The sequence below is a fragment of the Colwellia sp. MT41 genome, assembly GCF_001444365.1.
Lineage (GTDB): Bacteria > Pseudomonadota > Gammaproteobacteria > Enterobacterales > Alteromonadaceae > Colwellia > Colwellia marinimaniae.
On the sequence record NZ_CP013145.1, the window covers coordinates 2,652,885 to 2,768,227 of the forward strand.

General features: G+C 39.0%; 103 protein-coding genes, 1 tRNA gene and 4 pseudogenes (2 of these 108 cut by a window edge). 39 read left to right on the plus strand and 69 right to left on the minus strand.

The window, feature by feature from the left end; all coding sequences use genetic code 11:
* Positions 1-1,527: the 3' portion of a PKD domain-containing protein gene (locus CMT41_RS11335; RefSeq protein ID WP_157466367.1), read on the plus strand. The gene continues 222 nt to the left of window position 1, outside the view; 1,527 of the gene's 1,749 nt are visible here — the last part of the coding sequence; its start codon lies off the left edge, out of view; the stop codon is at positions 1,525-1,527.
* 374 nt (positions 1,528-1,901) lie between these two features.
* Here the strand turns inward: CMT41_RS11335 and CMT41_RS11340 are convergent, their stop codons facing one another.
* On the minus strand, positions 1,902-2,876 hold the full coding sequence (locus CMT41_RS11340; protein WP_057181416.1) for a transposase: 975 nt from the start codon (positions 2,874-2,876) through the stop codon (positions 1,902-1,904).
* A gap of 72 nt (positions 2,877-2,948) precedes the next feature.
* Here CMT41_RS11340 and CMT41_RS11345 point away from each other — a divergent pair, with 72 nt between their 5' ends.
* Positions 2,949-3,512: a tyrosine-type recombinase/integrase gene (locus CMT41_RS11345; RefSeq protein WP_058027318.1), complete on the plus strand. Its 564-nt coding sequence runs from the start codon at positions 2,949-2,951 to the stop codon at positions 3,510-3,512.
* On the plus strand, positions 3,505-4,569 hold the full coding sequence (locus CMT41_RS11350) for an IS91 family transposase (RefSeq protein WP_057183656.1): 1,065 nt from the start codon (positions 3,505-3,507) through the stop codon (positions 4,567-4,569). The genes CMT41_RS11345 and CMT41_RS11350 overlap by 8 nt, the downstream gene beginning before the upstream one ends.
* Before the next feature lie 294 nt (positions 4,570-4,863).
* On the opposite strand, the gene CMT41_RS11355 is transcribed toward CMT41_RS11350, so the two are convergent.
* Positions 4,864-5,490, minus strand: a complete 627-nt coding sequence (locus CMT41_RS11355) for a hypothetical protein (RefSeq protein WP_058027319.1) — start codon at positions 5,488-5,490, stop codon at positions 4,864-4,866.
* Between the two features lie 763 nt (positions 5,491-6,253).
* Between CMT41_RS11355 and CMT41_RS11360 the strand changes: the two genes are divergently transcribed.
* Entirely contained in the window at positions 6,254-6,538 is a 285-nt protein-coding gene (locus tag CMT41_RS11360) for a hypothetical protein (protein WP_058027320.1), read from the plus strand.
* A 643-nt stretch (positions 6,539-7,181) separates the two neighbouring features.
* Here CMT41_RS11360 and CMT41_RS11365 read toward each other — a convergent pair.
* From CMT41_RS11365 to CMT41_RS11380, 4 genes are all read right to left on the minus strand, one after another.
* A complete protein-coding gene (locus CMT41_RS11365) occupies positions 7,182-7,478 on the minus strand; it encodes an ArsR/SmtB family transcription factor (protein ID WP_057181420.1) in 297 nt (98 codons plus the stop codon).
* 12 nt (positions 7,479-7,490) lie between these two features.
* Entirely contained in the window at positions 7,491-7,916 is a 426-nt protein-coding gene (locus CMT41_RS11370; RefSeq protein WP_057181421.1) for a YeeE/YedE family protein, read from the minus strand.
* A 3-nt stretch (positions 7,917-7,919) separates the two neighbouring features.
* The gene (locus tag CMT41_RS11375) at positions 7,920-8,342 is read right to left on the minus strand and encodes a YeeE/YedE family protein (RefSeq protein WP_057181422.1); all 423 of its coding nucleotides are present in this window, start codon (positions 8,340-8,342) and stop codon (positions 7,920-7,922) included.
* Positions 8,343-8,420: 78 nt separating this feature from the next.
* Positions 8,421-9,293 carry an MBL fold metallo-hydrolase gene (locus CMT41_RS11380; protein WP_058027321.1) on the minus strand — a complete coding sequence of 291 codons (873 nt, stop codon included), beginning with the start codon at positions 9,291-9,293 and terminating at the stop codon, positions 8,421-8,423.
* Between the two features lie 90 nt (positions 9,294-9,383).
* Between CMT41_RS11380 and CMT41_RS11385 the strand changes: the two genes are divergently transcribed.
* From CMT41_RS11385 to hspQ, 3 genes are all read left to right on the plus strand, one after another.
* A complete protein-coding gene (locus CMT41_RS11385; protein ID WP_082606531.1) occupies positions 9,384-10,133 on the plus strand; it encodes a sulfite exporter TauE/SafE family protein in 750 nt (249 codons plus the stop codon).
* A 26-nt stretch (positions 10,134-10,159) separates the two neighbouring features.
* Positions 10,160-10,546: a rhodanese-like domain-containing protein gene (locus CMT41_RS11390; RefSeq protein ID WP_058027322.1), complete on the plus strand. Its 387-nt coding sequence runs from the start codon at positions 10,160-10,162 to the stop codon at positions 10,544-10,546.
* A 158-nt stretch (positions 10,547-10,704) separates the two neighbouring features.
* Positions 10,705-11,034, plus strand: a complete 330-nt coding sequence (gene hspQ / locus CMT41_RS11395) for a heat shock protein HspQ (protein ID WP_057181426.1) — start codon at positions 10,705-10,707, stop codon at positions 11,032-11,034.
* 44 nt (positions 11,035-11,078) lie between these two features.
* Here hspQ and CMT41_RS11400 read toward each other — a convergent pair whose 3' ends face one another.
* The 6 genes from CMT41_RS11400 to CMT41_RS11425 form a co-directional block, all read right to left on the minus strand.
* Entirely contained in the window at positions 11,079-11,738 is a 660-nt protein-coding gene (locus tag CMT41_RS11400; protein WP_058027323.1) for a LiaF domain-containing protein, read from the minus strand.
* A 454-nt stretch (positions 11,739-12,192) separates the two neighbouring features.
* A complete protein-coding gene (locus tag CMT41_RS11405) occupies positions 12,193-12,609 on the minus strand; it encodes a hypothetical protein (RefSeq protein WP_058027324.1) in 417 nt (138 codons plus the stop codon).
* A 19-nt stretch (positions 12,610-12,628) separates the two neighbouring features.
* Positions 12,629-12,991, minus strand: coding sequence for a hypothetical protein (locus CMT41_RS11410; protein ID WP_057181428.1), 363 nt, complete (start codon positions 12,989-12,991; stop codon positions 12,629-12,631).
* 130 nt (positions 12,992-13,121) lie between these two features.
* A complete protein-coding gene (locus CMT41_RS11415; protein WP_058027325.1) occupies positions 13,122-13,571 on the minus strand; it encodes a GyrI-like domain-containing protein in 450 nt (149 codons plus the stop codon).
* 71 nt (positions 13,572-13,642) lie between these two features.
* On the minus strand, positions 13,643-13,903 hold the full coding sequence (locus CMT41_RS19805; RefSeq protein WP_335338148.1) for a DUF6868 family protein: 261 nt from the start codon (positions 13,901-13,903) through the stop codon (positions 13,643-13,645).
* A gap of 136 nt (positions 13,904-14,039) precedes the next feature.
* Positions 14,040-14,285, minus strand: a complete 246-nt coding sequence (locus CMT41_RS11425; RefSeq protein WP_058027326.1) for a hypothetical protein — start codon at positions 14,283-14,285, stop codon at positions 14,040-14,042.
* A 599-nt stretch (positions 14,286-14,884) separates the two neighbouring features.
* On the opposite strand from CMT41_RS11425, the gene CMT41_RS11430 reads away from it, so the two are divergent.
* Positions 14,885-15,541 carry a Qnr family pentapeptide repeat protein gene (locus tag CMT41_RS11430; RefSeq protein WP_057181431.1) on the plus strand — a complete coding sequence of 219 codons (657 nt, stop codon included), beginning with the start codon at positions 14,885-14,887 and terminating at the stop codon, positions 15,539-15,541.
* Between the two features lie 298 nt (positions 15,542-15,839).
* Here the strand turns inward: CMT41_RS11430 and CMT41_RS11435 are convergent, their stop codons facing one another.
* On the minus strand, positions 15,840-16,412 hold the full coding sequence (locus tag CMT41_RS11435; protein ID WP_057181432.1) for a tRNA-(ms[2]io[6]A)-hydroxylase: 573 nt from the start codon (positions 16,410-16,412) through the stop codon (positions 15,840-15,842).
* Between the two features lie 191 nt (positions 16,413-16,603).
* The gene (locus CMT41_RS11440) at positions 16,604-17,173 is read right to left on the minus strand and encodes a sulfotransferase (protein ID WP_442855083.1); all 570 of its coding nucleotides are present in this window, start codon (positions 17,171-17,173) and stop codon (positions 16,604-16,606) included.
* Positions 17,174-17,477: 304 nt separating this feature from the next.
* Here CMT41_RS11440 and CMT41_RS11445 point away from each other — a divergent pair, with 304 nt between their 5' ends.
* Positions 17,478-19,334 (plus strand): GNAT family N-acetyltransferase, encoded by a 1,857-nt coding sequence (locus tag CMT41_RS11445; RefSeq protein WP_058027328.1) that lies wholly within the window; start codon positions 17,478-17,480, stop codon positions 19,332-19,334.
* A 183-nt stretch (positions 19,335-19,517) separates the two neighbouring features.
* Positions 19,518-20,477, plus strand: a complete 960-nt coding sequence (locus CMT41_RS11450) for a histone deacetylase family protein (protein WP_057181435.1) — start codon at positions 19,518-19,520, stop codon at positions 20,475-20,477.
* A gap of 143 nt (positions 20,478-20,620) precedes the next feature.
* Here the strand turns inward: CMT41_RS11450 and CMT41_RS11455 are convergent, their stop codons facing one another.
* Positions 20,621-21,013 carry a hypothetical protein gene (locus CMT41_RS11455; protein ID WP_058027329.1) on the minus strand — a complete coding sequence of 131 codons (393 nt, stop codon included), beginning with the start codon at positions 21,011-21,013 and terminating at the stop codon, positions 20,621-20,623.
* 239 nt (positions 21,014-21,252) lie between these two features.
* Here CMT41_RS11455 and CMT41_RS11460 point away from each other — a divergent pair, with 239 nt between their 5' ends.
* Positions 21,253-21,435, plus strand: coding sequence for a hypothetical protein (locus tag CMT41_RS11460; RefSeq protein WP_057181437.1), 183 nt, complete (start codon positions 21,253-21,255; stop codon positions 21,433-21,435).
* Positions 21,436-21,589: 154 nt separating this feature from the next.
* Positions 21,590-22,564 carry a hypothetical protein gene (locus CMT41_RS11465; RefSeq protein ID WP_058027330.1) on the plus strand — a complete coding sequence of 325 codons (975 nt, stop codon included), beginning with the start codon at positions 21,590-21,592 and terminating at the stop codon, positions 22,562-22,564.
* Positions 22,565-23,202: 638 nt separating this feature from the next.
* On the opposite strand, the gene CMT41_RS11470 is transcribed toward CMT41_RS11465, so the two are convergent.
* The 8 genes from CMT41_RS11470 to CMT41_RS11505 form a co-directional block, all read right to left on the minus strand.
* Positions 23,203-24,147: an FAD:protein FMN transferase gene (locus CMT41_RS11470; protein ID WP_058027331.1), complete on the minus strand. Its 945-nt coding sequence runs from the start codon at positions 24,145-24,147 to the stop codon at positions 23,203-23,205.
* A 117-nt stretch (positions 24,148-24,264) separates the two neighbouring features.
* A complete protein-coding gene (locus CMT41_RS11475) occupies positions 24,265-26,121 on the minus strand; it encodes a protein-disulfide reductase DsbD (RefSeq protein ID WP_058027332.1) in 1,857 nt (618 codons plus the stop codon).
* A gap of 103 nt (positions 26,122-26,224) precedes the next feature.
* A complete protein-coding gene (locus tag CMT41_RS11480) occupies positions 26,225-28,189 on the minus strand; it encodes a WD40 repeat domain-containing protein (protein ID WP_058027333.1) in 1,965 nt (654 codons plus the stop codon).
* An 11-nt stretch (positions 28,190-28,200) separates the two neighbouring features.
* Positions 28,201-29,475 (minus strand): DUF3570 domain-containing protein, encoded by a 1,275-nt coding sequence (locus tag CMT41_RS11485; protein ID WP_058027334.1) that lies wholly within the window; start codon positions 29,473-29,475, stop codon positions 28,201-28,203.
* 41 nt (positions 29,476-29,516) lie between these two features.
* Positions 29,517-29,756 (minus strand): DUF4266 domain-containing protein, encoded by a 240-nt coding sequence (locus CMT41_RS11490; protein ID WP_058027335.1) that lies wholly within the window; start codon positions 29,754-29,756, stop codon positions 29,517-29,519.
* Entirely contained in the window at positions 29,756-30,223 is a 468-nt protein-coding gene (locus CMT41_RS11495; RefSeq protein ID WP_058027336.1) for a TlpA family protein disulfide reductase, read from the minus strand. The genes CMT41_RS11490 and CMT41_RS11495 overlap by 1 nt, the downstream gene beginning before the upstream one ends.
* 100 nt (positions 30,224-30,323) lie before the next feature.
* Positions 30,324-33,413 (minus strand): immunoglobulin-like domain-containing protein, encoded by a 3,090-nt coding sequence (locus CMT41_RS11500; protein ID WP_058027337.1) that lies wholly within the window; start codon positions 33,411-33,413, stop codon positions 30,324-30,326.
* Positions 33,414-33,929: 516 nt separating this feature from the next.
* The gene (locus CMT41_RS11505) at positions 33,930-34,610 is read right to left on the minus strand and encodes a substrate-binding periplasmic protein (RefSeq protein WP_058027338.1); all 681 of its coding nucleotides are present in this window, start codon (positions 34,608-34,610) and stop codon (positions 33,930-33,932) included.
* A 332-nt stretch (positions 34,611-34,942) separates the two neighbouring features.
* On the opposite strand from CMT41_RS11505, the gene CMT41_RS11510 reads away from it, so the two are divergent.
* Both CMT41_RS11510 and CMT41_RS11515 read left to right on the plus strand, forming a co-directional pair.
* A complete protein-coding gene (locus CMT41_RS11510; protein ID WP_058027339.1) occupies positions 34,943-35,554 on the plus strand; it encodes a class I SAM-dependent methyltransferase in 612 nt (203 codons plus the stop codon).
* Between the two features lie 585 nt (positions 35,555-36,139).
* Complete coding sequence (locus CMT41_RS11515; RefSeq protein WP_058028216.1) at positions 36,140-37,444, plus strand: inosine/guanosine kinase; 1,305 nt, start codon at positions 36,140-36,142, stop codon at positions 37,442-37,444.
* Between the two features lie 361 nt (positions 37,445-37,805).
* Here the strand turns inward: CMT41_RS11515 and CMT41_RS11520 are convergent, their stop codons facing one another.
* From CMT41_RS11520 to CMT41_RS11525, 3 genes are all read right to left on the minus strand, one after another.
* A complete protein-coding gene (locus CMT41_RS11520; RefSeq protein WP_057181450.1) occupies positions 37,806-38,180 on the minus strand; it encodes an RNA-binding S4 domain-containing protein in 375 nt (124 codons plus the stop codon).
* 102 nt (positions 38,181-38,282) lie between these two features.
* Positions 38,283-38,549, minus strand: a complete 267-nt coding sequence (locus CMT41_RS19175; protein WP_157466370.1) for a hypothetical protein — start codon at positions 38,547-38,549, stop codon at positions 38,283-38,285.
* 75 nt (positions 38,550-38,624) lie between these two features.
* Positions 38,625-39,524, minus strand: coding sequence for a JmjC domain-containing protein (locus CMT41_RS11525; RefSeq protein ID WP_058027340.1), 900 nt, complete (start codon positions 39,522-39,524; stop codon positions 38,625-38,627).
* A gap of 303 nt (positions 39,525-39,827) precedes the next feature.
* Between CMT41_RS11525 and CMT41_RS11530 the strand changes: the two genes are divergently transcribed.
* The gene (locus CMT41_RS11530) at positions 39,828-40,700 is read left to right on the plus strand and encodes an NAD-dependent epimerase/dehydratase family protein (RefSeq protein ID WP_058027341.1); all 873 of its coding nucleotides are present in this window, start codon (positions 39,828-39,830) and stop codon (positions 40,698-40,700) included.
* Positions 40,701-40,982: 282 nt separating this feature from the next.
* On the opposite strand, the pseudogene CMT41_RS18720 reads toward CMT41_RS11530, so the two are convergent.
* Positions 40,983-41,165 (minus strand): annotated as a pseudogene (locus CMT41_RS18720) (choice-of-anchor I family protein); the annotation flags it as partial.
* A gap of 79 nt (positions 41,166-41,244) precedes the next feature.
* Between CMT41_RS18720 and CMT41_RS11535 the strand changes: the two are divergent.
* The 5 genes from CMT41_RS11535 to CMT41_RS11555 all read left to right on the plus strand — a co-directional run bounded on the left by CMT41_RS11535 (position 41,245) and on the right by CMT41_RS11555 (position 46,372).
* Positions 41,245-41,787, plus strand: coding sequence for a PH domain-containing protein (locus CMT41_RS11535; protein ID WP_058028217.1), 543 nt, complete (start codon positions 41,245-41,247; stop codon positions 41,785-41,787).
* Entirely contained in the window at positions 41,780-43,339 is a 1,560-nt protein-coding gene (locus CMT41_RS11540) for a PH domain-containing protein (protein ID WP_058027342.1), read from the plus strand. Before CMT41_RS11535 ends, CMT41_RS11540 begins: the two co-directional genes overlap by 8 nt.
* A gap of 180 nt (positions 43,340-43,519) precedes the next feature.
* A complete protein-coding gene (locus tag CMT41_RS11545; protein ID WP_058027343.1) occupies positions 43,520-43,789 on the plus strand; it encodes a helix-turn-helix domain-containing protein in 270 nt (89 codons plus the stop codon).
* Between the two features lie 3 nt (positions 43,790-43,792).
* A complete protein-coding gene (locus CMT41_RS11550) occupies positions 43,793-45,169 on the plus strand; it encodes a HipA domain-containing protein (RefSeq protein ID WP_057181456.1) in 1,377 nt (458 codons plus the stop codon).
* A gap of 813 nt (positions 45,170-45,982) precedes the next feature.
* Entirely contained in the window at positions 45,983-46,372 is a 390-nt protein-coding gene (locus CMT41_RS11555) for a helix-turn-helix domain-containing protein (protein ID WP_083494275.1), read from the plus strand.
* Positions 46,373-46,498: 126 nt separating this feature from the next.
* Here the strand turns inward: CMT41_RS11555 and CMT41_RS11560 are convergent, their stop codons facing one another.
* Positions 46,499-47,686 carry an MFS transporter gene (locus CMT41_RS11560; protein ID WP_058027344.1) on the minus strand — a complete coding sequence of 396 codons (1,188 nt, stop codon included), beginning with the start codon at positions 47,684-47,686 and terminating at the stop codon, positions 46,499-46,501.
* Between the two features lie 367 nt (positions 47,687-48,053).
* Between CMT41_RS11560 and CMT41_RS19735 the strand changes: the two are divergent.
* A pseudogene (locus CMT41_RS19735) lies at positions 48,054-48,242 on the plus strand (hypothetical protein); the annotation flags it as partial.
* A gap of 187 nt (positions 48,243-48,429) precedes the next feature.
* A pseudogene (locus CMT41_RS11570) lies at positions 48,430-49,869 on the plus strand (DEAD/DEAH box helicase family protein); the annotation flags it as partial.
* A 368-nt stretch (positions 49,870-50,237) separates the two neighbouring features.
* On the opposite strand, the gene CMT41_RS11575 reads toward CMT41_RS11570, so the two are convergent.
* The 8 genes from CMT41_RS11575 to CMT41_RS11610 form a co-directional block, all read right to left on the minus strand.
* Positions 50,238-51,197, minus strand: coding sequence for a hypothetical protein (locus tag CMT41_RS11575; RefSeq protein WP_157466371.1), 960 nt, complete (start codon positions 51,195-51,197; stop codon positions 50,238-50,240).
* 7 nt (positions 51,198-51,204) lie between these two features.
* Positions 51,205-52,995, minus strand: coding sequence for an ORC-CDC6 family AAA ATPase (locus tag CMT41_RS11580; protein WP_058027347.1), 1,791 nt, complete (start codon positions 52,993-52,995; stop codon positions 51,205-51,207).
* A complete protein-coding gene (locus CMT41_RS11585) occupies positions 52,995-54,086 on the minus strand; it encodes an HD domain-containing protein (RefSeq protein ID WP_058027348.1) in 1,092 nt (363 codons plus the stop codon). Before CMT41_RS11585 ends, CMT41_RS11580 begins: the two co-directional genes overlap by 1 nt.
* 12 nt (positions 54,087-54,098) lie before the next feature.
* Entirely contained in the window at positions 54,099-55,151 is a 1,053-nt protein-coding gene (locus CMT41_RS11590; RefSeq protein ID WP_058027349.1) for a DNA cytosine methyltransferase, read from the minus strand.
* Positions 55,152-55,360: 209 nt separating this feature from the next.
* A complete protein-coding gene (locus tag CMT41_RS11595; RefSeq protein ID WP_058027350.1) occupies positions 55,361-55,543 on the minus strand; it encodes a hypothetical protein in 183 nt (60 codons plus the stop codon).
* A 27-nt stretch (positions 55,544-55,570) separates the two neighbouring features.
* Entirely contained in the window at positions 55,571-55,831 is a 261-nt protein-coding gene (locus CMT41_RS11600; protein ID WP_058027351.1) for a hypothetical protein, read from the minus strand.
* A 446-nt stretch (positions 55,832-56,277) separates the two neighbouring features.
* The gene (locus CMT41_RS11605) at positions 56,278-56,487 is read right to left on the minus strand and encodes a hypothetical protein (RefSeq protein ID WP_058027352.1); all 210 of its coding nucleotides are present in this window, start codon (positions 56,485-56,487) and stop codon (positions 56,278-56,280) included.
* Positions 56,487-56,924 carry a hypothetical protein gene (locus CMT41_RS11610; protein ID WP_058027353.1) on the minus strand — a complete coding sequence of 146 codons (438 nt, stop codon included), beginning with the start codon at positions 56,922-56,924 and terminating at the stop codon, positions 56,487-56,489. The genes CMT41_RS11605 and CMT41_RS11610 overlap by 1 nt, the downstream gene beginning before the upstream one ends.
* A 100-nt stretch (positions 56,925-57,024) precedes the next feature.
* Between CMT41_RS11610 and CMT41_RS11615 the strand changes: the two genes are divergently transcribed.
* Positions 57,025-57,720 (plus strand): Crp/Fnr family transcriptional regulator, encoded by a 696-nt coding sequence (locus CMT41_RS11615; protein ID WP_058027354.1) that lies wholly within the window; start codon positions 57,025-57,027, stop codon positions 57,718-57,720.
* 780 nt (positions 57,721-58,500) lie between these two features.
* Here the strand turns inward: CMT41_RS11615 and CMT41_RS11620 are convergent.
* From CMT41_RS11620 to CMT41_RS11640, 5 genes are all read right to left on the minus strand, one after another.
* Entirely contained in the window at positions 58,501-59,991 is a 1,491-nt protein-coding gene (locus tag CMT41_RS11620) for a PhnE/PtxC family ABC transporter permease (protein ID WP_058027355.1), read from the minus strand.
* Positions 59,984-60,670 (minus strand): ATP-binding cassette domain-containing protein, encoded by a 687-nt coding sequence (locus tag CMT41_RS11625; protein WP_058027356.1) that lies wholly within the window; start codon positions 60,668-60,670, stop codon positions 59,984-59,986. Before CMT41_RS11625 ends, CMT41_RS11620 begins: the two co-directional genes overlap by 8 nt.
* On the minus strand, positions 60,667-61,509 hold the full coding sequence (locus CMT41_RS11630) for a putative selenate ABC transporter substrate-binding protein (RefSeq protein WP_058027357.1): 843 nt from the start codon (positions 61,507-61,509) through the stop codon (positions 60,667-60,669). The genes CMT41_RS11625 and CMT41_RS11630 overlap by 4 nt, the downstream gene beginning before the upstream one ends.
* A gap of 594 nt (positions 61,510-62,103) precedes the next feature.
* Positions 62,104-62,886, minus strand: a complete 783-nt coding sequence (locus CMT41_RS11635; RefSeq protein WP_058027358.1) for an alpha/beta hydrolase — start codon at positions 62,884-62,886, stop codon at positions 62,104-62,106.
* 92 nt (positions 62,887-62,978) lie between these two features.
* Positions 62,979-64,613 carry a peptide MFS transporter gene (locus tag CMT41_RS11640; protein ID WP_058027359.1) on the minus strand — a complete coding sequence of 545 codons (1,635 nt, stop codon included), beginning with the start codon at positions 64,611-64,613 and terminating at the stop codon, positions 62,979-62,981.
* Positions 64,614-65,089: 476 nt separating this feature from the next.
* Here CMT41_RS11640 and CMT41_RS11645 point away from each other — a divergent pair, with 476 nt between their 5' ends.
* Both CMT41_RS11645 and CMT41_RS11650 read left to right on the plus strand, forming a co-directional pair.
* The gene (locus tag CMT41_RS11645; protein ID WP_058027360.1) at positions 65,090-66,823 is read left to right on the plus strand and encodes a S41 family peptidase; all 1,734 of its coding nucleotides are present in this window, start codon (positions 65,090-65,092) and stop codon (positions 66,821-66,823) included.
* Entirely contained in the window at positions 66,820-67,194 is a 375-nt protein-coding gene (locus CMT41_RS11650; RefSeq protein ID WP_057181475.1) for a hypothetical protein, read from the plus strand. The genes CMT41_RS11645 and CMT41_RS11650 overlap by 4 nt, the downstream gene beginning before the upstream one ends.
* A 159-nt stretch (positions 67,195-67,353) precedes the next feature.
* Here CMT41_RS11650 and CMT41_RS11655 read toward each other — a convergent pair whose 3' ends face one another.
* Together CMT41_RS11655 and CMT41_RS11660 are read right to left on the minus strand one after the other, a co-directional pair.
* Positions 67,354-68,235 carry a DMT family transporter gene (locus CMT41_RS11655; RefSeq protein WP_057181476.1) on the minus strand — a complete coding sequence of 294 codons (882 nt, stop codon included), beginning with the start codon at positions 68,233-68,235 and terminating at the stop codon, positions 67,354-67,356.
* Positions 68,236-68,431: 196 nt separating this feature from the next.
* Complete coding sequence (locus CMT41_RS11660; RefSeq protein ID WP_057181477.1) at positions 68,432-69,142, minus strand: hypothetical protein; 711 nt, start codon at positions 69,140-69,142, stop codon at positions 68,432-68,434.
* Between the two features lie 357 nt (positions 69,143-69,499).
* Here CMT41_RS11660 and CMT41_RS11665 point away from each other — a divergent pair, with 357 nt between their 5' ends.
* The 4 genes from CMT41_RS11665 (at position 69,500) to CMT41_RS11680 (ending at position 75,518) form a co-directional block, all read left to right on the plus strand.
* Entirely contained in the window at positions 69,500-72,925 is a 3,426-nt protein-coding gene (locus CMT41_RS11665; protein WP_058027361.1) for a DEAD/DEAH box helicase, read from the plus strand.
* Between the two features lie 510 nt (positions 72,926-73,435).
* Positions 73,436-74,533, plus strand: a complete 1,098-nt coding sequence (locus CMT41_RS11670; protein ID WP_058028218.1) for a porin — start codon at positions 73,436-73,438, stop codon at positions 74,531-74,533.
* Between the two features lie 10 nt (positions 74,534-74,543).
* Positions 74,544-74,960, plus strand: a complete 417-nt coding sequence (locus CMT41_RS11675) for a hypothetical protein (protein ID WP_058027362.1) — start codon at positions 74,544-74,546, stop codon at positions 74,958-74,960.
* 249 nt (positions 74,961-75,209) lie between these two features.
* Positions 75,210-75,518 (plus strand): methyl-accepting chemotaxis protein, encoded by a 309-nt coding sequence (locus tag CMT41_RS11680; protein WP_058027363.1) that lies wholly within the window; start codon positions 75,210-75,212, stop codon positions 75,516-75,518.
* Positions 75,519-75,854: 336 nt separating this feature from the next.
* Here CMT41_RS11680 and CMT41_RS11685 read toward each other — a convergent pair whose 3' ends face one another.
* On the minus strand, positions 75,855-77,177 hold the full coding sequence (locus tag CMT41_RS11685; RefSeq protein WP_058027364.1) for a DEAD/DEAH box helicase: 1,323 nt from the start codon (positions 77,175-77,177) through the stop codon (positions 75,855-75,857).
* 75 nt (positions 77,178-77,252) lie between these two features.
* Positions 77,253-78,080, minus strand: a complete 828-nt coding sequence (locus tag CMT41_RS11690; RefSeq protein ID WP_058027365.1) for a phytanoyl-CoA dioxygenase family protein — start codon at positions 78,078-78,080, stop codon at positions 77,253-77,255.
* 715 nt (positions 78,081-78,795) lie between these two features.
* Between CMT41_RS11690 and CMT41_RS11695 the strand changes: the two genes are divergently transcribed.
* The 3 genes and pseudogenes from CMT41_RS11695 (at position 78,796) to CMT41_RS11705 (ending at position 81,147) form a co-directional block, all read left to right on the plus strand.
* On the plus strand, positions 78,796-78,978 hold the full coding sequence (locus CMT41_RS11695) for a hypothetical protein (RefSeq protein ID WP_057181483.1): 183 nt from the start codon (positions 78,796-78,798) through the stop codon (positions 78,976-78,978).
* 107 nt (positions 78,979-79,085) lie between these two features.
* A complete protein-coding gene (locus CMT41_RS11700; protein ID WP_058027366.1) occupies positions 79,086-80,102 on the plus strand; it encodes a Fic family protein in 1,017 nt (338 codons plus the stop codon).
* Between the two features lie 162 nt (positions 80,103-80,264).
* Positions 80,265-81,147: pseudogene (locus CMT41_RS11705) on the plus strand (IS1595 family transposase).
* Between the two features lie 450 nt (positions 81,148-81,597).
* Here the strand turns inward: CMT41_RS11705 and CMT41_RS11710 are convergent.
* The 7 genes from CMT41_RS11710 to rlmE all read right to left on the minus strand — a co-directional run bounded on the left by CMT41_RS11710 (position 81,598) and on the right by rlmE (position 88,524).
* Positions 81,598-81,682, minus strand: a tRNA-Leu gene (locus tag CMT41_RS11710).
* Positions 81,683-81,738: 56 nt separating this feature from the next.
* Positions 81,739-82,143: a preprotein translocase subunit SecG gene (gene secG, locus CMT41_RS11715; RefSeq protein WP_057181485.1), complete on the minus strand. Its 405-nt coding sequence runs from the start codon at positions 82,141-82,143 to the stop codon at positions 81,739-81,741.
* Between the two features lie 2 nt (positions 82,144-82,145).
* Complete coding sequence (gene tpiA / locus CMT41_RS11720) at positions 82,146-82,916, minus strand: triose-phosphate isomerase (protein ID WP_057181486.1); 771 nt, start codon at positions 82,914-82,916, stop codon at positions 82,146-82,148.
* Between the two features lie 319 nt (positions 82,917-83,235).
* Positions 83,236-84,573, minus strand: coding sequence for a phosphoglucosamine mutase (glmM, locus tag CMT41_RS11725; protein WP_057181487.1), 1,338 nt, complete (start codon positions 84,571-84,573; stop codon positions 83,236-83,238).
* A 97-nt stretch (positions 84,574-84,670) separates the two neighbouring features.
* Positions 84,671-85,516 (minus strand): dihydropteroate synthase, encoded by an 846-nt coding sequence (gene folP / locus CMT41_RS11730; protein ID WP_058028219.1) that lies wholly within the window; start codon positions 85,514-85,516, stop codon positions 84,671-84,673.
* A 106-nt stretch (positions 85,517-85,622) separates the two neighbouring features.
* Positions 85,623-87,614, minus strand: a complete 1,992-nt coding sequence (gene ftsH / locus CMT41_RS11735) for an ATP-dependent zinc metalloprotease FtsH (RefSeq protein WP_058027367.1) — start codon at positions 87,612-87,614, stop codon at positions 85,623-85,625.
* Between the two features lie 280 nt (positions 87,615-87,894).
* Positions 87,895-88,524, minus strand: coding sequence for a 23S rRNA (uridine(2552)-2'-O)-methyltransferase RlmE (gene rlmE, locus CMT41_RS11740; protein ID WP_058027368.1), 630 nt, complete (start codon positions 88,522-88,524; stop codon positions 87,895-87,897).
* Positions 88,525-88,834: 310 nt separating this feature from the next.
* On the opposite strand from rlmE, the gene yhbY reads away from it, so the two are divergent.
* Positions 88,835-89,131 carry a ribosome assembly RNA-binding protein YhbY gene (yhbY, locus tag CMT41_RS11745; protein ID WP_057181491.1) on the plus strand — a complete coding sequence of 99 codons (297 nt, stop codon included), beginning with the start codon at positions 88,835-88,837 and terminating at the stop codon, positions 89,129-89,131.
* A gap of 92 nt (positions 89,132-89,223) precedes the next feature.
* Here the strand turns inward: yhbY and CMT41_RS11750 are convergent, their stop codons facing one another.
* From CMT41_RS11750 to putP, 10 genes are all read right to left on the minus strand, one after another.
* Positions 89,224-89,436, minus strand: a complete 213-nt coding sequence (locus CMT41_RS11750; RefSeq protein ID WP_057181492.1) for a hypothetical protein — start codon at positions 89,434-89,436, stop codon at positions 89,224-89,226.
* 24 nt (positions 89,437-89,460) lie between these two features.
* The gene (locus CMT41_RS11755) at positions 89,461-90,147 is read right to left on the minus strand and encodes an SPFH domain-containing protein (RefSeq protein ID WP_232299949.1); all 687 of its coding nucleotides are present in this window, start codon (positions 90,145-90,147) and stop codon (positions 89,461-89,463) included.
* A 243-nt stretch (positions 90,148-90,390) separates the two neighbouring features.
* Positions 90,391-90,540 carry a hypothetical protein gene (locus CMT41_RS19180; protein WP_232299950.1) on the minus strand — a complete coding sequence of 50 codons (150 nt, stop codon included), beginning with the start codon at positions 90,538-90,540 and terminating at the stop codon, positions 90,391-90,393.
* 209 nt (positions 90,541-90,749) lie between these two features.
* On the minus strand, positions 90,750-91,226 hold the full coding sequence (gene greA / locus CMT41_RS11760; RefSeq protein WP_057181494.1) for a transcription elongation factor GreA: 477 nt from the start codon (positions 91,224-91,226) through the stop codon (positions 90,750-90,752).
* 105 nt (positions 91,227-91,331) lie between these two features.
* Positions 91,332-94,547 (minus strand): carbamoyl-phosphate synthase large subunit, encoded by a 3,216-nt coding sequence (gene carB / locus CMT41_RS11765; RefSeq protein WP_058027369.1) that lies wholly within the window; start codon positions 94,545-94,547, stop codon positions 91,332-91,334.
* 30 nt (positions 94,548-94,577) lie between these two features.
* Positions 94,578-95,747 carry a glutamine-hydrolyzing carbamoyl-phosphate synthase small subunit gene (carA, locus tag CMT41_RS11770; RefSeq protein WP_058027370.1) on the minus strand — a complete coding sequence of 390 codons (1,170 nt, stop codon included), beginning with the start codon at positions 95,745-95,747 and terminating at the stop codon, positions 94,578-94,580.
* Positions 95,748-96,033: 286 nt separating this feature from the next.
* Complete coding sequence (gene dapB / locus CMT41_RS11775) at positions 96,034-96,840, minus strand: 4-hydroxy-tetrahydrodipicolinate reductase (RefSeq protein ID WP_057181497.1); 807 nt, start codon at positions 96,838-96,840, stop codon at positions 96,034-96,036.
* Between the two features lie 106 nt (positions 96,841-96,946).
* A complete protein-coding gene (locus CMT41_RS11780) occupies positions 96,947-97,366 on the minus strand; it encodes a hypothetical protein (protein ID WP_058027371.1) in 420 nt (139 codons plus the stop codon).
* Positions 97,367-97,471: 105 nt separating this feature from the next.
* Entirely contained in the window at positions 97,472-98,083 is a 612-nt protein-coding gene (locus CMT41_RS11785; RefSeq protein ID WP_057181499.1) for an FKBP-type peptidyl-prolyl cis-trans isomerase, read from the minus strand.
* A gap of 290 nt (positions 98,084-98,373) precedes the next feature.
* Complete coding sequence (putP, locus tag CMT41_RS11790; protein ID WP_058027372.1) at positions 98,374-99,861, minus strand: sodium/proline symporter PutP; 1,488 nt, start codon at positions 99,859-99,861, stop codon at positions 98,374-98,376.
* Positions 99,862-100,125: 264 nt separating this feature from the next.
* On the opposite strand from putP, the gene CMT41_RS11795 reads away from it, so the two are divergent.
* Both CMT41_RS11795 and CMT41_RS11800 read left to right on the plus strand, forming a co-directional pair.
* Positions 100,126-101,352: an EAL and HDOD domain-containing protein gene (locus tag CMT41_RS11795; RefSeq protein WP_057181501.1), complete on the plus strand. Its 1,227-nt coding sequence runs from the start codon at positions 100,126-100,128 to the stop codon at positions 101,350-101,352.
* A 190-nt stretch (positions 101,353-101,542) separates the two neighbouring features.
* Positions 101,543-102,874, plus strand: coding sequence for a Na+/H+ antiporter NhaC family protein (locus CMT41_RS11800; protein WP_058027373.1), 1,332 nt, complete (start codon positions 101,543-101,545; stop codon positions 102,872-102,874).
* Here CMT41_RS11800 and ligA read toward each other — a convergent pair.
* Positions 102,867-104,936, minus strand: a complete 2,070-nt coding sequence (ligA, locus tag CMT41_RS11805; RefSeq protein ID WP_058027374.1) for an NAD-dependent DNA ligase LigA — start codon at positions 104,934-104,936, stop codon at positions 102,867-102,869. The two genes, CMT41_RS11800 and ligA, sit on opposite strands and share 8 nt — an antisense overlap.
* A 149-nt stretch (positions 104,937-105,085) precedes the next feature.
* Positions 105,086-106,267: a cell division protein ZipA gene (zipA, locus tag CMT41_RS11810; protein WP_058027375.1), complete on the minus strand. Its 1,182-nt coding sequence runs from the start codon at positions 106,265-106,267 to the stop codon at positions 105,086-105,088.
* Positions 106,268-106,487: 220 nt separating this feature from the next.
* Between zipA and cysZ the strand changes: the two genes are divergently transcribed.
* Both cysZ and CMT41_RS11820 read left to right on the plus strand, forming a co-directional pair.
* Positions 106,488-107,234 carry a sulfate transporter CysZ gene (gene cysZ / locus CMT41_RS11815; protein ID WP_057181505.1) on the plus strand — a complete coding sequence of 249 codons (747 nt, stop codon included), beginning with the start codon at positions 106,488-106,490 and terminating at the stop codon, positions 107,232-107,234.
* 144 nt (positions 107,235-107,378) lie between these two features.
* Complete coding sequence (locus CMT41_RS11820; protein ID WP_057181506.1) at positions 107,379-107,834, plus strand: hypothetical protein; 456 nt, start codon at positions 107,379-107,381, stop codon at positions 107,832-107,834.
* A 132-nt stretch (positions 107,835-107,966) separates the two neighbouring features.
* Here CMT41_RS11820 and CMT41_RS11825 read toward each other — a convergent pair whose 3' ends face one another.
* On the minus strand, positions 107,967-109,856 hold the full coding sequence (locus CMT41_RS11825) for a M1 family metallopeptidase (RefSeq protein ID WP_058027376.1): 1,890 nt from the start codon (positions 109,854-109,856) through the stop codon (positions 107,967-107,969).
* 300 nt (positions 109,857-110,156) lie between these two features.
* The gene (locus tag CMT41_RS11830) at positions 110,157-111,053 is read right to left on the minus strand and encodes a flagellar protein MotY (RefSeq protein ID WP_231733048.1); all 897 of its coding nucleotides are present in this window, start codon (positions 111,051-111,053) and stop codon (positions 110,157-110,159) included.
* 229 nt (positions 111,054-111,282) lie between these two features.
* Here CMT41_RS11830 and rnt point away from each other — a divergent pair, with 229 nt between their 5' ends.
* Positions 111,283-112,017, plus strand: a complete 735-nt coding sequence (rnt, locus tag CMT41_RS11835; RefSeq protein ID WP_058027377.1) for a ribonuclease T — start codon at positions 111,283-111,285, stop codon at positions 112,015-112,017.
* A gap of 327 nt (positions 112,018-112,344) precedes the next feature.
* Here rnt and CMT41_RS11840 read toward each other — a convergent pair whose 3' ends face one another.
* Both CMT41_RS11840 and grxD read right to left on the minus strand, forming a co-directional pair.
* A complete protein-coding gene (locus CMT41_RS11840) occupies positions 112,345-112,950 on the minus strand; it encodes a peroxiredoxin (RefSeq protein WP_057181705.1) in 606 nt (201 codons plus the stop codon).
* Between the two features lie 90 nt (positions 112,951-113,040).
* Positions 113,041-113,427 carry a Grx4 family monothiol glutaredoxin gene (grxD, locus tag CMT41_RS11845; protein ID WP_057181509.1) on the minus strand — a complete coding sequence of 129 codons (387 nt, stop codon included), beginning with the start codon at positions 113,425-113,427 and terminating at the stop codon, positions 113,041-113,043.
* 287 nt (positions 113,428-113,714) lie between these two features.
* Between grxD and CMT41_RS11850 the strand changes: the two genes are divergently transcribed.
* Complete coding sequence (locus CMT41_RS11850) at positions 113,715-114,296, plus strand: Fe-Mn family superoxide dismutase (RefSeq protein WP_057181510.1); 582 nt, start codon at positions 113,715-113,717, stop codon at positions 114,294-114,296.
* Between the two features lie 875 nt (positions 114,297-115,171).
* Here the strand turns inward: CMT41_RS11850 and lolE are convergent.
* A protein-coding gene (gene lolE / locus CMT41_RS11855; RefSeq protein WP_058027378.1) for a lipoprotein-releasing ABC transporter permease subunit LolE crosses the window boundary here: on the minus strand, positions 115,172-115,343 show its final stretch. Its footprint extends 1,097 nt past the window's final position; 172 of the gene's 1,269 nt are visible here — the last part of the coding sequence; its start codon lies off the right edge, out of view; its stop codon occupies positions 115,172-115,174.

A 115,343-nucleotide genomic window follows, 5' to 3' on the forward strand; every position in this document is an offset into this window, starting at 1 on the left:
TGGCAAATCAGACTGGATGGCTCAACTATTTTGAGTAGTGGCACCAATTTTTTTGCCAGGCCAGGTTTTACGGGGTTTTATAGAAGCTTCAGTATTAACCGAAATGTCACAATTCCCATCGTGACACCGCCTGGTGGTCATACTATCGAAGTGCGCACTGTGTATTCTAGCTTGTGCAACTTTAATACCGTCAATAGTTGTTTACGTAGGGCTTCAATACCTATCATAATCACCGGCGCCGCACCGACTGCCGATGCAGGAGCTGATCAATCGGTTGGGGAAGGAATCGCGGTGTTTCTTGATGGCTCATTGAGCAGTGATCCTGATGGCGATCCACTCTCATATCTATGGGCGCAGATTGCAGGACCGATTGTTACGCTTAGTTCAGCTACAACTGTTCAAACGCAATTTATGTCCCCGTATGTGGTCAGCACCGAGATACTAACTTTCAAGCTGAGGACTACCGACACGAGCGGATTGAGTTCGGTGGATTTTGTCGATGTTACTGTGTCCAATACCAATACGCCGCCCAACGCTGATGCTGGTGATAACTCTTCTATCAAGGAAGGTGCTTTAGCAACACTGAATGGTATGAACAGTTACGATGACGAGGGTGATGCTATTAATTATACGTGGACGCAATTGACAGGTACGCCTGTAACTTTAAACTTATCAGACCCATCAAAACCGACGTTCATTGCACCTAGCCCTTCCGGGCAGACGTTACTATTTCAATTGGCGGTTGATGACGGGAAGGAAACTAGTCTTCCTTCGTTTGGAAGTGACTCCAGTGTCGCTGATAGAATACTTGTTACCATTGTCATGAATACTGCGCCTATAGCTAATGCAGGAGTCGACCAAACCAAAAATGAAGGCAGTGAAGTCACACTGAATGGTATTGCCAGCTATGATCCTGATGGAGATGATATTAGCTACCTGTGGTCACAACCAGGTGGAACCAGTGTCATATTGGATGATTATACTTCAGCAACACCTAAGTTTTCTGCCCCTCCAGTGATGCTAGGTGGTGAAACGTTGACCTTCTTACTCACCGTCACTGATGACGATCCTATTAATCCCAAATCACATACAAACGATGTCGTTATTAATGTGGTCAACGTCAATGATCCTCCTAGCTGTGATCTGGCGCGTCCGAATATCCTCACCTTGTGGCCGCCTAAACACAAACTATCTCTTATTACAATAGAGGGGGTGGTGGATGGCCACGATTTGTACAACACCGTGACTTTGAGAATTACAGGTGTGACTCAGGATGAGCCTATAAATGGAACTGGTGATGGCGACACCAGTCCAGATGCTATCATACAACAAGATACGGTGAGAGATTCTGTTCTTATACGCGGTGAGCGTGCCGGTAATTTGAATGGTCGTGTTTATTCAGTCGCATTTATAGCGGATGATGGGTTCGAGTCATGTACTGGTACTATTTCGATTTCCGTACCACACAACCGTAAGGGGCCTGACGCAGTGGATGATGGTCAGACAGTTGATTCTACACAGCAATAATTGGTGTCGTTAATACTAAGAAAATAAGCGGGAAGATTTCTTCCCGCTTTCGTTATAAAATTAACTTTGACAACTAGCATTTTGAACTTATGCTTTTAAAGCATTGCCTAATTCCTAGATGCTGAAATTTTGCAGTAAAAACTAATTGTGAAACATATTGTTTCTAAAAACAGAAGACACCCCTCTCTAAATAATCACCATAGGCTATCACAAACCCGTTATTTTTTTATCATTAAATCTACCTGACACTTGGCTTTTTTAGGTAAAATAAAATGAATGATTTGGCAGTTATAAGAAATATCAACTTTGGTTAATTTCAGGCGTGTTTAAGCTTTAATACTCAATTAACAGGATAATTTGTTATGAAGTGGTCGCTAAGCGAATAGCTTGTGACAAACAGATACAGAGGCACGTTTTTTAAGGTGTTGATGTTGGCAAAATTCAGTTAAGGCTTCAGGCTTGCCTACCGCGCCATGAAATACCTTTCTAAATTGTGTGGTTAATATTAACCAGTTTTCTGAACTTATGTTTAATCGCGTTAATATGCTGGGCAAATTATTATCAATATAACCTCGTTTATCTTCTCTAATGCAACGACCGGTTAAGTCTACCAACTCAATATAATCTTTTAGCTCAAACGCTAAGCCTTCAGGCGAATTTTGTCGGGGGTTACCGACAAAGGGGCAAAGTAAGGTGGGTTGTTCTGCTTTTTTAGCGGCTCTTATACGCTGTTGAATACTGGTGTGATTCGAGCTCTCAGGGGTTTCTGCTATTTTGGCTCTTATTGGATTTAAATCAACATACGCCATGCAAGCAATAACGGCGGCTTCATCTAATAAGGCTTGAGATTTAAAACGCCCTTCCCAGAACCTACCTGTGCATTTATCTTCTTTATTGGCTTGTATGGCAATGCTTTCATTTAGAATTCGCATAAACCAACTAATGTCGGTTAACCGTGCTCGATACACTTGTGCGGTTTCTGCCAATATTTGTTGCAGTGGTTTAATCAGTTTATCGCCACGTAGGTATTGTTGGGTAACGAGTGTTCCTTTAAATAATTGATGCCAACGGGTAACAACTTCATGCAGTGACCATGTTTTGGCTTGTTCAACATCAACACACAACACAATATGGGTATGATTACTCATTACCGCATAAGCACATACCTCAATAGCAAACGTTTGGCTTAACGCTAATAATTTTTCTTCAACCCAACCGCGCCTATGCTCAAAGCTTTGTCCTGTGACTTTATCTTCGCCACATAAAAAAGCACGACGAACACAACGGGAAATACAGTGATAATAAGGCGTATCAATTAAACTGACTTGCTGTTTTCTTGCCGTTGCCATAGTAACCTCCACTAGTTTATTTGCTGATTAAATAAGCATAGTTGAGGTGACTATTTATTTCCATTGAGAGGGGTGTCTGCTATTTTCCGTAAATTTCGCTATCAGGTGTTTTATCTCACTACCTACAGCTTAGGTTTACGCTTAAGTGAATCGCTCAACTTGACCATTGCCGATATCGACAGTGAATTAATGCAGGTGCATGTACGTAATACTAAATCTAAACGTGACCGACTAGTGCCTTTACCGCAAACAACCTTATTGGCCTTACGACGCTATTGGCAAACTCACCGCCATCCAAGTTTACTGTTTCCTGGCAGGGTGGACCCTAAGAATAACGCCATTAAACCTTGGCTGATGGACAAGGGGGGCGTACAAAAAACGATTAAAATTGTCGCGAAAGACTGCGGTATTAGTAAGAATGTTCATGTCCATACCCTGCGTCATTCCATTGCGACACACCTGTTTGAGCACGGTTTGAGTTTACGTGCTATTCAAGTGTTCCTGGGTCACGCAAGTCCAATCACTACCGCCAGGTATACCCGCATGACCCAAGAAGCCAAACACAACAGTGCGATAATGCTTAATAGCATTATCAATACGTTGAGTATTCATTGGCAGGAGCAAAACCATGATTAACTTAGCAACCATTGCCAATAAATATCACGTTATGTTTGAACAGCGCTACGGTAAAAAGTTACAAGCCAAACACCACTACGCGCTTAAACAAATTATAGCCTGTCATACACCTGCTGCGGGAGCGATGTTATACCACTGCGGTGATTGCCATGAAGATAAAACCCTTTTGCCCTCTTGCGGTCATCGTCATTGCCCATCGTGTCAACATAAGTGCAACAGTCATTGGTTAGCGATGCAGCAACAAAAACTATTGCCGATCGATTACTACCTCGCCACCTTTACCTTACCAGCACAGTTACGCCCTTTTGTTTGGTCTCATCAAAAGTGGGCGTATCAGGCCATGTTTCTTGCGGCAAAAGAAACGCTGGATGCGTTCTTTAAGAACGATAAAAAACTCGGTGAATGCAACGGCTTAGTCGCGGTATTACATACGCATTCTCGGCAGCTTGATTTTCATCCCCACGTGCATTTTATTGTGCCCGCTGGAGGATTAAGTAAAAACAAAATGTGTTGGCTAACCAAAACAGGTAAATACCTTTTTACTGCGGATAACTTAGCAAAGGTCTTTCGCGGTAAGTTTATAGCAATGATGAAAGATGCCTCGTACTACCTACCAAACAAAACGCCTACCGAATGGAATGCTGACTGCGAATATGTCGGCAAAGGCAATGAAGCCTTAACCTACCTCGCTCGGTATTTATATCGCGGCGTGATTAGCGAAAACAATATTCTCGCACTTGAAAATGATGAGGTCAGTTTTCAGTATAAAGACAGTAAGAGTAAAACGTTTAAAACCATCACCGAGCATGCTTGTAAGTTTTTGTGGCGAGTAATACAACATGTTTTGCCCAAAGGATTCAGGCGAGCGCGTAATTATGGTTTTTTACACGGCAATGCCAAAGCAACATTAAAACGTTTGCAGCTGCAATTAAACGTTAACTTGCCACCGCTGCAGCCAGTGATTAAAAAACCGGTGTGTTGTGACAAATGCCATCAACCGATGGAGCTTTACCTAATGCGCATTGCCAATAAAATCATCTTAGATGGAACGAGATAAAACAAGGATGTGTATTAACAGAGGGATTTGTGTGCGTAATGCTGTTTATTCACCAGCATCAATATGAATGAATTGAGGGTTAGCGATGTAAAAACAACCAGGTTTTGTACCGAAAATTGCAAAGGGTTATGTTGCGATTGTGGCGGTACTCGCCCTAAAAAAACACCAACAACCATGGCATTAAAAGCCACCTACCTCAGTATTTATATATTTCCTATAAAGAGTACAGCTAATCGACCGAGCTTGTTCAACAACAGGATAAAGTTGCGGCTGCGCGCAACCTATCCTTGTTTATTAGGCATTTTTTGCCAATTCGAATGCTTCTAGTAAAGGCAGGAGCTTGTCTCCTATTTTCTTTTCTCGATTGCTAGTTCTAACACCGTCTATAACATCAGTTGAGTACCCTTTGATATATGTAGGTGGTAGGTGTGCCGCTTCTCTCTCAAAATTGAAAACACATACCCCCTGAAACGTAGATTTATCATCATCTTTGTCGCATGTATAGGTGTAGGTTAAAACACCATCAGCTTCATTAATAAAGGTAGCCTTAGAAATCCACTGGGCGTAAGACTCACCGTTCTCTTTAAAAGCTTCACCACGAATAACAAGGTGATTTAAAGTTTGGTCGAAGACTTCAACAGTTATAATTTTTTCATTGTTAGAGGCTTTAAACTCACCAACCCAAGTTCCGTTAAGGAAAGTTGCACCTAACAAATGCTTTTTAAGCCACAGCCAATTTCGAGCTAGACTTGATAATATTTTGGCAAATAAATTGTAAATACCAACCGCTGAAAGTAAAGTTACAATTGGTTTAGCTACACCAAACTCATTGAGAAAAGGAGCAACATTCTCAATCATAAAATACATAACCATTACAGTAGCAACGGTCACATATGAATGGAATTTATGCTCAGAAGTCATGATTCATCCTTAAATGCCTAACAGCTTTATTATGAGGAAAAATTCCTTCTTTCTACAAGATGGAGTTAATCGTCAATAATTTATAAGAATGTGAGATTACTTGATTGTTGTCTGTAGTTCAATGAGTTAAAAATAACAAATCAACTGTTAGATGTGTAAAAGGAGGCAATATCAGCTCTTTCTTTTAGAAAACAGGAATCACAGCCTACTGTATAGGAATACACTAACAATAAAATAAACATTCATTAGAAAATATATGGCAAAACTTTCGAGATTAACTTCCGCTCTGCGCACTAACTTGTCGTTAGGATATTTTTTAAAGCAAAACTAAAAATTCATACACCGGATTACTCTAAGGGCAGTAGTTACTACTTTGCAGACGTTAGGGGCTGGAATTTTGAAGTTGTTCCGGATTAGTTTTTGTATCGATACCGCCAACTGTTGAAAATATTTCTTGAATTACCTTGTTAAATTTATAGGGTTACGTAGTTTATTCTAAGATAACAGTTGACTTACTAAATATGGGTTGCTATCATCCTATCTGATTTTTAATTCCGTAGTACAGTAACTTAGCTAAGTACATGGATTATAAACAAAAGAGTAGAATAAAATGAACATAGTAAAAAACATCATAAACGCCTTAGGAGGTGTAAACTAGAGAGAAGATTGAAAAGTACTTATTATAGTAAGTATGAACCTTTTCCAACTCCCCCCGTTTTATCCTCCCTAAAGGTTAACTTATAACTTTAAAGGAGAGACACTTATGAACAACAACAACTTTTCACAAGAAAACTTTTACAACAGCATCACCTTATACCAAAATACGGATTCTACACCTTTATGTGAAGAAGACTATCTGATAATGAAGGCTGATAAATTACGTATGTCTATAATTAACTGGAAAGAGAAAATAGTAGCTTGCCCTAAAGAGGGGATTAATAACCTACTAATTTTTACGAGTAACCTTAACAATTGCAACCTGCGTCTAAAAGAGATACTTCGCGCACTAGATGAAATTGATACTAGTTTAAGTATGAATTTTTATTAGGGTTATTTGTAAGAAGAATAAACTCTTCGTAAGTTAGCCCTAAATCTTTCAAGGTTTGTAGTACTAGAGCTTCACTTTCTTTCAGAAAGACCTTTAGTTCTGCAACCTTTTTATTTCCAGAAGGAGATAACATAACACACCTCTTTTTTAATTGATTAAATTATAAACCCTATGACCTGTTAGGTCAATAAGTCTACTGATGTGACACACTCTTTGTGGGAGGGGAACATAGCAGCTTATTATGGATACGCCTAAGTAACATCAGAGGAATGACTCATTAGAAAATATATGGCAAATAATTTGAAGCTAACGTCAACTAAGCGCACCAAGAAGTCCTTAGCGGCGACCTGTTTTTATTGGTCATTGATTACCAGCTAAGGCTCACTGTTACCACAAAGTTGCCATTATTTTATAGCGATTTGTGAAGTATTTTGTGATTTTATCACGACTCTTGACGAAAAATCTTCAATAAAATTATCCCAATTTGACTACAGCTCATAAAACCATTGAACAAGAATTCTCATTATTTATGACGATCCTCATATGACTTAAAAAGCCAGAATAGTTCCCCTTGAGTTAGGCTTAGCCAAGGCAACGTTCGTGCAGTGTCTGGTAAAAATCGAGTAATGAAGATCTATTTTACTTAGTCACAATATAGCTTATGTAAAACGCTAATAATTTCGATCACGGCTTGACTGTCTAAGGCATAATAAATCGTTTGCGCGTCTCGACGAGTTTTTACATAACTTTCACGGCGTAACCAAGCCAGATGTTGTGATAGTGTTGATTGAGCAATGGGGAATAACTCGTTTAATTGACTGACCGATAATTCACCTTGCTGTAATGCACATAAAATCATTAATCTATGCTGGTTGCTCATTGTTTTTAATAGCTTGGTTGCTTTTTCAGCATTGGCTTCTAATTGGCTATAATCGGTCATTGTCTTCTCATGTTATTCGTTAGCAATGGTATTAGATATTTTTTGGGCGACTTGCATGCCAATGAGCATTGCAATGAAAAATCCGAAAAACTTGATGTTACCCGTCAGTAAAGTAGCCAGAGCGGGTCCAGGACAAATTCCTATTAAGCCCCAGCCTAAGCCGAATATGGTAGCACCAACGATTAAAGGTTTATCTATTTTATTGTTGTTTGAGACAATAAATTCTTTATCGAGCAAAGGTTTGTCTTTAGTTCGTACCAGTAAAAAATAGCCACTGCCAAAAATGGTTAAAGCACTGGCCATCACCAAGGCCAAACTGGCATCCCATTGACCGGTTATATCTAAAAAATTAAGTACTTTTTCTGGATTAACCATTTGTGCAATGGTCAAGCCAGCACCAAATAAGACCCCGGAGATTAACGCTATAATTAATTTCATCGTTTAAGCTCCAATAATATGACGAGTAATAAATACCGTTAATCCGGCGGTGATCATAAAGATTATTGTCGCAACAATAGCACGAGGTGATAACCGGCCAAGTCCACAGATAGCATGGCCACTAGTACAACCATTGCCCATTTTGCTACCAAAGCCAACCAATAAACCGGCAATGATAATCAGTGGCCAGCTTGCCTCTATATCAGTAGGTAACGGTGTTGCTGGCGCCATTGCAAAATATACTCCAAGCATTAAGCCCAGCAAAAATAGCCAGCGCCATAATCGATCATTATCTGTAGCTTGTATGGCACTGTGTAATATGCCGGATATTCCGGCTATTCGGCCATTAAAAATTAATAGCAATAGTGCCGAAACACCAATTAATGCACCACCAAACAAGGCTGTTAAGGGGGTAAATTCTGTCATATGTCTCTCTTTAGTAAGTTAAATAACGCTGTTTAGTCAATAATGGTAGGTATAACACCTCAACTTTTTCCGCTATTTCTATGGGTAGAATAAGCTCTGCTCAATGGGGATTTTTAAAAATACTTGTTCACCCTGTTCCGCACTAGGTAATTTCCCACCACGAATATTTACCTGAATAGCAGGGTAAAGCAGCTTGGGTACTGCTAAGTTTTTATCACGATTTTGGCGTAGCTGAATAAAGTCTGCTTTTGAAATTTTGTCATTGATATGAATATTATCACGCTTACTCTCGGCCACTGTGGTGGTATATTTTAATACTCGACCATTGGGTTGATAATCATGACATAGCCATAATTTAGTCCCTTCTGCTAGGGCATGAATCCGCTTAATACTGTCAAATAAAGTGCCCGCATCACCGCCGGGAAAGTCACAACGTGCGGTGCCGCCATCTGGCATAAATAAAGTGTCGCCAACAAAAGCATGATCTTCAACTAAGTACGTTAGGCTGTCATTGGTATGTCCCGGCGTAGCTAGCACTAAAACCCTTAGTTGGCCAAATTTAATCACTTGTTCGCTAACCAGTAGCACATCAAAAACATCACCCGTTGCCAAGAGTTCTTGGTCTGAAATATTGAAGACTTGTTTAAAGGTTTGCTGAACAATAGTAATACCAGCACTCACCGCTGTTTTCCCTCCCAGTTGAGACTTTAGATAATGTGCCGCACTGAGATGATCAGCATGGGCATGAGTTTCTAAAATCCAATCGACGGTGAGTTGATTATCTTTGATAAAGGCAATTTGTTTATCGGCAAATTCACTGCCTATTTTACCCGAAGGTAATGAGAAGTCTAAAACACTATCAATAATAATGGCATGGCCGCCCAGCTGATCGAAAACGATATAGCTGATTGTTGAACTGCACGAATGATAAAAAGCTTCTATATTGACCATTAAATTATTTCTCTTGTATTTCTACCTCTGTATATCGTATATTAGCAATATACAATATTAAAAGGCAAGAATTAAAAGGCAAGAATTAAAATGTTCATTATTATTGCAGCTTTGTTGATTGGTTTGAGTTTAGGCGTTCTGGGCTCGGGTGGCGCCATCCTAACCATACCTGTGCTCATCTATGGCTTAGAGCAAAGCGAAATTATAGCAATTACTAGCTCTTTGGTTATTGTTGGCACTATTAGTTTGGTTACCGTGATAGTGAACTTGGCCAAGAAACAGATTAATTGGTCGATGGTATTGCTGTTTGGCTTGCCCAGTATGATAGCTACCTATATGGGCGCTTGGCTGGCTTCATATACCGAGCAATCGATACAAATGCTGGTCTTTGCCTTAGTGATGATGACGGCGGCTTGGCGGATGCATAAAGCTAAAGCAGTGGCTAATACCGCTAATATTGCTCCCGTTAAATCGGTTTTCCTGGGTGGCTTAGTTGGTACCTTAACTGGTTTTGTTGGTGTTGGCGGTGGTTTTTTAATTGTTCCCGCCTTAATGACTTTTGCTCGACTTAAGATGAGCGCTGCTGTGGCCACCAGTTTGATGATAATTAGCCTAAATTCTGTGGTTGGTTTTTTAAAATATCAGCAAGTACTTATCGATATTGAGCTAACACTTGATTGGCAAGTTATCGGCTTGATCAGTGTCATTGGTTCAATTGGCAGCTTAATCGGTCAAAAAATAGCAACTAAGTTACCACAACAAAAAATTCGTCAGTTGTTTGCATTAATACTACTACTTATGTCGAGTTTTATTTTAATACAAACCTTACTCAATTTTTAACTGGTTTTAACCTTTAGGAAATAACAATGCTTATTAATGTTAAAGAGCTAGTACGACTAGCAAAAAAAGAGATAATGGAAATAACGTGTGAGGGGCTGTATCAACAGTTACCAACTCAGCCCCTGATTATTGACTTACGAGAAGCAGTTGAATTGGAAAATGGTCTGTTACCCGGTGCTGTCCATATACCAAGAGGTGTATTAGAAATGCGTATCACTAGCTTAGTTAGGGTCGCTGATACTAAGGAGCCATTACTTACACTTGCTCAGCAAAATATTTATTTATATTGCCAAAGTGGCGCACGTTCGGCCTTAGCAGCCCAATCATTAGCTAAAATGGGCTTTGATAAAGTATATTCTCTCACTGGCGGAGCTAGCGAATGGCGTAATAAAAATTTACCTTTTAGCCAATAACAACCAAACAATAAGCGAATAAATGTTGGCTATACTTATAAATGCGTGAACTTATCCGTATGGAAATTATTTTGCTGTGGTAAAGGTTATATTTCATATAGATTAATTACCTTAAAGGTTGGCATAAGCCGACTTAACTCATTCATGGAGAATAGTGTATGGGAAAAGTAACAAATATTACCAAGGTAAAGTTTTCCGTGGGCGACTTAATTCAACACCGACTTTTTGCATATCGTGGCGTTATAGTCGATGTTGATGTGAATTTTCAACTCACTGATGATTGGTATGATCAAGTAGCTAAGTCTCGACCGCCAAAAGATAAACCTTGGTATAGTGTATTAGTTCATGGCAGTTCACATTCAACGTATGTAGCCGAACAAAACTTAGCCCCTGATGATATTTTGACCGACATCAGCCATCCAAAACTAACACACTATTTTTCTACGTTAGAAAATGGCCGATATATTCGCAATAAACCGATGAATTAAGGCAGTAACCACATTAATGCTCACTCGCTAAACCAGTTAGCTAATTACGAAAACATTTTTTTAAAACTGTCCGCCATCTTGATGAACTTTTCTTTCATCGAGCGCTTTAAATCGATATTGACACTACTAAATATCGAAAAGCCTTCAATAATAATGGTGGGGGTTGGTGTCGTTGACCTTACCTGGCTAACGCCATTATTAGGCGCTGAGTTATCAATACTGGCAAAAATACAAAAGGCTTTAGCAGCAACATTAATATTTTCCGGCACATAAATAGTATCACTACTAAAGAGGCTAAACATTTTTATACGCACTTCTTGCTGACTAAATACGGCATCAGTAAAGTCGATTTCAGTGCTACTAAAAAGACTAAAATAACGTATCTCATTAGCAACTCGAAACGCACCACCACGATTGCTGCTACTAAATATATTTATCATGGTATCCACTTCTTCTGCTTCACCAGCAACAAAATTAGGCGCTAGGTCTTGCTTTTTGCTTTCAACAAAGGCTTTATCAACAGCAAGTGGTAAATCACTGGTCAGTTCAACAAGTGCTTGATGATTAGCCAACTCCATCGCTTGGTCTAAACGACGATCAAACGCTTCATAAGAGATTTCACCATGACTATAATTCATGATTAATTGATCAATCACTTCACTGCGAACAGTTTCAATGGGTCTATCTGCAAGATTTACTGACATATCTCTTCCTTGTTTTAACTAAGCTTGAACCTAAACGTAAGCTAAAGGTAATTAGTTAACGAGTTATAATTAACTATCAAATAAAGCAAATGTTACGCCACAAATATAAAACTATAAATTCAATTACTTACAAGAACACAAAAGAAAACTAAGTGTTAAGAAAACTAGATGTTAGTTTATTTGACCACAGTTTTGTAAAAAATCGTGCCTACATCACCCCCCTAATTTATACTGACCCTGCTATTTTTAGCCCTATTTATTCACTTGTAGGTGGTATTTACACCACCAGCTGAGCATATATTAAGACTTGCATCATCTAATGGGTGAACTCATTAAACTGAAACATTAGCCTTAGGGATCTAAATTAATAAGCAGGGACTGATGTATTTCACTTGCTGTAGGGAGTCATACCAACACAGCAATAAGCAGAATTTATAGATGGTTGAATGTTTTGTTATCTGTCATTGCCTAAAAGTTTTAGTTGAGCCTGTACTTTCTTGTTTTCTTGCTCATTAATTACTTTATATCCCCGAGGGTAAGGCCAACCATATCCCCAACGAAATTTAGTTGGAAGATAAGGCGTGCCACCGACACGTACCCCCGCCAACATAAGCTTGGCAATGACAGGTTCTCCTACGTTTGTCACACACAGACGCAGCGATTCATCTGCCTCAACACGATCTTGATAAGTCCCTCCCACCCAATAGGCAAAATCATGAGCTGTACAGCAAGAAAGCCATAAGTCTTTATCTTCGAGTGTGCCATCTGGAAAGGAACTACAGCCATCAGATATGAATGGTTTAATCTCATCTGCTGAATATACAGTCGTTGAGGTAATTGCCAATAATATGATGACTAGCCAGGTTTTCATGATGACACTTGACCGCTTATTATATAAATTTAACTTCAAATCGCTCATCATAGTTATGCAGAATTAGAGATTTTTCTATATTCTTTAATTCTTCCTTGTCAATTTTAACCAAGTCTATTTCGTGGTAACTAAATCGAGCCTTTATCTTTATTACACTGCCATCAAAGGTAATACATTCTAAGCTATTAATATGTTCCTTTGATAAATCACTCCCTTCAAGGCTGACATTAGTGCCACGTTCCTCGTCTGGCAATATAAATTCATAAAATAATGTTCGGTGAAGAAGAAGTGTTTTAATGTAACCCTCTCCAATATCGAGCGCAAAAGAAATAATTAAATCCTTTTCAGTTTCCTCGATATTCATAAAGCTAACGACATCCATTAGTATGACTCCAACTGGTCGAATAAATACCAACGCCCAAATAATAGCCTAAGTTATTGTTGGCTAACATTAGCGACGAAGGAGCAAAAGCCAACCATTTTTTGTCCTTGTTTAACTGCCGGTAATGTAACTATTTAACCGCTATATGAACTTCAATTTCATTTTCGTGTGGATAATACTCGAAATCCGTTGAATAAAGCCTTTTATGCTCTTCTTTACCCTTAGAAAAATAATTCCAAACGTCAGTCCAAGCATCAATAGCTATTTGAGGCATTTCTCCCTTATGCGTAAATACTAGGTATTTTGCTGCAGGAATAGTTACCTGCGCTAAGCTTATTTTTGGCGGCATAGACAAGCCATCAAAACCAGCATGAACGGTAAATTTACCGGTGTGATCTGATTCATAGTCAGAATATACACCGTATACTCTTTCACCATTTTTATAATCTACCGAAACTGTTTCATCAAATGCTTGCCATAAAGATGAAATTTTTCCTTTATTCGGATCCATTTCAGTTTCATTATCCGTTCTGATACTCAAGCCATTAATCGTTTTTTCTGAAACAAACCTTAATTCCATCTTAATATTCTCCTAGTTACCAATGCGCCAATAGTGGGCAAATAATGCCGGTTTGTCTGATGAAATAACCACTAAATCATTAGTTTTAATGCTAGGTACGGCACCAAATTAAAAATGATAACAGCTATTTTGTAATTTGCCATGTATGAAAAATATAAGGTAGGTAACTCTGCAACACTTACACCAGTCAATTTACTGTGAATATTGATAGTGAAGCCATTAAATAAAAAAAGAAATATTGCTGCGAAAGCTAAAAAACACACATTAAGCGCAGTACACCAGCCTAAAAAAGTTGTAATTTCATTAATATCCATAGTGGCTTCTATCTCCATACCTTTACTTCAACATAACGCTATAGAGTAGCAACGATCCTATAAGCGTAAAAATCGAAAAATTTCTGTTGGCTAAAATGTTGAACTGAGTGAAAACAGCCAACAGTATTTTTTTATTTGAACTTCTGGTGTATTTTTAATTACTCAAGACTGTTTTACTTTTTTTATTAAACCATTTTGTGATACTTTTAAGCATATTATCAAAAGTATATAAGCAAATTGAAAGCAGAATTAATATTGAAAATGAAAATTTATCGAATGAAAAAACATTCGCTTTTGCTGCATCTACACCAGAAAGCTCAAGCAATGCTATTGATAAAAATACTGAGATTAAATACTTTATAAACCGCCAATAAATATTTTTAGTTTTCGACTCATCCATAATTTAAACGCCTTAATTTGATAAAAACATAACAGCTTATTCGTGAGAATTTCAGGGTGATACAATTTAACCTGACTAATTACTATCGGTAACTAGTGCACTTTTATTAATAATTTTAATACGTTACCAGTAATTATTAATATTATCAAATACAGCATTAACCCCCTCATCTTTTTATACTTATATATACTAGTTAAAGACATAAAGGACCGATAGACCATATTCCTTCATTATTTAAAATCGCCTATATAGCGCACAAAAGGGCAACAGTAATTGTCACGGCATAGCTTTATTTTCACCATTTTATTTGGGCCGATTAATAACCTGATACCAACAGTTTAGACGTTAATACTTTTACTCAGCTAAGGTAATTAACGGACGTACACGTTTTAGCTCCTAGACCTTTATTTTCATCGGTAAACTTTCTTCATCCATCACGCATCTCTGAAAATGATTTTACCGCACTAAAAATGGCATTTTGACCCCTTTAAAAGACTATTTCAGCGCCTTTTAACTCATTGTTTTTACTAGCATTTAATTGATGGCTATTTTAACTACCTAGGTGGTAATCTTCACGCACTATCACTTGGAGGGCTATGATGCCGACAACTAAAAAAGACTTTATTGAGCACGACTTCTCTAACCAAGACTTGCAAGGCATGCGCTTTGAACAATGTAATTTCTATCGATGTAATTTTAATAGGTCTGATTTAAGCGATGTTGAATTTATTGAATGTAGCTTTATCGAACAAGGTAGCATTGAGGGCTGCCGATTTGATTATGCGAACCTACGTGATACTAGCTTTAAGCAGTGTCGATTGTCTATGGCTAGCTTTATCGGAGCGAGTTGTTTAGGCATAGAGTTTAGGTCTTGTGACTTGAAAGGGGCTAACTTTGTTAAAGCGAGTTTTGAAAATCAAATTTCACGTCAGTCATACTTTTGTAAGGCCTATATCACCGGATGTAATTTATCTTATGCAAACTTTTCTGGTGTGCGTATTGAGAAGTGTGACTTATTTGAAAATCGCTGGCATGGCGCTAACTTGCAAAGTGCTTCACTGAAAAATTCAGATTTAAGCCGTAGTGAATTTTCAGAAGATGCTTGGGAGCAGTTCCAAATGCAAGGTTGCGACTTAACACATACAGAATTAAATGGTCTCAACATCAGGCGAGTTGACCTTGATGGCGTAAAAATTTGTCATTGGCAACAAGAGCAATTACTAGAGAGCTTAGGGATCCTAGTATTACCCGATTAATACGGATAATAGCTATTAAGACCGCTCAAATTGTCTTATCAGCAAGCTATTTTTTTATCGCTAATATCAAGTTAATTATGGAAGTTTCCCTTATTATCATTCACTTCCTTTTAGTGCACTTAGTTGCCCGTAGCCAATTTTATTTAACCAAAAAGAAACGGTAATCTAATAAACATATATAGTGGCTTAGCTTAAAAGTGTATTGCTCAATTAAAAGAAAAATGCACGGAGTTGACGTGAGTCAATGAGTACTTTTGCTACTTTTATCGGGCGATACACAAATAAGATAAGTAACTAGTTAGTGGAGAATTGCGCGAATAGGTAGAGCCGCACAAATTTTAGCTTCAGCAATTAAAATTTCTTCTAAGCGCTGGTCAACTTCGGCTTTATCACAATACTCGTACGCCAGCTCAACAAATAAGTTTTTATGTTTTTCTTCTGACTTAGCAATGGCGACATAAAAATCTTTATCTTTACCTTCAGGAAGTGCTTGTGAAACTAACCAGAACTTCTCATAACCACGCGCTTCAATAACGGCGGCAACCAGTAATCTATCCATCATAAAATAACTGGTGCCATTACGGAACAAGGCGCGAAGCTGGTTAATGTAAGGGTCTTTTTTATCTTGACCTAAGGTGACATCGCGGGCGACAAGTAACTTTAATACTTGTTTAAAATGAATAAGCTCTTCAATGGCTAAATCAGTCATAGCGCGAACCAATTTAGCTTTGTCTGGATAATGAGACAGCATTGCCATTGCCATACCTGAAGCTTTCTTCTCGGCTGCAGCATGGTCTTGCAAAAACAAGTTAAAGTCAGCCATAACGGCATCAACCCAATCTTGGCCAGTGTGGTGTTTTAATTCAAACATATTTACTACTCTCTAAGACAATATTTACTTAATGGAAATTACTCAATACAATTGGCGTGATTTTACCTGTGAACTTTTCACTCTACAATAGCTAAGCTAACTTGGCTGAATAAAATATTTTATCAAAAAGGCTTAATAAAAAACTTTACCTATAAAACCTTTATAAATCCCGCGTTAGTCATTACCTTTTACTAGTAAAGCAGCTTATCAATTTTGCCTTTATTAGTAGATTCTACTTTTAACGTGTTATTAAGGCCTTGCCAGGCTTTTACTTTACCGCCAAGGTTAATTTTTTTAAAACCGCCCTCTCTGGCCTTGTCACTATCAATATTAACAAAAGCTAACATTTTCATATAACTGTTTTTATCACTGACATCTATGGTCAATAGGTCTTGAGATCTGTCTTTAAAGTAATCGTCAATTCCCTGTTGATGACGGCTATAACAGCGAAGAAAGAATTCATCACTGTTAATATTATTGGCCGTTAATGGTGCAAAAACTTCATTATAACAACGTTTTAAATGCGGATTAAAGCCGCCATCGCTGCGCTGCAAATTCACTATCATGCGCTGTAATAACTGCTTGATTGATGGCAACCATTGTTCTGGTGACCGAGTGAGGTAAATAAACTTACTATTAGCGAAGTGTTTATCCAGTTTTTGATAATCACAAAATATCGGCGTATCGGCAAGTACCTGCGCTTCTACAAAGGCATTTTGGGTATAGACATTATGCGCGGTTTTAAAGCCTTGCTCTAACATGGCTAAACAAACACTGGTCGTTGCTGTTCTGGGTAAACCTATGATAAAAATTTTTCCGTCAAACACTAAACTAAACCCTTAAAATATGAAAAGACATAAAACTGATACATCAGCGAAACAGCAGTAAAATCACACTAAATCACGTTAAAAACAGCTAATTATAACTTATTTCATCATTTAACAAACGCACAATTGACAGTGATCAATAAATACCTTATTGATGAGAGCATACTAGGTAAATACCTAAACAAAGACTAAGCAATGCCTAGTCCATTTATAGCAAAGAAGTAGCCAAGGAAATTTCATGACAGCACAAGATGAGCAACGTGATAGTGTCAACTGGAGTGATTACTTAAAGTCCGGTAATCGTATCTTTATCGGCTCCAATGCCGCGGTACCGAATGCCTTGATCGATGACTTAATAGCCAATAGCCAAGGTTTGCATGATATTGAGACCGTCCATATTCTAACCCTTTCTGAAAATGTTTGGGCCAAGCGCGAACATAAAGATTTATTTAAAGTAAATAGTTTATTTATTGGTGGTAAAAATATTCGCGAAGCTATTGCCGAAGGGCGTGGTGACTATACCCCGTGTTTTATTTCCGATGTGCCACGCTTATTTCTTGAAAATATTTTACCCCTCGACGTAGCACTTATTATGGTCAGCCCGCCAGATGAATATGGTTACTGTTCATTAGGTGTGAGTGTTGATATCGTTTCTTCCGCAGTAAAAGCAGCTAAATATGTTATTGCCCAGATAAACCCGAAAATGCCACGCACTAACGGTCATAGCTTTGTTCATGTAAATCAAATTCATGCCTGGATAAACGTTGCACAAGACCTACCACAAATAAAACCACCGGAAGTGGATCGCCGCAACGAGCAAATTGGTCAATATGTTGCTATGTTGGTTGAAAATGGCGCTACCTTACAAATAGGCATAGGTAAAATTCCCGAAGCGGTATTGCGTTATTTAGGTAATCACAAAGACTTAGGTATTCACAGTGAGATGATATCTGATGGTGTGGTTGATTTGATGTTAAAAGGCGTGATTAATAACCGCAAAAAAACCTACCATAAAGGTAAAGCGGTAGCGACTTTTTGTATTGGCACGCAAAAAGTTTATGATTATGTTGATGGCAACCCGCACATAGAATTTTATCCGTCAGAGCATATCAACTCACCGGTAAAAATCGCTAAAAATGACAATATGGTGTCTATTAATAGTGCCATTGAAGTCGATTTAACCGGTCAGGTAGTTTCAGACTCTATTGGTTATCAATTTTACAGCGGCATTGGTGGACAAGTTGATTTTATTCGTGGCGCATCACTGAGTAAAGGCGGTATGCCTATTATTGCCCTGCCCTCAACTACCCGTGATGGCAAAATATCTCGCATTGTTGCCCATATCACTGAAGGTGGCGGCGTAGTAACTTCGCGCGGCCATGTGTCCTATGTGGTGACCGAGTTTGGTATTGCCTCCTTGCGCGGTAAGAGTATTAGAGAGCGTGCCTTAGAGCTGATCAGAATTGCTCACCCTAAATTTAGGGATAAATTACTTGCCGATGTACGGAAACATTATTGGGTACCAGAATATCAAGAAAGCTCTCCGAGTTCGGTACCTGAACTAGGCTCAATTGAAATGAAGCGCTTTAATTTTGCCGATATTAATTATATCTTAAGGCCACTTGCGCCGGCAGATGAGCGAAAGTTACAAGAGTTTTTCTATTCCCATAATAAAGAAACCTTGATGATGCGCTACAACCATCACATTACCCAGATGACCAGGGAGAAGTCCTGTAACTTGGTCAGCGTTAACCAACATGTAGATCTTGCCTTGTGCTTTACCAAGAAAGATTCTTTAGGTGAAGCGATTGAGGCCGTGGCTCGATATTATTACATTGAAAATATTAATAGTGGTGAGGTGGCCTTTGTTATTAAAGAAAGTTTGCGTGGCCGCGGTATGGCAACTACCTTACTCGGTGAAATTATTACCATCGCCAAGATGCGTAAACTAGATAGCCTAGTGGCTTGTGTACGCAGTGATAATGGCTCTATGTTAAAAGTCTTCGAACGTTCCGGTTTTGTCCGTCAAGCCAGTGATGATTACGATGAAGTGAGTTTAAAGCTGAGCTTGATTGAAGAGCCAGTAGAAAGTTAATCACTATTTGATAGTTAAATTTTAAACGACTTAAATATCCAGTGACTGTTCAGCTTTAAGCGTTAGAGCTCAAGTAAAAGGAAAAAGCACGGAGTTGACGTTAGTCAATGAGTACTTTTAACGCCTTAATTGAACTTTAACGAGACAAGCTGAATATTCACTCGCTAAAAAAAGAGAATAACTATGCCAGTTGGAATTATAGGCCACTATAGATGTGGCGAACATGACATGGGTGAGCACCACCCTGAAAATGCTAAACGATTAACCGCTATTTCAGACCAATTAATTCGTAGTGGCTTAGATTACGTCGTCCGTCAATTTGACTCAAAGCCTATCGATAAAAGCTTGCTAACCCTAGCGCATACACAAGAGTATATTGATTTTGTTTTTGATAATGCGCCCAATGAAGCGAAAGGCGAAGAACACTTTATCGTCGGTGCCGACGCAGTAATGAATACAAAATCACTGACCGCTATTTTGTATTCCGCCGGTGCTGCGGTTGATGCGGTTGATCTCGTCATGGATGGCACCCTAAGCGCGGCATTTTGTGCCACTAGGCCGCCAGGTCATCACGCAGAACATGATAAAGGCATGGGTTTTTGCTTTTTTAATAATGTTGCCATCGCTGCCGCTTACGCTAAACAAAAGTATGCTTTAAAACGCGTCGCCATAGTCGATTTTGATGTCCATCACGGTAATGGCACCGAAGATATTATTAAGAATCACTTTATGGCCACAGCCAAGGATGACAAAGGTTACCTGTTTTGCTCAAGCTACCAAGACCCACTGTACCCCTTTGAAGTTGAAGAAAGTAATACCGCACCTATTATCAATACCCCGTTAGCGGCAACAACAAAGGGTGAGCAGTTCAGAGAAAAGTTAACTGCACATTGGTTACCGGCATTACACCAGTTTAAACCAGAATTAATCATTATCTCGGCGGGCTTTGATGCCCACATCGAAGATGATATCTCCCAGGTGAGTTTAACTGAAGGTGATTATCGTTGGATAACCGATGAACTTAAAGTTATCGCCAATAAGTATGGTCAAGGCAGAATTGTTTCGGTACTTGAAGGTGGTTATGCTCCCAGTGCTTTAGGTCGAAGTGTCGTTGCTCATATTAATGGCTTGATTGGTAATTAATCGTGATTGAATATTAACAAATCGCGCGATTAAAATCCCGCCTACCGTAGGCGGGAATTCATTCGCGCTTTTCGTTAAGGAATTTATTCGCGCTTTTCGTTAAAGGAATTCATTCGCGCTTTCCGTTAAGGATAAAAAGAGGCTTAGAAATACCACGTCACAGATACTTGCGCATGTTCATCATTACTTAAGCTATAAAGTAAGTCGTTTTCATCATTACTGTGTAGCAGTCTGACATCAACACTGACAATAACATTAGCACCAAAGCGACGGTTTGCTTCAATAAGGAAACTAAAGGCATTGTGATCTAAATCACTGCCTATGCCCATTAATAACTCGCTACTTTGCATATCATTAAAAGCTAATCTTGCTCCTAAAAACAAGTCATTTTGCAGCAATGAACCTTCCGCGCTTAGAGCAACTTCACCGCGTGAATCCCAACTGTGTTCCATCAATAAACCTAAGTCGATATTCGAGGTAAATACACCAATAAAACTGTATTCAAAACCCGCTGGTGTTGCCCAAAAATCTTCCAAGCTGGTGCTGCGATGTATGCCCTAAAACCCCCATAATCAGCATTAACACTGCCCTGCTGTAATAAGTTGTCATCTAATCGATTGCAACTTATTACAGCAGGGCGACGATGTTTGACAGTTTAGTTTTTATATAGTGGTTACAATGAATTTAAGTTGAGTTGTCAGTTTATGTTTTTGATGTGTAGGTAATACTTTAAATGCTCTGCCCCCCTCGGTTTTAATACAAAAAGGAAAAACAAGTGATAAAAACAACAAAAGAATGGTGTGAAATATACGATAAGAACAAGTGTGACTATCCTGACTGGTTAAAAGAAGCGGTTAAAAATAAAAGTGGAAGTTTAGACTCTTGCTTAGAAGAAGATCGTAGAGAGGGAAATTCAAACGGTGAAGCTGTTTTACTTGGCGACGGCATTTATATGTAGCTGACCATTTTGAAGTAAAAATCTTATTTATAATTGAGGCGACAACAATCCTGACACAGTAGGATATTAACTAGGACAGCCACCGTTATGGCAAAATTATCGGTCTGAACTAAGGTTAAATCATCACTTGATATTATATTTAATCGAGGCTTACATGGCTGTGGCAAGAAAAAGACAAATAAGTTTAATTGATACCCCCTACTATCACTGCATTTCTCGCTGTGTACGTCGGGCTTTTTTATGTGGCAAAGATAAGGTTACTGGCCGGAGTTTTGAACATCGACGTGCTTGGGTTGAAGATAAACTGCTCTCTTTGGTTGATGTTTTTGCCATTGACGTTTGTGCCTATGCGGTAATGAGTAACCATAGCCATTTGGTACTCTTTGTTGATGAAGAAAAGGCCAAGTCGTGGTCAACTGTAGAGGTTATTAATCGTTGGCACCAACTATTCAAGGGCACACTACTGACTCAGCAATATTCACGCGGTGATGAATTAATAGCGCCCTTGCAAGCCATGGTTGAACAAACCGCTCAAGTATATCGGCAGCGATTAACGGATATTAGCTGGTTTATGCGGGTGCTTAATGAGGATATAGCAAGACGGGCCAATCGTGAAGATAACTGCACTGGCTGTTTCTGGGAAGGTCGTTTTAAATCTCAAGCCTTGCTTGATGAAGCCGCGATTATTGCCTGTATGGCCTATGTTGATTTAAATCCCATTAGGGCAAAAATAGCGACTACGCCTGAGCAATCAAACTACACCAGTATTAAGCAACGTATTAAAGCGGCCCTACATGGTAAGCAAGCAGAAAAGTTACTACCTTTCATAGGTAATGAGCATAAAAACAAACCTAAAGGGCTTACCTTTACTATTGAAGATTACCTTGAGCTAATTGATTTAACTGGGCGCTGTATTCGCGCAGATAAATGCGGTTATATTGAAAAAAAGCAACTTGAAATCCTGAATCGCTTAAACATCAGCGCAGAAAACTGGTTAACCTTAACCACACAATTCACCCGAAGGTTTCATGGCGCAGTGGGGCATGCTGAGGTGCTCAGTGATTTTTGTCAACACCAAGCACTACACAGGCGAACGACATTAGCAGTCTGTAATAAACTGCTCGCTTAGCACTCGTATTCAAAGCGTATAGGCATTATATTCTTTTGATATTGGCAGACGCTAAGGCATAACGACAATCTCAATTCAGCCAATATGCAGTAAAATACATTTTTAGCACCCAAACCGTAATCAGTCGCTTTTAAAATGAATTATCCTTTACGTTTTCGGCACTATGTAGCAACCCATATGCTTAAAATTAAAGATAATTAAAGATGGCTGTCTTTGTTGTTTTTTTGTTGTTTTTTTTGTTATGTAGCAACCCATAAGCTTAAAATTAAAGATAATTAAAGATGGCTGTCTTTGTTGTTTTGCTATGTAGCAACCCATATGCTTAAAATTAAAGATGGCTGTCTTTGTTGTTTTTATTAATAAGCTTAAAATTAAAATTAAAGATAATTAAAGATGGCTGTCTTTGTTGTTTACCTTTTTGTTGTTTATTAATAAGCTTAAAATTAAAGATAATTAAAGATGGCTGTCTTTGTTGTTTTATTAAAGATGGCTGTCTTTGTTGTTTGTCTTAAAATTAAAGATAATTAAAGATGGCTGTCTTTGTTTTTTGCTTTTGTTGTTTGTTGTTTTCTGTTGTTTGCAAGTGAATTTGGATTAATGTCGATCTAAAAAAAGAGTCTTCTTAAGCAGAACTCAGGTTAATTGAAAATATTTTGATGCAACCTTAACTGTTCATCAATTAACACCACGTGAATTTCTGGGTCTATGGCTAAATTAGCATTGAGCATTAACGCCGTTGAATATATACCACTGGTTAATACTGACGATGAAATAACCGTAGCGGACAGTATTTTTGCGTTATTATCGGCATTACTTGCGGTACTGTTTTCTTCGCTGCTGTTATCGCTGTCTTTCTTGTTACTTTCATTACTAATAATATGAGAATAGCTTTTTCCTTCAACAACCCTGCTCCGTTCATAATGTGCTGACGTGGTTAAACCTTGATCCGTTAAGGTTAACATGGCGATATTCTGTTGTGGATTTTTGGGGTTTTTAATAGCGACAGTAAACGCTGTGTTATCGGGTTTTTTACCATTAACATAAATATCGCCACCAAAATTAATTAACGCTGACAAGCCTGCTTTTTTAGCAATGGCCCCGGCTTGGTCAACGGCATATTCTTTTATTACCCCACCGAGATCAATTTTCACATAGCGATTAGCAAAATGAATTTCACCGGGAGTTAACCACCATTTATCCGCGCCAATATAAGGTATTAAACGTTTTCTACAGTGTTCTATTTCGTCAATGCTGGCTAATTTGGCACATTGTTTTAAGGTACCCGTGGTGATATCAAAAATGTTATTGGTGTTCGCTGATAGGGCTTTTACTAAGCTTAATACCTGATGAGTTTCTGCATCTATTTTAACTACGGCGACGCTTCTGTTATTGATGGTACTAATAAAGGAGTTATCACTAAAAAAGTTATATTTCTGTTCTAATCGACGGGTGTTTTTTTCAATTAAATACGCAACCTTTTTGGCATCTTTGGCACGTTTTGCATAAAGTATAATTTCACAAGGTGTGGTCATGCAGGTAAATTGATGACAATGTTTTTTCGGCTGCTTATCGGTTGTTAACATGTGATTATTTATCTTGTTAGGAGCTGGGTGTTATTATTTTTAACGTTACCAATACAAAAGGTTATCACAGTAATATACCGCGATAACCTTTTTTGACTATAACATTATTATTCAAAGCTAGTTGTTATTAACTGCTTTTAAAACATGGGCATAAAATTTATCTGCTGCGGTATACCCCACAGTACGGTAACCCTTCTGCTCTTCGCCTTTGTCATTAAAAAACAATATCGCTGGCGGCCCTAAAATATTGAAATGTGCTAATAACGCGGCATCTATCTCATCATTTTCGGTCACATCAGCTTGTAAGGTGATGGTGTTGTTTAAGGCCTTTTTCACCTTGCTATCAGTAAAGGTTGTTTCTTCCATTTCAATACAAGCAATACACCAGTCCGCATAAAAATCTAACATAACCGTTTGATTATTCTGACTTGCTGTTGCTAGCGCTATATCCAGATCGTCAAGACTTTTTATGGTAGTAAAGTTAATGCCTTTATGGCTAACATTTTGCGCTACATTACTGCCGCCAGTGAAGGCTTTAAGTGGCGCTAACAGGTTGTTAGTACCACTAGCTACCCCAATAATAAGTAAAGAACCCACTAAGATGAAGACAAAACCACAGCTTTTCCAGAATAGCTGCCAAGGCGAGGTTTCTTTACTATGCTGCAGACCTGCACCGAGATAAATACCTGAGAAGATTAATAGCAAGGCCCATAAAAACTGCGTCACTAGCGGCGGTAATATTCTAGCCAATAACCATATTGCCACCGCGATCATCATCACACCAAAAGCTGACTTTACCGCCACCATCCATGCGCCTGCTTTTGGCATAATTTTACCAGCGGAGGTACCAATGACTAATAATGGCGCGCCCATACCTAAACCTAAGGCAAATAAAGCCGAGCCGCCCAACAAGACATTACCGGTTTGTCCTATATATATTAAGGCACCTATCAGTGGCGCGGTAACACAAGGGCCGACAATTAATGCGGACAGTATGCCCATAATGCCGGCACTGGCCAGCTTGCCACTTTCTTGTTTATTACTGATATTATTTAATTTCTCCTGTATTGACGCCGGCATTTGTAATTCATAAAAACCAAACATAGATAAAGACAACAAGACAAAGACAGCGGCAAAACTACTTAATATCCACGGGTTTTGAAACCATATTTGTAGATTGGTGCCGAACAATGCCGCTAAAATGCCAACAACCGTATAGGTTAATGCCATCGCTAATACATAGGTAAGTGATAGACTAAAGGCACGGCGAGTTGACAGCACCTTGCCTTGACCAATAATTATCCCCGATAAAATAGGGATCATAGGAAATACACAAGGGGTAAACGCTAATAATAAGCCGAAGCCAAAAAAGCTCAATAAGGTTAAGAAGTAATTATCTGCTGATAAACTTGCTGCGATAGTATCTTGCTCTGATAATAAAATAGCTGGCTTGACCGACGAACTGTTAATGTTTTTAACTTCTAACTCTTTTTCATCGCTAACTTGGCCAAGCTCACTCAGTAAATCTTTAATAGCTATGTGACTTTTAATTGGTGTATAACAGACACCCACATCAGCACAGCCTTGATAACGCACCTTAAGCAGCGCATGTTCAATATCACTCGGCTTACCTGTTAAAGGAAACTGCACGGTGATTTTATTTCTAAAAACCTCAACATCACCATAGGAAGCATCTGTTAACCGAGTACTGGCAGGAAAAACTCCGGCAGCAACCGTTACTGCTGATAGCGATGATGATGTTTTATCTGCGCTTATTTTTATACGCTTTTTATAAAGATAATAGCCATCTGCTATATCCCACTGAGCGATTAAAATATTCGGCGCTTTAAATGACGTTGAAAATTTAAAGGCCTTATTGGCCGGTAATAAATCTGCCTCATTCACCGCTAGTGTTATATGAGTGACGAATATCAGACATAAAAACAAACTGCTTTGAATTATGTTTTTTAACATGAAAAACCTCTTTAAAAACGAAAATATAGGCGATAAAAGACGCCACTTGCTAAATACTCCAAGTGCCATCTTTATATTTTATTGACTAACAAAAGTTGATGGTCTATGGTTTTCGATGAAGTTCAAACCAGGTTTGCACATCTATTTCATCGGTCACCGATGAAATATCAAGCACTTGCACACCATTTTTTATCGAGATAACCAGCTTGTTATTATCAACAAAAGCAATACTATTGATGGGTTTATTAACCAATGAATCACTGTCGACTTCCGTTTGGTAAACATCAATAAGTTTGGCTTCACCCTCAATGGCATACAACTCAAGACGACCATCCACCATAGCGATAGCGGCTAAAGTGCCATCAGCAGATATTTTAAAATCTTTAATACTTTTCACCACCGCCCATGATTTTTTCAACACCGGTTGAGCACGGGTGCTAATATCGTATATTGATAACACTTTACTATCACGTAAATACCAAGCAATGGTATTACCATCAGCTAAGACATTATATGACCGTGGGTAAACACTGCCCGTAGCGAAAAAACCAAGCTCTGCACCTGTGTTTATATCAACAATAGCAACGCCAACACGTGAGCCATATAAACTAGCAAATAAAGTATTTCCTAAGTTATCTAGCGCAACAGCGCGTACTTTTGAGTCAAAGGTTACGGTTTGCACCACACTAAAATCAGCGACATTTAATACCTTTGCTTGTTTATCTTCACCCGATAAGGCGATATACGTGCCATCATAAGAAATAGCACTATGATTTAAGCCAGCAAAACTAAAAAAGTCGGTGGTATTTTTAGAGTCTTCGGCAAAACGTTTATCGGTAATTAAGTGAGGGTTTGATAAGTCAGCGCGGTACAAACCAACACCAAGTTCACTACTGTCGCCTGAATATTTTTCAACACTCACCAGTACGTTTAAGGCATCAGGTGTGACCAGCAGCTGATTTACACTTTGTTCACTGGCCCCGGTAAATGCATCAATGTCATAACGCTCAGTTGGTGAGCCGGCAAAAAGGTTTAATGACAATGTTTCCGGTTTATCTTCACTCATATCCAAAACAATTAAGCGGTTATGATATTTTGATGCCACCACAGCTAAATTCTGCTGCACATGTACATCAACACTGCTTTCATCATCATGGGCTAAACCCCAAAATATGGCCGTAGCAGACAGTGACGCGGTGACCTTATTATCCAAATAGCTTTGTGCCTCTATATCAGCTTCAGTCACCACCACTTGATAACTATTGTTTTGTACCATGTTATCTAATACTGCGGCCGTTGCTTTGTAATGGCTAAGGTAGTTACTGCTACCAGCAAGCTCCTGCGCCAATAATAAACTGGCACTAATACTATTGGCTTGAATGCTAAGTTCACTATCCGCAAGCTCAATATAGTCTTGTCCTAGCAATAGTTCATCATTACCAAAAACCAAACTACTGGCTAACAGTTGCGCACGAGCGAACTCTGCTGAGCTTAAGCTAGTAGGATTAAAGACCATTTCGTTCATGGTTAGAGTGGTGAAGACCGAAATATTGATATTGTGATCAGTGCTGTTATCCGGAGCGGGGGCATATAAGGCCAGGGGCTGAGAGACTTGTTCACTATCGTCCTCATGTTGGACACTTAACGCCAATAATGGCGCTTTGTTGGCAATACTGCTGGCAAGTAGCGATGAATCAAAACTATATTGACCATTTTCATCGCTATACTCAATCGGTTCAATACCTTCATCACAAAGACCATTTCTATTAAGGTCAAAACACACTTGCGCGTTAGCCCAATAGCTGCTGGCAAAAACCCGCCCTGATACACCACCTTTATCTTGGTATGTGATTATCGGTGTTACCTCAGTAGCATCTTTTTCATTGATTGTGCCATCGGCTGAAAACGCCGTACCATCTGGTGTTGCACAGCTAATAGTGCTCGATATTTCTCCCGTACTTTCGAGCAAACAGCTTTGTGCTTGGTATTCACTTTCGGTACAGCCTGAAAGTAATAACACCTTGGATATCATGAGTGTTATTACACTCAATTTAAATGATTTTTTCATTCATATATTCTCTAATAATGATACTGTGCGCCAAAATTAACCCAAGCAAAGGTTAAGCCACTTGACTGCTGCTGATAGCCGGTAACAATATTCCAGGTGAGTTTATCGGTAGGTAAATATTCAACAGCAAATTGCACGGTCAAAGAGTCAAAATTACCTAATCGATGATCGGCAGAAGCGTAACCTGTTTCGTCAAAGACATAGTCGGTCGCGTCATGTGCTTTAAAGAAATTTGCTGCGCCTTGTCGGTAATAACGTAAAGCCGGCGACAAGCGAATAGTCTCAGTGACTTGGTGATAACTTTTCGACTCAATGGTATGAGAATCCACATCCCAACTGTCTTGATAAAATCGATAAGATATATGCCACTGGGTGTAATCATTAAGCTGGCTAACCGTTTGCGCCGAGATACCACCGGCTTTACGTTGCTCAGGTCGAGATTCTCTGGCTAAATAGTATTTAAAGTTAACCGGCGAACCTAAAGTAACTAATTCACCCTGGGTGACATTGATACGTCTAACGACATTAAAATAGGGATTCGATAAATGACCCTCTTCTGCCATATAGAAAACATTAAATTTACCAACCATGTGACTATTAAATACCTGGGTAATACCCACTTGATAATTGATTAACGAAAAATCATGCCATTTATCTATTGCATAGTCATACACTTCATTAGCCATGTAGGAAACACCAACCGTAATCGCCCGGTTTTTGCTAGTATCGGTATACATCATATATTCAGCCGAGATACCGGTATTGATAAAGTCACTTTCTTTTGAATAACTTACGCCAACACTTATCTCGTTGCGCATTTTCCGTGTTCGATAGGTATATAATAAGGCTGCTGAATTTCGGTGATCCTCTAACTCGACGTTACTGTAGGAAAAGTCATCTAAGTTGCTTGAACCATCGCCAATAATACCCGCTATGGCTCTGGTATCTCGACATAAGGTGTAATAATTACCCTCTTCATCAATACAAGATGATGCGCCAGTACTGGCATCAGAGGTAGCTGTTTGTGAAGCGCCTGAGACAGTATCCCAGGTAGGTGATGCACCTGAAATGGAATCCCAATCAAATTCGACATTTAAAGTATGATCCAGACCAAAGTCGTGCTCTATACTCATTTTTCCGTCTTGTACCTTAATACGATCATCATTTTCTTGATAAGTCTGCATTTGAATAGCGACTTTATTTTCGGCAACACTCGTTAACGGTATTACCGCACTAACGACTGAACTTACGATAAGCAAACTCAGTTTGGTATTATTTTTTTTCACGTTTTCAACTCCGTAGCACACGTTTTGCTAAGATGATGGTTTTAGTTACAGCCACAGCCGCCACCAGATACACCACCACCACCTTTAGTGGCCTCTTTAGAGGTGTAAATATGCTCATCAAATTTTTTAATCATCGGATTGGGTCCACCAAAACGCATGGTTTCCTGAGCCAAGGTGGCTTTTTGCCAAGGTTTTACTTCCTCTATGGTTGAACAGGCGGAACAAACAAAACAAGCCAAGATAATGGCTAAGCTTTTAGTGGCTTTTATCGACGACAACATTAAATTATCACCTTGAGTTTTGCTAAATCAGCTTTAATCTTTTCATCGATATTATCGACCGCGCCAATGCGCTTACCGACAATTTTATTGTCGATAACATAATACAAAGCCGGCATACCAATAGGAGAAAACTCGGCAATAAGGCTTTGGTCAGTGTCATTAATTACCGGGAAGTCGATAGCAAGTTCTTGCTGGAAAGCTAAACCCTCCTCCAGCTCTTCATCGACATCAATGCCGATAACATACGTTTTTTGTTCGGTATCTGCTTTAATAAATTTTTTCATGTCGGGAATTTCTTTCGCACAGGAAGCACACCAAGAAGCAAAAAAGTCAACAACACCCACTTTGCCAGCGGGAATGTTAAGTATTTGTTGTGCTTTTTTACTGATGGTATCGCCAATTTCATGGCTGACTGCGAAGTTAATAGGTAGTAGTGATAACATCAAAACAAGGGGGATAGTTTTCATTTTACTCGCCTTTCAATGGAGACTGTTAATAAGAGATTTATAACGAAGAAATAAAAAGCAGAGTTAGTGAAGTCACTTACTCTGCTTTATCTGGGTTAAATTATTCCGTAGGAATGACTACTGCACTTAACCATCGACCTTTATTATCGCCACTTCTAATACGGTTACTGTAGATCACCGTATCACCATCACCAGAGACTGCCATTCGGTTTGGTCCGTCACCTTCAGTAGTCAGCGAAAATGCCACTTCGGTTAAGCTACCATCAGCCGCTATCTCTAGTTGGTAAACACCGGTTAACGCCGCGTCTTTTGTCCTTTGCACGGGTAGGAAAAGGTAGTTGCTACCATTTAATGCTCTGCCTACTGCGCCGTAGATCCGACCTCCGGTGCCGGTGTAAAACATTTGTCGAGAAGATTCATCAAGGCTTTCATTAAAGCTAACCACATTGCCATCATAATCAGTAATAAAGACAAAACCATTGAAGTACCAAACTCGCGCAATTTCCTCAACTGTGGCTGAGGCACTAGACCCGTCAGCAGCCGACATAATTATTTTATTTTCACTATCACGTTGGTACACACGACTAGCGTCATCATTAATTGCCGGCGGACCATATGTTTTATAGTCAGCTGCTGCCATCTCAATGGTATTGCTTAACTCGACTTCACCCGTGTCACCTAAGCTATAAATTTCAGCGATATAACTACCGTCTGCTTTTTCAATCATAACGGCAGCGATAGATTGCTCAGTATTAAAACCAGCTTTAAGCGGTGTACCGGTAGTAATATCAATACTCGTCGTTACCGTATCCGCTAACACACCAGCATCATCAAGGGCTACGGTAAATATTCTCGCTTGTCCGTCAGTATCATCAAGCGCGGCACTAATACCTACGGCATAACTTTTGTGTATTCCTACACCGACCAAAGATTCAAAATCCGCATAGATTCTTGGCGCTGAAGGTGTGCCAGAAACAAGGCTTAGTTCGCTATTGATTAATTTTAAGCTAACAAAACCATAGACATCGTCATCATTTTTAACCGGTGAAATACTGATATCACCATCGTAGTTAACGGCCATATATTGTGAACTGTGATCTGCCATAAAGACTGAGTGTGCCGCGGGTAAGCTCGCGGGTGTTTGACGAATACTGACAGCAAAATCTTTGCTAGCTGATTCAGAGATATTGCGGAAATTAAAGCTAAGACTAGCGGTTAATATACCCGTTTCATCGCCTGAACCATTGTGAGGACGAGTTACCGTGCCAATTTCTGGGCTGTCATCATTTATTGCATCAGCAGTATTAATACTGGTTGTGGTTGAAGACCAAACAATAGCAGAGCCTGCACCGCCATCAATTTCAGCGGTTAAGCTAAGATCAGAAACAATAGCCGTTAACGAACCACCACGATAAAGATTACCGGCAATAATGGCGGCTTTATCCAGTGCTATTGCAGCTGTTGGTGAGATAACGTCGCCAACAGCATATTTAGTTATCTGGTTAAAACCACGACCAGCCGCAAAAATATTGCCATATTGATCGACGCTTGCCACACGAAGACGCTCATCGGCAACAAATTTTGCCGAGACACCTAAGTCGATAGCATTTAAGTCAAAGACCCACACTTCATAACTGTCTGAAGCAAATATTGCGTATTGATTATCCGCAGTAACCTCACCATAAAAGACATCACTGGCTAAGGGTAGTTCATCGGTTAACACCATGTTTTCTAGATCAATTAACGTCGCATAATCATCTAAATAACCCAGTGCTTTAGTACCGTCATGATAAAATTTCAACTGACTAAACGAGGTCGTTAATTCAAAAGAAGCTTCAATTTCATTAGTGCTGACATTTATTTTGTAAAAGCTACTTGCTACCGCGACGACCACAGGATCAGCCGTATCATCAGCGGCAATACTTTCAGTGATCGCGTAAATGTAAGTGCCGTCAGGTGAAAAGAACTGGCTATCAATATTGCTTAAACCACCCGCGTCTGCAGCCGCTACCGTTGCACCGGTATCAGTTAAATCTAAATTTAATATTAAGGTAACGTCTCTATCTCGGTCTTCAACATAAATTTTATCGCCAACGATTTCAAAATCACCAATAAAAGCACTGGCATAGCGTAAAACAGATGAATCGTTGTAATCAGCAAAGCTGCCATCATCATTTATTTGTACACGGAATAAACCGTATTTATCATCATTGTCGTTACCGATTGCGTCCTCATTACGTGGACGAATATTAATATAAACATATTGCCCATCAGTAGATGCCACTGCACCGCGTAACCTATGTTCACTGGCTCCAGTAACACCATCAATTTCGTAACGTTCACCATCTACCGCTGCAAAAAGACCATTAGCCGCAATAACAGGGGTATCACCACTAGTATCAATTATCATTAAGCCATTATGGTAATGCATGGTCATAGCCGTTAAATTACGACCCGCTAATGGCATGATAAAATCAGGTGTTTCATCACCATCAGATTGTTGCCAAGTAAGCTCGGTTCCGCTTAATTGGTTATCACGTTTAGCAATAGACTCAGCATTAATTTGATCTGCCGTGACGGTAACCTCAAAAGTTTCGCTCGCGACAACTTCATCAATAACGGCAGCAATAGCTTTAGCTGTGTGTGCTGTCGGTGCTACAACGAGTGCCGCTTTAATTGAAGCTTGTAGTTGGCTTGCTTGGTCTACAGCAAAACTGCCATCGGTTTCAAGGCTCAATTTTTCTTGGATATAGCTCGCCGCTAAATTAGCATCACCAGCAACCGTTGGGTTAAACAATATTTCATTACTAATTATCGTACCGTAAGCCGTAATGATGGTAGTAGTGGGCGCTGCGATAAATAAACTGCCATCGTTAAGCTCAAGTAAGCGTGAATATTCATCAGAATAAAAATCTTCCGGTATTTCGCCAGCAGAAAAATCTGCTTTACTTGGCTCATTGCTATCACATTGACCATTATTATTTTGATCAATACAAAGTAAACCACTTGCTAATGTTGGGTTTAAATCCACCTCAACAACAGCGCTCTTAACCACAGTATTCTTAACATCAGGGTTTTCAGTACTGCTGCCACAACCGCTAAGTACTAAGGTACTGGTAGCTAAAATAATTGATATTTGTACTGAGATTTTATTTTTTTTTATCCTTGATAACACACTTATTTTTCCCATTACTGCCTTCTCCATATGTTGTTTTTAATAGTTTTAACTATAAATCCATGTTTATTTTTGCAGTAGCATACCTACTAATCACCACTAGATCAAATAAGAATCATTATCATTTTCATTTACTTTAGGAAAGGTTGGCAATTAACTTTTTAAATATAAATCATGCGATAAAGGAATTAGTCTAAAAATATGATGGTGATAAAAGGTGAAGTAATTCGGATTATATTTTGTATTGATAAAATGCTGGCTAAGGATAAGCGACACATTCGGGGCTAAGATTATGCCATTTATACTAGAGCAGACGTTAAAAGATCATCCATGGGGTTGGACAAAAACACTTCAACTTAACTTAGCGCTCATGAATATAACTTAAGGAGTTAACTAGAGTTAACTAGGACAGCCACCGTTATAGGAGTTAACTAGGACAGCCACCGTTATGACAACATTAGCGCATGTTGAATTCATGAGCGAATTCAACCTGAAAATTGAATTCGGCTCATGTGCTGTCAACAAGTGACGTTATAACGGAGGTTGAATAAAGCCTAGATATTTATTTATTACTGCCCTATCTTTTCCCTGACTTTGGTAAAGCAAAAATTGTTTATCAAACTCACCTCTTAGTTTTTTATCATGAAAACCGACATGGGCTTTAACTTCGGAGAATAATAGAAAATTATCAATTCCTGCAACAGTAAAATCTTCTGTCGGGTTTTTCTTAAGATATTCTTGTAAATAATAATAAAAAATATAGTAATCCAAAACCACAACGTCACACCTTGCTTTGATTAACATTTCTGGAAATTTTGACATGTCATGCAGTTCAAGATAGCTTTTAAACGTTGAAATTTTGACAAACTCGTCGCCAAAATAACCGGCCGCACCTTGAAAAGTAACTAACCTTACACCAGCTAAATCCGAAATTTTATTAAATTGAAAATGACTCTTCTTTAAACTAAAAGCTATCGGACGATAATTTATAATAGGTACAGAAAAAAACAACTTGGCGGTATCTTTCTGAAAAAATGTTGGCAAAAACAAATCAGCTTTCTTATGCTCAACTTGACGCATTGTTCGCTTTAAGGGGGCAAAACCAAGCTTAACCGTATGGCCCATTATTTGTAAGACCTCCCGAGCAATATCAACATCGATGCCGCTATTTGTGGCAGCAATCATATGCGGCGGTCCATCATCAGTTAACATCAACAACTCTTTAGCGACTAATGGTATGGATAAAATTGTGAATGTTAATAGAGCAATAAGGCTACTGAACTTTAAGGTATTTTTAAACATTTGATTTTAATTTAACAGGACAAAATTAAGTTTACGACTTGGCAGTAATTATAACTCAATTTTTATCCTTTAGTGGTTAGCGCTGCAATATCTAGCCATTAATTTAATCAAGATTTAGCATGGTATGAAAGCAGCTTAGTCAGAGGTAAGGTACGCCATTATCACTACGGACAAATAGCTGTTTTTGCTTTAACATACTAGTTAGTCTGGTCGGTAAACGTCATAAAAAATGAGGGATAGCAATGAAAAGCAAACAAGAGCACTGGGATGAGATTTTTTCAGCAAAACAAGATACTGAGCTCGGCTGGTATGAAGACGACTTATCCCAAACGCTGAATTTGCTAAATAATATAGCTATTTCTGCCAGCTCAACATTGTTCTTAGCCGGTGCGGGCACTTCCAAGCTAGTGGATGAACTACTAAAAACCAAGGCGAAATTACTGGTCAATGATATTAGCGCCAAGGCTTTAGAACAGTTATCTCAAAGGCTGGATACAAGTCAATGCCAATATTTACACCATGATTTAAGCCAAAGTTTTGATGAAAGTTTTGCTGTCGATGTTTGGATTGATCGCGCTGTATTGCACTTTCTCCTCACTGAAGAGCAAATTACCCGCTACTTTGACAACCTAAAAAACACCGTCAAATGTGGCGGCTATGTGTTATTGGCAGAATTCTCCAGTACAGGCGCAACCCATTGCGCCGGATTAACTGTGCACAGATACTCTACAGATGAAATGCAAACAAGACTAGGAGACAAGTTTGAGCTCATCGAAAGCAAGGAATATGTCTTTGTTAATCCTTTCCAGCAAGAAATGCCTTATATATATGCACTATTTAAACGTACTATTTAAAAGTAACTCACCTTATCTTGGCGTTAACTCGTCAACATTGCCTCGTTGATAAACGCCATATTATAAAATGTAGGATACACGTATATAGTACTTAGCTAATGATAGGCAAAAAGATAAAGCAAGTATGCCGTAGTTAAAATGATTGTTCATAATATAACGTCCGATAACTTTTATTTAATCTATCTTATCTTTCATTCCTTACTTTGCTATTTTGATATCCATTATTACTGAACACACGACGCTGCTCTTTATAAAATATTGTTAGCGCTATTAGCGCGGGTAAAGCATTTCCGCGGTGCAATTAAAGCTTTAATCTTAAATTATAGTAAAAAATAACCTATATCTATAAGGGTTACTTTAAAGTTGATAATTGACAAAGAGCAAGGCTATGCCAATAGTGAGGTGACTTGCAGGGCTTTATTCAAGATATGAAGATTAATTAGCCCGTTTGTGGATGTGCCCTTTCTTTTTACCTTTCTACCCTCTTCTACCTATCTTCTTTGTTAGCTTTCTTGTTTTTTTATTGGTAGTTGCTTCGCTTGTTAAGTTATAATCCACCTTCCCGAACTCATGAATACTATTGCAATGAAATTTCCAGGCCGTCGCCAACATAAACATTATTTTCCGGTTGAGAATAAAACCCCACTTACCAATAAAGTTAACTCTGAGCCTAAATTAGCGCGTAGCTATATTGTTGGTATAGATCAAATACTTGTTGATATTGAGGCCAAAGTTGATGATGAATTCTTAACTGAGTTTTCCCTTAAACGGGGGATGTCCCAGGTTATCACTGACGAAGTTACTCATCGTTTATACCAAAGGTTAAAAAACGAGCAATTAATCAACTATGAGTTTGCCGGCGGTACCATAGGCAATACTATGCATAATTACTCAGTACTAGCTGATGACAGGTCGGTGTTGTTGGGTGTGATGTCAAAAAACATGCAAGTGGGCGACTATGCCTATCGCTTTGTCAGCAATACCTCTTCTCGTGTCGATTTAAATTACTTGCAACCCGTAGATGGCCCAATCGGCCGTTGCTTTACCTTAATCGATGATACCGGTGAAAGAACCTTCGCGATTAATGCCGGCTTAATAAATAAGCTAAAACCTGAATCAATTGATGAATCCTTAATTAGTAATGCCGCTGCTTTGGTTATTAGTTCGTATTTAATGCGTACTGAAGAAGGCGATACCATGACACAAGCGACCCTTAAAGCAGTAGAGTGTGCCAATAAGGCCGGTGTGCCGGTAGTTTTAACCCTAGGCACCAAGTTCCTTATTGAAAAAGAACCTGAGTTCTGGCGAAAATTTGTCAAAGACCATGTCAATATTCTTGCCATGAATGAAGATGAAGCGCAAGCCATAACCGGTATTACCGACCCATTAAAAGCCGCGGATGCTTGTTTAGACTGGGTAGATTTAGTAATTTGTACCGCAGGCCCAGAAGGTTTATTTATGGCGGGCTATGTCGATGAACAGCATAAAAGAGCCACTGAATACCCGCTACTATCTGGCGCTATAGCTGACTTTAATCGCTATGAGTATTCACGACCAATGCTATTAAAGGATTGTGTTAATCCGGTGAGAATATATACCCATACTGCACCTTATATGGGTGGACCAGATAATATTAAAAATACCAATGGTGCCGGTGATGCGGCCCTTGCTGCCGTGTTACACGACCTAAGTGCTAATGTTTATCATAAAATGAATGTTGATGATTCCAGCAAACATTTGCAGCCAGCGATGACGTATTCATCGTTATCACAAATCAGCAAGTATGCTAATCGCGTTAGTTTTGAAATACTGATGCAGCACTCACCTCGGTTATCACGAGGCTTACCTGAACGAGAAGATAGCCTAGAGCAGGCATATTGGGCATTGTAAGTATTTATTCTCCGTGCAACTGGGGTTTTACTGTTAGCCTAGCAAAGCCCTGCCCTCAAATAACTTCAAAGACTAATTTCAAAGGCAATCCTATGGTATTTTATTGCACAAATTAGTTATCGCTCTATTCATCACTTTGTTTAGCTCTGTTGAGCTTTTGTTACCGAGATAATAAAGGGGGAGAAGCAATCCTCAGCAACCGCCTATAATTTAGCTGGTTATACACTTAAAGAGTTGCGGGATTATTGGTTTTCATTATTCACCGGTGAGTCAGATTGTCGTAAAAGACAAGACCTGACCCTCATGTGCGATTAATTTTAAATGACGGTAAAAATTTAACGACTAATTAAAGTGAAATAGACTATTTTTTCGAGCGTTCGTTCGATGCTTCAGTAACAGCTTTTGATGAAATAACCCGCGCTTCGCTTTTAGCTTTGTTTTTAGCTCTTTGTTTCTTTTTTGAATTTTTACTTACTGAAACTACAGTACTAATAAACTCTGCTGATTTGTTGGTGGGATTATAAGCGACCTCAATAATTTGACCGTTATATTTGATAATATCGCCGTGGCGAATTTTTTTACGCTTTTGAACTTCAACTTCATTATTGACTAAAACCTTACCTTCACTGATCATAGTTTTAGCTTCGCCGTCACCGCCAACCATTTTGGCAATTTTGAGTAATTTACAAAGTTCTATCGGTTGAACACAAATGTCGAAAATTGAGTGTGCAGACATGAAATACGCCTAATAATTTTAAATAATAATATTGTTAAATTCTAACATATATTACGGTTATTGAATAAAACTAAAACGTTAAGCGACTGTCCTTATTAATTGTTAATTATTAGCCAAGGTATGGCTGTGCCCTTTTTCCTTTTTTCCTTGGTAGAAAAAACATGGATCTTCGATCAGACACTCGAAGATGACGGCTAAGTAGCGAACCTCGTCATTGCCGAAGTAGCAAACAGCGTCATTACCAAAGGAGCGAACATCGTCATTGCCGAAGTGGCGAACAGCGTCATTGCCGAAGGGGCGAACCTCGTCATTGCCGAAGTGGCGAACCTCGTCATTCCCGAAGTGTCTGATCGGGAATCCAGAAATCAAGTTGTAGGCAACAAAAAATAACCTTAAGCAATCACCTAAGTTACTGATAAAAACCAGTAACTTTCAATTTTTTAGTTATAGCTCTTGATGCTCAGTAATGTCTAAGAAATCAACCGCATTCCAATTCTTAACATCGGCACTTAAACCATTGAGAAGTTTGTTGAATTCACTGTTGTGAGTACCCTTGTCATCGATAATTACCGTCTCCCGCCACTGCTCAGAATGAGAGAGTTTTTCTCTTAAGGCCGTAGTCGCAATATCAATCCAAGTCGGCGGTGTAAAAGTAAAATTAAACGAAACAGCATCGGTCACGGCTTCAGTCATATGCCAAACTCCTCGTGGTACGAAGAGAATTGAGCCCGGTTCTAATATGTATTCAGTACAATCTGCGGGGAATGATTGTGGAAATTCTTTAGCGCTATAACGTCCTAGTTCATCATCAACAGGATGCCCGATCACATGACGAGTCATTGGATTGTTAATGGTGTTATTTTCTGCTAACCACCATTTTTTTGTTCCTTCTAATTGAAGAACAAAATTAAAATTCTGATCGAAATGAGGAGCATTTCCTTTGCCCGCTGGTGTTGCGTAGACTAAGTTTCTAACATAGGTCAACTCAGAGAAGCCAATGTCTCTTCTAATTTGCTGATTCCACAGATCAAACTCAGGAATTATTCTATTGACGTCATTAAAGAGAATGCAGCTGCCATTCTTATATTCATGGAGAGCGTCTTCAGGAGGGATTGAGGTCTTTGAAATTTCATCGGCAATCTTTGGGTGAAATACATCAACAGTGTCGCGCCAACAGGCGGCAAGGCTTTCAACAGAATCAAGAAATGGCAAACTCATTAAATCTTTAAGGGCTTCGGTATTACCATGGGATATAAAAGGTGTTTTAGACTTGAGTAACTTTAAAAATTCTTCTCTGGTATTATCGCCAATAAGTGACTTTAGATTGATTTCGGTATTGCTCATATTTAATTTACGTAATTTAATGCTCGATGAGGTGAATTATCTCATGAAATAAACACGATGAATATCTCTACTCGATCAAAACAAGTTTGAAGAAATATACAATTTAGCGAGGGCTAGGCAAGTAACTTTTTACCCGCAGATAGCTTCGTTCGCAAAAAACAACAGACACCCACCCCCAAAAACAATAAATTAACATTATCCATTATCCATTATTGTCAATTTTAAAGTGGAGCCTCGTTTTTCTATCAATGATGATATAATACATTCATTTAAAAGCTAGATTTAAAGGGTTGTAAAACTTAAATGAAAATATTAATTTTGGGTGGAAGTCAGTTTTTTGGCAGAAAACTTGTGCAGCTTCTCTTAGAGAATAACGATGAAGTGACCCTATTAAATAGAGGCAATCACGCTGATGGCTTCGGAGAAAAAATTAAGCGGATTATTTGTGACCGTACTGACAAAACAGCCTTCGAAGAGGCCATCAAGCAAGACTATGATCTAGTTTTTGATCTGTCATGTTTTGATTTTGAGCAAGCAAAACACGCCTGCGAAGTATTCAACGGTAGAGTGAAAAAATATCTTTTTACTTCCAGCATTTCTGCTTATGTAGAACGCAATGATCATTTATCTGAAGAGCAATTTAATCCTTTGGATTTTGAACTTGCCAATAAAGTGGGTAGAAAGGAGCACTACGGCGAGGCAAAACGACAGGCGGAAATTTCATTTATCAAATTTGCCACTTTTCCTGTTACCAGCATCAGGCTTCCCGTTATTGTAGATGCAGAGGATTATTCCCTAAGGCTGCAGCGCCATGTCAACAGTATAAAAAATGGACTGCCGCTCTACTTTGATAATCTTCAAGGTAAAATTTCGTTTATCTCCGCCGATGATGCCGCTAAAACTCTTTTTGAATTAGCCGGAAATGATTTCTCAGGAACGATCAATGCAGCAAGCGCTAAGCCCATAACGCTGCAACGATTTATTGAAATTATTGAAAAAATTACCGATTCAAAATTCATTCTGGCAAAGCAGAAATTAGATAATAATGTCTCACCTTATAATAATACCGGAGACTGGTGTCTACATTGTGCAAAATTACAAAGTCTTGGCATAAAACTCCAAGAAATTGAAGATTACTTACCTGGGATGGTGGAGAGTATCCATAGAACGGGTTAATTTCACTGACCGCTGTTAGAAATGACAGCCATAAATTAAGATTTATTAAAAATCGCTGATTAAACCACTAATATATACGCTGAATTGGCGAACATCGTCATTCCCGAAGTGTCTGATCGGGAATCCAGAAATCAAGTTGTACGCAGCAAAAAACAACATTAAGCAATCACCTAAGTTACTGATAAAAATCAGTAACTTTCCATATTGGTGAGCGTTCACTAAAAATATCTTCATATTATTATGGGTCAGAGTAAATTAAAATACTCAACGCTCCCTCAACAGCTACTTTTCGGTTATTTGCCAAACCGCCACAGAGCCTGATATTTCATTGCCTAGCACTAATAATGCGGCTCCAGTTGGGCTGTCTGCTGCGTTGATAAACTTCATGCCTTCTGGCCCCAAATCACCAGTAGTATCAGCGCCGGCAACCAAACCACGATTATAAGAATATTCAACAAAGGTAACTAATTTGTTTTTATCGAAGGCGGATTTCGCGGTACACTACACTAAAATAACAGGCAATAAAATTAAGGATTTTAATCATATGCAAGGAACAGCTTTCACTAATACTTCATTAACGGCTGAATCTTTACCCAGTTTAGTCGAACTTGAGTTTCAACCCATATCGGCTATTTATCGGCAAAGCAATCTCATTATCAATGTAGCATTTACCCTATTTTTAGTGACACTATTATTTGTTATCCAACAGCAAAACATCTGGCCATTATCTAATGATGTTGCTGACTTATTTAATTGGTTAATGCTGGTTTTGTTTATGCTCGGTGGTTTTAATACTCTCTATACGGCATTTGCGGATAAACAAAAATTTTATGCTCTGAGGCAACAAGACTTAAGTTATCGCAGTGGTTTACTGTTTCGAAAAACCGTTAGCCAGCCAATGTTGCGTATTCAGCATGTTGAATTAAAACGTGGACCTATCGATCGCAAAGTAGGTTTAGCAAAGTTACAAGTATTTAGTGCCGGCGGAGCTATGCATACTTTTGAAATACCAGGTTTACCACTAGCGTCAGCTGAAAGTATTCGTCAATTTATTTTAGATCACAAAGATGTTAATCGTCATGGATAAGTCAGTTGCAGCACTTACCCCGGTAGTTGAAAATAGTAAAGACTGGCAGCGAATTTCGCCGATAGCGCTGTTATTTTTTACTGAACGGTTAATTAAATTCTTTGTCAGTAATTTGGTGGCCTTTTTACCTGCGCTTTATTTTGGCTATGACGGGTTAAAAGAAAATCCGCAATTAGGTCTAGCTATTATTGTTGGTATCTTACTGTTCATCTGTTTAACAACATTCTTAAACTATTATTTTTTCCAATACCGTTTAACCCAAGATCACATAGAAATTCGTTCGGGGGTATTTTCAAAAAAACACATCAATTTACCTTTTAGTAAAATTCAAAATGTAAAACTTGAACAGCCTATCTATTATCGCCCTTTTAATTATACCTGCTTACAGCTAGATACCGCTGGCTCTGCTAAACAAGAAGCACAAATTGTCGCTTTAAAAGTTGATTTTGCCGAGCAATTGAAAAAAGAAATTCTTGCTCAACACTCATTAACTCACCATACCGAAAGCCCTGATGACTCTGCAGAATTAACACCAGATGCGGTAGAAAATGAAATTATACTGAATACTCGCTCAATCGCCGATTTAGTTATTCACGGTATAACCAATAATCGTATTTGGATTTTCCTTGGCGGCTTAGCGCCATTTTTTGATAATATCGCTAGTTATATTGTCAGTACCTTCAGTGATTTTGGTATCAATATAGAGCAATTATTAACTTTCTCCGACAAACCCATGTGGCAAATAACGCTTTATGCGGTAACACTGACTTTTTTAATTTTATTGCCCTTTATATTTTTTTCCATTGCAGGATCGGTTATAACCTTTTATCACTATACCTTGAGCAAAGTAGGCGATCGTTACATTCGTCGTAGTGGTTTGTTAACTAAATATGAAGTCAGTATGCGTTTATCACGCTTACAAATGGTGATCAGACAACAAGACTGGCTTGATCTACTACTTAAACGTATTAATTTAAAATTTGAACAAGCCAATAATGTGCTTACTCAACATCAAGCCGGTGCGCAAAATAACCGAATTATCGTGCCTTCTATTTTTGCCCATCAATGTGCCGCTTTAGTGGATGATGTTTATCCTAATAATCAAATGATGACCATTGCTTATCAGCGCATTAGTAAAAGGTTTTTACTGCGTAATTTAGTTTTTATTTTGTTGCCGTTATATTCTTTAGTGGCAGTATTTTTAACCGTAACAGGTAAAACGCAGCTCTTATGGGGTATTACTCCATTGGCAATTTTTGCGGCTTTGCTTATTTTTATGCGCTGGTATCGTTGGGGATATGCCAGTGATGATAACTATATTTATATTCGTCGAGGCTTTTTTGGTGTTGACTATCTCTGTTTTGAACATTACAAAGTGCAACAAGTGAAGTTTAAACAAAGTTGGTTTCAACAGCGTCACCAACTTTGCTCTATCTCTGTAGTGTTAGCCGCAGGAGCAATTAACTTACCCTTTATTAAGGCAGATAAAGGCAGCGCCATGTTAGATGAAGTGCTATATCAAGTAGAAAGCTCAGGCAAATCTTGGATGTAATCTGTTTAGGTGCAGAGAAAAAGACTTAAAACGCTTACCCAGATATAATCACCACTAATGGTGAATAATAATTTAAACAAACACAGTCAAGCAATTAATCACCACTAATGGTGATTAATCATTGTATTCTGCAATCACCTTACTATAATCACCACTTATAGTGATTAATTGGTGTAAATTATGGGTAAAAAAGTTAAACCGTCTAAAATGCCTGAAGCTCGCTTTATTGATAACGCCATTACCTTAGGTGAGCTAATCAAAGCAAAGCGAACTGCTATGGGGGTTAAATTGAGTGACTGCGCCGCATTATGTGGTATTGGTATAAATACCTTATCTCGCATCGAAAATGGCAATCAAAATTGCACATTATTCGCAATGTTTGCAGTACTCAATGGGCTTGGTATCAAGCTTAGCGCTCAAGAATTAACATCAACCGATGAATGGGTGTGATCAGTGACAACGACAAAAAATGATGAGGCCTACACCTTAATAGTCAGCTTTGCTGGCAAAAAAATTGGCACTTTAGTACAGGACAAAAACACCAATTTACTGCACTTACACTATGATAAAAACTGGCAATTACATGGTTTTCCAATTACGCCAGCATTACCATTAACTAATCAGCATTCACCAGAGGTTAGTTACAATTATCTTGATAATGCCCTGCCCGAAGGTGAAGCAAGAAAACTACTCGCTCAAAACTTAGGTATTTCTGAAAAAAATGTTTATTCGCAAGTTAGAGCGTTAGGAAACGATTTAGCTGGAGCGATTACCTTCAATCATGCTAGTGCTGAACAAAATGAAAATAGCCAGCCTTGTGGGCCTATTTTTAGACCACTAGCAGCGGCGGAGCTGATTGCTAGATTAGATCACAAAGAAGACATTGGATTATTGATTTGGGATGACAAACCTCGCCTGAGTGTTGCCGGTGTTCAAGATAAGTTAAATGTCTTTATTAATCCCCCTGATAAAACCGATGATGACACGGATATGAAAATTGGCTTTGGTGACGGCTCTTTATGCTCAACTCACCTACTAAAATTTGAGAAGGCGAACTGCCCTAATTTAGTGATCAACGAATATTTTTGTATGAAGCTATCACACGAGGTTGGTTTACCTACCGCAGAAGTAAGCTTCACACGCTTTGGCGAGCACCCAGCACTTATTGTAAAACGATTTGATCGTAAATATGAAGCTGAAAATAAAATAGTGAGAAGACGTCACGTTATCGACGGTTGCCAAGCATTAAACCTGCCTAGAGATAACAAATATGAGCGGAATTTAGGTGATGGCCGAGACGTGAAACATATACGTGACGGCGCCAGTTTAAAAAAGCTTTTTGATTTTTGCAAAACCATGAACTCACCCGTAGCAAGTACTCAATGGTTAATTAACTGGCAGCTATTTAATTTAATGATTAATAATTTTGATAGCCATGGAAAAAATGTATCGTTATTTTTTGATAAAAACAATAATCAATTTACCCCTGCTTATGATCTCGTTAATGTTGCTATGTTTTCATCGTTTAAGCATGTATTAGCAATGGCGATGGGCGATGAATTTGAACCAGTTGATATACATGCTTACCAACTGGCAGACTTTGCTGAAACCTGTAATATTGACAAAAAATTACTCTCGCGCTTATTAGTCGCATTAGCTAAAAAAGTGATATCAACACTTAACAGTAACATTATCTTAAAGTCTTTTTCCGAAAATAAATACGTCACTAAAGAAGATATTAACTACCTAACGGCTGTATCTGAAAATATAAAATTAAGAGCCGAACATTTACTCTCTCAAGCAGCGGATATTCCATCAATAGAAGTGTAATTTTTTTACATGCCTATGTAGTTTACTCAGGAACTCTTTGTAAACGTCAGGACAATATGCTCCTGCATTGTCTAATCAACTACATCCATGTAGCGTATCTTCGAAGTCTCTGATCGAAGATCCATTGCTCTTTATACACTGGATCCAGGACAATAAGCTCAGGAGAATGCTCCTGCATTCTCTAATAAGGTACTTCCTGTACCGTCTGCATTGTATTCTAAGTAACATAAAATTAAGTTGTTGATTTGTAAGTAATGAACAAAAATATAAAGTCGTCATCTTCGAAGTCTCTGATCGAAGATCCATTGTATTTTAGAAACTGGATCCCCGATTAAGACACCACGGGGATGACGAACAAAGGTTTGCTGTACTTGCGGGTAAAAATGTTACTGGTAGATGGTTGGGGCGCAGCCGCTGATTTGCTAATAAGTGCCATTCATGGCACGTCCGATTAAAACACTACGGGGATGACGATCCTGAGCCAAGTGCATAGGCATGTTTTTTTTAAAAGTAACTGACTAAAAATAATAGAAGGGATTTTCATGAAGAAGTCACTTTGTGTAAATGTTACCGACCCCTTTTTATGGCCTATTTATGTTAAAAATTAGCACTGCTCAATGCATATTCTGCTATTTACCTCCTAAAAACAGACTTTATTTGTAATTCATTCCAGATACATAAGTCAATAACCTGTAATCATATTAAGATACATATATATATTTAACGTAATCTAAATTGGTATCACATATATTTAAAGTGTAACCCAATAAGGTTACACTAAAACCAGATGAACACAGATATTTAGGTGAAATCATGGTTAGTTTTAGAATAACAAAGCCAAAAAACACAGTGCGCTCAATGGTGCGAGAACAATACAAAGAGATCGCCAATTCAGCAGCCAGCTTTAAAAATGCAGCGGCTATCCCTGCAGAAGGCTGGGTTAGAACTATCCGTAAAGCACTGGATATGTCTGGCGCACAATTGGCCGAGCGATTAAATTTAAGCCGAAATCGAATTTCAATTCTTGAGCGCCGTGAAGTAGAAGGTGAAATAACCATTAATCAGTTAAAAGCGTTAGCTGACAAATTAGGTTGTGATTTCACTTACGCTTTGGTGCCAAAGAAAGAGGCAAATCTTGGATGTAATCTGTTTAGGGTTAGAGAAAAAGACTTAAAACGCTTACCCACATGTGACTGGGTATAATAATTGAGATTGCCCCATTTACGATTGTTTGTTTTAAAAAGGCTTCCGCCAAATTGATTTTTTGAAAGACGTATTTTCAATCAGATAAACCGACAAAATCAAAAATAAGAACAACAGCGATTAATTTTATTTTGTTAATGAACAAGCATGGCGATGTAAGCGCCAACATAATAGGTAAATTAAGCCATATAATACCATGCCACCTGCAAGCACCCCATACCAAGCGCCATATTGCCAGCAGGCAATTAAGTAAAAACCACCTAAGCTGCCACCAATGTAATAGTGCACAAGGTATAACGCCGTCGCGGTTGCTTTCGCTACTTTCGCTTTCTGACTTACCCAGGCATAGGCAAGTGAGTGCGTGAAAAAAGCGCCTGAGCCAATAAGTAATAAACCAACAACCATTGCATACAATGAATCATAAACGGCTATCCACATACCTAATGCACTTACGGTTGTACCTAACACCATGCCCTTGATTGGGCTGTAATGTTGGCTCCAACGACCACTTAGTTTTGCTGAAATAGTACCGCTTAAATAGCACAGAAAAATCATCGACGTTAAGCTGATAGACAGTGAATACGGTGGCGCGATAAGACGAAACCCCATTACCGTATAAAGATTAACAATTAACGCAAAGTTTAAACCGCCAATAAGCATAGCAAGCCATAATTCACGCTGTTTTAAATGACCAATGACACGCTTATTATGGTTACGAAACTTCCCTCTTTTAGGGGTAAAAAATTGTTGTTCAGGCAATAGTCGGCTCACTAATAGCGCGCCAACTAAACTGGCAATAGCCATACCAATAACGGCTATATCCCATCCCCAATATTCAGTGGCAAAACCGCCGTATAAACGCCCTGCAATACCGCCTAATGAATTTGCACTAATATAACCACCAACGGCAATCATAAATGCTTTTGGGGTGAACTCTTCAGCCATATATGCCACAGCAACGGCAACAAACCCCGCAAGCGCAATACCCATTACCCCTCGCGTTAACGTTAACATTATTAATGAATCGGTTAGCAACATGGCCATGCCGGTAAATGGCAATAAGAAAAGACTCAGCATCATCACTTTACGACGGCCAATAATTTCTGAGCCTACAGCCCACGGAACAAGAGTAAGCGCTAACATTAATGTGCATGACGCAAGCAACCAATTAATTTCAATCGCACTGGCGTTAAATTTTTCAGCCATCAATGGCAACATGGGTTGGAACATGTACAAATTACAAAATACAAGGAAAGAGCCTAACGCTAACGCAAAACTAGCACGGCGGTAAGCAGCTGTTTTTACTTCAATCATGATGATGATGACACTCTGAGGCTGGCTTTCAATTACACCTACTATTTTATCAATTGATAAAGCAGCAATAAAACTAAATTAATAATGAGATATTATAGTGACTATCGCCTTGATAATAAAAGTATTGTTACGAATAACTATTATTGACTCAGGATCGTCATCCCCGTGGTGTTTTAATCGGGGATCCAGTGTATAAAGAGCAATGGATCTTCGATCAGAGACTTCGAAGATGACGTTTGCAAAGAGTTCCTAAGCAACCTACATAGGCATATTAACTTATGAGCTAAGCCACTGATAAAAAGATGTAAATTCAATTCTATTTTAGCTATTCTAGTGGCAAATAACGTTAATAAATTTAAGAGCCTTCATGAATACTACGGGTATTTATGAACAGCTAATTACCCAATTAGTTGAACAAAACTTAGATAGAGAAACCTTCCATGTTGGTGAGCGCTCACTTGAAGCTGGCGAAGCGGCAACGTGGTTATCTCGTTTCTTAACCCGACTCATTGAAATTGCCATGGACTCAGTGCCACATGGTGATAATAGAATTCATCAGCCGTCATTCCCGAAGTGGCGAACATCGTCATTCCCGAAGTGTCTGATCGGGAATCCAGAAATCAAGTTGTACGCAGCAAAAAACAACCTTAAGCAATCACCTAAGTTACTGATAAAAAGCTGTAAATTAAAATCTATTTTAGCTATTCTAGTGGCAAATAACGTTAATAAATTTAAGAGCCTTCATGAATACTACGGGTATCTACGAACAGCTAATTACCCAATTAGTTGAACAAAACTTAGATAGAGAAACCTTCCATGTTGGTGAGCGCTCACTTGAAGCTGGCGAAGCGGCAACGTGGTTATCTCGTTTCTTAACCCGACTGATTGAAATTGCCATGGACTCAGTGCCACATGGTGATAATAGAATTCATGAGCAAATCAACTTAGCAAACACCATAGTGCAGTGGCTTAGTAAACATATTAAAGATGAACAATTAATCAGTGAAAACTTAATTGATAGCAGGGGTAAAATTCTTACCGCACTGTTTGATAAAACCAACCCTATCGCGGCAGACCTGCCCAAGTACGTAGAAGCCATCATGCCGTTAACTGGCTTAACGCAGAGTGAATTGTTCTGTGGTAGCAATGTTGGTGTGTCGCTAGAAACTGAGATTAAACGAGAAATCCAATCGTCTGATAAAATCTATTGGTTAGTGTCCTTTATCAAATGGACTGGTATTCGAATATTTAAAAAAGAATTAGAGGCTTTCACCCGTAGCGGTAAACAATTAAAAATAATCACCACCTCTTATATGGGCGCTACCGATGCCAAAGCGGTCGAGTTTTTAGCCTCACTGCCCAACACCGAAGTTAAACTTAGCTACAATACCAACCGTGAACGCCTGCACGCAAAATCGTATTTATTCATGCGTAATACCGGTTTTCACACTGGCTATATTGGTTCCTCTAATTTATCTCATTCAGCCTTAACCAGTGGTTTAGAGTGGAACCTTAAAATTACTGCGCAAGAAATCCCTCATATCATTAATAAATCGCTAAGCACTTTTGAAACCTATTGGCAGTCACCTGACTTTGAACACTTTGATGGCAAAGCCCCCAGCCGTGAAAAATTAAACACTGCCCTACGCGAGGCAAAAGGCAGCTTCAGTAGCTCAACACCTAGTTTCTATTTTGATATCAAGCCACATTCGCACCAGCAAACCATATTAGACAAGTTACAGGTTGAACGGGATCTGCATAAGCGTTATCGCAACTTAGTGGTGGCGGCAACGGGCACAGGTAAAACCATTATTTCTGCTTTTGATTTTGCTCGTTTCTATAATGAAAATCCCGAAGCAAATTTTTTGTTTATTGCCCATCGAGAAGAAATACTAAAACAAGCCCTAGCCGCCTATCGTGGTGTATTAAAAAATAGCGCTTTTGGCGAGTTATGGGTCGGTAATCACAAGCCAAACAAATATCGACACCTCTTTGCCTCTATTCAAAGTTTAAACGCGCAACTTAGCACTGTAAATAACAACCAAACGGAAAAGTTAGCCTTAAGTGAAGACTATTTTGATTATATAGTTATAGATGAAGTGCATCATATTTCAGCCAGTAGTTATCGCGCGGTATTAGCGCACTTTAGCCCGAAAATATTGCTCGGTTTAACTGCCACACCAATACCCACATCGATAGATAATTGGGTGATCGATATATTACTCGGTAGCATCATCGTCTGAAGTGCCGATTCTTTTCTTTGTGCTGAATAATGTTTCACAATTAGCCCACGCCCTCTACTTAATTTAATGATAAAATATTAAGCGCGACAACTAGCCTGACAGAAAGGGTAATCGTGGGGCAGTCAAATGGATAAGCTTATATTGAGAAGGTTTTTATGATTGATGGTAAGTACAAACGAAAAAAACCTTAACAATGCTGTTAAGGTTTTCTTTTAAAGAGATAAGATAGGGAGATAACTGCTGGCGTTGAACAGGTCAGCTATGAATTAATGCCATTAAATTCCCGAAATTAACAATGGATGTCCTAGTTAATTTTCTGCAGGTGTTCCCATAAAATCTATTTTAAACACATGACAACTTTCCGTCGCTGAAGAATATTGCTCAACATTATACTCTGCCATTTGCGAGTAACAAATTTGAACATTGGGATGGCGTATAGCAGCCAATCCTGCACCGACAGTAGATATTTTATTATTTAAAGGAGCTATTACTACATTGTGCTCCGGATATTTTTTAATGATACTATCGAGAGTGGTGCTAGTTTGTTCGGGGTCTATAAGTGAATGTTCAAATTCATCAATTAATTCTGTTGAATAATTGGCTAGTAGTATATTTGTAAAGTTTTTATTCATTTTAAAAAGCTTTGAGGATATAGAGCCTGACTTTCCACCAAAACCAATAGATATTCTATCTGGTTCGAGAGTATCTATAATTTCTTTAGCGCGATCATGTTCAAAACCAGACAATACGATTAAATGTAACGGTTTATTCGGGTTTATATCACCGATATAGCCAATAACAGATCTAATCTGAACAATGCCATTACTTAATACTTCAGCCACATCTGCGCAACGGTAGAAACAATGTACATCCCCTAAAAACGCCTTATTTATTTCTAAAAATCGAAGTACTATCAGTAAGCTCTCACGGGTAAATGTTGAAATATCAATTACAACATTAGGCTTGCCACTCGATTCATCTAGGCCAGCAAATAAATCGATCAGTGCATCGGCTATTGTGGTCGACTTTGCATAGTCTAATTCAAATATTGAGGGGGTAAATTTATTTCTGTATAAATCTAAATTAGCACTAACAGAATCTTCAAACTGCTTAAAATAGAAAAGTGCCATTGTATTGATCCGTTTAGGATCAATATACTCATACATTGATAAGCAGCGATCCTCATAACTAGCACACACTAATAAATAATCTATTTTATGTGGTAACTGGTTCTCAATAGTCTTTTTAACGTCACAAAAATGCATCATGTAATCCTTAGAATTTTAAAATCTGCTGGTCACTAGCTAATTTGACACCGTTACTACTTCCAGCTTTAAGGCGCTCTCTAACAAATTGTCCCGAATTATTGATCGCTATTTCTAGATGTTCTGGTGAAACAGATAAATGAGCCGCATACCCCGTTGGATCTAGTTTGTAGTAAGGAGTGAGCCTTCTATTCAATGTATAAAGTCTATTACGACCAAAACCTTCTTTACGTGCAATAGTTTTTACATTTAAATAGCCCCACTCTACAGCAAGATCTAAGATTTCTTGTACTTCACCTGATGGAGTACGACTAACCATAAAAGATATAAATCGTCTTTCTGAATCATTGCTAACCAACTTAGTCTGAAAACACTCCCCAAAAGAAGAGATTAAGCATTTTAGTTTTTCAACTTTATTTCGATTATATGGTTTTATGGATGTTTCATCTCTCGTTAGGCGTTCAAAATCTTCAAGCACGTATTCTTCAGACCATTTATACAGTATTCGATCTTGGATCTTAGGTGGTATAAAATTAACGGGTTGGTCATTGTCTGAAGACAAAATTTCCGCATACATTCTTGCCGCTGGCTCTAGAAAAAATCGGATCATTCCTGATGATATATCTACCATCGACTTAAAACCTGAATAACTATAGGTATTGGTTTTTTTCGTTTTAGCCAGTAATTTTAAATATTCAGACACGGCATAGCGTGTAATGTCATCGCTTCTTCTACTTGAAACTCTTTCTCCGTTATCCCATTTTTCGCCTATTTCAGCTTTTATCTTATTTAGAGCGTCAACTTTCACAGGATTAATGGGGAAAAACTCTTCAGGAGTAACATTCTTTATTCCAGCTAACTCAAGTCGTCTCTGGACAACTTTTTCTACTTTTTCATAATAATGGCTAAAGTTTTTTGAAGTATATACGGCACTAATATCAATTTCTGAAAAATCGTGGGAAGTTTCAATGAGCATCCCTTGAGTAGTTCGCCAAGTTTGATACCGTTGTTGTGTTGATATTTTCAAACATAAATCGGCAGTTGTTCTATATGATACCCAACCATTTAGTATTTTCTGCATCCGAAGAGGAAGATTATCTGCATCATCTAGCATTAAAAATATGGGTCCTTGGGGCGTAAAACTTAATGACTTTACTTCTCTAATTAATGGTAAAAAGAACTCTTCATACCCAAAGATAGAACCATTATAAGGAACTAAATCTTTAGTAAACGCTAACTTAGCAAGGTATGATTTTGCTAAAATACGTTCTTTTTCAAATAATCGAGTCAAAGTGTTAAGGCAGTCCTCACTTGTGTTTTTCGCATCATAATCATTGATATCACATCCTGAATTTTCAGCTAATCTTATAATTTCACGATAAAAAGCAAGTAAATCCTGTCCACTATCTACTTGCTCAGAAGTGATTAAGCCACTTAAAGATTTTAATATATGGGACGTAGCGTTAAGAATCAAAAAATGCTCGGCTAATAGCCAGTATGGTGCCCCATCAAGTCTTTCAAGCTCACTAAGTGAATAATTCGAACTTTTGATTGGCATATGAACAGCGTAGTAAGTTAATTCAGATATTTTTTCAACTTTACCCGCTGCCAACTGAACACACGGCTCTAAATATCGCAACATCATGCTTTTTCCTGTCCCGCGAGCACCATGTAAAAAAGTGTGCTCGGCACCTAAAAGCCTAGGAAAGTCAGAAAACACATCAATAAATAAACTAGCAATATCTTTTGGGCTTAATGTTTCAGGTGTTTTCACTGAAAATGGGTTAATTAGTGTATTCATTATGGCATTCCCTTTAGCTTTTCTTTTATTTTCTCACCACACCATTTAGGATATTGAGTTTTGAAAGAAAAATTTACTTGTGGATAACCTAAATCTTTAAGTTCAAAACTTTTTTCATCGATTAGTAAATAATCACCATTTTCATCTTCATCATAAATACTGATAACGGCCTTAATTCTATTTATGTGGGCTAAGTCATACATATATTTTTTACAATAATTCAGTTCACAAAACATTTTTTCTAGACGTTCATTAATTTCATCAATTAGATAAACTTCATCAAAACCATTACCATTATCTTTTCCAAAGGTTCTAAGTACATTTTCTTTGTCCAATTGAAATGTTAATTTGACACTTCGATCTCTCAAATCAACTTCGACACTCTTTATGCTGTTGGCGTAATGATGAAAAACCTCACTTTTTTTAGGTAAAGAGTCATTATTTAAAAGGTATCGAGCAGCACGGCTATGATCTTCACAAATTTCATCAGCAAATCTAACTAAGGCGGCAATAAGCTTAGGTCGAAACTTAATGCCCCCATATGAATCATCATCTTTTAGATTTAAGTGCTCAATAGTATCTTTGGTTACTTCGCCTTGGTGATCTAAAACTTTACCACCATGAGCACGCGCAATCGTAGCTATCGGCGAAGCTTCTAATTTATTCGGACATAAAGCCAAGCCCATATTTGTGAAAATTCTTAAAGGTGCTTTTTCATGACCTCTACGCCCTTCAATATTACCTGCATCGTGTAACAAAATAGAAACTAGTGTTATAAATGTTTCGTAAGGTGATATCGGTAGTTTCTGTTCGTGAATTGGAGTTTCACTATGACAATCAAGCTTTAACAAATGGCCCGCATACCTTACAACAGCATTAAAATGGTCTATGCTGTGATCTGTATAGATTCCCTTATCTTCTGCTGATGTACCTGCGCCAATCCAAGCGTATATATCGGATGCTAAATACTTTTTTATCGCCCAGTATCGATCAAAATAGTCATTTTTTGCATTAGGAAAAAGTCTAGTTTCCAGTTGTTTGTGTTTTAACCACTCTTCTAATGGTTCAAGTTCGTTTAAATTCAAATTCACGAAACATTTCCTTTATTGTTTCAGCAATGACTGAAAAATTGATTTGGCTAGAAGTGGAGGGACTGCATTGCCAACTTGTTGTTGCTGAAATCCGATTGACCCCTTAAATATAAAATCATCTGGGAACGATTGAAGACGCGCTGCTTCTCTTACCGACAGCCCTCTGTCTTGCGTGGGGTGAATCAACATGTTTTTTCTATAATTCCCAATGACGACAGATGGCTCATCTAAACTCAACCTACGATAAATACCAGTATGGCACCTAGAACTATCAGCATAATTTCTCATCAAACTATCTGGTATGTTTTCCCAATTACCGCCATTAGGAATGTGTTTATAGCGTTCTATAATGAGGCTATTATTCCGAGTAACTAAATGATTATGACAGCCTTTTAGTTTCCCTCGCATTGATTTTGCGTATGAACTTTTTATATTTTTATTGTAAGTTACATAACAGTCAGAAGCACCATTAACTAGTGCAGGGAGATCACTAATAGCTTCTTGAACAGTAATGATTTTATCGAATTTTTCTGTTGGAAAGTCATATGTCGTACCATTTAAAGAACCAACAATAAAATAACGATTTCTTTTTTGGGGAACACCAAAACCCGCTGCGCTTAATAACTTTGCTGAGGTGGTGTAACCCAATTTTTCAAATCTCTCAGTAATGCGTTGTACAAAAACACCACCTTCAGTTTCAAGGATTCCTTTTACGTTTTCAAATACAAACCAATCGGGCCTGTACTCTTCAACTAAGCGAACAAACTCCTCAAATAACCAATTATTGACATTGGATGATGAGCGAGTTCGTTGATTTGAAGTTGAAAAACCCTGACAAGGTGGTCCACCAAATATAATTAGGCCTTCATTATCTCTGTGTTTAATTTTCGAAGATTTGAATTTTCGAATATCGTCATTAAATAGGCCATATTTAGGCGTATGATTTGCTAAATAAGTAGAGGCTGCGTATTTATCTAGCTCTACTACCTGCTGGACATCAATGCCAGCACTTAGAGCACCGAGTGACATTCCTCCGGCACCTGAAAATAAGTCAATTCCAATCATTTTTTCTTAAATAGTTAATAATCAACAACCTTGCAAATTAAATATTCATTTTGTTATTTGAATTTTTATCGCACGAATGATTGATATAAAGAGTAGATACTACTAAATAACTATGTTTGTAACCAGCTATATTATTTTTAAACCATTTATTTACTTACTAATAAACCAATACATTACAACCACTTTTCAGGCCATAAAAATAAAGGGGGTCAGAGTAAAATTAAATACTCATCACGCCCTGAGCCTGCGCCAATATCTAAAAGTCGGGCATTGGGATTATTTATAATGGCAGGCAATAGTTGATGCCAGCTTTGATGTACCTGTTCAAATGATGTTGATAGGTATTGCTGGGCTAGTGCTTCTGCATTTTTATTATAAAATTTGGCGGGCAAGCGCGTGATCCTTTCGCGTAGGTATTTTTATTCTGCTATTTTCTCTATGCTAATACGAAGCCAATCACTTAGTTGTTGTTCTTTGTCACCGTGGAAGTTAGCTGCCGATTGGGCAATATATTTGGCATCACGCCCTGAGCCAGCGCCAATATCTAAAATACGGGCATTTGGGTTCTTTATAATGGCAGGCAATAGTTGATGCCAGCTTTGATGGTCCTGATCAAATGACGTTGATAGGTATTGCTGGGCTAGTGCTTCTGCATTTTCATTGTAAAATTTGACGGGCAAGCGCGTGATCCTTTCGCGTAGGTATTTTGAGTCTGCTATTTTCTCTATGCTAACACGAAGACAATCATCTAATTGTTGTTATTTGTCAATAAGTTGTACTAAAAACCAAACCATAAATACCATAGGAATTAAAGTTTAGTGGTTTTAAGAGAATGGATTCCCGATCAGTAACTTCGGGAATGACGGAGCTAGTTATGATGCTATGAGTTTATCCGGCAAGTATGTAGCCAATAAAATCCTTTAAAATTTTAATGAGAGTTGCGCCAAATAGTTGTGACAATGTTTTGGTTGAACAATTTGTAAACTGCCTAGGCATCTAGCCAATAGCAAACTTAGTAAAACTTACCCGTGGCAAAATTGGCCTAATTAGTCGCTTAAATAAAAGCCTGCCTTTCATTATTTGTCTGACAACTTGCTACACAATTAATAACAATTTTTAGCTGTTCTTAATTTAGGTTGCGTCTAGCTAATCTTTCCTTTCGCATTATGATTAGTTCCTTATTTTTTAGTTTTTCTTTCATTTCCACAAGCCAAGCCAAATAGATTAACGGCCCTCCTCCTATGAGCATAAATATGACTGTTGCTGTTATACCCATAGCACCGGAGTAGACACCAACGAAAATAAAAAGTAGTAATATGCTTGTCGTTTCTTTCATTATATATTCTCTTGTGAGTTTGATAACCAAGACAAAGCATCATTATGATTGTCAAAGAAGTTAGATTGAGTATTACTAAATGTTATATGTGAAACTTCAAGAAGGTGTTCTTGAACAGAGTTTTTTACAATTACCGCTTCAAATTTTTGATTGTTTTTTTCTGACCATATATTTAATTTTTTCATTCCATTTAGCATTTCTGGCGGCCCTAACTCCCAATGTGTTAAATCGATTATGGATGACCAACTTTTATGTTTCAGTTTTTCAGCTTGAACTTTAAATTCTTTCAAACATGAAATAGCCGTTTCTATATTCCATGCATCATAGGCCTTTACGGTGAGAACTTGATTATGAATGGTTATTGAATAGCTACCATGTTGAGATAAAGTCTTTCTATTATCCGTAGCTTCGATTGTGTTTGTTAGTAAAATGCTCATCGCTAAATTGCAGAACTATATCATTCGATTAAATAGGATAAGTATTGTAGATTGTATTAATCTGGGAATATGTTCCTTGCCGAACACTTTAGGGAAAATCATGACAAGTACACGTTCTTCAAATACTTTGTTACAGGATATACCACCGCAGTTGCTTAATTATTTTGAAGAGGAAGATTTCAAAACAACAACACTGGAAAAAGTTAAACTAACGACCGGTTTTTTTAATTTTTCAGGGCTTATTTACCTAAAAAAAGGTCGGTTTTCTTTTTCTCTGCCCCAGCGGAATTTGGATACTTTATATAGTTTTATTGTTGAACAGAACGGTTGGTTTGGTGGCTTAACATTGATGCAATTACCTCACCCGTTTTTATTGATAAATGAAATTGAGCCTGTTGAATTATTGTATATACCTAAAGACCGATTAACAAAAATTGCTGATGCACATCCCTTAATATATAAATGGTTGCTTAATATTGCAGCTCACAATATCCCTCAATGGCTGCAAGTACCCATAATTGCCTTATCGAATAAAAATATTAGAGTACTTTATTGTTTGGCAACTTTACTCCCTTTGAATAAACGTGATTCTAGCCTTATTGAAATTGATGCAAGCCAGCAAAAAATTAGCGATATCTGCGGTTTGTCTAGACCAAGAGTTAATCAAGTATTGAAAAAACTTGAGCAGCAAGAGTTGATTAAAGTGCAACATAAAAAAATCATAATTCAAAGTACTACGGCTTTATTTAAACTGTTAGATGAAGCTAATTTGTGTTTTTATGATCCTCGTGAATAACCTATTTTGTAAACAAGAGACGTTATTAATGGCATAGAGAACGTGATCCTTTCGCGACGATATTTTGAGTCTGCTATCACTTCCATTCTGACAAAAATAAAGTACACCATAATTGTAATTTATCAATAACTTGAATTAAAACCCAAACCATAAATGCCCTATAAGTTAAAGTTTAATGGTTTTAAGAGAATGGATTCCCGATCAGACACTTCGGGAATGACGGAGGGTGTAACTTCGGGAATGACGGAAGGCGTAACTTCGGAAATGACGAAGGCGTAACTTCGGAAATGACGAAGGCGTAACTTCGGAAATGACGAAGTCGTAACTACGAGAATGACGAAGCTAGTTATGATGCTATGAGTTTATCAGAGCAGCCATTGATGCCGAGGATAATACCTCAAGCCGGCCACAACATTTCGCTGGTTGGGGACCGTTAACTTAGCCCTCGGCAGTTATTTTGGCGACGATGACATGATGATGATCAGTCTTGAAGCGACTAATACCAATTCCATTAAATTATTGCCCACTTGTGCTGGTTAAAATACGTCATGTCAGTGTTGCTCTCAATCCCAATAGCCAGCTATTGCTCAATCGAGCGCCTTGCCCTGATATATTTTCCCTATGCACAACAAGATCACAAACTTAATGACAATGGTATAATCTAGGTGATAAAACCTATACCCCAGCGTCACAATCACTGATTGCGACAGGTCGCAGTATCCAAATGAAGATTACTACTTTGCGGTGGTGTTATTTACTTATTACAAAATTTGAAGGACATTAAGCGGTTAGGATACGATCTAACGCTAAATAACGTCTTAAACGGAGTGATATGCTATTGACCAACATATTAAGTGCGGCGGTCACTAAAATTAAGATCAAGGCGACATCAAAAAATAGTGCTTCAAAGGCTGAATCAATATAAAAACCGATCGTGGTGACCCCAAGCATCCCTAAAATGGCACTTTCACGCAATATGACTTCAAAGCGATAGAAAATCAGGCTGATAAAGCTTGGATATATCTGTGGCTGGAGCTCATAAGCCCACAAATTTAAACCGTTAGGTCGATCGACTCGCAGCGGGACTGTATCGGCACGATGTGCCAATAAATAACCAATAATTGCGCCATTATGCAGGGCTAATGCCAATATTGCCGGCAGCATTGACGGGCCAATGATTAGCATAATCACAAAAGCCAGGATAATTTCTGGCGTCGAGCGCATGACGATTAATAAACCGTGCCCCAAGATATAACCACGACCAAGAATTGCTCTAGAGGCCAGCGGCCAAGTTAACAGCGCTATCACGCCGCAACACAGCAACGCACTAACACTAAGTAATAAGCTAGCCCCAATCCCTGGTAGAATTTGACCTGATACTAAATCGCTAAACCACTGACTTAAGTGACTTAGATTAAACGTAGGCTCAAGCAATGGCTGTGGCACAATATCTTGCGTGATAAAACGCACTAGGTATTTAAACTCAAGCTGTGACTGCCAAGGTAAATAGACGATGGCCGCAATGAGGTAGAGCAATACTAGGCGGATATTAAACCACCATTTTAACGTCGCTATCATGGCAAAGAACAACAATAACAACCCCGCTGCTTGGTTATATTGTCCTTGCGAAAATGCAGTTTCAAGATAATAACCCAAGGTTGGCAGCCCGATGAATCCTAATATCGCGGCACTGCGCAGTCCACATTCGAAACGGTAGCGAGTATATTGTGCAATCGCAGCCCAACAGGGAATAATACCGGTATAAAGCCAAACACTGAGGCTAGTGTCATTAATCCAATGGCGACGATCCAGTGGGCTTTGCTCCAGAATATCGCTATAAACTCGGGCAAATATTCCCGTGTAGGGTATGGCAATCGCCAAGACACCAGTAATAGAAGATAATCCGAACATTTGTAAAAATATCAACGCCCAAAATAACTCGTGAATTGAGCGAATAAAGGCACAAAAATGGCTAATCAATGGCAGATGATGTAAAGGTGCCAGAAAAATCCCAAGCGTCGCGGCGATGCTAATTCCGACCACCGCAAAAAATACCGTGGTTAGTAGTGCTTCGGCTAAATAGTCGATTTGACTAAGATCTGGACTAATAAACCCTGCTAAAATTGCTAACAACTCATCCATTGGATCCGTTGCACTGATTTCAATGTCCGCCATCAATAACGTGAGAATACCCAAGCTTGCGATAAACAAGCTGATGAGTCGATACTTTCGTGCAGTGGTGTCAACAGTGATCATAACGTGGTTATTCACTGTGTTCTATGCGGTGATATATCAGATCCAATTGCTCGGAACTTACCTCAGTAGCCGGTGTATCAAAGGCGATAGCTCCGTCCTTTATGCCAATAATCCGATCAAACTGATTGAGGGCCATTTCTTTATTATGCAGCGCAACAACAACTGTTTGATGTTGATCCTTAATCGCCTTTAATAGTTCAACGCTTTGTTTTGGGTCTAAGCCTGAGAATGGTTCATCACCGATAAATATTGGCAGTCGCTGATAAAGTGCCCTGCCGATGGCACATCGTTGCTGCTGGCCTCCCGATAACTTATCAATTGATTTAAAAAGTAATCCAGTGAGTCCTAACCGTCGGGTTAGCTGTTCAACTCGGGTTTTATGCTCCGGAAATGGTCGGATCAAATTAATGACATTATAAAAAAAACCATGTTGGTTGAGTATTCCCATGTAAATATTATGGTAAACACTCAGCGTGTCGACCAGCATCGATTTTTGCGGGCAATAGGCAACATCGACACTGCGGCACTGATACAGGTAATTTAGTAGGGTTGACTTACCACTGCCACTGGTCCCGACAATGGCGACCTTCTCACCCTGTTTAATCATTAAACTGAGATTAGAAAATATTGGCTGATTTTTAAATCCAATGGCTTGATTGGATATATTAAACACTGTTGGACAATCTTGTGTCATAGCAACTTAATGGCTTTTGCAATAACCTTAATCGGTTCGTAATCATCATTAGTTGCTGGGACAAATTTTTGGCGTGGAAAACTTGCTAGTAATGATGGATCCGACATATCGAGTAACGCCTTTTGCACTCGCTGACTAAAATCTGGTGAAAACTGTTGGTCGACATCGCCACGGATAGTCCATTGATAATCAGGATAAGTTGGGGTGGTCCAAATTACCTTAATTTTTGAGAGATCGATTTTTCCAGCGTTAAGCTCGTTATGCCAAACCTTGTAATTAACGGCCCCTATTTGCCATGCACCCGACTGAACTTGCGCAATAGTTCGGCTGTGATCACCACTAAAGCCTACCCGTTTAAACACTTTATTGGGTGATTTGCCAAACGTTTGTCGGATGAAATGCTCTGGCATTAAGCGACCAGAGGTCGAGCCTTTCGATCCAAAGGTAAAAGTAAATTTCGCGATATCTTTATTGAGTTGTGCTTGCTCGGTCAGCCCCGTTGAATGATGGGCGATAAAATAGGTTTTAAAGAATTGATCTTCATAACCTTGAGCAATAGCTCGAGAGCCTGCAACCAGATGTCGCGCTTTGACTCCTGACAACCCACCAAACCAAGCGAGCTGAACCTGATTGTTGCGAAAAGCACTAATCGCAGCACTGTAAGACTTAACGGGGACGTATTTAACATCGACTCCTAATTGCTCAGTCAGGTACAACGCCACTTTGTCAAAGCGACTGCGCAGACGGCTTTCATCTTCATCGGGGATCGCAGTAAACGTGAAGGTTTGAGCATTAATTGAACTAACGAATAACAGACAGCACAGTAATAAATATTTCATAATAAACGACGGAGAATGCGGGGCTGGTGATTATAGCTGAACTGGTTAGACGATGGTAACAAAAAGCCTCCAGGTTCGAGGCTTTTTGTTAGATATATACCCGTTACCATTAACAATGATCGACGGAACTCCGTTTAATTTGTTGCTTTGCATTTCTGCAATATTGGTTTCAATGCGTTGCTTGATCTGTAAAAACAGAATACACCCCTCTAAAAATACTGGCAACTTAAACATCACATGCCAGCATATTTATGGCATGAGACGGCTAAATTTTCGGTTACTTATTTGGCTCTGTTGTAGAATACTGAAATCTGGACATCCATACTTTAAAAACAAAACTAGTGCCAATGAATACCATAAAAATCAAAGTTTAGTGGTTTTAAGAGATTGGATTCCCGATCAGTAACTTCGGGAATGACGAAAGGCGTAATTTCAGAAATAACGGAGGGGTAACTTCGGAAGTAACGGAGGGCGTAGCTCCGGAAATGAGGAATATATTAAGAGGGGTGTCTGGTGTTTTTCTAATCAAAATAACATTCTAATCAAAAAAACCAAATTAATGATGAGATTAGCATTATTATTCTCATCATTTCTTTATTGCATAAACTCTGCAAGCGCCAGCTGGTAAGCTGAAAACTCGGCGATGTTATTATGACCTGCGCCAATAATAACGTTCACTTCAGGCTTGGTGGCAAAATAAGTAATTAAGTTATGACCGTATTTAGGCGCAATCACCTCATCTTGCTCAGCAATAATAACTAGACTATCGGCGTTAATATCTTCGACCTTACGCCATGATTCAAATTTGTCTTTGAGCAAAAAGGATAAGGGGAACATCCAGTAAATGTCTTGGGCAACATTGAGAATACTGTCAAAAGGGGTGACTAAAATCATCTTTTTAATCGCTCTAACTGCGCTTAGATTAACCGCAACACCAGAGCCTAAACTACGCCCCATAACGCTGATTGTTTGATAATCATTGGTTAGTTGGTCGTATATTGCCAGCGCATCTTGAGTAAGTGCTTGCTCACTCGGCGCTCCGGTACTGGCGCCATAACCGCGATAATTAATCAGATAAACCGTGTGATGAGGAAATAGCTGAAGAAATGGCTCAATATTCGCGCTAACGTCTTCAGCATTACCGCCAAAATATAATAAAGCATGGCTTGTCTCTGGGTTTAGTTGCCACGCTTGTATTGTTTGTTCATTCACATGAAAAACAATTTCGTCTTGCTGTGCTGTCGGACTATTTAACGTAGAACTATTTACCGTAGGACTATTTACCGGTGGGAAATACAACATCTTGCGCTGAGCAAAATATAAAAACGTTACTGTTATCAAATAAAGTACCAGTAAAAACTTGCCAAAATCTAACATTAACGCCTGCCTATGTTGAAGGTAAAAGTGTGCAGCTAAAGCTAGCAGCTAATTATTATATGTTTAACTTGAGCGTTAAAGCTACAAGCAGTTTAGCGCACGCCATGCATACCACGCTTTAACAGTGGCGATATCAATAAAACCACCACGCCGCTACCAAGACCAATCCACATTAAAAATTCAAATAGCTGGCTATAGATAACAACAGCCTCACTAACACTAGCAACCTCTCCGCCTTGGGTATCAATGGCAGCCATTTTTCCTAAGCGCATCGCAAGGGTTTCAGACAGCGCCGTTGCTAAAAACCACACGCCCATGGAGAGCCCTACGACACGATGTATGGCCAGCTTAGTTACCGCTGAAAGCCCTACCGGCGAAATACACAGTTCACCGGTAGTATGAATGAGATACGCCAGCACTAACCACCATAAGCTGATTTTTCCTGCCTCATTAGGAAATTTTGCGCCTAACACTAAGACAGCAAAACCTATGCCTGCCAGCATAATGCCTAGACCAAATTTAACGGCAATATTGGGGTTTAACTGAAACTTTTCTAACCATACCCATAAGGCCGCAAAAGGTAAGGCTAACACTATGATGAAACCTGCATTGAGCGAGCCAAACTGACCGGCTGATATTTCAATACCGGCAATAGTTCTATCAACTACCCTATCGGCATATAAGGTCATAGAGCCAGCGGCTTGCTCAAACAGCGCCCAAAAAACAATGGTAGAAGCAATTAAAACCATGAGTACCAGCATTTGTTGAAACTCTGCTCTGCTGCCTTTTAACAGCGCAAAAACGATTAGCCCGCCCCCGGCAACAATCAGTAAAACCTGCTGGGCAGCAAACACCACCGGCTCATGTTGGATCATTAACCAAAACACCGACAAACTTAATATCGCTGTTAAATATATTAGGTATTCACGGCTGATCAAGCCCCACACTTTCTCGGCTAAAAGTTCCGGGTGTGGCGGCTCAGCCAAGCCACGTAAATATTTCAGTCCCTTAGTGAAAGTAACTAAGCCAAACAGCATGCCAATGCCTGCGGCGCCAAAGCCATAGCCCCAGCCGAAAGTTTCTCCTAAGTACACACAGATAATAGTGGCGGCAAAAGCGCCAAGGTTGATACCCATATAAAAAATAGTAAAGCCAGAGTCACGACGGGGATCATCCTTACTATATAATTGACCCACGATAGTGGAGATATTGGGTTTTAAAAAACCAACGCCAACGACAATAAACGATAGCGCCAGATAAAAAACATTCAGCGCCGCTAGGTCTTGTACTTTAATCGTTTGGATTAATTGCGTACCCGCACTGAGTACAACGCCAGTATTAAGGGTAAGATCTGCAGTTAAAATAGTTCCGGCCACATATTGCACCGCTTGGTGACCTTCTACTGCCATAAGGAGATGGCCAATACTGAGTAAAATACCCCCGAAGATCACCGATTTTTTCATGCCTAGGTAGCGATCGGCTAACATGCCGCCGATAACAGGTAAGGTGTAAACTAAACCCGCATAGGCGCCTAATACTGCCAAGCCTTCTCCGTCTGAAAATAAATGGTATTTGGTCAAATATAACAGCAGCAAATACTTCATACCATAGAATGAGAATCGCTCCCATAATTCAGTAGCGAAACAAACATACAAGCCTTTTGGGTGACCAAATAATTCATCCGCATTTATCTGTTTATCCGTATCAGCGATATCTGTTTTATTCATATATAGCCTGTATTTCGACAAAGAAAAGCATAGAAGAAGTATAGGGTGAGTATTACCGTTACGCTAAGCAGGCTTGTTATTTGTTTAATAAGTTTAATGGCTATTAGACAATGGATTTCCGATCAGTAACCTCGGAAATGACGAGGGGGTAACTTCGGAAATGATGAGGACGTAACTCCGGAAATGACTGCGACGGGTATGACTAGGATGGGAATAAGTGGCTGACAAGTTGGGGTGAAATCGTGGACATCAATACTTTAACAACAAAACTAGAGCCAATGTTTGCAGATGTATTATTAGAGCCGACTAAACTGCCTTATGGTGCTTTGTAAAATATTATAGATAATTGTAAAATAATTGTTAATTATTTAAATGTAATTTAAGATACGATGATTTTTTTCTTTGGCTTAAGTTATAGGACATGACTTTATCCAAAGACGACTGAAATGGATTCATATAAAAAGGAAATAGTGTAGATGACAGTTGTTATTGACAAAAGTGAACAAAGTACCCTAAGTGAAAAAAGTAAAAAACCGCTATTATTGTTAACCATAGCACTGCCGTTAGTTATGCTCACTGCTTGTGGTGGTGGCTCTGGCGGAACAACTAAGGTTACTGAAGTGCCCGTGACTAAAACAGTCACTGAGCCTACTTGGCAGCAAGATCAATTTCAACCGTCAAGTAACTTTGTTGCGCAATGTAAGGATCCCCGCAGTGGCAGCAGCCCTATTACTCATATCACTTATCCAGATAGACCAGGCAGTGAGCTACTGGAAAAACAGTGGCAACGTGCCTTTACTAATGAGACTTACCTTTGGTACAAAGAAGTTATTGATAAAGATCCAAAAAACTTTAATTTAATCGATTATTTCGACCAACTTAAAACAACAGCGGTAACAGATTCTGGCGCTCCGAAAGATAAGTTTCATTGGATGGAACCGACCAGTGGTGTAGAAGAGAGCACACAATTAGGCGTCAGCTATGGTTACGGTATTGACTATGATAGACAAAGCAGTATTGCTCCACCGAGAAGTTGGCAGGTAAAATATGTCACGCCGAATACGCAAGCAATGATTGCGGGGGTTTCTCGTGGTTCGAAGCTGCTGGAAATTGATGGTGTAGATTTTGTTAATACCACAGTGCAAAGTGACATTGATATTATTAATGATGCCATATTTAGTCGCAACGAAGGCGAAAGTCATACCTTTAAGTTTATTGATCTTAATAATGAAGAATATCAAGTAACGTTGCAAACTGCCGCCATTACAGCAGTACCGTTACAGTTAGCTAAAACAATAGCTACTCCACAAGGAAAAGTCGGTTATTTGTTGTTGAATTCTTTTAATAACGCCAAGGTAGAAAAAGATCTCTTTGATCAATTTACACTTTTTTCGGAAAATCAAATTACTGATTTAGTAGTTGATTTACGTTATAACGGTGGTGGTTTTTTAGCGCTGTCGTCACAACTTGCTTATATGGTTGCCGGTAAAGATGTTACTGAGGGTAAGCTATACGAAAAAATTGTTTACAACGATAAAATAGCCAGTACCGAGACGCCGTTTCTTGATGTGACCATTGATTTAAGACGTTTAATTGGTGGTGACTCAATTATTCAAGCAGATCAACCACTGCCAACCTTAGATTTAGCTCGGGTTTATGTGCTTACCACTGGCTCTTCCTGCTCAGCGAGTGAATCATTTATCAATTCATTAATTGGTGTAGGCATAGAAGTTATTCAAATTGGTGAAACAACCTGCGGAAAACCATACGGATTTTTTAGTCAAGATAATTGTGGATCTACGTATTTCACGGTGCAGTTTAAAGGAGAAAACGATGCAGGTTTTGGTGATTATACTGATGGTTTAGTACCCGCTAAGTTGCCTGAAGCAGGTAAGCTCTATCAAGTACAAGGTTGTCCTATTGAGGAGGATTATTTGCACTCCTTGGGTGATGAACAAGAAATATTACTCGCTAGTGCGCTTTATTATCAAACACATAATACTTGTCCTGTGATGGTCGAACAAGCTGTTAAGTTAAGCGGTAAATTGATTAGTAGTTTTAGTTCGCCGAAATCAGTGTTATCTCAACCAAGCAATTCGGTTGAATATTTTGGCGCTAAGCTTAATACTCGCACGCCACTACAAGATGCTATTATTGATGATATTTATTTTGATAAATTCCGCCATGTCAGAGCAGGTAAAACGCAATGATCATTAAACATCTTACTTTGGTCGCCCTGTCTTTAAGTCTTCTGTCAGCTTGTGCTCTGCAGGCTCATGAATCAGTTGCGGCATTACTGCCTAATAACAGTAGTGAAGCCCGCGCTGAAATTGTTGCTGTCGTTAGCAATGCTTTGGCGGGAAAAAAGGTACCAATAGCGCAGGATGTCTTTCAGCAATCGAGCCGATTATTATTGACGACTCCGCCGGTGACCTCACCTAAAGGTGTAAAAGTTTATCGTAAGGAAATAACACCTGCTTTAGTGTTTGAATTAAGAAAAAAAGCCGATACTTGTTTGCTTAAACGACTTGATACAGGTCAAGAATGGCCATTAAAGACAAGGTCTTGCTTTAAACGATAACGTTTAATAGCAGCATTTACATAGAGAGAAAAAGGTCGATGATTTCGACCTTTTTTAATTGTTCGGGTGAAATCGAGGACAAGCACACTTTCTCTGGCCAATTTAAGTTAAAGCCTTATCGCTTTATAGCTTTGTCGCTTTATTTATGGCTTCAGCTATTTATTCACTAGCTTTAGACGCTTTTCTGCGCTTTTCTAACCATTGGTTCAGTAATAACGACAGTACAATGAGTGAGCCACCAAAGACTAGTCGAGCAATATCTGCATCACGATTCCAAATCACTAAATTAACGATAATGCCAGCAGGTATCAGCAAGTTATTCATAATAGCCAGTGCACCGACATTAACCAAGGTAGCGCCTTTGTTCCAAGCAAAAAAACCCACACCTGAGGCGATAATGCCTAAATACACTAATATGCCCCATTGCAACTCAGTGGTCGGTAGTTTATTGGCATCACCAAACATTAAATAACAAATGGCCGCCACACAAAATGCACCAATAAAAAACCAGGCAAATATTGATTTTTGATTGATAGACTGTTGTAGCTGCTGATCAGCCATTAAGCGTTTATAACAGACCTGCCCGGTAGCAAAACATAAATTAGCCGCTTGTACTAAGACCAAACCAATAATAAAGTTAGCATCTATGGTGTTAAAACGAATGGCAATAGCACCCGAGGTTGCCAGTAATGCGGTTAACATAAAATTGAGGTGAAATTTTCGCTCAAACGCATCATTTAATAAGGTGATATAAATAGGGGTCATCACGGTAAATAATAAAACTTCAGGCACAGACAAATACAAGAAAGACTGATAATAAAAAACGTACATTAAGCCTAATTGAATTGCCCCTATGGCCATTAATTTAACGGCGGTTTGCCAGCTGATTTCATTTAATCGTAAAAAGGGTAAAAATAGCAACATAGCCAAACCAATACGCATTAATACCGAGAACCAAGCATCAACCTGCCCCGCTAAATACTCGCCAATTAAACTAAATGAAAAAGCCCACAAGAGGGTAACCGAAATAAGATATGACATTAAAACCTAACTAGATGATTTTTTTTACCATTGTAAACAACAATCAATCTCAAACGTAGTTATTTATGAAATCGTGGGGGCGTAACCACGGGGATGACGGGAATAAAAATATGGGGATAAATACTGTGGTTGCGGATATGACGGCGACTATGATGCGAGAGCGATAGAGTTTTATCGCTTTAGCTACTGGCCCCTCTTATCGTTTATTCATTTTTTTATATTCACATAAGCTAACAACATTATTGGCTAAAGGTTTTGTTTGCTCAGACACTTTTTTGCTTGTTTGCTCGCGAGTTTGTTGGTTAAGCTTTTGCACATAAGCCAATAGCCGCTCTACCGGTATAAACTTTTCTTTGCCTTTGGTATTTTTATTGGTGGTGCGTTTAGTTTTAGTATTCAAGTAAATAACTAAATCTAATGCTAGTTGTGGCGGCAATTGCTCTAAGTGACGGTCTCGCAAGGTGTCAGTAACCATCAACCTTGCATTGGTGATATTGCCACTAATGCTTAAGTCGGTGTTTCTCACCCAACTTACCTGAAAATCAATACCGCCAAGGTCTGATAATAGGTAGGCAATGTCACTATGAGCTATTATTTGATAGCTCTCTAACGTTTCGGCCAATACCCGTTGCCATTCCATCAGTAACCGCTGTGTTAATTCGGCTAAGGTTAACCGAGCATTAATCGGAATAAATAAACTAAAGCGGCTATGAGCTTCTGTGGCGATTATGGTTTTTTCCAACGATTTATACTGGTTATCAATAATATGTACTTGCCAGCTAAACTGCTGTTCATCACTTATTAGGGTGTTAACACCCGCTTGTTTACCTAACTCGGTCGGTAAACGGGCTAAGTCGGCCTTAAGCCATTTGTTTAACGCATTCGTTGCAGCAAATTGAAGTTTCATCACTTGACTTGACTCTATTATTAGGTTGGTTAACTTTTATCTATCTCTTTACTAGTCTGTTTATTTCACTTCATCAAACACTAATGTGTTAACTATGTCTAGTTTAATGGTATTAATTGCAATCAAATAGGGTAATCGGCCAGAAGTTACCAACAAAATATCGCTGCCCACCTTATGAAAAATAAGCGGTTATGGTATTATTTGGCTAGAATAATACCTAACACGCTATTTGCGTTATCCCCTGAGCTAACCTTGGGGGTATGATATTTATCATCTTGTTGAGAGCAGTAAACTGTATAAACTATTTTAGCTACTCAACCTATGCAACCTATTTGAATGCTTACTAATTAAAAACTTATGGCCAAAAATACTTTCACTCCGGCATTACTTGAACAACACTTTACCAAAAATGAATGGAAAAAAGGCGCGAGAATTTATCAAGCTGATGGTATTAAAACCTGTGCCCTTGATGAAGACATAATTCGCGGTGTCGTTTTTAGTGAGCGATCTAAACAATCGAGTTATTTAACCCGTTTAGTGTTAAATATTAAGCATGATGGTATTGCCAGTTATTGTGATTGTTATGTCGGCCGTGACTGTAAACATGGTGCCGCCTTGGCGCAGTGTTTTATTCATGAACATTTTGATAGAAATAGTATTGCCACCTCGGACAGAGTCATTGATAAATGGCTTAGCCACTTTCAAGCTCAGCCCAGTAGATACCAACCAAATCCGCAGAAAAAATCGTTATTGTACTTTTTAACACCCAACAGTTATAACGATGACGATTATTTTAATTTGGTGATAAAATCAACACGCGCCAAAAAAAGTGGCGGCTGGAGTAGTTCTCTGGGCAGTGAATATTCTACCAGTACCTTAATTAATAGTGCCTATGCGACTAACGAGGATGTGGCGGTAGTTACCGAGCTTATACGTACTAACCAATTTGGCGATAACGTTAAGTATTTTGATTTATTTGCACAGATTATAAAAACAAATCGCTGTTTTTGGCATACACACTTCGACTTAGACCAAGCCATTACCTTAAGTGAGCCCATAGAAGCAGAGTGGCAGTGGTTAGCACTGGGTAACAATTTACATACTTTACAGCTGGTATTGAATGAGCCCTCCAGCAGTATTCAAATTATTAAAGCACAACCGCTTTGTTTTTATGATGAAGATAAAAATTGCTTCGGTAAGATTAATACCAATACTCGATGTGATTTTGAAGCTGACTTACTCAATTCACCCATTTTTGAAGAAGATAAATTACCCTGGGTAATAAATAAGCTGTCGATGTCGTTAGGTGATGCGGTGCAACGCTTGCCTAAACCCAAAACTCAGTTCTCACAAGACTTAAGCAAACCCGAGGTGCATTTATACTTTTCTACGCCGCTAGAAAAAAAACCTCAAACGGGTAATGTGAAGGTTAATTTTTCTTATCAAGGCAATTTAGTTAATCCGCATAATGAGAGTGCGACGATTACCGTAGCAAGGCTAACGGATAGTGATAGTGATAGTGATAGCGAGGGTGAAAACGAGAGTTCAAGCGAGATAAAGATTTATCGCGATTTAGCCTTTGAGCAAACGGTTATTAACAAATTAACCACCTTAAAATTTAGCCTTGAGCCTATCCCTAAACGTTACGCCTTTATTAATGCCGAGTATTTAAATAAAGACGCTTCACTTACCGATAAAACGCCTAAATATTCCATGATATTGCAAGGCCGCTATGCTTGGCATCAGTTTTTAGATCAAGAAATACCCTTACTTAAAGACCTAGGCTGGCATATTAGCTTTGCCGATGCTTTTTATTATAAATCACTGGCCACCGATAGCATATTTGATGCCGAAGTGATTGAAACTGATGATCATGATTTTTTCTCATTAGGGTTAAACTTAACCATTGATGGTAAAAAAATGCCAGCGTTTCCTATTTTGCTGGGCGCTATTGAACAATTACCACGTTCGGTACTTTTTGGTCCAGAAAATGTTGATGTTGATGATGATAGTGAACAAGGTGCTAGCGCAGAGGGTGCTGACAAAAAAACAGCGCTTATTGCGCCCGATACCCCTATTTATGTTGATCTAGACAATGGTGATTTTGTTGCCTTGCGTTATAAAAGTGTCCAACCCATTTTAAAACAGTTTATTGAACTGTTTATGCCTAATGCGTTAAATAAAGATGGCACCATGAAGCTATCGCGCTTTCAAGGTCATCAAACCTTATCGATGTTAGATGACCAAGGCATGATAGCCACAGGTACAAGTAAGTTAAGAGCGCTGGCAACTAAACTGAAGAACTTTCAACAAGTCACCACAGTGCCTGTGCCGAAAGGTTTAAACGCGACCTTAAGAACGTATCAGCATCAAGGTCTTAACTGGTTACAATTTTTGCGTGAGTATCAATTAAACGGTATTTTGGCTGATGACATGGGTTTAGGTAAAACCATTCAAACCTTAGCGCACTTATTAATTGAAAAACAACAAGGCCGACTGACAAAACCGGTTTTAATTGTTGCGCCCACCAGTGTTATTTTTAACTGGGCCAATGAAATTGACAAATTTACCCCACAACTTTCTTATCAAGTATTACACGGTAGTAAACGTCATCAGCACTTCGGCTGCCTGAAGAGAAGTGAAGGTGATGCAAACGACGAAAATAAGGTTGATCTAATTATTACCAGTTATGCCTTGATCACCAAAGATTTAGATCTTTATTGTCGGCAAAAATTTTATTACCTTATTCTTGATGAAGCCCACTATATAAAAAATCCAAAAACCAAATTATACCAAGCGTTTATGTCACTTAAGGCACAGCATAAATTGTGCTTAACCGGCACGCCGATGGAGAATCATTTAGGCGAATTCTGGGCGCAATTTAATTTTTTACTGCCCGGATTTTTAGGCGGACAAAGGCAATTTACCAAACTGTTTAGAACGCCGATAGAAAAACATGGTGAGCTAGAACGTAAGCAGATATTAAATCAGCGTATTAAACCGTTTATTTTACGTAGAACCAAAGACAAAATAGCCACTGAGCTACCGTCGAAAACGATAATAATTCAAACCCTGCGTATTGAAGGTAAACAAGCTGAGCTGTATGAGTCAGTGCGTTTAGCCATGGATAGTCGTTTAAAAGATATTATTGCTGAAAAAGGTTTAAAGCGTAGTCAGATAGAAGTGTTGGATGCGTTATTAAAGTTACGACAGGTCTGTAATCACCCTAAGCTATTATCACTTAAAGGTGCTAAAAAAATAAACAAATCCGCTAAGCTTGATTACTTAATGGAAACCCTGCCGGAGCAAATTGATGAAGGCCGCAGAATATTAATCTTTTCACAGTTTACCAGCATGCTGGCTTTAATTGAGATTGAGCTGGTGGCTGCGAATATTGGTTTTGTTAAATTAACCGGCGCTACCACTAAGCGCCAAGAAGTGGTTGATAAGTTTCAACGCGGTGACGTGCCGGTATTTTTAATTAGCTTGCGCGCTGGTGGTGTCGGTTTGAACTTAACGGCAGCCGACACCGTTATTCATTTTGACCCTTGGTGGAATCCTGCGGTAGAAAACCAAGCGACAGATAGAGCTTATCGTATTGGCCAAGACAAACCTGTTTTTGTGTACAAATATATTATTGAAAATTCAATAGAAGAAAAGATTCTAAAAATACAGCAAAATAAAGCCGACCTAGCCAATGCCTTGTTATCTGAAGAAGTGAGTGATACCAAACTGAGTTTAACGGATGATATTTTAGACTCGCTGTTGGCACCGTTAAGTTAGTGCCTTGTCAAAGAACAACATAACTGCCCCCTGGTTTGTACTGACAAAAAGGTCAATGACCCAGAATGAAAAATATTAACTATCGTTAAAAATAAAGGTGTAATATCGCCTGCTTCGCGATTCTAAACAAAAAAATTTTCACCTGCTAAGTGTCAGCAAGCGTACTTTTCTGAATTACAGACTGTCGAGTTAAATCGGAAAAGTACCTTAGTTCTACCTTGTTTCATTGAAAAATCAAAACTGCACTAGGGTACATTCTGACCGAGTCTTTGCCTACATCAAAAAAATAAAACAATAAAAGTCCCTTTTCTGACAAACACTATACTTTCATACATTTCCTTGATTTTATTAACCTTCTCAACTTAACTAATAAGGTCAAATAAAACTTCCCCCCCTTTAGTTGCAGCACAGATATCGTGAAATCATCGATTGATAATAACTCCATTACCAGCGTGATTATATAGGATTATGAAGCTAACTTTAGTCATTAAAATATTAAGAGAGAATGCCATGAAATTGATTTCATTTATCAAATTAGCAGCAGCTACTTCATGCTTGATAAGTATGTTAAGTCAGGCTGAAATTAATTTGTCTGGTTTTGCCAGTATTAATGCTGGCAAAGTTTTAAGTGGTACGGGTGTAGAACATTATGGTGTGCCACCAACCTTTCTAGCTGACTATCCCATTGTCTCGGCTTATAGTGAAGAGTGGGATATGGCCCCTGAAAGTTTATTTGGTTTACAGATAACTGCCGATCTTAACGATGGGTTGACTGCCATAGCTCAACTTGTTGGCCGGGGTATTGATGATTACTCACCTAAATTTGAATGGGCTTACCTTTCTTATGACATAAATGAAAATTGGACCGTTCAAGCCGGACGAAAGCGCTTACCACTTTTTTATTATTCTGATTTTTATGATATTGGTTACGCTTATGTGTGGATGCGTGCTCCGGCTGATAACTATACCTGGCAAATATTTAACTATAACGGTATTAATTTGATGTATAACACCGATTTGGGTGATTGGTCGCTGGCAACTAATCTCTATGCAGGTAAAGAAGAGGATAAAGAAAATAAACTGTTAGGGGATTTCTTTTTTGGTGATACCACCAAAGAAATATGGAAGGACATGATGGGTGGTGTAATAAATCTCAGCAAAGATTGGTTTGAAACACGTTTTACTTATATGCAATACACTAACGAACGCTTTATTGGTGGTGAGGAGGTAATGTGGGGCGGTAAAAACAGTCGAGAGGGTAAGTTCTTTGGAGCCGCTTTTAATGTTGACTTTGATAATTGGTTTATCTTAAGTGAAATTAATCGTTTAGATTTGGAATTTGATGGCAACTTAGATACTAACATGCTGACTTTTGGCTATAGAATCAACGAATTTACTCCTTTCATTGTTTATTCAAGCATGAAGCAAAAAGGTGATGGTGTTGTTGATGGTGAAAACCATAACACCACCTCAGTCGGACTTCGTTGGGATTTCCATGATTCGGCTGCGTTTAAAGTTCAATACGATGATGTAAAAGACAACTCCCATGATTTTGCCGTAGCGGGTGACAGCAAATCACTTTCTTTTGGCGTAGATCTGGTTTTTTAAGGAGATTGAGATGAATGCTTTTAATAAAATGTTAGTCCTCACCATGTTGGTGTTAAGCCAAATTGCATTTGCTGAGGTTGCCGTTATTGTCAATTCAGCAAATAACAATGATATTGATGTAAAATTGGTTAAAAAAATATACCTAGGTAAAACAAAAGCGTTTTCTAATGGTGCCAAAGTAAAAGTATATACCTTGCCTAGTAACCAAGACGATACTGAATACTTTCGAAAAAAAGCGTTGAATAAATCCAATAGCCAATTTAAGTCTTATTGGTCTAAGCTTTCCTTTACCGGCAAAGGAACACCGGCAACCGAACTTGATACTGCTGCAGAGATTATTACTGCAATAAAAAAGGACCCTAAAGCCATTGGTTTTATTAACAGTAGTGACGTTAACGATGAAGTTAAAGTTGTTATCAATTACTAACGAGCAACTTTATAGAAGCCAACCACTAAGGTTGTTTTAACCTTAAAGAGGTAATTGATATTGTTCCACCACTGACTCGATGTGCTGAGCAGTTAACCAATAAAGTACGGCAGATAAATGAAAATGTGCAACAGCAAGCCGATGTTGCCGAAATAACGAAACAGTCGATGATTAAAATGCAATATATGCTAAGTCTGCGGCCGAAGCCGCATCAGCTGCAGATGAAGGTGAGTCTGCAGCTGATGCGGCATGAAAAATGTACAGAAATCTTCGTCGGTTTCTACGGCGCTAGCTCAAGAGATTAATAATGCATCGAATGTTATTGCTCAGTTAGCAAAAGATTCGCAAAACATGAACCAAATTCTTGATGTGATTAATGGCATTGCTGAGCAAACCAACTTACTTGCTTTAAACGCGGCAATAGAAGCAGCAAGAGCTGGTGAGCAAGGCCGAGGTTTTGCTGTCGTTGCTGATGAAGTGCGCAGTCTCGCCTCTCGAACGGCCTTATCAACCACCGAAATAAGAGAGTTATTAGATCTGCAGCAGAAAAGTCGGTAACGACGATGGAGTTAGCAAGCAAGTGTTGCAAAAATTATTGTTGATAATATAGAACAAATGCACGGTAGCTTTGGTGTAACACAGAGCTCAATTGAAGAGATTGGACAAGTTGCTCTAATGCTTGATAATCACTCAGCGCAATTACAAGAAACAACATCAAAGTTCAAAGTCTAACGGTAACTATATTCATAATGCTAGTATTTAGGTGACAAGCGTCTGTTCCAACCGCGATTAAATCCGCTAAACCCCAAGAATGTATAGTGTATATTCACTCCACTATACATCATCAATTGACTATCAACTATGACAAATAAAGGCTACAGGATTAGCGACTACTTACTCTGGTTTAGAATATCCAGCCCAGATATCGGCATTCACTGACGCTTTCTTTTTACGCTTTTTCTTGCCAGTGCCTTCAGGTGCTGCCATCGGTTTAATTGCCTCTAAAAGCTCTGCAGTGATCTCTTCATCAACTTCAAAACCTGCTACTTGTTCACGTTCAAGGCGAATCTTGTTCTTCTTTTCGATGACTTTAAAATGATGATAATCTTCATAATCAATAAGCGATATTGCTAAGCCTACTTCACCAGCACGACCACTTCGGCCAATTCGATGCATGTAGTCGGCTGGACTTCTGGGTAAGTTAAAATTGATGACCACAGGTAGTTTTTCAATGTCTAGACCACGGGCAGCAATATCCGTGGCAATTAACACCTCAATATCGCCGGCTTTAAACCCTTCAAGCACACGAGTTCGTTCGGCCTGACCTTTATCACCATGAAAGACTTCGGCGCTAATACCACGCTTAGCGAGCTTTTCAGCTAGGTGCTCACAATGGTTTCTGGCATTAACAAAAACCAGCGTTTGTCGCCATTTATGTTGCTTGATTAAATGCTCTAACAGAGCTGTTTTTTCGCCTTTATTGACGGTGAAAACGCGCTGTACTAAGGTGCTAGCATCGGCACTTTGTAATTGTATTTCAACGGGGTTGTTGAGTAATTCTTTGGTTAAGGTCTGTACTTGCTCAGGAAAGGTTGCTGAAAAGAGTAAGGTTTGTTTTTTCTTTGGCAATAATGCTAACAGCGCCGCTAACTCTTCAGTAAAGCCTAGGCTTAACATTCTGTCGGCTTCATCAAGCACTAAGGTTGCAACCCTGTCGAGCTTAATGGCATTAGATGAAATCAAGTCGAGTAATCGACCTGGGGTTGCCACCAAAATATCGGTACCGCCGCGTAATGCCAGCATTTGTGTATTCGCAGATACACCACCAAAAACAGCAAGTGTTTTGATCTCGCCGTTAAAGTGCACCGCGTAAGATTTAATGCTGTCAGCCACTTGCTTGGCCAATTCACGGGTAGGCACCAAAATCAGTCCAGATACATAGTTACCTTTGCGGCCTTTACTAGCCGACGGTTTTACCCCATGTAGCTGTTGCAACATGGGCAAGGCAAAGGCGGCTGTTTTGCCCGAGCCGGTATTTGCCCCACCAATTAAATCACGTCCCGCTAAGATACTTGGGATAGCCTGCGCTTGAATAGGCGTTGGCTGCTTATATTCCAGCTCAGTCAATCGAGCTAATAAGGGTGGAATAAGGCCAAGTTCTTTAAAATTGCTTGGTGTTGTGGCTGTAGTATTGGCAGCGTTTTTGGCAGAGGTCATTAATATAGAGGCTCAAAGCTAAGGTAATAGCCCTTATTTTAGCGTATTTATGCCTGGTTAAGTTAGTGAATTCGCTCAGGCCTGCGACTTTAACTCGAGTGTATTGATAAATAACCTTGGGTACTCAATTTTATCAAGCATTGAACTATCCGGCAAACAATCGTCATCGACATAGTCAGCAAAATCACCGGTCGTATCAAACACTAAAATATCTAACGCTAACCGGTCCATGCCATATAAACCACGGTGGATCATATCTGCCGAAAAAACTAACAAGTCGCCCGCGGCTAACTTAATTTGCTTACCGGTAGACAGGCTTTCGTTACTCAACCTGCCCTGCTCTTCTTGGCGGACATTAAACTCTTCTTCACTATCCCAGCGCTTATGTGTACCTGGGACTAGCTCCATACCAAGTTCATCAAATAAAGGCACCCGCAGATGTAATACCTGGGTCTCATGAATAACAATTTTTTGCACGTCAACGTCATGGTCATATTGACAGTCTCGGTGCCAGAAATCTTTTAGCTCTGGGTTAATGGGGTTGAAAAATAATTGTGTATTCATAAAAGCGGCCTTATCGGTTATAACCGAATCGACCACAGCCATCATTTTTTTTGAGCTGATAAAATTAAAAAGCTTTACTCTATCATCGGTCCCTAAGTACTGACTGCCGGTAATTAAAGAAGAATTAAAGGCGATTTCTTTATAGAATTCTGCGTTGTCTTGTTGCCATAACTGGTGAAATTTTAACACTACTTCTCTCAATGCTGCAATTTCCGCAGCATTAAAATAAGCTCTAATGACGAAGTAACCCTGTTCTTGGTAATCACTATTTAATTGGCTTGAATTTAACTGACTGCTTTTTGCTGCGCTATTATTTACTTGGCTTGGATTATCTACCATTTACACCTATTACCTTCATGTTAACTTTCACTTTCTTATACCAATTTCACTAAATTATTGCCCACTTGCGCGGGTTAAAATAGTATTATATAAAAAAAAACAGGAAAAAAAACAATTTTTACTCACTATCAATAATGAGCAAGTAAACGCAAATAGGCCGATATATTACATATCGGCCTTTTAACTATTAATTTAAATCTAGTGGTGCGATGGGGGGGACTTGAACCCCCACGTCCTAAGTCACCAGCCCTTCAAGAATGTTCACCTAAACCCAATAAACAACATAAATATAACAACTTACACGTTAATTCTTGTTCTGTTCGTTTAAAGATAGTTGCAGTACCAGTCATTTGAGAACAATAGCTTACAACTAAATTTGCAACCAAGAAAGTCAATAACTTTTCTCACCATTAAATTATTTTCATTTGTTTATTTTATGAAGTCGCACCCTTTAGAATAAAAACCCTAAGGCATTTCGCCCCTTAACGAGATAGTCATCACAGCCACTATTACCACTAACCAGTTCGTTTGCAAGGTCAGCTTTCTTATCCCAAAAATTATTTATTACTGGTTAATAAAAATACAATTAAATAATCAGATAGGATGTTATTTATCAGAGTTTGACTGAAATCAGTTAGAACAGTATTTTCACTAATTGGTACGTGGAAAATGGTATAATCTGTTAAATTATTCAACACAATAGCGAACAATAATAATGAGAATAAAATTAACCCAAGACCTAGTATGTGGTAATGAAACTTGTTTAACTGGTGAGGAGTATGAAGCAGTATTAATATTACCTCGTTCAACAACTGTAGAGTTTGTTGCTGATTCAGGTAAAAAAATCAGAGCATTTAACTATGAATACGTGACTGTTTCCTCGGCAACTGACACCTAACCAAATTATTTAGATTCAAAGGACTGTAGTTGCTACAGTAATTATAACTAAACACTCTAGTGCTAGTGTTGTTTTATAATCAAATATGAAAGCCAAGGAAGCATCTAATGTCATACCAACCACCATTTCAAATCACTAATGACATTTTAAATATTGTTGCTGATATTAGCCGGTTACTTGGGCATTGGTCAGCAAATGATAAAAATCTGCTTTCTCCTGTGCTTAGACGCGGTAATCGAATTAAAACTATTCAAGCTTCGCTCGCAATAGAAAATAACACTTTATCTATAGAGCAAGTTACTGCTGTGATATCAGGTAAAAAAGTATTAGGTTTACCTCATGAAATTCAAGAAGTGAGGAATGCCTTTAAAACTTATGAAAACCTTACTTCGTGGCAGGCAACAAATTCGAGTGATTTATTATCAGCACATCAATCACTTATGTATGGCTTAGTTGATGATGCTGGCAAATACCGTGATGCAGTCGTTGGCGTTTATCGAGAAAAACAGTTAATCCACATGGCACCACCAGCCAATAGAGTTTCGTTATTGATAGATGATTTACTTAACTGGTTGAAAAATACGGATTGTCATCCCTTGATTGCAAGTTGTATTTTTCATTATGAATTTGAATTCATCCATCCATTCTCAGATGGTAATGGCAGAATGGGTCGATTATGGCAAACATTATACCTTAGCCAATGGCAACCAATATTTGCATACCTGCCAGTAGAAACTGTCATTAAAGATCAACAAAATGAATATTACCGAGCGTTGTCAGCTTCAGATAAAGCAAGCGATTCAACCGCATTTATATTTTTTATGCTCAAAGCATTACATTCAGCAATGATTGAAGTTACCTCAGATCAAAGCGATCAAGTAACAGTACAAGTAAGCGATCAAGTAAAATCTCTATTGAGTTGGCTCAATAATAAAGAACCGCAAAAACTTGCAATTATAATGGAAGCGTTAGCGTTAAAGCATCGACCTACATTTAAGAATAACTATATCGCACCGGCTCTAGAAGCTGGATTAATAGCAATGACAGAACCTGATTCACCAAGAAGTCCAAGGCAAAAATATTATATAACCAAGGTTGGTAACAATCTATTTCATTCACTTTAGCTAACTTTATAAATTATTAGATAACGAGTGTTTTAGAATATATACCCTAACTCGTTTTCGCCCCCAAAGCGTGATAGTAGACTTAAATTTACATGCCTATGCAGATAACTCAGCATTGAACTCTACTGTATATATAAACACACTGTATAGGTAGACATAATCATGAACATGCCAGAAGCAAGCTTTTTAGTTTGGCAAAAACAGTTTAGTACTGAAGATGATTGCTTAAAATATTTACAAGAAATGAAATGACCAAATGGCTTTATTTGCCCGAGTTGCGGCAATGATCATAACTATAAAATTGCCAGTCGCCACTTATACTAATGCACGCAATGTAAAAAGCAAACATCAGTCACCGCAGGAACACTTTTTCATGGTAGTAAAATCAGCTTAATCCAGTGGTTTTGGGCTATCTATTTTCTTGGCTCTGATAAGGGCAGCAGATCAGCACTGAGACTAAGTAAATTAATAGAAGTTAATTGGCGAACTGCGAGACTGATTTTAAAGAAACGTCGAAGAGCTATGGGTCACAGAGATAGTTTGTATCAATTGAGTGGCACAATAGAGCTAGATGATGCACTTGTTGGTGGTAGACAAAAAGGCAAACGAAGACGTGGTGCAGCAGGAAAAAAGAATGTATTAATCGCCGGTGAAAGCAAAGAGAAAAAGGAGGATTTATCGCCATGGAAGCGGTCGATAGTATTTGCCATTTTAGCGTTAATAAGTTTGTTAAAAGCATTTAAAATCAGGTCAAAAAGTTCGGTCTGATGCATTACCTGCTCTGAATATAATTGACCAAACACAAAACTATGAAGCAAGGGTAACACCAAGCAATTTGGTTGATGAATGGCTACCGTGGATACATATCGCCATCGGCGATTTAAAAACATTTTTGTTGGGTACATTTCATGGTGTATCGGGTAAATACCTACAAGAATACCAAAATGAGTTCTGTTATCGGTTCAACCGTCGATTTATTGAAAAACAGATCCCTAACCGATTGTTAAATTTGGCGATAGTTCATGTGCGTGTAAAATCGTCCTGAGCCAAGTGCATAGGCATGTAAATTTATGTCCGCTGTATGATCGGGAAGTTGACGTTTGAGATTTTGACGGGTCTTATTCTGCTAAGCGCACAAAGTTATCATTTATAAAAATACAAACAGCTAACTTAGCCCCCCTTCAGAACACTCTTAACTACGTTTATTAGATACTTTCCCTAATATCATGCTAGATTGCATTATTCAACTAAAGCGCATAAATCTGATGGTTTGGTGGATATTTGAAAGATCGAGCAATCCAGGGTCATCTCAGATTAAAGATATAAATTTCACCTGATTTCAATACAAACATAAGATCAATATCAGGAAAAATTCTGCCGAGATTGGCAATCCTATCAGGAATAATTAGCAACCAATTACATACCAATTAGCAACCAAACAAAAAAAGACTTAACGCGTAATGCATTAAGCCTTGGATATCATATATAAATCTAGTGGTGCGGTTGGGGGGACTTGAACCCCCACGACCTAAATCACCAGCCCCTCAAGCTGGCGCGTCTACCAATTCCGCCACAACCGCGCAATACTAGATTTTTAAAATTTTTACTTTTAACTAAGTTGAGGTTTAGCTATAAGTTAATCTGGGACGTTGCTATTTTCTTCTTTCCCAGCAGTATCGTCAGATGCAGGCACATCATTATTTTGTGCAGCAGGAAAAGCATCAGCTTCAAGGCTTTCACCCGGAATGGCATCAATAGCTTGCTCAGTTGGAACGCTTAGGTTATTCCACTCATCAACCGCTTTATTTTTATTAGCCGTTATGTTACCTAAGATTAAACTGATAGCGAAGAACGCAACGGCTAGATAAGTTGTCGACTTCGTTAGGAAGTTACCAGAGCCACCTGAACCAAAAACAGTGGCAGAAGAGCCAGCACCAAAAGATGCGCCCATGTCTGCGCCTTTACCTTGTTGAATTAATACTAATCCAATAAGAGCTAAAGCAATAAGTACGTAAACGATAATTAATACTTGATACAACATTTCTATTTTCCTTTCGCTGCGGAACAAATAATTTTAAATTGTTCTGCTTTTAAACTAGCACCACCAATAAGACCACCGTCTATATCCGCTTGTGCAAATAATTCTTCACAGTTAGCTGCATTAACGCTGCCACCGTAGAGTAAAGGTATTTTAGCCGCCACTTGCTCGTTTTGCTGAGCTAAAAATTGACGAATAAACTGATGTGTTTCTTGTGCCATGGCACTTGATGCTGTTTTACCTGTTCCTATGGCCCAAACTGGCTCATACGCAATAACAACATCATTAAATTTCTCTATACCAATTTCATCGATAACTGGCTGAAGCTGTGCTGATAACACAGTTTCTGTTGCTCCGCTTGCTCGTTCTGTTTCGCTTTCACCAATACATAAGATGGGTGTTAAGCCGGCATTTAATGCCGCATGAACTTTTTTTGCAACCTGGGTAGACGTTTCTTTATAAATACTTCTACGCTCAGAGTGACCAACTATTACATAGCTAATCGCTAAGTTTTGCAACATAGCAGTGGATATTTCACCGGTGTAAGCACCACTTTCATGTTCACTAACATTTTGCGAGCCAACATGGATTGCTTCATTTAAGTTAGCTGCTTTTATTTTCTGAGCAAGCTCAGATAAATAGGGGAAGCTAGGACAGATAACTACATCAACGTGTGAAGAAAGTTTAATATCTGCTAACCCTGAAACCATAGTATCAACTAGGGCTGAGTCACCGTTCATTTTCCAATTTGCGGCTACAATTGCTTGTCTAGTCATTTATACCTCTTAGCCTAGGTTATTATCTTATCACTCCAATAACGTTCAAATGAAGTGCTTGCTAAAATGAAGCCGCGAGATAGTAACTAACCTGCGCAAAAGATACAAGTATTTAACACAATATCTTTTACTGGTTGCAGGTTTTTTATACTCATTTACCCATATGCACAGAAATCACTCATTTCTCTATGCACAATGGTATAACACGCTTTTAGCATAATAGTGTTTGAAATCACCCTTTACTCTCGCAACGCTAGCTTTAGAGCTGATTTAGTCGAGCTTTATCCGCCTGTTGAGAGTAAACGTTTATTAGCAATAACTATTTAACCAGTTTGACAAAATCGGCAATTTTATTGGCTAATAAGGTTACTTCATCCATATCAGGACCTTCAACCATAACGCGAATTAAGGGTTCAGTACCTGATTTACGCAAGAGCACCCGACCACGACCCGTTAGTGTTTCATTGACTTCATCTACCGCAGCAAGCACTTTGGCATCTTCTAATGGGTTGTTTTCACCAGCAAAGCGCACGTTAACCAGCAATTGTGGCAACATGGTAATACCTTGGCGTAATTCATGTAGCGATTTTTTCTGTTTCATTATCGCGGTAAGTACATTCAGCGCAGCAATAATTCCATCACCGGTAGAGGTATGATTAAGGTTGATAATATGGCCTGAGTTTTCCGCGCCAAGTTGCCAGCCTTTCTCTTTTAACATTGCCATGACATAACGATCACCAACCTTACTGCGGGCAAATTCGATATCTAATTCTTTTAAGGCTAATTCTAAGCCCATGTTGCTCATTAAGGTGCCAACAACACCACCGCCTTTACGACCCGTTTTTATATCATTACAGGCGATGATATAAATAATCACATCACCATCAAGAACATAACCGGTATGATCAACCATCATCAAACGGTCGCCATCACCATCAAGGGCAATACCGAGGTCAGCTTTATGCTCAACTACCGCTTTGCTAATGGCCGCCATTGATGTTGCACCACAACCATCATTAATATTAGTGCCATTAGGCGCTGTGCCTATTTCGATAACTGTAGCGCCTAATTCACGAAATACATTGGGCGCTATGTGATAGGTTGCGCCGTGAGCACAATCAACCACTATGGTTAAACCTTGCAATGACATTCGCGTTGGAAAATTACTTTTACAAAATTCAATGTAACGCCCTGCCGCATCATTAATGCGGGTAGCTTTACCTAACTTAGCTGATTCAACACAGCCCATGGGTTTATCAAGCTCTGCTTCAATGGCTAATTCAATATCATCAGGCAATTTTTCGCCTGATTGTGAAAAGAATTTAATGCCATTATCATAAAAAGGGTTATGCGAGGCACTAATAACAATGCCAGCTTCGGCTCTAAATGTTTTGGTTAAATAAGCAATAGCAGGCGTTGGCATAGGACCAAGCAAACCGATATCGACACCGGCAGCAGAAAAGCCAGCTTCGAGGGCTGATTCCAGCATATATCCCGAAATACGGGTATCTTTACCAATTAAAACTTTTTTCGTTCCTTGCGCCGCTAAAACCTTGCCGGCGGCGTAACCTAATTTCATCACAAATTCAGGCGTTATTGGGGCTTTGCCAACTAAACCACGAATACCATCGGTGCCAAAATATTTACGATCAGACATAGTTCTTCCTTATATATTTCACTCTATAGCAGCATCGTTTCGCTGCTAAGTTTGTTAGTTTTGCTAACATAAATTATGTTTATACTGACAGTAGCACTTACTGGTATTTCACTGTCATGGCTAATACTTTTAGGGCATCTACTGTTTCTTTAACATCATGCACCCGAATAATACTCGCATTTTGCTGTGCGGCTATTATAGCGGTAGTTAAACTACCTGCAAGACGTTCATCAACATTACGCGCTAATAAATCACCTATCATTGATTTCCTCGAGGTGCCTGAGAGCAAAGGTAGGCCTAAGTCATTAAATTTGTGCAGTTGTGCCAGTAACTGATAGTTTTGCTCTAGGGTTTTACCAAAGCCAAAGCCGGGGTCTAAAATCAACCGTTCACGCTTAATACCCGCCTGCTCACAGACGCTGATACGGTCGATAAAAAACTGTTTGATATCACCAATAACATCGTTATAGTGCGGATTTTTTTGCATTGAGCGCGGCAAACCCTGCATATGCATTAAACACACTGGCACATCACTTGCTGCCAATACCGCTAAACAGCCGTCGTTTTGCAATGCCCGCACATCATTAATAATATCAGCGCCATGAGTGATTGCTTGTGCCATCACTGCGGCTTTACTGGTATCGATTGATACCTTGATAGTAAACGTTGCTTTAATCGCTTTAAGTAAGGGGATAACACGTTTTAACTCATCCGCGGCACTGACCTCAACTGCGCCTGGGCGGGTTGATTCACCGCCAATATCGATAATATCGACGCCATCAGCAATCATTTGTGCAACATGTGCTAAGGCTTTATCAAAGCTGGCAAACTTACCACCATCTGAGAATGAATCAGGGGTAACATTTAATATGCCCATCACTTGTGGCCGGGAAATTTCTTGCTGCTGAGGCATTTGTTTGGCTAAAAATTGTTCTGCTGTCATAGGGTTTAAATCATTTTTTGTATCTATAGCTGCTACGGATATATACATATGAAAAAGCCTCGGTATTTAAAGTAAATATCGAGGCTTTGTTAATTATTATGCAGTGCTAACTCGCGGCAGTATCATCACTTGCTTTGCTAGTATCCGCTTTAACTGGGCTAGCTTTTTCATCATCTTTAACTTGCTCTGGTTCGTCACTACTTGCTTCTTGCTCAGTAGTAGAATCACCATTGCTTTTATTTGATTTTGAATCAGAGCTATCTTTATCATCCCAACCTGCTGGTGGGCGGACGGTAGTTCTCGCCATCAAATCATCAATTTGTAAAGCATCAATAGTTTCATACTTCATCAAACAATCTTTCATGGCATGAAGAATATCAATGTTCTCTTTCATTAATTCTTCCGCACGTTGATAGTTACGATTAATCACCGCTTTAATTTCTTCATCAATTAATTTAGCGGTTTCTTCTGACAAATGGAACGATTTGGACGAAGAACCACCTAAGAAAATTTCACCTTCTTCTTGAGCAAACAACATTGGCCCTAACTTTTCAGATAAGCCCCATTGTGTCACCATTTTACGGGCAATGTCCGTCGCACGTTCGATATCATTTGATGCACCAGTAGACACTTTATCACTACCGTAAATCAATTGTTCCGCAATACGACCACCGTACAATGAAGAAATATTACTTTCTAAGTGCTGTTTAGAATGACTAAACCTGTCTTGCTCTGGTAAGTACATAGTCACACCAAGAGCACGGCCACGAGGAATAATACTCACCTTATAAACTGGGTCATGATCAGGTACTAAACGACCAATTAAGGCATGTCCGGCTTCATGGTAGGCGGTCATTTCTTTTTCTGACTCACTTATCACCATAGACTTACGTTCTGAGCCCATCATGATTTTGTCTTTGGCTGCATCAAATTCTTTCATACCAACAACACGGAGTGCTTTACGTGCAGCACCTAAAGCGGCTTCATTGACAAGGTTGGCCAAATCCGCACCCGAGAAACCAGGGGTACCGCGGGCGATTACTGAGGCTTTTACATCATCATTTAACGGCACTTTACGCATATGTACTTTAAGAATTTGTGCACGACCACGAATATCAGGTAAACCAACCGTTACTTGACGGTCAAAACGACCTGGACGAAGTAATGCTGGGTCCAATACGTCTGGACGGTTAGTCGCGGCAATAACAATAACGCCTTCGTTACCTTCAAAGCCATCCATTTCAACTAGCATTTGGTTTAATGTTTGTTCACGTTCATCATGACCACCACCTATACCAGAACCACGTTTTCTACCTACTGCATCAATTTCATCAATAAAGATAATACATGGAGCGGCTTTTTTGGCCTGTTCGAACATGTCACGGACACGAGAGGCACCAACACCAACAAACATTTCAACAAAATCAGAGCCGGAAATAGTAAAGAATGGGACTTTAGCTTCACCGGCAATGGCTTTTGCCAGTAAGGTTTTACCCGTACCCGGCTGACCAACTAATAAGATACCAGAAGGAATACGGCCACCTAATTTTTGGAAACGCTCAGGCTCTCTTAAGTACTCAACCAACTCTTCAACTTCTGCTTTCGCTTCATCACAACCAGCAACATCAGCGAAAGTGGTTTTGATTTGCTCTTCACTTAATTGACGCGCTTTAGATTTACCAAATGACATAGCGCCTTTGCCACCGCCACCTTGCATTTGACGCATAAAGAAAATCCACACTCCAATAAGTAGGATCATGGGGAACCAAGAAACAAAAATAGTCGTTAGGAAACTTGTTTCTTCAGGTAATTTACCTTGGGCACGTACACCTTGTTTAACTAAGTCATTAATTAAATCACGGTCATAGCCACCTGGTATAACGGTTATATACTCTTCACCGCTACGTTTTTCACCAGTAATTACGCCATTTCGGTCAACATTCGCATCACGAATTTGTCCTTGACGTACATCCTGAATAAATCGGGTGTAATCCATTTGTTGCTCTTCTGTGGTACTCGGAGAAAAACTCTGAAATACACTCATCAAAACAACTGCAATAACTAACCATAAAATTAGATTTTTCGCCATATCGCTCAACTTAATGACCTCTTGTGGTATTTAATATATTTATTAAAATAAAACTATACTAGTTTATTGTGCCTAATTTACTACAATTCAAGCCTTGTCGCTATTTACTTTAGTAGTAGGTAACAACTAGTTACATTAAACAGATAAAACATTTAATTTTCTAAAGGCTAGCTTAAAGCCTAATCGGTAAAAATGAAGGGCTTAGCCTGAGTAATAACACTCAAGATGTTCTTCTCCCTTATATTACACCCTACGGCAATAAATAGCCTGCTAACCTTATATCAGCGCGTTAGCCCTTGTAACCCGTGCCAACAAGGTACACTTCCCTTGAACGTGCTCGTGATGAATGCGGTTTACGGGCTTTAACCGTTTTAAAAACTGCCCGTATCGCTTTCATGTAATCTTCAAAACCTGCACCTTGGAAGACTTTCACCACGAAGGCACCATTGGTTTTTAATACCTGACTACACATATCTAACGCCAATTCGACTAAGTACATGCTACGAGCAGAATCAGCACTTTCATTACCGGTCATATTAGCGGCCATGTCAGACATAACCACATCAATATTCTTGCCATTGATACGTGCTAATAAGGTTTCAAGAACATCTTCTTCTCTAAAGTCACCTTCAAGAAAATCAACACCGGCGATGGCATCCATAGGCAAAATATCACAGGCAATAACCTGGCCTTTAGCACCAACCGCCTTGACTGCATATTCTGACCAGCTACCTGGAGCCGCACCCAAGTCAACTACTTTCATACCGGGTTTAATCAATCTATCTTTGATATTGATTTCTTCCAATTTAAAAACTGCCCGTGAGCGTAAGCCTAAACGTTGCGCCTTTTTTACATATTCATCATCAAAGTGCTCATCTAACCAACGTTGACTGCTCGCTTTGTGTTTTTTATTTGCCATGTTTTTCTTGCTTCCAATACATTTAAACGCGTTAAGTTATATCACTATGAGTATTATATCATTCTGATAAGGCCGCTGCATGGATACAGGCTATTTAAAAATAACGAGGGTATAGCAAGTGTCTCATTCAATATATCTTGAGCTATTATCCCGACCCTATCCGGCTAACTAAACATTCACTTCAAGCAATGCCTTGCCTTTAAGCCTTTTAATTCTTCCTCCGTAGGAAATAACTTAATAGACTTGGTATTACTCAGTAGATAAGGGTAAAATGGCGATAATTCAAGGCAACAGATAACGAAATTTAGTAATGAGCTTAAACAAAAAACAAATCCAACACCTTAGAGGGGTAGCACACTCTTTAAAACCAGTAGTTTTATTGGGTAATAATGGCTTAACAGAAGCGGTTGTCGCTGAAATAGATTATGCACTTAATCACCATGAATTGATTAAAGTAAAAATCCCGACCGAGGATAAAGAAAATAAGGCCTTAATCGTCGATGCTATTTGTCGTGAAACAAACTCGACTCAAGTCCAAGTGATCGGTAAGACCCTAGTTATTTATCGCCAGAGTGATGAGCAAAAAATTAGAATCCCTAAAATTTAATTTTCTCTTACTCAGCAATAGATACATAAAAAATGACAGCAATTGCTGTCATTTTTATTTATAGCAAGTAACTTAGCTTGCTTTAGATAATTTTATTTTGACTCACCTCCCCCCTCATCAAGGCTATTTTCAAGAGAGGTTACCACTTTCTGAATGAGTTTTACTCGACCGGAATCAACCAAAGCTTTTCTTAATACATATTCAATTTGAGCATTAACACTGCGCAACTCATCATCCGACCAACGTTGCATTGCCGCCAAAACCTCTGGATTAATCCTAAGTGGGAAGCTTTTTTTAGCGACCATTATCTTTCCTATTTTCCCTAAGGTTTAATACAAACTACCCGTATTCACCACTGGCTGCGTGCTTTTATCACTACATAAGACCACCAGTAAATTACTGACCATAGCCGCTTTTCGCTCTTCATCGAGCTCTACTATTTTCTTTTCTGATAATTGTGTCAGCGCCATCTCAACCATGCCTACAGCACCATCAACGATCAAACGTCTAGCGGCAATAATTGCCGAGGCTTGTTGTCTTTGTAACATGGCATTGGCAATTTCTGGGGCATAGGCTAAATGGGTTATACGGGCTTCATGAACCTTAACACCCGCTTTACCTAAGCGCTGCTGTATCTCTATTTTTAAGGCTGCTGAAACTTCTTGTGGATGGCTACGTAGGGCAACGTCATCACCTTCGTGTTGCTCATAAGGATAACTCGTCGCCATATTACGCAGTGCTGATTCACTTTGAATATTTACAAAGCTGATGTAATCATCCACTTCAAATACCGCTTCAGCGGTATCATCTACCGACCAAACCACCACGGTGGCTATTTCAATCGGGTTACCCTGACTATCATTAACCTTCATTTGTTTTGATTCGAAGTTACGTATGCGTAAGGAGATATTTACCCGTTTAAAGAGAGGTATTGTCCAACGTAAACCATTGGTTTTAACCGAGCCCACATAACTACCAAAAAAAGTCATCACTTTCGCTTGATTTGGTTGCACCATAAAAAAACCTGGGCTTGCTGCCACCATAAGTAACCTGAACTCTGGATAAGCAGCACTTACTCAATATTCCCCTTTATCCGATTCTCAGCGTTAACACGTCGATAAATAACCCGTTATTCATAAACGTTTTGCCTTGATAATCGAATAAATTGAAACATTGATAGTGTATATTGCTACTTAATCTTGTATATTTTGTTCTTAATAACCGTAAGTCGTTGTTTTTACTTATACATCAAGCACTCATTATCCAGAGTTCAGGTTAAGTATAAAGACGACTACGGTCAGCATTTCTATATTACCTGCTGCGGCTTGGCTAACAATAAAAGCTGCTGCTGCTAATAAAACAACAAAAACGCCATAACCACTGATCGAAAAACCTATTTTCTCGTTCATACAAACTCCTGTTGATATGTAAAAGTGATATCATTTTGATATCAAAAAGACTACACCGACATTAAAAGATTTGCAAGGTGATTTATCAATAATCAAATAACGCTGACAAAAAAGCCGCAAACATTACGTTTACGGCTTTTTATTTCAATCACTATGACAGCAGCACTGCGACAATAGTAATTTGTCATTGTATTTAGCAGAGCGTGTTGCTAGATATATTCAACCGCAATAATTTCATACTCTACTACGCCACCAGGAATAGTAATTTCAATTTCACTATCCACTTCTTTGCCAATTAAACCACGAGCAATCGGTGAGTTTAATGAAATACGGCCAGTTTTAAAGTCAGCCTCATCATCACCAACAATTTGGTAAGTCACTTCAACTTCCGTCTCAATATTCAATAAGGTCACTGTCGTACCAAAAACAACCTTGCCATGGTTAGGTATTGACGTTACATCAATAACTTGGGCATTACATAATCGACCTTCAATATCTTGTATACGACCTTCACAAAAACCCTGCTCTTCTTTAGCTGCATGGTATTCTGCATTTTCTTTTAAGTCGCCATGTGCACGGGCAGTAGCAATGTCTTTTACAATACGTGGGCGTTTTTCTGTTTTTAAAATTTTAAGCTCTGTTTGTAATTGCTCAGCACCACGAAGGGTCATTGGATATTTAATCATTATTATCTTCTCATTCTAATAATAAAGGTGGTTAACCCATAAATAGGGGATAACCACCTTTAAAAAAGTTTTAGATAAGCGTTAGCTTATTTCGGGAAAAACTATTTAGAGCCTTTTGTGTAACTCTTGAATAGAGGTAACTTTACTTCTGTCATCAGCCGAATGTGCCATACAGGTAGCAAAAGCCGCGTTTAAGGTGGTGGTATAAGCCACTTTATAACGTAAGGCGCCACGACGCAATACTTTGGAATCTTCAATGGCTTTACGGCCTTCCGTAGTATTGATGATGTAACTGTATTCGCTGTTTTTAATTCTATCTAGAATATGCGGACGTCCTTCATGCACTTTATTAACACGACGAACAGGAATACCTGCTTCACGTATAATAATTTCAGTGCCATGGGTTGCATCAATATCATAACCTAAATCGACCATAATTCTAGCTAACTCTACTACGCGTTTTTTATCACTATCACGGACAGAAATTAACGCACGACCTGACTTAGGTACACTAACACCCGCGCCTAAACTGGCTTTAGCGTAGGCTTCTTCAAACGTATCACCAACACCCATCACTTCACCGGTTGAGCGCATTTCAGGGCCAACGAGAGGATCGCTGCCATGGAACTTATCAAAAGGAATGACCACTTCTTTCACCGAGAAATACGGTGGAATAACTTCTTTGGTAATCCCTAGCTCTTTTAAGGTTTTACCCGCCATTACCCGTGCGCCAATTTTAGCGAGTGGTACAGCAGTTGCTTTAGAAACAAAAGGTACGGTACGAGCCGCACGTGGGTTAACTTCAATTAAGTAAACCTTACCGTCTTTAACCGCCATTTGCGTATTCATTAAACCAACTACGCCTAATTCAAAGGCTAAAGCCGTTACTTGCTCACGCATGACATCTTGAATTTCTTGGCTTAAACTGTACGCTGGTAATGAACAAGCACTATCGCCTGAGTGTACACCCGCTTGTTCAATATGTTGCATGATACCGCCAATGACTACGTCAGTGCCGTCACAAATCAGGTCAATATCAACTTCAATCGCATCATCAAGGAAGCGATCAAGTAATATTGGCGCATCATTAGAAACACTTACCGCTTCCGTCATATAACGACGTAAATCTTCTAGGTCATAGACGATTTCCATGGCGCGACCACCGAGTACATACGATGGACGTACTACTAATGGGAAACCGATACCTTCAGCTTTTGCCATGGCTTCCTCTACTGAGGTAACCGTGGCATTGTCAGGTTGTAATAAACCTAAACGCTCAACCGCTTGTTGAAAACGTTCTCTGTCTTCTGCTCGGTCAATAGCATCTGGTGAAGTACCAATAATAGGTACACCTGCCTCTTCAAGTGCTCGTGCCAATTTAAGCGGTGTTTGACCACCATATTGCACGATAACACCTACGGGTTTTTCAATACGGACAATTTCAAGTACATCTTCAAAGGTGATTGACTCGAAATATAGTCTATCTGAGGTATCGTAATCGGTAGAGACAGTTTCAGGGTTACAGTTAACCATAATGGTTTCATAACCGTCTTCACGAAGTGCTAATGCCGCGTGAACACAACAATAATCAAACTCAATACCTTGGCCAATACGGTTAGGTCCGCCACCTAGGATCATGATTTTTTTATTATTCGTTGGATTGGCTTCACATTCTTCATCATAGGTTGAATACATGTAAGCGGTATCAGAGCTAAACTCAGCCGCACAAGTATCCACACGCTTGTATACTGGGTAAATATTCGCCGCGTGACGTTTTTTACGCACTTCGGCTTCAGAGACACCAATCAAGTCAGCTAAACGAGAATCGGCAAAACCTTTACGCTTAAGTTTACGTATGTATTCTGGGGTTAAATTAGTTAAACCACCCTCAGCGACTTTGGCTTCATCTAGAATAATGTCTTCAATTTGTACTAAGAACCAACGGTCAACCTTAGTTAAATTATAAACTTCATCTACCGTTAAACCTAAACGGAAAGCATCACCTATATACCAAATTCGGTCAGCGCCCGCTTCTTGCAATTCATGCATGATTTTAGTTTTGGCGCCTGGCTGAGTCACATCAACAATCGAATCAAAGCCATTGACGCCAACTTCTAAACCGCGTAATGCTTTTTGCATTGATTCTTGCATGTTACGGCCAATCGCCATCACTTCACCAACCGATTTCATTTGTGTGGTTAGACGGTCTTCACAACCGGCAAATTTTTCAAAGTTAAAACGTGGGATCTTAGTTACCACGTAATCGATAGTCGGTTCAAATGATGCTGGTGTTTTACCACCGGTAATATCATTGCTTAGTTCATCTAAGGTGTAACCTACCGCTAGCTTAGCTGCGATTTTAGCAATAGGGAAACCTGTTGCTTTAGAAGCTAATGCCGATGAACGAGAAACGCGTGGGTTCATTTCAATAATAACCATACGACCGGTATCTGGACAGATACCAAATTGTACGTTTGAGCCACCTGTTTCCACACCAATTTCACGCAATACTGCCAAAGAGGCATTACGCATGATTTGATATTCTTTATCGGTCAAGGTTTGCGCAGGCGCAACTGTGATTGAATCACCGGTATGAATGCCCATAGGGTCGAAGTTTTCAATCGAACAAACAATGATACAGTTATCATTTTTGTCGCGAACCACTTCCATTTCATACTCTTTCCAACCAATCAAAGATTCATCAATCAATAATTCAGTGGTTGGTGAAAGGTCTAAACCTCGGGTACAAATCTCTTCAAATTCTTCGGTGTTATAAGCAATACCGCCGCCTGAGCCACCCATAGTGAATGACGGGCGAATAATACAAGGGAAACCTAAATGCTTAACGGCTTCATGTGCTTCGGCAATGGTATGGACAATTTCAGCACGTGGGGTATCTAAGCCAATCGATTTCATCGCTTTATCAAAACGACTTCTGTTTTCTGCTTTATCAATGGCATCGGCAGATGCGCCGATCATTTCAACATTAAACTCTTTTAATACACCTTTGGCTTCAAGCTCTAAAGCACAGTTTAATGCAGTTTGACCACCCATAGTCGGTAAAAGCGCACATGGACGTTCTTTTTCAATAATTTTACGCACTACTTCCCAGTGAATGGGTTCGATGTAAGTCGCATCCGCCATATCTGGGTCGGTCATTATCGTTGCTGGGTTAGAGTTAACTAAAATAACTCGGTAACCTTCTTCACGAAGTGCTTTACATGCTTGCGCGCCAGAATAATCAAATTCACAGGCCTGGCCAATAACAATTGGACCAGCACCTAAGATCAAGATACTTTTTATATCTGTACGTTTTCCCATTTCTTTCTCTCTTATCTTATCTGTAGGGGCTTAAGCTTGGCTTGCTTTATAGGTTTTAATTAAATCAATAAAATGGTCAAACAACGGTGCCGCATCTGTTGGACCTGGGCTTGCTTCTGGGTGACCTTGGAAGCTAAACGCCGGTTTGTCGGTGCGATGCATACCTTGTAATGAATCATCAAATAATGATTTATGAGTAATTCTTAAGTTACTTGGTAAACTTTCTTCATCAACGGCAAAACCATGGTTTTGTGACGTGATCATGACCACGTCACGAGCGAAATCTTTCACCGGGTGGTTAGCACCATGATGACCGAACTTCATTTTGATAGTCTTTGCGCCACTTGCTAAGCCAAGTAATTGATGACCTAAACAAATACCAAATAATGGGATTTCTGTTTCTAAGAAGGTTTTAATTGCCGTGATAGCATAGTCACATGGCTCGGGGTCACCTGGGCCATTAGATAAGAAGATACCATCTGGATTCATGGCAAGTACTTCACTTGCTGGTGTTTGTGCTGGTACCACAGTTAATTTACAACCACGGTCAACTAACATACGTAAGATATTTCTTTTCGCGCCAAAATCGTAAGCTACAACATGAAACTCAACTTTTTCTGGTTTAGTGAAACCAGTGCCGCCGTCTTTACCACCGGTAAGTGACCAACTACCTTCCGTCCACTGGTATTGTTCTTTCGTTGAAACCACTTTAGCTAAATCCATACCTTTAAGGCCTGGAAATGCTTTTGCTTGGGAAAGTGCCGCGGTATATTGGCTATCATCGTTAACATCATCAAGTGTTAAAATACAGCCATTTTGAGCACCTTTCTCCCGTAAAATGCGCGTTAATTTACGGGTATCAATCTCGGCGATACCTAAGATGTTATGAGCAATTAAATAATCACTTAAACTCTGTTCATTTCGAAAGTTACTAGCCATTAGAGGCAAGTCGCGGATAACCAGGCCTTTAGCAACAATGCTATCAGACTCTTTATCTTCGCTATTAGTACCGGTATTCCCAATATGTGGGTAAGTCAGGGTAATAATTTGCTCTGCATATGATGGGTCGGTAAGAATTTCCTGATAACCTGTCATTGCGGTGTTAAAAACCACCTCACCAACAGCCGACCCTTGTGCACCAATTGCGATGCCTTTAAAAACAGTGCCGTCTTCAAGCACTAAAATAGCAGATGTAGCCAATGTAACCTCCAAAGAAGAAATAAACGTAAACGCGCATATAACAGCAAGTGCTCCGTGCCTTTGCCCAGTACTTCCTGTATAAAAAAGGATGTCAAAAGCATATTTTTCGCTAAACTTTTGACAAAATCCACTTATTTTACGCTTGTGTTCTAGTTTCGTCTAGTAATAAATTGTAAAAAGTCAGCCTTTTCTAGGTTTTCCTAGCTTTTAATAGCCAAAGGGCTAAAAAGACATCTTATCTCTGATAATACCTTGCTGATACTTAACGAATAGTTCGTTAGCAGTATTAGTCTTTTAAACCCAGTACGTCTTGCATATCATAAAAACCAACATTGGCATCGTGTAACCAAAACGCCGCACGCATAGCCCCTAGCGCAAAGGTCATCCGAGAGCTCGCTTTATGGGTAATTTCAAGACGCTCACCAAGATCGGCAAAAATAACGGTATGTTCACCAACGATGTCGCCGGCTCTAATGGTGGCAAAACCAATGGTTTCTCTATCTCGTTCACCGGTAATACCTTCACGACCATAAACAGCAACTTTATTTAAATCACGCCCTAGCGTATCGGCAATAACTTGCCCCATTTTTATCGCAGTGCCCGATGGTGCATCTTTCTTGAATCTATGATGCGCCTCAAAAATTTCAATATCAGTATAGTCGCCGATTGCTTTAGCGGTAATTTGTAACAATTTCAACATTAAATTAACGCCAACTGATGTATTAGGCGCTAAAATCACTGGCATGGTTTTACCCGCAAGTTCAATAACTTGTACTTGCTCAGTAGAAAACCCTGTAGTACCGATAACTAAAGACTTTTTGTTTTCGTTACACCAAGTAAGGTTTTCTAGGCTGGTTTCGATCGACGTGAAATCAATGAAAACATCGGCAGCAGCCAGTTGCGATAATTGTGTTGAAGTTTTAATACCGATTGCGCCAATTCCCGCCAATTCGCCTAAATCAAAATCGACAAAAGATGAACTAGTACGGACGCTGCCACCAACCAATTCAATACTTGCATGCTCATGAGCTGCCTGAATTAAATTACGGCCCATACGACCACTACAACCTAAAATAGCTACTTTTACTTTCATGTTTTTCTCTATTGTTATATAAGGTAATCGCGGAAAACCGCCGATAAATATTAATTAAAGTGTGACTAGCTACTTAGTTAAACGCACTATTCACTGCGCAGCGATATTACCAAGAAAGTGGCTCCGCTAATGTTAACGAGCTGTCAAGTTCATGAGAAACAACATTCACTATTTTTAATGTCCCCTCATGATCTAACACATGATAAATAGCGGTAAAGTCGGCAAAGACTTGCCCCTGGCCATCGATAAAATCCCAATCTATGCACACTAAATATAACTGTTTACTCACTTGCATAAAAGAAGCTTGCTTGGCAATAATATTACTGGTGCAAGCGTCTTTAAGCTGAGTGAAAATAGTAGAAAATTCTTGCTGACAATCGGCTTGACTGGCGAGCAGTACTATTTTATCAGGTGTATTTAGTGTGCATGGTAAGTGATAACAACCGCTCACCCCTTCAATATCACAGTGTAAAAATGCATTTTGATAGCGTTTAAAAAGCTGCTGTAATCTGCTAGAAATCTGCATAAAACCCTCACCTTTGCTGGTTGAAATGAACCAAATTGTGTTGCTGCAACTTGTTTTAGCTTAAAAAAAAGCCCTCAATTGAGGGCTTTCATTATAATACGATATTTACTTGATGCTTAATAATTCAACTTCAAATACTAACGTAGCATAAGCAGGAATACTACCTTGTGAACCGCGTTCACCGTAAGCTAAATCATAAGGAATAGTTAATTTCCACTTGCTACCTTCAGTCATTAACTGTAATGCTTCAGTCCAACCAGCAATAACGCCTTTTACAGGGAACTCAGCCGGTTGGCCACGGTCAACTGAACTATCAAAGACATCACCGTTAGTAAATGTACCGTGATAATGCACAGATACAGTGCTATCTGCTGATGGCTTTTCGCCTTCACCTGTTACTAATACTTCGTATTGTAAACCAGACTCAGTAACCGTCACTTCATCACGTTTAGCATTTTCGGCTAAGAATTTTTCGCCTTCAGCTGAAGCTTCTTTAGCAACTGCTTGTTCTTGCTCTTCTATTTTTTTAGAAACCACAGAAAAAGCTTCGTTTAGGTCTTCATCTGAAACTTGGCTAGTAGCATCAGCTAATGCATCAGAGATACCCGCTTGTACCGCAGTGATATCAAAATCTTTAAAAGGGTTGTTGCGAAGTTGGTCACCTAATTGACGACCTACGCCATAGCTAACACGTTGTTCAGTAGTATCAAAATTCATCGGTATATAAACTCCAGACTATCAGTAGTCTTTAAAATGATTAATTTGTTTTAAACGCTTAATTAAAACTTATGATTAAAGTAAGCAAAATTAATCGAAGGTTTAAAAATTAGCGCGATTCTAGCATAAAAGCTCTAATGCGAACAACTTGAAATTAGCGCGTAACAAGAGTAACGCCCTCTATTTTTGAGCTCTAGATATGAAGCTAATCATCGGAGTTGAAAATAAAAAGCTAGTAACTTGATGTTACTAGCTTTTCAAATTACATGGGTTCTTAAAAAAGGGGTAACTTATTTATGATGCGTTAACATTTCATCAAAGGTAATCGTTATTTGCTCTTCCACCTTAGGGGAGAGTTTACTGACCAGATAAATAGCCAATGAACAAACCACAAAACCTGGCACTATTTCATACATAAGTGCACTAAGTGTTTGGCCATTGATGGTAATAGGTGCATAAATCCAGATAAGCACGGTTACCGCACCACTGACTATGCCGGCTAATGCGCCATTTCGCGTCATACCTTTCCAATATAAACAGCCAATAACAACAGGACCAAACGCGGCACCAAAACCGGCCCAAGCATTACTGACTAAACTGAGAATACTACTATCACGGTCATAAGCTAAATAAATAGCCACTAATGCCACCAGAAAAACTGAAATTCTACCCACTAATACCAGTTGTTTTTCACTGGCATCTTGATGTAAAAAAGCTTGATAAAAGTCGCCGGTAAGCGAGCTAGAAGTCACCAGTAACTGTGAAGATATCGTACTCATTATCGCCGCTAGTATTGCTGCCAATAAAAAACCTGCAATTAACGGGCTAAAGAGTAACTGTGATAAAACAATAAAAATGGTTTCGGGATCATCTAGCTTTATCCCTGTTTTAGCCACATAAGCAATACCGGCGAAACCTGTTGCCATCGCGCCAATAATCGCAACTATCATCCAAGTCATACCAATACGACGCGCGGTTGGCATATCTTTAACACTACGAATAGCCATAAAACGCACAATAATATGCGGCTGGCCAAAATAACCTAAGCCCCAAGCCATAGCGGAAATAATACCAAGAGCACTAACGCCGCTAAAAACATTTAATAGCTCAGGGTTTATCGCGGCAATAGTGTTTTGCATTTCGGCTATGCCGCCAACTGCATTTATCGTAACAATAGGCACTAATACTAAGGCGACAAACATAATACAGCCCTGAACAAAGTCGGTTAAACTTACCGCTAAAAAACCGCCAAATAAGGTATAAGCAACCACCACACCAGCGGTAACATATAAACCGACTTCGTAATTTAAACCAAAAGAGCTTTCAAATAATTTACCGCCAGCAACAAGACCGCTAGAGGTATATAAGGTAAAAAATACCACGATGACCAGAGAGGATACTATGCGTAATAAGCGGGATTTGTCATTAAAACGATTTTCAAAAAAATCAGGCAAGGTAATGGAGTCATTCGCTATTTCGGTATAGGTTCTTAAGCGTGGCGCGACCACTACGTAATTAAGAAACGCACCGATAACTAAGCCAATAGCAATCCAAATACTACTCAGGCCACTAATATACATAGCGCCGGGTAAACCCATCAACATCCAACCACTCATATCAGAAGCGCCCGCCGACAATGCTGCAACACTTGGCGATAAACTGCGGCCACCTAACATATAACCGGCAACATCACTGGTTGATTTTTTGTAAGCGTATAACCCAATTAAGATCATGACGACAAAATAAAGTGCTAACGAAATTAAAGTACCTAGAGCCAAAGTAATTACCTGTAATATGTAAAGTTGTTAATCAGTAAGCTCGCTAACCTAGCAAAAATGACGGCATAAATAAACCTTAGTCAAGTAAGTGAATCTAGTCCTAAACTATCACGAATGTAAACTGCTAACGTTAATGACAGGTAAATAAGAAGAAAAATACCGCTAAAAACGTAAACTAATTCAAAAAACTAATGCAAAAAAAACCGCTATACCATATATTTAATAGTAATTAACCTATAGAGCCTGAGCTAGTTAACGACATTTATGAATTTTTATGCTGCAAGACAACCAATATTAGATAAAAGTAAAAAACTGTTTGCTTATGAATTGCTTTTCAGAGATAGCATAGACAATGTATTTCCTGATATAGATGGTGATGAAGCGACTAGCAAAATAATTGAAGCTACCCAATTTAATATGGGCATCAGTGAGTTTACCGGTAATAAAGCGGCCTTTATCAACTTTACGCTGGAAACCATGGAGAAAGGTTACCCTGAAATGCTTCGCCCCGACGAGGTAGTGGTTGAAATTCTTGAAACAGTGAAGCCAGGCAAAAAACTGCTGGCGCTCTGTAAAGCATTACACCAAAAAGGCTACACTATCGCGTTAGATGATTATGAGCACAAAAAGGTTTGGGCACATTTCTACCCTTATATAAAAATAATCAAAATTGATATTCAGCAAAGCAGTATTGATGACATTATAGAAGTTCTTGCTGCCATTAAAGATCACCCTCATATTAAAATGTTGGCTGAAAAAGTAGAAACCTATGAAGAATACAATGAAATGCTGCAACTCGGCTTTGATTACTTTCAAGGGTATTTCTTTGCCAAGCCTGAAATGATAAAAACTAAAAGTTTATCGCCATCACAAATAGCGATGGCCGAGTTACTTTATGAAACGTCTAAAACTGAACTTGATTTAAACAGTATCACCCGGGTGTTTGAACGCGATGTTTCGCTGTCTTATAAATTATTGCGTTATGCTAACTCCGCTATTTTCAAACGCCGCAACGAAATATCTACCATTAAACAAGCGTTAGTCATTTTAGGCTCTAGCGAATTAAAGCGATTTATTGGTTTAATGTTTGCTGTTACAGCAAATCCAGATAAACCTTCCGAATTAATTAACATGGCCATGACCAGAGCAAAATTTTGTGAATTGGTAGCCAAGGACATTCGCTCACAACTTAATGAATCAATAGCCTTTTTAATAGGGCTATTATCAATGATTGACGCTATATTAGATGAAGATATGGCTACCGTATTAGAAAAGCTACCGCTATCAGCAGAAATTAAAGAGCCGCTACTAACAAAAAAAGGCCTTATGGCGGCCATTATTAAATTAGTTGAATTTATCGAGCATGCCCAGTGGGATAAAACCACTTTGGTCATGGAGAAATTAAAGCTCGATAAAGATAAAGTGATCGAGCATTACAACCAAGCCCTTGCTTGGGCCGATGAACAAACAAAAACTACACTTGAGCATTAACTCGCTTAAAGCACTATTTACTAGCAGAAAGCAATGCACTTTACCTCGCTGATAAGGTCAACTATTGAATAGTTGACCTTTTTTATCGCCGGTCTTTTTCTAAAAACATTTAGCCATCTAAACATCCACATTGACAGGGCCGATTTTACTTTTATAATGCTGTCATCAACTTATTTTATGCAGCTCTGTTATGACCAATAAAGATAGCCCGCAAGAAAACTTATTTGCCCTACTGCCATTTGCCATTTTTTTAGGGCTTTTTCTCGGTACCGGTATTATTTTAACGCTACAAGGGGTAGATTTTGCTTTTTATCAACTGCCGGCAAGCATTGCTATTATTCCCGCCATTATAGTGTCAATGGCCCTAGGCAAAATTTTATTTAAAAGCTCTATCGATAAACAAGTGACACAATTTATCAGTGGTGCTGGTCATGCCAATATAACCACCATGTGCATTATCTATCTACTTGCCGGTGCCTTTGCCGTGGTAGCTAAATCAACAGGCAGTGTTGATGCCAGTGTGCAACTCGGTTTAGCGGTATTCCCGGATTATTTACTACTACCTGGTTTATTCCTGGTGGCCGCTTTTTTATCTACCGCCATGGGCACATCAATGGGTACCATTGCCGCTATTGCCCCTGTTGCTCTTGGTTTTATTGAATCGGCAAATTTAGATGCCGCCTTAGTTGCCGGCTGTTTAGTTTCCGGCGCCATATTTGGTGATAATTTGTCAATTATTTCGGATACCACCATTGCCTCTACGCGCAGTCAAGGCGCGCACATGAAAGATAAATTTCGGGTTAACTTTAAATTTGCCATTCCTGCGGCCTTGATCTGCTTGATAATATTTTCAGTATTAGGTGGTGAGGTGAACCATGAATTGAACAGCGAGGCGGCAGTTGCTGGTTTAATTCCTTACGTGGTCATTCTGGTATTAGCCTTGATGGGGGTAAATGTTTTTGTGGTCTTAATCTTAGGTATTGTTTTAGCCGCGGCCATAGGTATGGTCAGCAATGGTTATCAATTATCGGCTTGGCTAAAAGATATCACTGCCGGCTTCGCCAGCATGCAAGACATCTTTATATTATCTTTATTTATCGGTGGTTTGAGTGAGCTTGTACGTCAACAAGGTGGCTTATCCGCTTTAACGCGAGTGATAAAAAACCTCGCCAGAAAACTAACACCTAATAATAACAAACGGGCTGCCGCTCTTGGTATTGCTGGACTGGCCTTCGTTTGTAATTTTTTTACTGCCAACAATACAGTATCCATTATAGTCACCGGGGATACCGCTAAAAACCTTGCTACTGATGGTGGCTTATCCCCAGCTGAATCCGCCAGTTTACTTGATGTGTTCGCTTGTATTAACCAAGGTATATTACCTTATGGCGCGCAGGCGCTATTACTTGGCGCAACGTTACAGATATCACCACTGTCGGTAGCAAGTCATGCCTTTTACCCTATGGTACTGTTTTTTGTCGCCGGCTTTGCTTTTTGGCGATTAACCCGCAAAGCTAAATAGTCACACCATGCTCGCTAAGTAATGCCACCAAGGCATCCTCAGTAAGTATCGAGATACCTAAGTCTTGCGCTTTAGTTAGTTTTGAGCCGGCCTTATCACCGGCAACAACAAAGTGGGTTTTCTTCGAAACACTGCCAGACACTTTCGCGCCTAATGATTGCAACGCTGTTTTTGCCTCTGCTCTGCCCATTTGCGTTAACGTGCCCGTTAAGACAAAAACCTGCTCGTTAAGAGGTAACTGCTCAGCCGATTTCATTTCGATAGTAGGCCAATTCATCACCGCGCTTAGCCCAGCAACCACAGCTAAGTTATGCTCTTCTTTAAAAAAGTTAATGATATTTCTCGCGACAATTTCGCCGACATCACTGACATCTTGTAATGCTTCAAGGGATGCACTTTCAATGGCCGTTAAGGTATAGAAATGATTCGCCAAGTTAGCTGCCGTTGCTTCACCTACTTCCCGTATACCTAAGCCATAAATAAATTTCGCTAAGCTGGTATTTTTTGCTTTTTCAAGGCCAGCGATTAAATTAGTCGCTGACTTCTTACCCATGCGCGCCATCATACTGACCTGAATTTCGGTCAGTTTAAATAAATCAGCCGGGGTATTAATCAAATTTTCATCAACAAGCTGCTCAACAAGTTTATCGCCTAATCCGTCGACATCATGGGCTTTTCGAGAAGCAAAGTGTTTAATCGCTTCTTTTCGTTGCGCCGCACAAAAGAGCCCCGCCGTACACCTAAGTACCGCTTCACCCTCTGGTTTAGCCACCGCAGAGTCACACACGGGACACGTGGTCGGAAAGACAATATCTAGGGCATTATCCGGTCGTTTATCCACTACCACACTAACAATTTGCGGAATAACATCACCCGCTCGGCGAATAACGACGGTGTCATTTATTTTCAACCCTAAGCGAGTAATTTCATCTTGGTTATGTAGGGTCGCATTAGAAACCGTCACGCCACCGACAAAAATAGGTTTTAACCGAGCCACTGGGGTAATGGCGCCGGTACGTCCAACTTGAAACTCAACATCTTCGACACAGGTTAACTCTTCTTCAGCTGGGAATTTATAAGCAATGGCCCAGCGTGGCGCGCGAGCGACAAAACCCAAGCGTTGTTGTAAAGATATATCATCAACCTTGAATACGGTACCGTCAATTTCATAACTTAAGGCGCTACGTTTAGCCAAGATATCTTGATAAAAACCATCAGCTGCTTGTTCATTGGCCAGTAAACGTACTTCTGGACACATAGGTAAACCGAGTGTTTTAAGCTGGCACAGCCTTTGGTGGTGTGAGTCGGCAAAGAATTCATGGGTTAAGTCTTTGCTTTCGCCATTAGCAGCGGTGAAATCACCAACAAATCCTAAACTATAGGCGTAAAAGGCTAAATTACGCTTAGCGGTGATTTTGGAATCAAGTTGTCGTAGGCTGCCCGCAGCGGCATTACGGGGATTAGCAAAACCTTTGTCACCACGTTTGTTAGCCAGTTCATTTAAGGCATTAAAGCTGGCTTTAGGCATAAAAACTTCGCCACGTACTTCAACAATACTCGGAAAATCTTTACCTGCTATGCCCCTTAATTTCAGTGGAATGGATTTAATGGTACGTATGTTGGTGGTAATATTTTCACCGACACGGCCATCACCACGTGTAGCTGCCTGTACTAAAATGCCTTGCTCATACCGTAAACTTACCGCTAAGCCATCTAATTTAGGCTCAGCACAAAAAGCCAAGGACTGATCGCTATTCAACCTATCTTTGACACGCTTAACAAAAGCATGAAAATCATCTAGAGAAAAGACATTATCAAGGGAAAGCATTGGCTGTTGGTGAGTGACTTGAGTAAAGGATTTTAAGGCTTGCCCACCAACTTTTTGGCTAGGTGAATCAATGGTCTTTAGCTCAGGGTTTTCAGTTTCTAAAGCAATTAATGCGTTCATTAAGCGATCATATTCAGCATCAGGTACGCTAGGTTGATCTAATAGATAATATTCATGATTGTATTGATTAAGCTGCTGTTGCAATTGGCTAATTTTATCTTCGGCATTTGACATAAAAATAATTCACTAAGGTTGATAGTTTACATTATGGCAACTCGGTTAGATTGAATAAGAAGCTGACACAAATAGATGAAAGGTTATAAAGAAAATAAAAACGGGCCAAAGGCCCGCTAGAATAGTTAGATGACTAACCCTACTTAGGATTAGCCTACTAGGGCAATACGATTTTTACGATCAAATTCTCTTATTTTACTTAAGTAGTGTTGCTCAGTTTGTTTAGTCAGGACATTGCGTTTGTCATCGATAACCTGGCCATTAAACTCTTGCGCTAACTGCTTAGCGGCATTGAGCATTTGTGCAAAAACATAAAAAGGGTCACCGGCATTAGGTAAGGTCATAAATAAACTGACACCCCGGGTGGCGAAGCTTTCCATGGTATCTAAGTCGAAGGCCCCTGGGTTCATGATGTTAGCTAAACTAAAGGTCACTTTACCGTTACCGGCATTATCTTCGTGGCGATGAAAAATATTCATTTCACCATATTTAAGGCCTAGGGTCAGTAAACTTGGTAGTAATGCGGCACCAAACATTTGCTGATTAGCGGGCATGACCACAGATAAAATAATGACTTGTGGCTCTATTTGAGTTTTAACCTTGTTAGCTTCAATAGCACGTTCATTTAGCTGATTATCAAAATCTTTTTCAATTTGCTCACGTTTTAATGACACTTTTGGTATCACTTTATTAACTTTCTTAATGGGTGTACGTGTCGGCTTAGCTTGTGTAACCGGTTGATCATATAAAGGTTCAAAATGGATCGTTGGCTCTATCGGCTCTTGCACCACACTAGCATTGGCTGACTTACTTGCAGGTGTTAACTCATCACCTAATTCACCTTTAGAAAATTGACTGCTCTTATCTTCTATAGAGCCTTCTTGAGAATTTTCTTGAGCATCGTCTTTAAACCAGTCATCTTCAAGGCAGTTATCTAATGGTTGAACTACGCTATTCGCAACTTTTTCATCTTGGCCTTCAGTAACCTGGCCAGCAAGTTCACTTAACACATCCTTTTTTATTAATATTTGGCTTTTAGACAGGTCCTCGGGTAACTGCACACCTGTGGTCAAAACATGCTCAGCTACAGCCTCATCGTCAAGATTTAGTTGGTCATTTATTACACTAGAGGTAACTTTTATCTGCCCTACTCCATCTTGATCAAAACCTTTACCATCAAAGTCGCGGGTAATTGGCTCAACCTTATTTTTAGATGTTTGTAGTTTATAGGGATTTTTTTGTTTTCTTATTGTCCATAAGCCATGAATAAATATTGCGGTAATAACAATGGCGCTAAGTATAATTAAGACGTTTCTGAAGTTATCTTCCATTTCCAGCCTGCTTACTCTCTTGATTGCTGTTTTTTATGCGAATATTATCGCTATATATTAAAGGAAACTTTAGCAGAAATTTAGGCGGTTTGTAACAAGTTAATCGGGTAATAGTATGAAAGAATGTATTATGCCCGTTACCAATCAAGCTGCATTTTGCATGGTAAAGAGTATATACTCACACGAAGAATAACAGTCAGTTAGGATCAGTTTAACCCCCATGTCTCATTCATCTAAACAAGCACCTATTACACACAGTGGCGCCAGTTACTTTTTACAAGGCTTTAGTCTGATAAGGCAAAAAGGTGTCCGTCGTTTTGTACTTATCCCTCTAGTAATCAATACACTACTGTTTAGTATTGCTTTTTATTTTGTCTATCTAGAGTTTGCTAGCTATATGACCAGCATTATGGCTTGGTTACCTAGTTGGCTGGATTGGTTAACTGTCATACTGTGGCCTTTAGCGGTACTTACTATCCTGGTGATTTTTTCATTTGTCTTTAGTACTGTTGCCAATTGGCTGGCAGCACCCTTTAATGGCTTATTGTCCGAAAAAATGGAGGCGATTTTACGCGGACAGCAAGCGCCCAAGGGCGAGATGCTCGACATAGTTAAAGATATTCCAAGAACATTGACTCGAGAATGGCAAAAATTGAGTTATTATTTACCTCGTGCTCTTGGATTTTTCATTATGTTGTGGATTTTACCCATTTTAGGCCAAATTATATGGTTCTTATTTATTGCCTGGATGATGGCAATACAATATAAAGATTACCCCTTTGATAATCACAAAGTGCCTTTTGCCAAAATGAAGGAAATATTAAAACAAAACCAAGGACTGAGTTATAGCTTTGGTATCACAGTTGCGGTATTTTCAATGATCCCCATAGTAAACCTTATCGTTATGCCTGTGGCCATTTGTGGCGCTACCGCTTTATGGGTGGATTACTACCAAGACAAGGTGTAAACCCTATAACAATCAAAGCCATTGCGCTTGGTACTGCGCTTTATGGCTTTTTTTATGCTATTTTTTTATGCTGATATCGCGTTAGTGCTAAAAATCGTATATATTTAAATGATATAAAAACAAATATGAACGGAAGTGACTTAAATGAAAGTAAAACAAGCTGTTAAGCATTTTACCTTACTCACTATGACGCTAGTTGCTGTTAGTGCATGCTCTTCAACACCAGATATTGAAGAGCAACCTACGCAAGCCGCAGTTGTGGTCGAGCCTATTATTGAAGAGTTTTTCATTGAAGAGCAAGAAGACGTTATCAGTGCGGTGATTAATAACGGGGTTATTGCTATCCCAGTGTTAGCAGATGCGCAAATTTTTGCTGAGTTTAGTGACGCCCTACCGGCCGTAATGAACTATTTCACCAATGCCAGCGAAGCACAAGTTATCGAATTTTATCAACAAGCCTTCGGCGCTTCATATTCACAAGAGCGTAAACGCGACCGATTGACGCTGAAATATCAAGAGGGGGAAGAAACCATGCGTGTGGTTATTTCACAACAAAATAAAAAGCGCCAAGTCGATGTGATTATTGAAAGTAAGATGTAATATCACTGCTAGCTAACGTGACTAAATAATAATGACGCAACTAAAATAAAAAAAGGGCTCAATGTTTTCACATTGAGCCCTTTTTTATCGCGTATTTTTCATCTAGCTTTTATTGAGCAAGATTTCCCTCAACTATTTCAATACACTATCAACACTGCCTTGTGCTAAGCCGTGGTAGCCTGGGCGCGCTTGTTGATAAACTTCAATAGCCCATGCCTTATTTTCTGCTTGCTTCGCTAGTTCTTTATACAAAGGCACAATCAGTTTACGACGACCTATACCCTTCAGGTATTTAGCCATTTCGGGGTAAACCTCCTTATATCCAACGCGAATTGATAATAAGTACCAAGCATGAGCAATTTCAGCATTTTTACTTGTGGTTAAGTTAAAGGCTTTATCTAAGCTGACCATGCGATCTTGATTAACATCAAGGGGTAAGTTATTGATAAAGTGCAACCATTCATGCAAAGTCCATTGAGCGGTAGGTAATTCTGCCAAAGTTAACTCATCAGCAATGAGTTGTGTAATTTGCTTATCAATAACGGTAAAAGCGTCAGATATAGGCTGTGGCGCATAACTTGGCAATCCTGCCTTGAAAATCCACTCATTGATTTCGCTATCGCTAACAATATTAGGGTACTTATCGGTTAAGTTAGCTTTTAAGTATTTAATAAAGTTTTTGGTACCTATGCTTTGGAAAGCATGGCTCTCAAAATACTCGAGGACAAAGGCATCAAAACGTTCACGACCAAACTGCTGTTCTAGGTACATTAAGAATAACTGACCTTTAACATAAGGCACACCCGAGAAGGCATCATCCGGATCACGGCCTTTTAAATCGATATAAAGCTTAGTATCACCTGGGGCAAGTTCTAATAATTCAGCATTTAAATCTTGCACACCAAGCGCTTGTTCCATTACCGCACGCTCAGTACCAAAGACGGCTTCCATAATGCGATTTTCAACATAACTGGTAAAACCTTCGTTTAACCAAAGATCACGCCAGCTTTCGTTAGTAACCAAGTTACCTGACCAAGAATGAGCAAGTTCATGAGCAATTAAGTTAACTAAGCTTTTATCACCGGCAACCACGGTTGGTGTGATAAACGAAAGACGTGGATTTTCCATACCACCAAAAGGAAAGCTTGGTGGTAACATCAACAAGTCGTAACGACCCCAACGATATTTACCATACATTTCTTCGGCTTTATCAATCATCGCTTGAGTATCATCAAATTCTGCAACGGCCGCATCTAAAATATAAGACTCGGCATAAATACCTGTTTGATGGCTCATTGCTTTAAACTGCAGATCACCGACAGCAAGGGCAATTAAATAAGGAGGAATTGCTTGTGGCATTGAGAAAAAATAGTCGCCATCTCGCTCAGTACCTGGTTCATTATTAGCACTCATTACCGCTAATAAATCTTTATCGGTAGTAATACGTGCAGTGTAAGTTACTCGAACACTCGGGGTATCTTGAATAGGAATCCAAGAGCGGGCATGAATGGCTTGGTTTTGACTAAATAAAAATGGTTTTTCTTTACCCGCCGTTTGCTCAGCCGATAACCATTGTAAGCCTGAAGCTTTTTCAGTTGAGTGATAGTAGATACGCACTTTTTCAGCGTTAAACTGGGTATCTATGGTTAGTTTGCTACCTAAAACGTCATCACGCTTGGCAAGTTTATAATTAACCTTTAGCCACTGACCTTGGCTATTTTTTGCCATAATGCGGTGGATAACAAGATCACGGGTATCCAAAATCAATGGCGTTTTGTTATCGGTCATCCAATCGAGTGAAAGTTCCGCAAAACCCGACAAAGATTTTTTATCAAAATCGACATTTAGATCAAGATATACATGAGTCGCTTTAACTTGGTCATAATTAGCGTAAGTATAGGTATCCGTTAGTTTAGACACTTTAGCGTGTTGAGGTTCTACTCCTTCATGCGCCCACGTAATTGGCGCAACTGACACTGATAAAGTGCCGAGTAACAAGCAAAGTTTTGAAAAATGTTTCATGACATTTAACCCTTTAAAATAAAAAATTGTACTTTTACCATTTTACATAAAAAACATGCACACTAAGCATGACAGGGTCGACATTAGAATAAACAAAGCCTTGCCTATTCGCCGTTAAACTCTCGCTAAGTGAGCTATTTTTATACTCATTGGTATTAAATAGAGCACAAACAAAAACAGGCCTGTAGATTACTGTGAATCTACAGGCCTGTTCAATACTTTACTTTAGATTTTATTAACTTTCTATGCCGTTAGTAGCAAGTATTATTTACAGCAGTTAAATAAAACAGGGTAAATAAGTTAAGGCTTTTGCATTTGAATAACCACTCGGCGGTTTTTTCCTCGACCTAGTGTGGTGTCATTAGAAGCAATATGACGTTTTTCTCCGTAACCTTTCGCGGCAATTCGACTAATATCAATACCATTTTGCACAAAATAATCTCTTATTTTTTCGGCGCGGCGTTCCGATAACTTTAAGTTTGACCAACGGCCACCATAGCTATCAGAATAAGCTCCAATCAATACCAGTTCTAAGTCGGGATCTAGGCTCAAATACTCACGAATCATATCGATACGCCTTTGTGATGCCTTAGTAAATTTATCACTACTCGATTGATAGTTCAGTACGGTATAAGCGATATCTTCAAAGCTGTAGTTAAGCAGATTACCTACACAGCCAACAAAATCTTTATAAGCTTTTTTAAAGCGCGCTGTTGATAGCCCAACCGATATTTTATCTTGTTCGCTATACCAGTCGTTATAATAAAAGGTCGGACTCATGCCTTGCTCTAGTTCACTTAACATTGTCCAAGCAACCTTTTTTGGTAGGGTTGGCTTAAATTGCTTATGTAATTTCATCGTCGCTAACGTGCGAGAGCCCACACCGGGTTGCCAGTTAGGTGCAACACTGCGAACTTCTGCTAAGGAGTAGTTATCGGGTAACAGCATCATATCTAGCTCAAACTCCATATTAAGCTTGCGGCTGGCTTTGGCTGAGAAGCGCGCTTCACCATAACGAGGGATTTGATGTGACAAGGTGCACTTCAGGCGTGAATCAGCAGAGAGCTGCCATTGTGAAGTATGGATATCAGCGCTATATTGACGGATGCCGGCATGTGTTCCACTGACAAGCAAACTAGCGGTTAAGCTAGCGAGGACAAGAAAAGAAGAACTCATTGCTGCGATGATTGGTTTCATAATTATGCACAATATTGAAAGCGGTAACGGGCCTATACACTTTAGCCTATATTAGATATATAAAGGTATCGTCATAAACCTAGATAACTTTAGCATTATATCAATGAAATAGCGCTTTTCATGGTAAAAACAGTCTAACTTGCCGAGAAATCACTTTCATTGTCGTTTTTAAATTAACTTTCTGCGATAATCCCCGGCATTACTTTTCCCTTTTCATTACATAGTGACCATGTCCGAATCAAGCTCAATAGATAGCCAACAAAAAACATCAACCAATACTGACAACGTTAAAAGCCAATTTGCTCAAAGATTTCGGGGCTATTTCCCTGTTGTTATCGATGTAGAAACTGCGGGGTTTAATGCCAAAACTGATGCCCTACTTGAACTTGCGGCTTCAATGTTACATCTAGATGAAAGCACAGGTGATTTTTCTATCGATGAAACCATACAATTTAACATTGAGCCTTTTGAAGGGGCTAATCTAGAACCAAAAGCACTGGAGTTTACCGGTATAGACCCTACGAACCCGTTGCGTGGCGCGGTGACGGAAGAAGAAGCACTGAAAACCCTGTTCAAATTGGTGCGTAAAAAAATGAAAGCGGCTGGCTGTCAACGAGCCATTATTGTTGCCCATAATGCCGCCTTTGATTTAGGCTTTTTAAATGCTGCCACCGAGCGCTGTAAAATTAAGCGCAGCCCTTTTCATAGTTTTGTCAGCTTTGATACTACCACGCTTGCTGGTCTTGCCTTAGGCCAGACTGTTTTAGCAAAAGCATGTATCGCAGCCAATATAGATTTTAATAATAATGAAGCGCATAGCGCATTATATGATACCGAAAAAACGGCCGAGTTATTTTGTCATATTGTTAATAGATGGCGTGCGTTAGGAGGTTGGCCGTTAACCGAGACAGAGAATGAGACAGAAAACGAGTCTAAGTCTGAGTCTGAGTCTGAAGCACAGTAAAATAGCCGAGCTTAATCAACATACCTTGGTCACATGTTAATAGATGGCGTGCGTTAGGAGGTTGGCCGTTAACAGAGACAGAGACAGAGAATGAGTCTAAAGCACAGTAAAAACAGCCGAGCTTAATCAACATACCTTGGTCACCTTGTTAATAGCTGGCGTGCGTTAGGGGTGGCCGTTAACCATTAACCGCGGCGGAAATTAAAAATCAAGTTCCGCAATAGTTGGCTTTATTGAATTTTAAAGATAAAAAAACCGCTTACGCGGTTTTTTACTTTACTATGTCGTTAATTAACTTAAACAAGTAACTTAACGATTAAGCAATAATTATAACTTATCTGCATTCTCAGTAAGGTAAGCAGCTACGCCTTCAGTAGACGCTGTCATACCTTTATCACCTTTTTTCCAACCTGCAGGACAAACTTCGCCATGGTCTTGGTGGAATTGTAAGGCATCAACCATACGTAACATTTCATCAACATCACGGCCAAGAGGTAAATCATTCACTACTTGATGACGTACATTGCCTTCTTCATCGATTAAGAATGAACCACGGAAGGCAACACCCGCTTCAGGATGTTCAACACCGTATGCTTTACAAATTTCATGTTTAACATCAGCAACTAATGTGTATTGTACTGGACCAATACCACCGTCGTTTACTGAGGTATTACGCCATGCATTATGAGAAAATTGTGAATCAATTGACACACCAATCACTTCAACACCACGTTTTTTGAATTCTTCCATACGGTGATCAAAAGCTAATAGCTCAGATGGACAAACAAAAGTAAAATCTAACGGGTAGAAAAACACTACTGCTTTTTTACCTTTAATCGCTTCGCTTAATGTAAAGCTATCTACAATCTCACCGTTAGCTAATACTGCTGCGGCAGTGAAGTCTGGTGCTGGACGACCAACTAATACACTCATTTTATGCTCCGTTTTTTTTATGTTAAAAAAGTTTAATAATCTGCCTACAAACATGGTGGCAAATAGTTAAATATCAATCAGATAAGATAATTATTTTTCTTCTACTACAGAACTATCTTCTACTGAACTATCATCTGCTGAACTACCTTCTGTTGAAGCATGTCTGGCTGCGGCTGCTTTCACTAAAGTTTGTAATTCACCTTGCTGAAACATTTCCATAATAATATCGCAGCCACCTACTAACTCACCTTCAACCCATAATTGTGGGAAGGTTGGCCAATCGGCATATTTAGGTAATTCAGCACGAATATCTGGGTTCTGCAAAATATCAACATAAGCAAATTTCTCATCACAAGAAATTAAGGCTTGTGATGCTTGTGATGAAAAGCCACAGTTTGGTAATTTAGGAGACCCTTTCATATATAGCAAGATTGTATTTTTGCTAATTTGTTCTTTAATTCGCTCAATTGTATCCATAACACCCTCTATTAATTAATGCTTATTCTATTCAATTGCATTGATATACCTACATATGGAGATAAAAAATAAATTTACAACTACTTTCAATACAAGGTAATAGAATAAGTACTATGCGCTGAACTAGCTTAACTATTGATTTTTAAAAATATAGCCTTGAAACTTGTCCTAACAACCCTTATATAGGTCTATGACCTGAATAAATAATACTTGAGTATTTTACTCAAGTTTATATGAAAACACACCTATTTTTGGTGGAAAATTAGAATTATAACTAGGAGAGTATCATGGCCATTGAATTACCGGCATTACCTTACGAGCAAAATGCTTTAGAGCCACACATTTCAGCAGAAACTTTATCATTTCATTATGGCAAGCACCACAACACTTATGTTGTTAAGCTTAATGGCTTAATTGGCGGTACTGAGTTCGAAAATAAAAGCTTAGAAGAGATTGTTAAAAGCTCTTCTGCTGGTATTTTTAATAACGCAGCACAAATCTGGAACCATACTTTTTATTGGAACAGCTTAAGTCCAAACGGCGGCGGTGAGCCATCAGGTGATTTACTAGCAGCTATTAACAGTAACTTCGGTTCATTTGATGAATTTAAAGCTAAATTCACTGATAGTGCTATCAATAACTTTGGCTCTAGCTGGACTTGGTTAGTGCAGAATGCAGATGGTAGCTTAGCGATTGTAAACACGTCAAATGCAGCGACACCATTAACTGACGACGGTGTTACACCACTTATTACCGTTGATTTATGGGAACATGCTTACTACATAGATTACCGTAACGTAAGACCTGATTACCTGAAAGGTTTTTGGGCATTAGCTAACTGGGATTTTGCTCAAGCTAACTTTAGCTAGTAAAACCTAGATCTGTATATGCCTAGTGAAGCTTGCTTTACTAGGCATTGTTAATAGAAAGACTTCGAGCCACTGCATTTTATCGCTACCGTAACAACAATAATGATAGCGACCATAGCTACATAAATTAAGGCTTGCCGCTTTAGTTTGCCTAGCCCCTCACCCGAGCCGGCTATATTAAATCAATAATATTCATCGGCATGAGCCAAAATACCACTGACTAGCTTAAATTAACTTAGTTAAATTAATTTAATTTAAATTAAGCTGACTAAAATCAAACCAGATAAAACTTAGCAAAATCGCTTAATAAATAATGCTCAATCAACAAAAATTTAGTAGCGATTACCTTAAGCCAATATGGCTTAACCGATAAAACATAAAATTACCTAGTATTTGCATCAGGCTTTTTAAGTAAACAATTAAAGTTATCATAATTTAGTGAATAAATAGTTATAAAAAGCCAGATTTTCTTTAGACGTCAATTGTTTTTGCATAAAAAAACACGCTAAAAGCCATTTAATTGGCGTAGATAAAAAACTAATGAATAGTTATTCATAAATATAACCCAATAGAAAGTTCAATGTTTATGCATTAGTTTTTCTAATGCCTAGACTACATTTTTTTTAGTTTGTCGACCAAGGGATTCGCCACTATGATAGCTTTGTTTTCTGAGTTAGCGCAATGTTACTTTTTCTTTCTCCCAAAGAGAGTTCATTAACCAGATTACTCTGAAATGATAGCTACTATCTTTTCTCTCTGACATGTTTCTTGGAATTTAACTTCCTTCTATCAACTTGATATTTGAGTTGGCCCGCACTTAGTTTGCGGGCTTTTTTTTGTCTTTTTTTTAGCTAGAGTAAAAGCTATAGAGGTGATTACAGCTGGCCTAACACTTGCGCTGGCTCAATTTTTGTTGCTCGCCATGCCGGATACACGGTTGCCAACAGGCTCATAATTAACGCGGTTATAACGGTGGCGTAAACATCACTAGCATGTAAAACACTCGGTAGGTAGTTAATAAAATAGACATCCCCCGACAAAAAGGTA

Bases quoted from the DNA above. Each gene is read 5' to 3' on its own strand.
- CMT41_RS11430 (WP_057181431.1), top strand. From the start codon at position 14,885: ATGCCGACAACTAAAAAAGACTTTATTGAGCACGACTTCTCTAACCAA.
- CMT41_RS11505 (WP_058027338.1), bottom strand. From the start codon at position 34,610: ATGTTAACTGATGATGGACCGCCGCATATGATTGCTGCCACAAATAGC.
- zipA (WP_058027375.1), bottom strand. From the start codon at position 106,267: ATGGAAGATAACTTCAGAAACGTCTTAATTATACTTAGCGCCATTGTT.
- CMT41_RS11405 (WP_058027324.1), bottom strand. From the start codon at position 12,609: ATGAAAACCTGGCTAGTCATCATATTATTGGCAATTACCTCAACGACT.
- CMT41_RS11800 (WP_058027373.1), top strand. From the start codon at position 101,543: ATGACCAATAAAGATAGCCCGCAAGAAAACTTATTTGCCCTACTGCCA.
- CMT41_RS11830 (WP_231733048.1), bottom strand. From the start codon at position 111,053: ATGAAACCAATCATCGCAGCAATGAGTTCTTCTTTTCTTGTCCTCGCT.
- CMT41_RS11470 (WP_058027331.1), bottom strand. From the start codon at position 24,147: ATGTTAACAACCGATAAGCAGCCGAAAAAACATTGTCATCAATTTACC.
- CMT41_RS11650 (WP_057181475.1), top strand. From the start codon at position 66,820: ATGATCATTAAACATCTTACTTTGGTCGCCCTGTCTTTAAGTCTTCTG.
- glmM (WP_057181487.1), bottom strand. From the start codon at position 84,573: ATGTCTGATCGTAAATATTTTGGCACCGATGGTATTCGTGGTTTAGTT.
- CMT41_RS11465 (WP_058027330.1), top strand. From the start codon at position 21,590: ATGGCTGTGGCAAGAAAAAGACAAATAAGTTTAATTGATACCCCCTAC.
- CMT41_RS11370 (WP_057181421.1), bottom strand. From the start codon at position 7,916: ATGAAATTAATTATAGCGTTAATCTCCGGGGTCTTATTTGGTGCTGGC.
- rnt (WP_058027377.1), top strand. From the start codon at position 111,283: ATGTCCGAATCAAGCTCAATAGATAGCCAACAAAAAACATCAACCAAT.
- CMT41_RS11655 (WP_057181476.1), bottom strand. From the start codon at position 68,235: ATGTCATATCTTATTTCGGTTACCCTCTTGTGGGCTTTTTCATTTAGT.
- CMT41_RS11630 (WP_058027357.1), bottom strand. From the start codon at position 61,509: ATGAAATATTTATTACTGTGCTGTCTGTTATTCGTTAGTTCAATTAAT.
- CMT41_RS11340 (WP_057181416.1), bottom strand. From the start codon at position 2,876: ATGGCAACGGCAAGAAAACAGCAAGTCAGTTTAATTGATACGCCTTAT.
- CMT41_RS11685 (WP_058027364.1), bottom strand. From the start codon at position 77,177: ATGACCTCTGCCAAAAACGCTGCCAATACTACAGCCACAACACCAAGC.
- CMT41_RS11410 (WP_057181428.1), bottom strand. From the start codon at position 12,991: ATGGATGTCGTTAGCTTTATGAATATCGAGGAAACTGAAAAGGATTTA.
- CMT41_RS11540 (WP_058027342.1), top strand. From the start codon at position 41,780: ATGGATAAGTCAGTTGCAGCACTTACCCCGGTAGTTGAAAATAGTAAA.
- CMT41_RS11525 (WP_058027340.1), bottom strand. From the start codon at position 39,524: ATGAGCAATACCGAAATCAATCTAAAGTCACTTATTGGCGATAATACC.
- CMT41_RS11605 (WP_058027352.1), bottom strand. From the start codon at position 56,487: ATGAAAGAAACGACAAGCATATTACTACTTTTTATTTTCGTTGGTGTC.
- CMT41_RS11590 (WP_058027349.1), bottom strand. From the start codon at position 55,151: ATGATTGGAATTGACTTATTTTCAGGTGCCGGAGGAATGTCACTCGGT.
- CMT41_RS11625 (WP_058027356.1), bottom strand. From the start codon at position 60,670: ATGACACAAGATTGTCCAACAGTGTTTAATATATCCAATCAAGCCATT.
- CMT41_RS11635 (WP_058027358.1), bottom strand. From the start codon at position 62,886: ATGTTAGATTTTGGCAAGTTTTTACTGGTACTTTATTTGATAACAGTA.
- dapB (WP_057181497.1), bottom strand. From the start codon at position 96,840: ATGAAAGTAAAAGTAGCTATTTTAGGTTGTAGTGGTCGTATGGGCCGT.
- greA (WP_057181494.1), bottom strand. From the start codon at position 91,226: ATGATTAAATATCCAATGACCCTTCGTGGTGCTGAGCAATTACAAACA.
- CMT41_RS11510 (WP_058027339.1), top strand. From the start codon at position 34,943: ATGAAAAGCAAACAAGAGCACTGGGATGAGATTTTTTCAGCAAAACAA.
- CMT41_RS11680 (WP_058027363.1), top strand. From the start codon at position 75,210: ATGAAAAATGTACAGAAATCTTCGTCGGTTTCTACGGCGCTAGCTCAA.
- CMT41_RS11490 (WP_058027335.1), bottom strand. From the start codon at position 29,756: ATGTTGTCGTCGATAAAAGCCACTAAAAGCTTAGCCATTATCTTGGCT.
- CMT41_RS11640 (WP_058027359.1), bottom strand. From the start codon at position 64,613: ATGAATAAAACAGATATCGCTGATACGGATAAACAGATAAATGCGGAT.
- CMT41_RS11580 (WP_058027347.1), bottom strand. From the start codon at position 52,995: ATGAATACACTAATTAACCCATTTTCAGTGAAAACACCTGAAACATTA.
- CMT41_RS11445 (WP_058027328.1), top strand. From the start codon at position 17,478: ATGACAGCACAAGATGAGCAACGTGATAGTGTCAACTGGAGTGATTAC.
- CMT41_RS11825 (WP_058027376.1), bottom strand. From the start codon at position 109,856: ATGAAACATTTTTCAAAACTTTGCTTGTTACTCGGCACTTTATCAGTG.
- CMT41_RS11480 (WP_058027333.1), bottom strand. From the start codon at position 28,189: ATGAAAAAATCATTTAAATTGAGTGTAATAACACTCATGATATCCAAG.
- hspQ (WP_057181426.1), top strand. From the start codon at position 10,705: ATGGGAAAAGTAACAAATATTACCAAGGTAAAGTTTTCCGTGGGCGAC.
- grxD (WP_057181509.1), bottom strand. From the start codon at position 113,427: ATGGATACAATTGAGCGAATTAAAGAACAAATTAGCAAAAATACAATC.
- CMT41_RS11385 (WP_082606531.1), top strand. From the start codon at position 9,384: ATGTTCATTATTATTGCAGCTTTGTTGATTGGTTTGAGTTTAGGCGTT.
- CMT41_RS11425 (WP_058027326.1), bottom strand. From the start codon at position 14,285: ATGGATGAGTCGAAAACTAAAAATATTTATTGGCGGTTTATAAAGTAT.
- CMT41_RS11670 (WP_058028218.1), top strand. From the start codon at position 73,436: ATGAAATTGATTTCATTTATCAAATTAGCAGCAGCTACTTCATGCTTG.
- CMT41_RS11675 (WP_058027362.1), top strand. From the start codon at position 74,544: ATGAATGCTTTTAATAAAATGTTAGTCCTCACCATGTTGGTGTTAAGC.
- CMT41_RS11795 (WP_057181501.1), top strand. From the start codon at position 100,126: ATGAATTTTTATGCTGCAAGACAACCAATATTAGATAAAAGTAAAAAA.
- yhbY (WP_057181491.1), top strand. From the start codon at position 88,835: ATGAGCTTAAACAAAAAACAAATCCAACACCTTAGAGGGGTAGCACAC.
- CMT41_RS11390 (WP_058027322.1), top strand. From the start codon at position 10,160: ATGCTTATTAATGTTAAAGAGCTAGTACGACTAGCAAAAAAAGAGATA.
- CMT41_RS11350 (WP_057183656.1), top strand. From the start codon at position 3,505: ATGATTAACTTAGCAACCATTGCCAATAAATATCACGTTATGTTTGAA.
- CMT41_RS11615 (WP_058027354.1), top strand. From the start codon at position 57,025: ATGACAAGTACACGTTCTTCAAATACTTTGTTACAGGATATACCACCG.
- CMT41_RS11535 (WP_058028217.1), top strand. From the start codon at position 41,245: ATGCAAGGAACAGCTTTCACTAATACTTCATTAACGGCTGAATCTTTA.
- CMT41_RS11785 (WP_057181499.1), bottom strand. From the start codon at position 98,083: ATGAATTTTGATACTACTGAACAACGTGTTAGCTATGGCGTAGGTCGT.
- cysZ (WP_057181505.1), top strand. From the start codon at position 106,488: ATGTCTCATTCATCTAAACAAGCACCTATTACACACAGTGGCGCCAGT.
- CMT41_RS11750 (WP_057181492.1), bottom strand. From the start codon at position 89,436: ATGGTCGCTAAAAAAAGCTTCCCACTTAGGATTAATCCAGAGGTTTTG.
- CMT41_RS11850 (WP_057181510.1), top strand. From the start codon at position 113,715: ATGGCCATTGAATTACCGGCATTACCTTACGAGCAAAATGCTTTAGAG.
- CMT41_RS11500 (WP_058027337.1), bottom strand. From the start codon at position 33,413: ATGGGAAAAATAAGTGTGTTATCAAGGATAAAAAAAAATAAAATCTCA.
- CMT41_RS11475 (WP_058027332.1), bottom strand. From the start codon at position 26,121: ATGTTAAAAAACATAATTCAAAGCAGTTTGTTTTTATGTCTGATATTC.
- CMT41_RS11515 (WP_058028216.1), top strand. From the start codon at position 36,140: ATGAAATTTCCAGGCCGTCGCCAACATAAACATTATTTTCCGGTTGAG.
- CMT41_RS11375 (WP_057181422.1), bottom strand. From the start codon at position 8,342: ATGACAGAATTTACCCCCTTAACAGCCTTGTTTGGTGGTGCATTAATT.
- CMT41_RS11700 (WP_058027366.1), top strand. From the start codon at position 79,086: ATGTCATACCAACCACCATTTCAAATCACTAATGACATTTTAAATATT.
- CMT41_RS11360 (WP_058027320.1), top strand. From the start codon at position 6,254: ATGAACAACAACAACTTTTCACAAGAAAACTTTTACAACAGCATCACC.
- CMT41_RS11660 (WP_057181477.1), bottom strand. From the start codon at position 69,142: ATGAAACTTCAATTTGCTGCAACGAATGCGTTAAACAAATGGCTTAAG.
- CMT41_RS11755 (WP_232299949.1), bottom strand. From the start codon at position 90,147: ATGGTGCAACCAAATCAAGCGAAAGTGATGACTTTTTTTGGTAGTTAT.
- CMT41_RS11440 (WP_442855083.1), bottom strand. From the start codon at position 17,173: ATGTTAGAGCAAGGCTTTAAAACCGCGCATAATGTCTATACCCAAAAT.
- CMT41_RS11690 (WP_058027365.1), bottom strand. From the start codon at position 78,080: ATGGTAGATAATCCAAGCCAAGTAAATAATAGCGCAGCAAAAAGCAGT.
- tpiA (WP_057181486.1), bottom strand. From the start codon at position 82,916: ATGACTAGACAAGCAATTGTAGCCGCAAATTGGAAAATGAACGGTGAC.
- CMT41_RS11610 (WP_058027353.1), bottom strand. From the start codon at position 56,924: ATGAGCATTTTACTAACAAACACAATCGAAGCTACGGATAATAGAAAG.
- CMT41_RS11560 (WP_058027344.1), bottom strand. From the start codon at position 47,686: ATGATTGAAGTAAAAACAGCTGCTTACCGCCGTGCTAGTTTTGCGTTA.
- CMT41_RS11555 (WP_083494275.1), top strand. From the start codon at position 45,983: ATGGTTAGTTTTAGAATAACAAAGCCAAAAAACACAGTGCGCTCAATG.
- CMT41_RS11820 (WP_057181506.1), top strand. From the start codon at position 107,379: ATGAAAGTAAAACAAGCTGTTAAGCATTTTACCTTACTCACTATGACG.
- ligA (WP_058027374.1), bottom strand. From the start codon at position 104,936: ATGTCAAATGCCGAAGATAAAATTAGCCAATTGCAACAGCAGCTTAAT.
- CMT41_RS11665 (WP_058027361.1), top strand. From the start codon at position 69,500: ATGGCCAAAAATACTTTCACTCCGGCATTACTTGAACAACACTTTACC.
- CMT41_RS11520 (WP_057181450.1), bottom strand. From the start codon at position 38,180: ATGTCTGCACACTCAATTTTCGACATTTGTGTTCAACCGATAGAACTT.
- CMT41_RS11380 (WP_058027321.1), bottom strand. From the start codon at position 9,293: ATGGTCAATATAGAAGCTTTTTATCATTCGTGCAGTTCAACAATCAGC.
- CMT41_RS11575 (WP_157466371.1), bottom strand. From the start codon at position 51,197: ATGATGCATTTTTGTGACGTTAAAAAGACTATTGAGAACCAGTTACCA.
- CMT41_RS11435 (WP_057181432.1), bottom strand. From the start codon at position 16,412: ATGTTTGAATTAAAACACCACACTGGCCAAGATTGGGTTGATGCCGTT.
- CMT41_RS11415 (WP_058027325.1), bottom strand. From the start codon at position 13,571: ATGGAATTAAGGTTTGTTTCAGAAAAAACGATTAATGGCTTGAGTATC.
- CMT41_RS11365 (WP_057181420.1), bottom strand. From the start codon at position 7,478: ATGACCGATTATAGCCAATTAGAAGCCAATGCTGAAAAAGCAACCAAG.
- CMT41_RS11645 (WP_058027360.1), top strand. From the start codon at position 65,090: ATGACAGTTGTTATTGACAAAAGTGAACAAAGTACCCTAAGTGAAAAA.
- carB (WP_058027369.1), bottom strand. From the start codon at position 94,547: ATGGGAAAACGTACAGATATAAAAAGTATCTTGATCTTAGGTGCTGGT.
- CMT41_RS11530 (WP_058027341.1), top strand. From the start codon at position 39,828: ATGAAAATATTAATTTTGGGTGGAAGTCAGTTTTTTGGCAGAAAACTT.
- CMT41_RS11840 (WP_057181705.1), bottom strand. From the start codon at position 112,950: ATGAGTGTATTAGTTGGTCGTCCAGCACCAGACTTCACTGCCGCAGCA.
- CMT41_RS11450 (WP_057181435.1), top strand. From the start codon at position 19,518: ATGCCAGTTGGAATTATAGGCCACTATAGATGTGGCGAACATGACATG.
- CMT41_RS11695 (WP_057181483.1), top strand. From the start codon at position 78,796: ATGAGAATAAAATTAACCCAAGACCTAGTATGTGGTAATGAAACTTGT.
- CMT41_RS11545 (WP_058027343.1), top strand. From the start codon at position 43,520: ATGGGTAAAAAAGTTAAACCGTCTAAAATGCCTGAAGCTCGCTTTATT.
- CMT41_RS19805 (WP_335338148.1), bottom strand. From the start codon at position 13,903: ATGGAGATAGAAGCCACTATGGATATTAATGAAATTACAACTTTTTTA.
- CMT41_RS11355 (WP_058027319.1), bottom strand. From the start codon at position 5,490: ATGACTTCTGAGCATAAATTCCATTCATATGTGACCGTTGCTACTGTA.
- CMT41_RS11495 (WP_058027336.1), bottom strand. From the start codon at position 30,223: ATGAAAACTATCCCCCTTGTTTTGATGTTATCACTACTACCTATTAAC.
- folP (WP_058028219.1), bottom strand. From the start codon at position 85,516: ATGACAGCAGAACAATTTTTAGCCAAACAAATGCCTCAGCAGCAAGAA.
- CMT41_RS19180 (WP_232299950.1), bottom strand. From the start codon at position 90,540: ATGAACGAGAAAATAGGTTTTTCGATCAGTGGTTATGGCGTTTTTGTT.
- CMT41_RS11780 (WP_058027371.1), bottom strand. From the start codon at position 97,366: ATGCAGATTTCTAGCAGATTACAGCAGCTTTTTAAACGCTATCAAAAT.
- secG (WP_057181485.1), bottom strand. From the start codon at position 82,143: ATGTTGTATCAAGTATTAATTATCGTTTACGTACTTATTGCTTTAGCT.
- rlmE (WP_058027368.1), bottom strand. From the start codon at position 88,524: ATGGCAAATAAAAAACACAAAGCGAGCAGTCAACGTTGGTTAGATGAG.
- CMT41_RS11400 (WP_058027323.1), bottom strand. From the start codon at position 11,738: ATGTCAGTAAATCTTGCAGATAGACCCATTGAAACTGTTCGCAGTGAA.